Genomic DNA, 114,896 nt, shown 5'->3' with positions numbered 1-114,896 from the left:
TGGGAATCTCGGCGGCTTCACGGACCATGGGGATCAGCTCGTGCTTGATCTCGAGCAGAGGGATCTTGCGGTTGATGCGGATCCGATGGAACAGATCCTTGGCATACTGGGTGGCCTCCCGGACCAGCTCGAACGCGGTGTCGTGCTCAGTCTCTATGGAGCCGAAGCGCAGCTCGTCGAACGGGATCCGGTGGTGCAGAAGGAGCCGGAGATGGGTCTCGGCCAAGATCGTGCCCGCCGGAATCAAGACCAGTCCGTTGCCTGTAATCACATCATCCCTGAGCCTCATACCCAAACATTCATCCATCGTATCCCTCCTGCCAAAAGACATAACTCATCGCTATTATAGCTATTAATGGAAAATTTTACTTAGTACATTGGTCACGAGAAAGTCCGTCATTTTCGAACATTGTGTGACATTTGACGTTATATTGCGACAAATTTCGATCTATATACGAATTCTATGAATTTGCCTAGCGGAAGGTATAAATGCTAGATTCGCCGTCCATACTGGTGGTAGATAGGGAAAGGACGGATGAACATGGTAAAGCGGGTTTCTTACAGCTCTTATATCTATTTATTCTTCGCATTGATCGTACTACTGGTATCATGGGAGCATAACCGCACGATGGCGGCCGTCGTCGAATCGGACATCCCCGAGGAGTCCATCCGTCTGCGGATTCTGGCCAATTCGGATTCGGTGACGGATCAGGCGCTGAAGCGCAGGGTGCGTGACGCCATCGTGGAGCAGATGAATACATGGGTCAGCGGCCCGACGACGCTGGAGGAAGCCCGGCTCCTGGTATCGGAGCGGATTCCGGAGCTGGAAGCCATCGTGACCCGGGAGATCGAGAGCGCAGGCTTCACCTATTCCTCCAAAGTGGAGCTCGGCCTGGTTCCCTTCCCGGCCAAAATGTACGGCGACAAGGTCTACCCCGCCGGGGATTACGAGGCTCTCCGCGTGACGATCGGCGAAGGAGCGGGGCAGAACTGGTGGTGTGTGCTTTTCCCGCCGCTGTGCTTCGTGGAAGCAGCCAAGGGCGAAGCGGTCATGAAGGACAAGCAGGAGACTCAAGACGGCAAGACCGGGAAGACGGAGCCGACCGCGAAGAGCGGGAAGAGCGAGCAGAGCCCGAAGAACGATGCGAAGAGCGACAAGAACGTGAAGAGCGATAAGAATGATAAGAGCGACAAGGAAAAAACGGCGGTGAAGGCGGCATCGGCCTCCACGGTCAAGAAGGAGGTCTCCGCAGCCGCTGGAGACACCCCGGAGCAGCCGAAGAAAGAGGTTAAGTTCTTCTTCTGGGAGCTGATGAAGAGCTGGTTTGCATAAGATGGCCGAACGGCTGGAGCGGGAGTTTCCCGTCCGGCCGTTTTTAGTTAGGGATCTGCGTGAGGAGAACCCGCCTGCCGTGACACCGGGAAACGGACGCGCTATAATGACCTCATTCCTAATTGATGCGAGAAGAAAGTGAGAGACGCGGCATGACGAAGCTATGGTGGGCGGACGAAACGGGTGATCCCGGGCAGGAGGCGGTGCAGGAGGCGGCCGGGCTGCTCCGGAAGGGGGAGCTGGTTGCCTTCCCGACGGAGACGGTGTATGGCCTGGGCGCCGATGCGACCTGTACCGAGGCGGTGGCGGGTATTTACCGGGCCAAGGGCCGGCCTTCGGACAACCCCCTGATCGTCCATATCTCGGACCTGTCCATGCTGGACGGGCTGGCCTTGCAGGTGGACCCGGTGTCCCGGCGGCTGGCGGAGGCCTTCTGGCCCGGGCCGCTGACGCTGGTGCTGCCGGTGTGCCCCGGTGCCGTATCGCCGCTGGTGACGGCGGGGCTCGACACGGTGGCCGTGCGGATGCCGGACCACCCGGTGGCCCTGGCGCTCATCGCCGCGGCAGGGTGTCCGGTGGCGGCGCCCAGCGCCAACCGGTCGGGGCGCCCCAGCCCCACCCTCGCGGAGCATGTCCGCGAGGATCTGGAGGGGCGCATCGCCGGCATCCTGGACGGCGGCGCCACCGGCGTCGGCCTCGAGTCCACGGTAGTCGAGGCCGGCGGTTCGGACGGGCGCGTGCACGTGCTGCGCCCGGGCGGGGTGACGCCGGCGCAGCTTGCCGCGGCCGCCGGCTGTGCCGTTGACGTCGCCGGCGAGGTGCGCGGCGGCGTGGACCCTGTGGCCGCGGATGCCGCAGCGCGGGCCGCGGAGTTGGACTTCCGCCCGAGGTCCCCGGGCATGAAGTACACCCACTACGCCCCGAAGGGGCAGCTTACCATCGTGCAGGGGCGGAGCCCCGAAGCGGTCGCCGCCCGGATCGTCCGGGAGCTGGAGCAGGCTCGGGCGGCGGGGGAGCGAACGGGCGTTCTGGCACCCGAAGAACACGCTCATTACTATAGAGGCTGCGCCGATGAGGTGGCGGTCTGTGGCACGCTGCAGGATCCGGGCTCCACGGCCCAGGAGCTGTTCGCGGCCCTGCGCCGCTTCGACGAGGCAGGGACCACCGTCATGCTGGCGGAAGCCTTCCCCGAGGAGGGCATCGGTCTGGCCGTCATGAACCGCCTGCGCAAGGCTGCCGGCCACCGGGTGCTGGAGGCGGAGTAAGCCGCCGTCCCCGGATAGCGGCCCCTGCCGGGCCGATGCCCCTTGGGCCCGCCGGTTCTGCAGCCGGCCCGTCCCTCCGATGAGACATGTTTGCGAACCTGTCCGCATATGCTGGAATGAGCTATAGGCGGACAGGAGGAGATACCATTGCCGGCTTACACCGTACAAGCGGGGCAATTGATCACGATTTTACTCATGGCATTGGCTTTGGGCATGGACGCATTTTCGTTGGGAATCGGCATGGGCATCCGGGGCATCCGGCTCTTGAACATCGCGCGGGTCAGCATCGTCATCGGACTGTTTCACATTATCATGCCGCTGATGGGCATGTTCATGGGGCAATACGTCAGCTCCCTGCTCGGCAACGTGGCCACGGCGGCCGGCGGTGCCCTGCTGGTGGTGCTGGGGGCCCATATGGTGTATTCGGCCTTACGGGGGGATTCCTCCGTGGTCTTCGACCACCGCAGCTTCTGGGGCCTCATGCTCTTCGCCGTTATGGTGAGCATCGATTCCTTCAGCGTAGGCGTGTCGCTCGGCATGTTCGCCTCGGACATCCTGCTGACCGTGCTGCTCTTCGGCATGTTCGGCGGAGGCATGTCCGTCCTGGGGCTCCTCGTGGGCCGACGGGTCGGACGCTGGGTCGGCGAATACGGCGAAGCGCTGGGGGGCATCATTCTCCTGGTGTTCGGGCTCCGGTTTCTTATGTGAGAGGAGAAAATGCCTCCGTTCCATATTTTCCGGAAGATCTGGTACAATAAATAGATCAACCCCCATTCGGGAAGGAGGTTCTAGTGGTGAAGACGCGCATCCTGTTTGTCTGCACCGGCAATACGTGCCGGAGTCCCATGGCCGAAGGGCTGTGCCGTTCCATGGCGGAGCGGGAGGGGCTCGAGGTGGAGGTCCGTTCCGCAGGGGTGTCGGCGGTGGACGGGGCGGCGGTGTCCAGACATACCGGGGATATCCTGAGGGAAAAAGGAGCCTCCGGCGGGGTCACCTCGTCCAGCTCGCTGAAGCCGGAGACGGTCCGTTGGGCGGACCTGATCCTGACCATGACCATGTCCCATAAGCGAATGCTTCTGGAGCGCCATCCCGAAGCGGTGGATAAGGTCCACACGCTCCTGGAATATGCGGAATCCGACCCGGCGGTACTGGACCGGATCCGGGAGAAGGAGTCCCTTCTGTCGGAGCTGCAGCTGAAGCAGGCGCTGGGCCAGCCCATCGGGCGGGAGGAGCGGGAACGGCTGTACCGTCTGGACGAAGCAGCCCCGGACTTCGACATTCCGGATCCCTTCGGCGGATCCCGACGAGATTATGACGAGACGGCGAAGGCCATCGAGCGGGCTCTAGCCTCCGTGCTGAAGCGGCTGAAGAGAGGCTAGTCCGGCCGGGGCGGATGCTGCTCCGGCGGGAAAATCCGTCCGCTATAGGCGGATTCATGACTTTACAGCAGTGCAGGAATCCGCTATGATAAGAATAACTACAAACTCCGGTGTAACTGGCGACAAGTGGGTGGAACCACAATGGAGCATCGGGGATATCGGCCGGTCGCCTGGGCAAAGAGCAACGCATGCACGTGCATGCTGTGCTCTTTTTTTGATTTCCGAAAGGCAACATCCGGGACGGATGCTGTCGGACGGTGCCGGTTTCCGGCGTGATTTCTTTTTTCGAGGGGTGCGGTATAATAGGATATATTTGGACCAAGGAGGACATGTTCATGAAAATTGCGATCGGTGCGGACCACGCGGGCTTCCGCTTGAAGGACGAGATCAAGGCGTACATCGAGGAATTGGGCCACCAGGTGGAGGATTACGGCTGTACCTGCGGCGACTCCGTCGACTATCCGGACTATGCGTCGGAGGTGTGTCTTAAGGTCGTGGAAGGGCAAGCGGACCGGGGAATCCTCATCTGCGGCACCGGAATCGGCATGTCCATCGCCGCCAACAAGATACCGGGCATCCGCTGCGCGCTGGTGCATGATCTATTCTCCGCCAAGGCGACCCGGGAACACAACGATACCAACGTGCTGGCCATGGGCGAGCGGGTCATCGGGCCGGGCGTGGCTCAGGAGATTGTGAAGGTGTGGCTGGAGACGGAGTTCTCCCAAGGCCCCCGTCACATCAACCGCGTGAACAAGGTCAAGGCCCTCGAGGAAAAATACACGCTTCATCCTTAATCCGTTCCTCCCCTTGGGGCTTACGCCCCGGGGACGGACACGAAGCGGAGGTGCAGGAAGGATGGAACACAATCGTACCGGCGCTGTTCCGGACGCCTTGAGCGGCATCGCCTACACGGTGGAGCGGGTGCTCGGCGAGCTGGCGGAGGCCGGCGGCCTCCGGCCGGGACAGATCGTGGTGATCGGCACCAGCACCAGCGAGGTGATGGGCCAGCGGATCGGCACCTCGGGCACCGAGGAGGTGGCCGGGCAGATCTTCGAGGGCGTCCGCCGAGCCCGGGAGCGCTTCGGCTTCCACCCCGCCTTCCAATGCTGCGAGCACCTGAACCGGGCGCTGGTGGTGGAGCGGGAGCTGATGGAGCGAGATCCGCTTCTGGAGCAAGTCACCGTGGTGCCCGTGGCCAAGGCCGGCGGCAGCATGGCGGCTTACGCCTACCGGAAGCTGAATGATGCGGTGGTGGTGGAATCGATCCGGGCCCATGCCGGGCTCGATATCGGCGAGACGCTGATCGGCATGCATCTGCGGCCCGTGGCGGTGCCCTTCCGCCCCTCCGTCCGGATGCTGGGAGAAGCCCGTCTGCAGGCGGCCTATTCCCGACCCAAGCTGATCGGAGGCGCCCGGGCGGTCTATGAGCCCGTCGACGCACCGGACAGCGGACATTGTACGTAACGGCCCAGGGCCGGAATCCTGAAGAATCGAGCGTCACCCAATACAAGGAGGTATGTCTAAGATGGAAAACCTGCGCAAAGCCGACCCGAAAATTCTGGAAGCCATGAATCTGGAGCTGAACCGCCAGCGCGACAAGGTGGAGCTCATCGCATCGGAGAACTTCGTCAGCACCGCCGTCATGGAGGCCATGGGCTCCGTTCTGACGAACAAGTATGCCGAAGGCTACCCGAACGCCCGCTACTACGGCGGCTGCGAGTACGTGGACATCGTGGAGGACATCGCCCGTGACCGCGCCAAGGAGCTGTTCGGGGCTGAACACGTGAACGTCCAGCCTCACTCCGGCGCCCAAGCCAACCTGGCCGTATACTTGGCGGCGATCAAGCCCGGCGATACCGTATTGGGCATGAACCTGGCCCATGGCGGCCACCTGACTCACGGCAACCCGGCCAACGCCTCCGGCATTCTGTACAACTTCGTCGCCTACGGCGTAGACGAGAAAAACCACCGCATCGACTATGATGAAGTCCGCAAGGCGGCGTTCAAGCACCGTCCCCGCCTGATCGTGGCCGGCGCCAGCGCCTACCCGCGGACCATCGATTTCGAAGCGTTCGCCTCCATCGCCAACGACGTGGGCGCCCTGTTCATGGTGGACATGGCCCACATCGCGGGCTTGGTCGCAGCCGGCCTGCACCCCAACCCGGTGCCGCACGCCCAATTCGTCACCACCACGACCCACAAGACCCTCCGCGGTCCCCGCGGCGGCATGATCCTGACCCGCAAGGCTTGGGCGAAGGAAATCGACAAGGCCGTATTCCCGGGTACCCAAGGCGGCCCGCTGATGCATGTCATCGCCGCCAAGGCCGTATCCTTCGGCGAAGCGCTGCAGCCGGGCTTCAAGACTTATGCGCAGCAAGTAGTGAAGAACGCCCAGGTTCTGGCCGAGTCCCTTCTGGCCGAAGGCTTCGACATCGTATCCGGGGGCACGGACAACCACTTGATGCTGGTGGACCTGCGCAGCAAGAACCTGACCGGCAAGGTTGCCCAGCACCTGCTGGACGAAGTGGGTGTCACCTGCAACAAGAACGCCATTCCGTTCGACCCGACCAGCCCGTTCGTCACCAGCGGCATCCGGCTGGGCACTCCGGCCGTGACCTCCCGTGGTATGGACGAGCAAGCGATGAAGGATATCGCCCGGATCATCTCCATCACCTTGAACAATCCGGAGGACGCAGCGTCCCACGACAAGGCGCGCGAATTGGTGCGTGAGCTGAACGCCCGGTTCCCGCTGTACCCGAATTTGACCTATTAATGGCATAAGTGTTGACCATGGATTGGCCGGGAGCTTCCCGGCCAGTCTATTATTTTGCCTCCAAAAGGGTCCGTTCGTGCGGTTTGCGAGATGAATTCGGGGCTTCGCCCTACAATCCCGCTATGAAAATGCTTACCTTTATTACGCGCCCGTGACACTATTTCGCCCCTTGCAGTATTTGACGGATCGTTGTGGTATAATAGCTAAGATTTATGTCAAAAGCTGTGTACAGGACAACAGGGGCTTCCGGCCCCTTGCGGGAGGAACTTAGGAATGGGTAAAGTTTTTATTTGCGATCATCCGCTGATTCAGCATAAGCTGACCTTCATCCGGGATGAGAACACGAACACAAAGGATTTCCGCGAGCTGGTGGACGAGGTAGCCACGCTGATGGCTTACGAGATTACCCGTGACATCCCGCTGGAGAAGACCATGGTGAAAACGCCGGTCACCACGGCGGAATGCCAGATCATCTCGGGCCGGATGCTCGGCTTGATTCCGATCCTGCGCGCCGGTCTCGGCATGGTGGACGGAATCTTGAAGCTGCTTCCCGCCGCCAAGGTCGGACACATCGGACTGTACCGCGATCCGGAAACGCTGCAGCCGGTGGAATACTACACCAAGCTTCCGACGGACGTCACCGAGCGTGAGCTCATCGTCATCGACCCGATGCTGGCTACCGGGGGCTCCGCCATTGCAGCCATCGATCTCTTGAAGAAGCGCAACTGCACCCAGATCAAGCTCATGTGTCTGATCGCGGCTCCGGAGGGGATCCAAGCCATGCAGAAGGCTCATCCGGACATCGATATATATGTAGCGGCCATCGACAGCCATCTGAATGACCACGGCTACATCGTGCCGGGTCTGGGCGATGCCGGCGACCGTCTTTTTGGAACCAAATAAAACATCATCCGTATAGCCATAGGGATTTGTTGTTGTCGAGGAAGACCCTCCGGCGGGTGCGCCCGTTCCGGGGCTTCCATAACGCTGTCCTGTTGAAGGACCTCGTAATTTCGAGACAGAGGGGGTTGCAGATTGAAACGGATTAAGGTTATGACGATCTTCGGTACCCGGCCGGAGGCCATTAAGATGGTGCCGCTGGTTCTGGAGCTGAAGAAGCACGAAGCCGAGATCGATTCGCTGGTATGCGTGACGGCCCAGCACCGGCAGATGCTGGACATGGTGCTGGATTACTTCCACATCAAGCCGGACTACGATCTGGATGTCATGAAGGAGCGGCAGACGCTGAATGAGATGTCGGTCCGGGTCCTTCAAGGACTGGAGCCGGTATTAAGGGAAGCGAAGCCGGACCTGATCCTGGTTCACGGGGATACGTCGACTACCTTCCTGGCCTCCTATGCAGCGCTTCTGCAGCAGATACAAGTCGGACACGTGGAGGCGGGTTTGCGGACCTGGAACAAGCTGTCGCCGTTCCCGGAGGAGATGAACCGCCAGCTCACCGGCGTCATCTCGGATCTGCACTTCGCTCCGACGGATTGGTCGGCGGGGAACCTGCGCAAGGAGAACAAGCCGGAAGCATCGATCTACGTCACCGGCAACACCATCACGGATGTCATGCAGTATCTGATCCGCGAGGATTACACCCATCCGGTACTGGACTGGGCGAAGGGCAAGCGGCTTATTCTTATGACCGCCCACCGCCGGGAAGCCATCGGAGAGCCGCACCGCCGCATCTTCCGGGCTGTGAAGCGGATTGCCGATGAGTTCGAGGACGTGGCCATCGTTTACCCCGTCCATCTGAACCCGGCCGTGCAGGAGCCGGCGCGCGAGATCCTGGGTGACCATCCGAGAATCCAGTTGACGGCCCCGATGGACGTTATGGATATGTACAATTTCTACCCTCATACGCACCTGATTCTCACTGATTCCGGCGGAATTCAGGAAGAAGCGCCTTCCTTCGGTATTCCGGCGCTGGTCCTGAGAGATACTACGGAGCGTCCGGAGGGCATCGGAGCCGGCGTGCTGGAGCTGGTAGGGACCGACGAGGAAGCCGTATACAGCCGGGCCAAGGCCCTTCTGACGGACGAGGCGCTGTATATGCGCATGAGCAAGGCGTCCAACCCGTACGGAGATGGCAAGGTGTCCGAGAGAATCGTGCAGGCCATCAAGCACCACTTCGGAATCAGCGCCGAAAGGCCCAAACCGTTCCAACCTTAACGATGCTTGTCAATGACAAACATCACACCTTACAGTTGGACTGTGTGGTTGCAAAACGTCGAAACCGTTGATACATAAGGGTTTTTCGATTTTTGTTCACAAAACGTTCGAATTTAATTGAATTGACAAATGTTGTCCGGCGAAGCTAAAATGGTTAAGAATTGTTACAAATAAGGAAACCTTGGGTAAAGCTTCTTGACATTAATGGCATCCGAATTCCAGCCTTATGGAGGGAACCGCCATGAAACCGACCAAGCCCGACATGAATCCTTGGAAATATGCCGGATTAGCTTCGGCGCTCGGAACCGACCTCGTGGTATGTATCCTGTTGGGATACTTCGGAGGGCGTTTTTTGAGCGGATACACGGGTCAAAAGGGTTGGCTGGCGGGCGGTGTCCTGGCAGGCCTGTTCATCGGCCTGGTCAGCATCGTGTTCATCATCAAGCGGTTTGTGGAGGACACGAATGAGTGAGTTCGAGAGCATGATGCAAAGCGCATTCCGGTACGCCCTCTATATGATGTCGGCGTGTCTCTTGGCCTGGGCATTCATCCCCGGAGCCAAGCCCTATGCGGCCGGTTTGGTGCTGGGGGTATTAATCAGCCTGGTTAATGCCCGGATTCTCCATGCCAAAATCCACGCCTTAACCCAAGCGGCGCTGGAGAACAACGGCAAGCGGGTTAATTTCGGATTCATCTCCCGGGTGTGCATGGTCCTGATTGGCACCATGATCGCCCTTAAATTTTCGCAGTTTAACTTGGTTACTACGGTAGCCGGATTTTTCTTCGTGCAAGCGGCAACATGGATTCGAGGCATTACGGTACTTCTCGCTCGAAAAATACCCTATGGAAAGAGGTGAAAAAAGTCTATGCATCACGCTCCGATTCTGGAGATCGGCGGTTTTCATTTCGACCTGTCGATCATCCTCGTGATTGTGCTATCCTGTTTGATCACCTTTATCTTGGCGAGACTGGCGGTCCGCAATCTGTCCGTCGACAACCCGTCCAAAATGCAAAACTTCATGGAATGGGTCATCGAGTTCGTCCAGAATACCATCGCCAGCACCATGCCGTTGAACCGGATCAAGCCCTTCGTTTCACTGGGCGTCACGCTGATTATGTTCATCTTCGTGTCCAACATCCTGGGTCTTCCGCTGGCAGTGGTGTTCGACTATCACCATCCGGTCAGTCTGTTCGGCCACGAGCTTGTCAGCGCCGATATGATCCAGAAGGCGATTGCCGATGGTCATGAAGGTTATGGCATCAACTGGTTCAAGTCCCCGACGGCGGACCTGTCCGTTACGGCGGGCCTTGCGCTCATCGTGATCGTGCTGGTTCACTTCCTGGGCCTGACGAAGAACACGAAGCATTACCTGAAGCACTATTTCGAACCGTTCCCGATCTTCTTCCCGCTGAACCTGATCAAGGAGATCTCCAAGCCGGTAACGCTGGCGCTTCGTCTGTACGCCAACATCTTCGCCGGTGAGATTCTGGTCTCCACCATCATCATGGCAGGATTCTTCGGTATCCCGCTCTTGGTGGTATGGCAGGGCTTCAGCTTGTTCGTCGGCGGTATCCAGGCCTTCCTGTTCACCATCCTGACGATGGTGTACATCTCTCAAGCGGCCATCCATGTAGAGGATCACTAAGGATTAAGCTCGTCCGGTTCATTCTGGCACGGGAACTATATCGATTCACCCACCAAAAACAACTATTTCAGGAGGTTTTCACAAATGGAACTTTTGGCAGCAGCAATTGCAGTAGGTCTGGGCGCGCTGGGCGCCGGTATCGGTAACGGTTTGATCGTATCTAAGACAGTAGAAGGTATCGCTCGTCAGCCTGAGCTGCGCGGCACTCTGCAAACCACCATGTTTATCGGCGTTGGTATCGTCGAGGTTGTTCCGTTGATCGGCGTCGTTCTGGCGTTCCTGATGTACTTCGCCTAATAGTAGCCCGAGATTGGCGGGGATGGCCTTAAGCCTCCGCGCCTTCATTTTGACCTACGGGTGAAGGCCCGAATTACCGTACACGCAGGAAGGAGTGACACCGGAATGAATTTCGTTTGGGAATCAACCGTATTCGCGATTGTTTCATTCTTATTGCTCTACTGGCTCCTTAGCAAATACGCCCTGGGCCCTCTGTTCAGCATCATGGAGAAGCGCCAAGAGCTGATCAAGAGCCAGGTGGACAACGCGCAGGCCAGCCAGAAGCAAGCGGAGAACCTGCTTGCCGAGCAGCAGCAAGCGATACAAGAAGCCCGCAAAGAGGCTTATCAAATTATTGAAGCCGCCCGGAACTCCAGCAACCGTCAGACGGAGCAAGCGCTGGAGCAAGCCAAGGCGGAAGCCGCCCGTATCAAAGACGAGGCACTCCGTGACATCGAGAGCGAGAGGAACAAGGCCGTTGCTGCTCTGAAGAGCCAAGTCGGCGCCATGTCCGTTATGATCGCCTCGAAGATCATCGAGAAGCAAGTCGATGAGAAGACCCAGCAGGATCTGGTTAACCAATACCTCAAAGAGGTAGGGGAAAAATCATGAGCCGCGATCTGACAGCAGCCAAACGTTATGCCAGGGCTTTGTATGAAGCTTCGAAGGAGAAGAATTCGGTGAACACCGTCGTCGAGGATTGGAAGACCGTTCTGTCCCTGATCCAGGAGCAGCCGGATCTCGAAACCTTGCTGAACAGCCCGAACATCGACACTTCAGCCAAGACCGGCCTCTTGAAGCAGATCTTCGCCGGAAGCTTGTCCGACCTCGCACTGAACACGCTGGTGCTGCTGGTGGAACGCAAGCGTTCGGAGCTGATCCCGGCCGTCTATGAGCAGTTCGTGAAGATCGCCAACGAAGCGTCCGGACGTGCGGATGCCACCGTATATTCCGCGATGGCGCTGTCCGAAGAAGAAGCCACGGCTATTGCCGCCCGGTTCACCAACCTGACCGGCAAGGCCATTCACGTGACCAACATCGTCGATTCCAGTCTGCTCGGGGGAATCAAGGTCCGCATCGGCGACAAGCTGTATGACGGCAGCCTCTCCGGCAAGCTGGAGCGTATGGAGAAAGTCTTAGAAGTAACTCAAGCACTGTAGATAGGGGTGAGGGCAGTTGAGCATCAGACCTGATGAAATCAGCACACTGATCAAGAGTCAAATCGAACAATATAAATCGGCTATGGAAGTGGCGGAAGTCGGCACCGTTATCCAGATCGGCGACGGTATCGCCCGTGCACACGGCCTCGAGAACGCCATGGCCGGCGAGCTGTTGGAATTCTCCAACGGCGTCATGGGTTATGCGTTCAACTTGGAGGAAGACAACGTCGGTATCGTTATCATGGGTCCCTACACGGATATCCGCGAGGGTGACACCGTAAAACGTACCGGACGCATCATGGAGGTTCCGGTAGGCGAAGCGCTGCTTGGCCGCGTCGTGAACCCGCTGGGTCAGCCGCTGGACGGCAAAGGCCCGATCCAAGCCGAAACCTTCCGTCCTCTGGAATCTCCGGCACCGGGCGTAATGGCCCGTAAGTCCGTTCATGAGCCGATGCAGACCGGTATCAAGGCCATCGACTCCATGATCCCGATCGGCCGCGGCCAGCGCGAGCTGATCATCGGCGACCGTCAGACTGGTAAGACCGCCATCGCGATCGACACCATCATCAACCAAAAAGGCAATGGCGTAAAATGTATCTACGTCGCCATCGGCCAGAAGCAATCCACCGTTGCCCAGGTTGTGGAGACCCTCCGCCGCCACGGCGCACTGGATTACACCATCGTCGTAACCGCGTCCGCTTCCGAGCCGTCTCCGCTGTTGTTCTTGGCTCCGTACGCCGGCTGCGCTATGGGCGAGTACTTCATGTACAAAGGCGAGCATGTTCTGGTCATCTATGACGACCTGTCCAAGCAAGCTGCCGCATACCGCGAATTGTCCCTGCTGCTCCGCCGTCCTCCGGGCCGCGAAGCATTCCCGGGTGACGTATTCTATCTGCACTCCCGTCTGCTCGAGCGCGCTGCGAAGCTGTCCGACGAGCTGGGCGCCGGTTCCTTGACCGCGCTGCCGTTCATCGAGACCCAAGCGGGTGACGTCTCCGCATACATCCCGACCAACGTAATCTCCATTACGGACGGTCAGATCTTCCTCGAGTCCGATCTGTTCTACTCCGGTCAGCGTCCTGCGGTTAACGTAGGTATCTCCGTATCCCGTGTAGGCGGCTCGGCTCAGATCAAAGCCATGAAGAAGGTTGCCGGTACCCTCCGTCTGGATTTGGCCCAGTACCGCGAGCTTGCGGCGTTCGCCCAGTTCGGCTCCGACCTGGACAAAGCGACTCAAGCCCGCTTGAACCGCGGCGCCCGTCTGATGGAACTGCTCAAGCAGGGCGTCAACGAGCCGATGCCGGTTGAGCGTCAAGTGGTGAGCATCTACACCGCCACCAAGGGCTACCTGGACGAAATCCCGCTGAACGACGTGCTTCGTTTCGAGAAGGAGTTCCTCGAGCATCTCGATGCCAACAAGCCGGAGATCCTTGCGTCCATCCGTGACACGAAGGATCTGACCTCAGACAACGAGAACGCTCTGAAGGACGCCATCGAGAAATTCCGCAAAGGCTTTGCCACTACGGCATAGGGCGGTGATTTGACATGGCAAAAGGCATGCGCGAAATCAAACGCCAAATCAAGAGCGTTCAAAATACCAAGCAGATCACGAAGGCTATGGAAATGGTGGCGGCTTCCCGCCTGAAAAAGGCGCAGCAATCCGCCGAGGCCGCACGTCCTTACGCCGACAAGATCCGCGAAGTGCTGAACAGCATCACCGCCTCTTCCACCGGTCTCAAGCACCCGATGCTGGAGACTCGGACCGTGAAGCGGACCGGTTATCTGGTCATCACGTCCGACCGAGGCCTGGCAGGCGGCTTCAACGCCAACCTGCTCCGGAAGACGGTCACCACGCTTCGCGAGCGGCACAAATCGACGGATGAGTACGCCATCTTCGTCGTGGGCCGCAAGGGCCGCGATTACTTCCGCAGACGGAACATTCCGATCGTGGAGGAAGTCACCGGACTGCCGGATTCCCCGGATTTTGCCGAGATCAAGGCTATTGCTTCGAAGGCGGTGGAGAATTACGCCAACGGTGCATATGACGAGCTGTACCTCGTGTACAACGTATTCAAGAACGCCTTGACCCAGATTCCGACCGTGAAGCGGCTGCTTCCCTTCGAGAAGATGGAGCAGGATGACAAAGGTCCTGCGACGGCATACGAATATGAGCCTTCCCCGGAAGCGGTGCTGGAGGTCCTCCTTCCCCGCTACGCGGAAACGCTGATCTACAGCGCGGTGCTGGAGAGCAAGGCCAGCGAATTTGGTGCACGGATGACCGCCATGGGCAGTGCGACCAAGAACGCTACCAAGATGATCTCGTCTTACACGCTGGTGTATAACCGTGCGCGTCAGGCTGCCATTACCCAGGAAATTTCCGAGATTGTGGCAGGTGCCAACGCTCAAGTATAAAGTAGTCTTTCCGGGAAGGGTTGAGCCGGCTTAGGGCCGGATCCCCTCCGGAAGGGTGCGGATTTTCTTAAGAAGCTGGTTCCTTCAGTCCTGCAGCAGCTATGCGGCAGACTCCGGGAACTCTCAGGAGGGTAAACCATGAATAAAGGACGCGTGCTTCAGATCACCGGTCCCGTTATCGACATCGAGTTCGAGCGCGGGCAGCTGCCGGACGTTCTGAACGCCATTCGCATTACGAAGAAGTCGGAAAAGGCCGGAGAAGTGGACATCGACCTGACCGTTGAAGCGGCTGTTCACTTGGGCGACAACGTCGTTCGCTGTGTGGCCATGTCCTCCACCGACGGCTTGGTACGCGGTACGGAAGCCATTGACTTGGGCGCTCCGATCACCGTACCGGTAGGCCCATCCACCCTGGGCCGCGTATACAACGTATTGGGCAACCCGATCGACGGCCACGGCGATCCGGACCGCACCATTACGAGCCCGATCCACAAGCCTGCTCCTACCTTCGAGAACCTGACCACTCAAGCCGAGATGCTGGAGACCGGCATCAAGGTTATCGACCTCTTGGCCCCTTACATGAAGGGCGGCAAGATCGGTCTGTTCGGCGGCGCAGGCGTTGGTAAGACCGTAACGATGCAGGAGCTGATCCACAACATCGCCCAGGAGCACGGCGGTATCTCCGTATTCGCCGGCGTAGGCGAGCGTACCCGTGAAGGGAACGACTTGTACCATGAGATGAAGGACTCCGGCGTTATCGCCAAGACCGCGATGGTCTTCGGCCAGATGAACGAGCCGCCGGGCGCGCGTCTTCGCGTTGCTCTGACCGGTCTGACCATGGCGGAATACTTCCGCGATGAAGAAGGCCGCGACGTTCTTCTCTTTATCGATAACATCTTCCGCTTTACCCAAGCGGGCTCCGAGGTATCGGCGCTTCTCGGCCGTATGCCTTCCGCGGTAGGCTACCAGCCGACGCTGGCAACCGAGATGGGCCAATTGCAGGAGCGGATCACTTCCACCAAGAAGGGCTCCGTTACCTCCATCCAGGCGATCTACGTACCGGCGGACGACTACACCGACCCGGCACCGGCCACCGCCTTCGCCCACTTGGACGCCACCACCAACCTGGACCGCGGCATCGCGGCTATCGGGATCTTCCCGGCGGTGGATCCGCTGGCTTCCAGCTCCCGGATTCTGAACCCGCAGGTTGTAGGGGAAGAGCATTACCAAGTTGCGCAGAGCGTTAAGCGTCTGCTGCAGCGTTACAAAGAGCTTCAGGACATCATCGCCATCTTGGGTATGGACGAGTTGTCCGAGGAAGATAAGCTGGTCGTTTCCCGTGCGCGCCGGGTACAGCGTTACCTGTCCCAGCCGCTTCACGTGGCCGAACAGTTCACCGGTCAGCCGGGCGTATACGTACCGGTTGCCGAAACCGTCCGCGGCTTCAAGGCTATCCTGGACGGCAAGCACGATGACCTTCCGGAGGCTGCTTTCCACAACGTGGGCACCATCGAGCAAGCCGTCGAAAAAGCGAAGACTATGTAAGGCTGCTCTCCCGTAAGGGAAGCCCGTGCATATGCATACGAAGCGGAGTTTTTCTCCCTCCAACTTGGTTGGAGAGCAATGGAAAACTCTTAGGAGGAATGGTCCGTGAGTACTTTTTTGTTGGAAATCGTGACTCCGGAGCGCAAGGTCTATGAGCAGGAAGTGAACATGATCATCGCTCGCGGTGTGGATGGGGAGCTCGGTATCCTGCCGAACCACATTCCGTTTGTCACTCCTCTGAAAATCGCTCCTCTCGATGCCAAGAAGGGCAACGGCAAGGATACCATTGCCGTCAGCGGCGGGTTCATGGAGGTACGCAAGGACAAAGTCGTGATTCTGGCCGAAAGCGCCGAGCTTCCGGAAGAGATCGACGTGGACCGTGCGAAGGCTGCCCAAGACCGCGCTGAGAAACGCCTTCAAGCGAAACGGGACGACATCGACTACCGCCGGGCCGAGATGGCTCTGCAGCGGGCGATGAACCGGATCCGCGTAGCGCAGGACAAATAGCATGTACGAAGAAGCGACCCGTCATAGGGTTGCTTCTTTTTTTATTTGTCTAATTCGTGACAATGTGTGAGGAGATGCACATTTTTCCTTGCCGTTTGAGTTACAATAAAAAGGATTTGGCTGCCTGAAACGGGGGAACGCGAACAATTTTTCCTTGTCTTTGCGCCGCTTGATTATAGTCATTTTTATTAGACACAAAATTGTACTTTTGTTATAATTGGTTGGGTATTTATAAGGAGAACTTGGTTTTACTATATGAAAAAACTATAGATACGAAAGGGGAATTGCAGCTCATGCATACCAATAACTACGTCATGGTTGCGATATTTATTGGTCTTGGGATCTTCCTGCCCATAGCTGCGTTGACCATCGGCAAGCTGCTTAGGCCGAGCAAACCGCTGCCAGAGAAACTCACCACCTATGAAAGCGGTAACGAGCCGGTAGGCGCCGGGCAAGTCCGGTTTAACATCCGGTACTATCTGTTTGCGTTGATGTTCGTCATTTTCGACGTGGAAACCGTGTTTCTCTACCCGTGGGCGGTCGCTTATCAGAAGCTCGGCTTGTTTGCCCTGGTTGAAATGATCGTGTTCGTCGTGCTCTTGCTGGTCGGTCTCATCTATGCTTGGAAGAAGAAGGTGCTGCAATGGACTTCAATTTAGAGAACATCACCCCGGAAGAGAAGGCGGAGCTGGAACGCAACGTCTTCATGACGACGTTGGAGCAATTGAAAGCCTGGGCCCGGAGCAACTCGCTCTGGCCGTTGACCTTCGGTCTCGCCTGCTGCGCCATTGAGATGATGGGAACCGGCGCATCCCACTACGACCTGGACCGCTTCGGCGTCATCTTCCGGACCTCGCCCCGGCAGTCGGACGTGATGCTGGTGGCCGGTACGGTAACGAAGAAGATGGCCCCGCTGCTCCGCCGGCTGTACGATCAGATGCCGGAACCGAAGTGGGTTATTGCCATGGGCTCCTGCGCAACGGCGGGCGGTCCATATGTGAAATCCTACGCTGTGGTGAAGGGTGTGGACCAGGTGGTTCCCGTGGATGTGTACATTCCGGGCTGTCCTCCGAACCCGGCGGCTCTGATCTACGGCATCAATAAGCTGCAAGAGAAGATCCGCTATGAAGCGAAGACCGGGAAGCGGGTGACCGATCGTGTCTGAAGAGAAGAAGGATCTGAATGAGACTCCGAAGCCGGAGGAAGTAGGCCGGGCCGACGAGGCGCAGGCTCAGGCCGAAGGTCCCCGAGTGGAGGAGCCCGGCTCCGAAACCCGTCCGGTGAAGGAAGACGCCGCCCCCGAGGTGCAGACCATCGGCAAGGAGGCGGACCAGCCTCCGGTTACGATGACGGAGGACGAGGCGAAGGAAGCGAAGGCGAAGGCGGCTGCCGAAGCCCGCGCCGCCCGCGCTGCAGCCCGGGAGGCCGCCAAGAAGGCCGAGGCGGGAGAAGCGGCGGCGGATGCACCGCCGAAGGAACCGTCTCCAAAGCAGCCGGTGCTGGACCGGTTCGTGCAGCTGCTCAAGGAAGAGCTGGGCGAACAAGCGATTCAGGAAGCCTGGATCAACGAGAGGGATGACCACCTTCCCTGTGTGGTGCTGGAAACGTCACTCGTTGCCAAAGCAGCAGAATTCCTGAATGGCCATCACGAGCTGAAGCTGACCTACCTGCGCAATCTGGCAGGCTCCGATCTGGAGACCCATATGGAGGTCATCTACCATATTCTTCGACTGGAAGACATGCAGGAATACTGCATCAAGGTCAAAGCTGACCGTCAAGCGCCGGTTGTTCCATCCGTCACCCCGGTATGGGGGGCCGCCGATTGGAACGAACGGGAGGTCTATGACCTGCTCGGCATCGAATTTACCGGCCATCCCAATCTGGTCCGCATCATGATGTCGGACAACTGGGTGGGCCATCCCCTGCGCAAAGACTACGAACCGCTGGACCCGGAGGTGTGACTTAAGTGGCTATACGTACCGAAGAACTGCTCCTGAATGTTGGCCCTCAGCACCCGTCGACCCACGGCGTATTCCGCGTCATCGTCAAGCTGGACGGCGAAGTGATTACCGAGGCTATCCCGGTTATGGGCTATCTTCACCGGGGCACCGAGAAGCTGGCCGAGAACCTGAATTATACTCAGATTATTCCGTATACCGACCGGATGGACTATGTGTCCGCCATGACGAACAACTATGTGCTGTGCCACACGGTGGAGAAGATGATGCAGCTCGAAATTCCGGAGAAGGCCGAATTCCTCCGGCTCATCGTTATGGAGCTGCAACGCATCGCCAGCCACCTGGTCTGGTGGGGCACGTATCTGCTCGATATCGGGGCCATGAGCCCGTTCCTGTACGCCTTCCGCGACCGGGAAATGATCATCAACTTCTTCAACGAGCTCTCCGGCGCCCGGTTGACGTACAACTACATGCGCGTCGGCGGGGTGAAGTGGGACGCTCCCGAGGGCTGGATTCAGAAGGTGACGGAATTCGTACCATATATGAAGAAGAAGCTGGAGGAGTACCACGAGCTGGTCAGCGGCAACGAAATCTTCCTGGCCCGGATCAAGGGGGTCGGCAAGTACGATGCCCAGACGGCCATCAACTACGGCCTCTCCGGCGCCAACCTGCGCTGTACGGGCATCGATTACGACGTGCGCAAGAGCCAGCCGTACTGCATTTACGACCGGTTCCAATTCGACGTGCCGACTCAGACCGAAGGGGATTGCTATGCGCGCTATCTGATCCGGATGGAGGAGATCAAGCAATCTCTGCGCATCCTGGAACAGGCGCTGGAGCAGTATCCGCACGAGGGCGAGACCATGGGCAAGGTGCCGAGGGTGCTGCGCGTGCCGGAAGGCGAGCTGTATGCCAGTATCGAATCGCCCCGCGGAGAGATCGGCTGTTACATCATATCGAAGGGCAAGGATAAGCCGTACCGGCTGAAATTCAAGAGACCGTCCTTCGTCAATCTGCAGATTCTGCCCAAGCTCCTGGTCGGGGAAACCATGACCAACCTGATCACCATTCTGGGCGGCATCGACATCGTCGTGGGAGAGGTGGACTGCTGATGGCGGACTTGTTGACGCAAGAGCTGGGCTGGGGGAACTTTACGATCTTCGTCCTGCTGGCCGTAATGATGCTGCTCTTGGTGCTGGGCTTCGTAACCTACGCCATTTACTTCGAGCGGAAGGTCATCGGCTGGATGCAGCTGCGGATCGGTCCCAACCGGACCGGCCCCCTGGGGCTTCTGCAGAGTGTGGCGGACGTCCTGAAGCTGTTGATCAAAGAAGATACGATTCCGGCCAAGGCCGACCGGGAGCTGTTCATTCTGGCTCCGGTCATCACCTTCGTGCCTTCCTTCGCGGTTCTGGTGGCGATCCCGTACACGAACTGGGGTTACTTCGCCAACATGAACGTTGGCGTGCTGTACTACGCCGCCTTGTCCAGCATCTCCACCATCGGCGTGGTGCTGGGCGGTTGGGCCTCCAATAACAAATACGCGCTTCTGGGCGGCATGCGCTCCGCTGCGCAGATGATCAGCTACGAGATTCCGCTCGTCATCTCTATGACCGGCATCATCATGGTCACCGGGACCATGAACATCCGCGACATCGTGCTGAATCAGAGCGGCGGTTTCTGGCACTGGAACTTCATCCCGCAGATCATCGGCTTCGGCGTCTTCATCATCGCGGCCGTATCCGAGCTGAACCGGACCCCGTTCGACCTGCCGGAGGCGGAGTCTGAGCTGGTTGCCGGCTACCACGTGGAATACAGCGGCTTCCGCTTCGCGTTCTTCATGCTGGCCGAGTATGTGTACGTCTTCGCCATTGCGGCGCTGACCTCGGCCATGTTCTTGGGTGGCTGGTATTCTCCGCTGCCGTTCCTGGATTTTATCCCGGGCATTGTCTGGTTCCTGCTCAAGTTCTGTTCCGTCGTGTTCTTCCTGTTCTGGCTCCGGGCTACCATGCCCCGCGTCCGGGTGGATCAGCTGATGGGCTTCGGCTGGAAGGTGCTTCTGCCCCTGTCGCTTGTGAATATTTTCGTATCGGCGCTGTATATTGAGATCTTCCTGCGGTAAGGCTGCCGTGCTGCCGCATCCACGATAGAACCGAAGGGGTGAACCACCGTGAAGGGAATTATCAAAGGCATGGGCGTCACCTTCAGGAATCTGACCAAGAAGAAGATTACCTACGCCTATCCCGACGTTCCTCTGGAAATGCCGGACCGCTTCCGCGGCATCCAGCATTTTGATCCGGAGAAGTGTATCGTCTGCAATCAGTGCGCCCGGATCTGTCCGACGGAGTGCATAACGCTTACAGGCAAAGCCAACCCCGATCCCGAGAAAAAGGGAAAGGTTATCGATACCTACGATATCAACTTTGAAATCTGCATTCTGTGCGATCTGTGCACGGAGGTATGTCCGACGGAAGCCATCATCATGACCAACAACTTCGAGCTGGCTGCCTACAGCCGCGACGATCTGTTCAAGAACCTGGAGTGGCTGAACGAGAATGACACGAATATCCGGAAGGACAACATTTCCCAAGCTCCGAAAGCGAATGCTTCCGAAGCCGGCTTAGCCAAGGCGAAGCCCTCAGGAGGTGCCAAGTAACATGTTGGGTAATCTGCAGGACGGACTCAGCCAGCTCTTCTCCACACCCGCGAATCTGATGTTCTTCGTCTTCGCGCTGCTGGCCATCGGCGGTGCGATCTTCGCCATCAGCTTCACCCGGGTGATCCATATGGTAGTCTCGCTAGCCGTCACATTCCTGAGCCTGGCCGGACTCTACGTTCTCTTGAACGCAGAGTTCGTGGCCTTCGTTCAGATACTGATCTATGCAGGCGCCATCTCGATTCTGATGATATTCGGCATCATGATGACCAAGCACGAAAGCGAAGAGACGGAGCTGAAGCGCCCCCTCCACACGTGGCTGACCGGGATCGGCGCGGTGGCTCTGTTTGGCATTCTGTTCTATGCCATTCAGTACTCCACGTTTCCGGACGCCCAAGCGTTCGACCCCGGGGAGAACAACACGGCTTCCATCGGCAAGCTGATTTTCAACGAGCATGTGATTCCCTTCGAGCTGATGTCGGTGCTTCTGACCGTGGCCTTCATCGGCGCCATCGTGCTCGCCAAGAGGGAGGAGGAATAGCATGAGCGATCAGATCAGCTCCTACCTGATGTTAGGAGCCATTCTCTTCTGCATCGGCTTGTACGGCGCCCTGACCAAACGCAGCGCCATCGTCGTGCTCTTGTCCGTCGAGCTGATGCTGAATGCCGTGAACCTGAATCTGGTGGCATTCTCCAAGCTGGGCGTGGGGCCGTCCCTGACGGGGCAAATTTTCTCGCTGTTCAATATTACCGTAGCGGCTGCCGAGGTATCGGTCGGCATCGCGCTCTTGATCGCCCTGTACCGCAACCGGGGCACCACCGACGTCGATGAAATGAACCTGATGAAAAAGTAGAGGGGGAGACAACTTGGAATTCTCACAGCTGGCTTGGCTCGTTCCGGTGTTTCCGCTTCTGGCGTTCATCGTTCTGACGGCGTTCGGAAGACAGGCCAGAACCTTTGGCGTGTACACCGGCATTACTTTAACCGGAATTTCCCTTGTCCTATCCGTCCTGATCTTCTTCGAGAGACTGGGGCATACGCAGGATTATACCTGGAATGACTTCGAATGGCTGAAGTTCGGCGACACCGCTCTGCGCTTCGGCTACGAGGTGACGAATCTGAACGCCTTGATGCTGGTCGTGGTTACGCTGGTCAGCTTCCTGGTCAATATCTACTCCAGCGGCTATATGCAGGACGACGAGCGGATTACCGTGTTCTTCGGCTACATCTCGCTCTTCACCTTCTCCATGCTGGGGCTGGTCATCTCCTCGAACCTGCTGCAGCTGTACGTGTTCTGGGAGCTGGTGGGCGTGTGCTCCTTCCTCCTGGTCGGCTTCTGGTACCATAAGCCGGAGGCGAGGGCCGCCGCCAAGAAGGCCTTCATCGTCACCCGCATCGGGGACGTAGGGCTGTTCATCGGGATTCTGCTGCTCTTCTGGTACATGCCGGAGCACAGACTCGATTTCTCCGCCATTCACAACGCCTTCCAAGGCACACCGGCCATCGAAGCCGGCATCGTAACCTGGATCGGCGTACTGATCTTCATCGGCGCTATGGGCAAATCGGGCCAATTCCCGTTACATACCTGGCTGCCGGACGCCATGGAAGGCCCGACTCCCATCTCCGCTCTGATCCATGCGGCGACGATGGTTGCAGCCGGGGTCTATCTGGTGGCGCGGACCTATGATATTTTCCTGGCTTCGGATACGGCTCTCTTGGTCGTCACCGTCGTCGGCGCCTTCACCGCTCTGTTCGCCGCCACCATCGGCACGGCGCAGAATGACATCAAGCGCATCCTGGCGTATTCCACCGTCAGCCAATTGGGCTACATGATGATGGCGCTGGGCTTGGGGACGTGGGCGGCTTACACCGCCGGCATCTTCCACCTGTTCACCCACGCGTTCTTCAAGGCCCTCTTGTTCCTGGGCGCAGGCAGCGTGATCCACGCGGTGCATACCCAGAACATTCACGAGATGGGCGGCGTGGGCCGTCACATGAAGATTACGGCCTGGACCTTCGCCATCGGCACTCTGGCCTTGTCCGGCGTATTCCCGCTGTCCGGCTTCTGGTCCAAGGACGCCATTCTGGCGGAAGCCTACCATAGCGACCATATGGGCGTCTTCATCGTAGGATTGATCGGCGCGTTCTTCACCGCGTTCTACATGTCCCGCTTGTTCTTCCTCGTCTTTACGGGCAAAAGCCGTTCCCATGACCACTCCGGGCATGGCGAACCTCATGAGTCCCCGCTGTCCATGACCCTGCCGCTGCTGGTCCTGGCTGTGCTGGCCGTGGTAGCCGGCTTCGTCTTCGTGCCGGGCATGAACAACTGGTTCGGCGAATGGCTGGCGCCGGGGCACGAGGCTCACGAAGCCATCGACTGGACCGTCGTACTGCTGTCCAACCTGATGGCCATCGCCGGTATCGCGCTGGGCTGGCTCATCTATGCGAAGCAATCGATCCGCCAAGACCTGGTCACATCCGGTGCGCCTTGGCTCTATAAGCTGCTGAACCGCAAATACTACATCGACGAGCTGTATCAAACCGTGATCGTTGCTCCGCTCAGCGGGCTCGCCATGCTCCTGGCCGTCATCGATGAGTTCATCATCGACGGCTGCGTCCGCTTAGTTGCCGCAGGAACCGGCGGCATCGGCCAATGGGGCCGGCGAGTTCAGAACGGACAGGTGCAGACCTACGGCTTGGTCACGGTGTTGTCCATCGTGATCCTGGTGCTGGCTTTTGCGGGAAGGAGGTACTTCCATGTTGGATGATTTCCCGATCTTAAGCCTGATTGCGTTCTCGCCGCTGCTCGGGGTTCTGGCTCTGCTGTTCATCCCGAAGAGCAACGGGAGGTGGATCCGCACCGTAGCCGTGGCGGCGACGCTGATCCCGCTGGCTTTGTCCGTCTGGCTCTACGTGGACTTCAACACGACCAACGGAGGCTTCCAGTATGCGGAGCAGTACAGCTGGATCCATATCCCGTTGGCGCTGGAGAGCAATCTCTCGCAGCAGCTGGAATCGCTGACGATCAAGTTCGACTACACGATGGCGGTGGACGGACTGTCCCTGCCGATGGTGTTCCTGACGGCTCTGGTGGGTACCATGGCGGCACTGGCCTCCAAGTTCATCAAGAAGCGTCACAAGCTGTACTATATCCTGTTCCTGCTGCTCGAGACCGGCATGTTCGGCGTGTTCATGGCCCAGGATCTGTTCTTGTTCTTCGTGTTCTTCGAGGTGACCTTGGTTCCGATGTTCTTCTTGATCGGCATCTATGGCTACATCCAACGGGAGAAGGCGGCCAACAAGTTCCTGATCTATAACGGCATCGGCTCCGCCATCATGCTGATCGCTTTCCTGGCGCTGGTGGCCACGGCTGGGCTCGTACAGGACGGAGGCGCGCTGTACTTCACGGGGCACTACGGAGACATTACCAAGAACCTGTTCGGCGAGGATGTCCAATCCTACGTGAATACGGTCAATCCGGCCAACCCGTTCTATCTGCAGGGCATTATGGAGTGGAGCATCAAGCTGTGGGGCGATCTCTCCTGGACCATCGACGGCAAGACTACGGTGTTCCTGCTGCTCCTGATCGCCTTCGGCATCAAGCTGCCGATCTTCCCGTTCCACACCTGGATGACGAAGGTGCATACGGAAGCACCGCCTTCCATCGTCATGATCCACTCCGGCATTCTTCTGAAGATGGGCGCCTACGGCTTGATCCGCTTCGGTGTGCTGCTCTTCCCGGAGGAGGCCAAAAACTGGGCCCTGGTCATCGCCATCCTGGGTCTCATCAACATCATCTACGGAGCCGTCATCGCCTTCAAGCAGGACGACTTCAAGCTGGTGCTGGCGTACTCCAGTATCAGCCATATGGGCATCGTGCTTCTGGGGATCGCCGCCTTCAACCAGGCCGGTCTTCAGGGCGCGGTCTTCCAGATGATCTCCCACGGGCTCATCTCGGCCCTTTTGTTCCTCCTGGTCGGCAGTATATATGAAAGAACGGAAACGACGGACCTGCGGGAGCTGTCCGGCTTGGCCCGCTCGATTCCCTTCATCGGAGGCATTCTGATGGTGGCGGGCATGGCGTCCTTGGGCCTTCCGGGCTTGGCCGGCTTCGCCGGCGAGTTCCTGGCCTTCCTGGGCATCTTCGATTCCATGCGGGCGGTGGCCATCGTAGGCACGCTGGGCATCATCCTGGCTGCGGTCTACATGCTCCGCGGGGTCATGGGCATCACCTACGGTCCCATTCCGGAGCAGTTCAAGGGCCTGAAGGACGCACGGCTGATCGAGGCGATCCCGATGATCACTCTGGTGGCGTTCATCCTGCTGTTAGGGGTCTACCCGGGAATTCTGACCCAGACGATGCAACAAACCGTCGCCGATTTCGATACATTCATCCAAACCATCACGACCAAGATCGGAGGGTAGACCATGGATCAACTAAACGGACTGAGGCTGAGCGATTTAGGCTATTTGGCTCCGGAGCTGACCCTGGTCATCTCCGCCGTCATCTTGTCCTTGCTCGATTTATTCATGCCGGCGGCACTCAAGCGGACCATCCTCGGATGGCTGACCGTTCTTGCCGTCGCCATCTCCGCCTACTTCGTCATCCAGCGGCTGGGTACCGACCAGCCCATCAGCCTCCTGAACGAGAGCTACCGGATCGACGACTTCGGCAACCTGATGAAGCTGGTGTTCCTGGGCGGTACCGGGCTCATCGTATTCATGAGCCTGGGCACGCTGAAGGAGGACGACGTCCAGCATCAGGGCGAATTCTACTACCTGTTCCTGCCGGCGGTGCTGGGCGCCATGATCATGGCCTCCTCGGGGGACCTGATCACCCTGTTCGTCGGCTTGGAAACCTTGAGCATCACCTCCTACATTATGGTGGGCATCAAGAAACGGAATGTGCTGGCTAACGAGGCCGGGTTCAAATACTTGGCGCTGGGCGCCGTCTCCTCCGCCATCATCCTGTACGGCATGTCCTTCCTGTACGGCATGACCGGCACCACCCGGCTGCTGGAGATCCGCACCGCATTGGAGGGCAGTCTGGATTCCTTCGGACCGCTGGTGTACATGTCCTTCTTCCTGCTCCTGGCCGGCTTCGGCTTCAAGATTGCGGCTGCGCCGTTCCATTCCTGGGCTCCGGACGTGTATCAGGGCGCGGCAACGCCGGTGACGGCTTTCCTGGCCGTCGTCTCCAAAGGAGCGGCCTTCGCCATCGTATTCCGGGTCTTCACAACGGTCTACTACGGCGTCGGTACGGAAAGCTCCAAGGCCCCCATCGGGCATGACGGCTTCCTGGCTATGGCGGCCGTAGCCGCCGCGGCGATGATCCTGGGCAATACGATGGCCCTGCGCCAGACGGATCTGAAGCGGCTCATGGCCTACTCTGGCATTGCCAACGCCGGATATCTGCTGGTGCCGGTGGCTTCCGGCTTCTCCCTGGTCCATTACACCACGTTCCAGGAGATGCTGTTCTACCTGATCGCGTACCTGTTCATGAATGTCGGCGCGTTCGCCTTGATCATGATTCTGGAGCATTCCACCGGCGAGACGGGCTTGAAGGCCCTGGCCGGATTGTACTATCGGGCGCCCTGGACCGCTGCGGCCATGGTGCTGATCATCCTGTCTCTGGCCGGCATCCCGGTGACCGGCGGTTTCTTCGGCAAGATCTTCATCATGCTCGGCGCGATGGAGAATCATCAGTTCTGGCTGGCGGCCGTCATGATCCTGACGAGCGTCGTCTCGTTCTATTACTACTTCGGGATGATCCGCCAGATGTTCATGCGCTACGATGAAGAGGCGAAGGACGTGAAGCCGACTCTGCCGCTGACCATTACCCTCTGGGTATGTGCCGCGGCCGGGCTCTTGATGGGCTTCTTCCCGCACGTGATCCTGGAGGGCATTCAGAACATCTTCTCCCTGGGTACCGATCTCTTCGGTCAGCCTTAACAACCCGCTAGTACCAGCAAGCTTAAGAGCCGATCCTATGAGGGATCGGCTTTCTTTTTTTGCCCGCTTCAGGAAATTCTGATGTATAATGGGTCTTTGGTACCCTTTTGCCATGGCGGGAAGGGGAACATGGTCCGGTTCTCGAATAGGACATGATCGGCTTTGAGTGAACCGGAAGAACCGGAATTACAGCAGGAGCTTTGGAGGGTACGACAGAATGACGGAACGTTCCACTTCATATAGATGGTTGCCGGTTGTAGGCGGAGTCGTCCTGGCTCTGGTCATCGGAATGTTGATCACGATAGGAACGGAGGGTCCCAAGGCGGGCGCCCAGCCGCAGGAAGACGGGGGAACCTGGATCCTGCAGTGGACCGTGGAGCCGCCTCAGGCCTTCTTCGACGAAAGTGAAGTTACCTCGTATTACCGGGAATCCCGGGTTACGGTAGCCCGTCCGGCACCCGGTCGGCAGCTGGACGAGTGGAAGGACCGCTGGAGCCAATATGCCGGCGTGGAGAGCTTCCAGCCGAACCAGCGGGTGAAGGCGGCCAAGATGCCCAATGACCCGTTGTACAGCAACCAGCGTTATCTGAGCCAAATCCGTGCGGAAGCCGCATGGGAGGTGACGACGGGGCGCAACCTCGTGATCGCCGTGGTGGATACGGGCGTGGACCGCAGCCACCCGGATCTGGCCGGGCGTCTCTTGCCCGGGGTGAACCTGGTGGAGCCCGGCACGCTTCCCGATGACGACAACGGCCACGGAACCAACGTAGCCGGGGTGATCGCCGCATGGGGCGATAACGATAAGGGGACGGCCGGACTGCTCTGGAATGCCAGCATTCTCCCGGTTAAGGCGTTGGAAGCCGACGGGAACGGTGATGAAGATAAGCTGGGAGAGGGCATCCGATACGCCGTGCAGAACGGTGCGAAGATCGTGGTGCTCTCTCTGGGATTGAATAAATATTCCTCCTATATGGAGAAGATCGTGGCCGAGGCGGAAGAGCAAGGCGTTCTGCTGGTGGCGGCATCCGGCAATGAGGGCAATGCGGTGAAATATCCGGCTGCGTACAACACGGTGCTGGCCGTTGGCGGGGTAGGTCCGGACAACAAGCCGGAGCGTATGTCCAACAGCGGTCCGGAGCTGGACTTGATGGCGCCTTGGGTCGTGTTCACCACCATGATGGGGGGCGGCTATGGCTACCAGGACGGCACCTCCATGGCGGCGCCCCAGGTGGCCGGTGTGGCGGCCCTGGCGTGGAGCGTCCGCCCGGAGCTGTCCCCGGCACAGGTGCGGAACCTGCTGCGCCAGACTGCGCAGGATCTGGGATCCTCCGGTTGGGACCGCCAGAGCGGCTACGGAATGGTAAGAGCGGACCGGGCCGTCCGGGAAGCGCCGAAGCAGGACCTCTACGAGCCCAATGACCGCCAGGCGGAGTCCCGGCCCATCTCTTCCAACAAAGGCGTATCCGCCTACCTGAGCGCGGGGGAAGAGGACTGGTACGTCTGGGAGGCGCCTTTCGACGGAACGGCCCATTACCGGATCTCCGGCGCAAGCTACGGGTTGAACGTATCCCACGTCCCCGAATCCGACCGGCAGGAATCCGATCTCAGCGACAGGGTGGGATTGGAGGAGGGCGCGGCCGTAGAAGTGAAGAAGGGGCGCCACTATGTCCGGGTCTCCGATTCGGGCAAGCGCCCGGGAACACCTTATGTGCTGGACGTGAATTTCAATATTTACCGGGACGCCTTCGAGGATAACGACCGCCAATACAAGGCCTACCGGCTCCCTGCCCGCAGTCAGCTGATCACGGGAACCTTCGACCATTACCAGGATCAGGACTGGTTCAGCATGACCGTCGAGCAGACGGGAACGCTGAAGCTGAAGGTCACCCCGGATACGGCCCGGATCGATCCGGTCCTGTCCCTGTTCCGCAGGGGGGAACGGGAGTTCACCATCGATCATAACGGAGACGGCCAGCCGGAGAGCTATGAGATCGAAGTGAGGCCGGGGCAATATTACATCAAGGTGGCCAATGTGGCCAGCTATGCTTACCCCGTATCGGGGGAATATACCTTGGACGTCCATCTGGCCACAGCCTATGAAGATCCGTACGAGCCGAATGACAAGTCGTATCAGTCTACGGTGCTGAATTTCGGAGACAATTACTTCGGAGTCATCGATCCGGCAGCGGATACGGACTGGTACCGGTTCCGGCTGGACGGAGAGAGCCTGATCCATGTGGAGCTCGGTCTGGTGCCGGATCCGCAGGGCATCCAGGTACAGCTCTACGATGCCGGCTTGCGGACCCGGAGCATGCCGATGGTGACCCAGAACAGCAACCTTCGCACCGGAGAGGCCCGCCTGCCTACCGGCGTCTACTATCTGAAGGTGACGTCCAGCAGCGGACAGCGCCAGCAGCTCTATGGCCTGCGCGTCCATACGAGCCGCATCGTCGAAGGCTTCTCCGATCTGTACGGCCATTGGGCGCAGCCGGAGATCGTCAAGATGGTCCGGAACGGGTTCGTGAAGGGGTATGGCGGCTACCAGGTGTACCCGGACCAGGCCATCACCCGGGCGGAAGCGGCGGTGATCCTGGACCGGATCCTGGATCTGCCGACCGCGCCCCCGCCCGGCTTCGAGGACGTCTCCTCCGAGCATTGGGCTTATGCAGCCATCGCACGCCTGAACCATGCGGGCATCGTCAACGGCTACAACGAGTCGGAGTTCGCGCCGGACCGGAACATCAGCCGGATGGAGATGATGACGCTTCTGGCCAACGCTACCGGCAGGAAGGGAATCGCCGGCATATCGCCGCCCTTCAATGACGTGGATTACCGCTACTGGGGAGCGAGCCTGCTCCGCCAGCTGAAGGCCGAAGGCTTGGCCTCCGGCTACGATGACGGTACCTTCCGTCCCGAGCGGCTGGCGAGCCGAGCGGAATTTATGTATGTCACCGTCCGGATGCTCGGGCTCTAAACCGGATTGCCAATAAAGTCTACAGGAGGTAGGCAACGTGGGCGTTTCAGGATCGACCTATCAATATTCGATGGGCTTCACCGGCATGGCTTATATCGTCACCGTACTCGTATGCATTGCGTTCGCATGGCTCGGGCTGCAGCAGCTCCGGCTGGAGGTGTTCCTGAAGAACCCCAAGGGGCCGTATGCCAAATTGCTTTTGATTTTTGCCTCCGTGGCGTTGGGGTACCAGGTGGCCAGCTTCTTGATCGCTTATGTGGAGTGGACCGGTATGCTGAAGGGACTCTTCGGATAGAAGCCCTCCGGCCCAACTCGGATCCTTGGCGCGCAAGCCGAATAACATCAAGAGATCTTGTCAACAATGGAAATAGAATCCTTGCCAACGCCTACCACTTGAAACGCCGCTTCTCTTACGAATGCTATGGAAGGTTTGTTCGGACCAGGAGAAGCACAAGGCTCCATAGGGGAGCTTGGGCGCAAGCGATCTGATAAGACGGCAACACCACACTAAGGAACGCGGAGGGATCCAAGATGAGCAAAATAATCGTCCGCGGCGGTAAACGATTGACCGGCACAGTACGGATCGGCGGCGCCAAAAATGCAGTGCTGCCCATCATAGCGGCGTCCATCCTGGCCTCCGAAGGCGAGAGCACGATTCATGACGTGCCTCCGCTGGACGATGTCACCAACATGCACAAGGTGCTGGAATCCTTGGGAGTCCGCGCTGAGTATTATAACGAGACGATTCGGGTGAATGCCGAGAAGGTGGCGACCTGCGAGGCTTCTTATGAGCTGGTCCGCAAGATGCGCGCCTCCTTCCTGGTCATGGGACCGCTTCTGGCCCGGTTCGGCGAAGCGAGAATCTCGCTTCCCGGCGGCTGTGCCATCGGGACGCGACCCATCGATCAGCATCTGAAGGGCTTCGAGGCCATGGGTGCGCAGATCGGCTTGGGGCAGGGCTTTATTGAAGCCCGAATGAAGGGACGCCTGAAGGGGGCCAAAATCTACCTCGACGTCGCCAGCGTCGGTGCCACGGAGAACATCATGATGGCCGCAACCTTGGCCGCCGGCACCACCGTCATCGAGAACGCCGCCAAGGAGCCGGAGATCGTCGATCTGGCCAACTACCTGAACGCCATGGGGGCCAAGGTGAGAGGCGCCGGCACGGGCATTATCCGGATCGAGGGAGTAGAGAGCCTGAAGGGGGCCGTCCATACGGTCATTCCCGACCGTATCGAGGCGGGCACCTATATGGTGGCGGCCGCCATTACCCGCGGTGCCGTCACGATTGAAGGCGCCATCTTCGACCATATGATGCCGGTCATCTCCAAGATGCAGGAGATGGGCGTGGAGATCCGGGAGCTGGAGAACGGCCTGTCCGTCTATGCGGACGGCAAGCTGAAGGCGGTGGACGTGAAGACGCTGCCGTACCCCGGCTTCCCGACGGATATGCAGTCGCAGATGATGGTGCTCCTGGCTGTGGCGGAAGGAACCGGGGTGGTGACGGAGACCGTCTTCGAGAACCGGTTCATGCACGTGGAGGAGCTGCGCCGCATGCGGGCTCACATCTCGGTGGAGGGACGTGCTGCGGTGGTCACGGGAGTCGGCGGGCTGACCGGCTCCAAGGTGTGCGCTTCCGACCTTCGGGCCGGGGCCGCCCTGATCCTGGCGGGACTGGCTGCGGAGGGCGAGACGGAGGTGACCGGTCTGCACCATGTGGACCGGGGCTATGTGGACATCGTGGGCCGTCTCCGCGGACTTGGTGCGGACATCCGCAGGATCGGCGAGGAGACGGAAATGGAAGAGGAACGGACGGATCTCGGCATCTTCGCCGTGCAGCCGACTTGGGCATAGCTGATCTAGCACGACACGGACTCCCGGCTTGGGGGTCCGTGTTTTTGATTGGAACGGGAGAAACGCAGGGGTTCTATCAACTTCGTCTCCCTCATAGGATAGAAGCAATCCGATCATCCTACTACCAATCTTACCAAACGAGGGAGCGCTATGAATCTAACGAACCGGATGCGTCAACAAGTCACTCGATGGATGGCCGCCAGCTTAGGGGCCGCGTTTCTGTTCACCCTGATCTTCGCCCTGCTGTTCCGGGGCGGCCGTTCCGGTGACGATCTCACCCCTGCCGTCCCGCCTTCTGCTGCCGCCTCCGCCAGTATGGTCCAGCTGATCGAACAGTCTTCGCCGGCGGTTCCCGTATTCTTGTCCAAGCAGCAGCGAATCGAAGAGGTGCCGATCGAGGCTTATGTCCGCGGCGTGGTGGCGGCAGAGATGCCGATCGATTTCGAGCTGGAGGCCTTGAAGGCGCAGGCGATTGCCGCCCGTACCTACATTGTCCGCCGTATGAAGGAGCAGGATTCCAGCCAGGTGCCCGTGAAGGGGGCCATCGTCACCGACACGGTCAGCCATCAGGCTTATATTAGCGGGGATGTGCTATCGACCAAGTGGAGCGGCAAGGACGCCGCGGCGAACATGGAGAAGCTGAACCGCGCGGTAGCGGAGACGAAGGGGGAGATCCTCCTGTACGGAGGCAAGCCCATCGACGCCGTCTTCTTCTCCACCAGCAACGGCTATACGGAGAATGCGGAGGATTATTGGGGCAAGCCCCAGCCGTATCTGAAGAGCGTGCCCTCTCCCTGGGACGAGAAGCTGTCACCCAAGTTCAAGACGGTGGTGAAGGTGCCGTACCGGACGTTTTTGTCCAAGCTGGGCTTGAACGGGAGCGTCGCCGCTTCGACGGCCGTCAGCGGCTCCAAGGTGCTGAAGCAGACGGACGGGCACCGGGTAGGGCAAATCCGGATCGGCGGCAAGCTGTTCACCGGACGTGAGGTCCGGGAGAAGCTGGAGCTGCCGTCCTCCCAGTTCGAGTGGCGGCTGAAGGGCTCCGAGGTGGAGATCACCGCCTACGGCTACGGGCACGGGGTCGGCATGAGCCAATGGGGCGCCAACGGCATGGCCAAGGAAGGGAAGAGCGCGGAGGACATCGTCCGCTACTATTATACCGGCGTGCAGATCGGTAGAGCCGACGGGTCCGGCAGCGGAGCCTGAAGGGCCATCTAGCATATTTTCAAAAATTCCTATCACCTCAAGTATAAACCAAATCTATCTGGCAACACTGGTTGATGAGGTGATATAAATGAGTGAACAAAACAAAAATGTTCAACCAAATGGAACCCGCGAAACCAAAGACGCGGTTCCGGCAGCAGTGGCGCCGTCCTTCTCCTGGAAAAGGATGCTCGGGAAAAAATGGGTATTCCCGGCAGTGTACATGGCGGCAGCCGCAATTATTTTAACCTTAATGTGGGTGTATCAGGATGCGGGAACCAACAAGCTGAGCGACGATGCCGCCCTGAACCAGACGGTGACCGACACGGTCTCCACCAAGCCCGCAGGCGATGCCGTAGCCGTCAACGCCCCTGCCGAAACCATGCAGTGGCCGGTCAAGGAGCGGAACGAGGTAGCAGTCAGCATGAAGTTCTATGACGAGAAGGCCACCGACGATGTGAAGCAAGCGGCTCTCGTGCAGTACAACGATCTGTTCACGCCTCATCTGGGCATCGACCTGGCCCGCCAGGACAACAAGGACTTCGACGTGATGGCGGCTCTGAGCGGCAAAGTCACTCTGGTGGAAAAGAACCCGATGGTAGGCAGCCAAGTGGAGATTACCCACAGCAACGGCCTCATCACCGTATACCAGAGCTTGGCTGACGTGAAGGTAACCAAGGGGCAGGACGTGAAGAAGGGCGACATCATCGCCAAGGCCGGCCGCAACGAGCTGGAGCGGGATCATGGAACCCACCTCCACTTCGAGGTTCGCCAGAGCGCCGATGGCCAATCGGTGAATCCGGACCAATTCCTGACTGCGACGGATGCCACCGCAAGTGCGGCCCAGAAAAAGTAAGGAATGCTTTTCCATCGTGATCAGCCGGAAAGCAGGGGATGCCCCCTGCTTTTTTGCTTTTTTGGAGGGGAAAGGAGGAATTAGGCTTGTCACGCTTGGAAACAAAGCATATATGGACTCCCTGTTCATATAATGTACCAAACTATCTCGAGCAGGGAGGCGAGGGGCGTGCACGATTACATCAAGGAGAGGACAATCAAGATCGGCCGCAGTATTGTGGAAACCCGCAATACCGTCCGCAGCATAGCGAAGGAATTCGGTGTGTCCAAGAGCACGGTGCATAAGGATTTGACCGAACGGCTGCCGGAAATCAATCCCGAACTGGCAGACCAGGTGAAGACCATCCTCGAGTATCATAAATCGATCCGCCATTTGCGGGGAGGAGAAGCTACCAAGGTCAAATACAAGAAGACACGCCACTCCAAGAGCCCGGACCAGCTGGTTTCCGCCAAATCCTAAAGCCATCCCGCGCCCCCATGAAAGATTCGAAGCTATTTTCTTCTGAAAAAGAGGAATCTACGATTTCATGTCGAAAATTATACGAAGCCTGTTTACATTTCAGCACCGGTTCTTTTCATTGGGACGGACGGTTGGTTTAGGAGGAAAAGAAGTAATGTTGAGCAAGGATATTGGAATTGACCTTGGGACGGCGAACGTTCTCATTCATGTCAAGGGGCGCGGTGTGGTTCTTGACGAGCCTTCCGTCGTCGCCATCGAGAGCGACACGAAGCATGTGCTCGCAGTCGGCGAAGACGCGCGGAAGATGGTTGGCCGTACCCCCGGCAACATTGTGGCGATTCGCCCTCTCAAGGACGGCGTCATTGCCGATTTCGAAGTGACGGAGAAGATGTTGAAGTACTTCATTGCCAAGATCGGCGGCAAGAAGTGGTACAGCCATCCCCGGATTCTCATCTGCGCTCCGACGAACATCACGTCCGTCGAGCAGAAGGCGATCCGGGAGGCGGCCGAGCGCAGCGGCGCGAAGGAAGTGTACATGGAGGAAGAGCCGAAGGCGGCAGCGATCGGAGCCGGCATGGACATCTTCCAGCCCAGCGGCAATATGGTGGTGGATATCGGCGGAGGTACGACAGATGTTGCCGTTCTCTCCATGGGAGACATCGTCACCTCCTCCTCCATTAAGATTGCGGGGGACAAGTTCGACAACGCCATCATGAAGTACATCAAGAACAAGTACAAGCTTCTCATCGGCGAGCGCACCTCGGAGGACATCAAGATCCGCATCGCGACCGTATTCGGGGACGACCGTTATGAAGAGATGGACATCCGGGGACGGGACATGGTGTCGGGTCTGCCTCTCACCGTAACGATCAACTCCAATGAAATCCGCGAAGCGCTGTGGGAGCCCGTATCGGCCATCGTCACCTCCGCCAAGTCGGTATTGGAACGGACCCCGCCGGAGCTGTCGGCGGATATTATCGACCGCGGCGTGATTCTGACGGGGGGCGGCGCTCTGCTTCACGGATTGGACATGCTGCTGGCCGAGGAGCTGAAGGTTCCGGTGCTGGTGGCGGAGGATCCGATGCATTGCGTGGTGAAGGGGACCGGCATCATGCTGGACAACCTGGATAAAGTGATAAAAAGAAAGTACTGATCTGCCGATATAAAGAATAGCGTGCGGCCGCCCGGAAGGGACGGTCCGCCAGTTCAAGCGCGGAAGGGGCATCACGGACATGTTAAGGGGCTTATACACGGCCGCAGCCGGCATGATCACGCAGCAGCGTAAGCATGATACGATCACCAACAATATATCGAATCTGAATACGCCGGGCTTCAAGCAGGGAAGCGCCGTGTCCCGTTCGTTTCCCGAGATGCTGATCTCCGCCTTGGGTGCGGGCGCTCCGGGCGTGGTGAAGAACATCGGCAAGCTGAATACCGGCGTATTGGCGGAGGAAGATCTCTCGATCTATCTGCAGGGAGACCTGCAGGAGACCAAGAGCCCGCTGGATGTGGCGATCGTGTCCAATATCGTGACCGATGTGACCGGACAAGCTCTGCCGCCCTTCGATAAGTCGGGTAAGTACGTCACGCCGGAGGGGGAGCGGATCTTCCAGCCCCAAGCGTTCATCACGGTGCAGAACGAGCAGGGAGAAGAGCGCTACTCCCGGAACGGGAAGCTGACGGTGAATGTGGAGGGCCAGCTCATCACCCCCGAGGGCTACAAGGTGTTAGACACGAACGGACAGCCGATCCTGCTCCGGGACGCCAACGGCCAGATGATCGCCAACGTGAAGATCCTGCAGAACGGTACCTTCCTGGATGCCGTGAATGGCCAGCCGCTGCTGGACGCAGGCGGGAATCCGGTGACGCTCTTGATCTCCCGGGTGGAGAATCCGAACCGGATGATCCGGGAAGGCAACGGGGTATACCGGCTCAATGAAGAGGACGCCGCTACGGTCACTCCGGCGGTGATGAACGAGGAAGTCCAAGTGCATCAAGGCTACATCGAGCGGTCCAATGTGGACCCGACCCAATCGATGATCGATATGATGGCGGCGCTGCGGGCGTACGAGACGAACCAAAAGATGGTCCAGTTCTACGACAAGAGCCTGGAGAAGGCCGTCAACGAAGTAGGAAGAGTATAAGAAGGGAGGACCCGGCATGAACCACTCCATGATTAACTCCATGGTGTCCATGAATGGTTTGCAGCAGAAGCTGGACATAATGGCTAATAATATGGCGAACGTTAATACGGTGGGCTACAAGCGCAGGGAAGCCACCTTCGAGGACATCCTGACCAACATGCGCCAGCAGCCCCAGGGCTTTCAGCGCGAAGGGCGGCTGTCTCCCCTGGGTTTCAACCAAGGCTGGGGAGCCAAGCTGTCCCAGATGACCACCAACTTTGCCCAAGGCACCCTGAAGGATACGGGGAACGCGGAGGACCTGGCGTTGGAGGGCAACGGGCTGTTCAAAATCCGGGTGGCCAACGGCGATCCGAACCAGCCTGCGAACAACACGCTCTATACCCGGGACGGCTCCTTCCAGCTGACCCGCGTAGAGAATGATCCGGACAATGTCTATCTGTCCACGAAGGACGGCCATCTGGTGCTTGATGCGGCGGACAACCCCATTTCCGTCCCCAGCGGGTACAAGCTGTCGGTGACTGACGACGGCCGTGTCTATGCCTATAATGGCGCCGTGCCGGAGGCCGGCTCCCTCTACCGTGGGCAGCTGGGGATCGTACGCGTGCTGCGCCCCCAATTCATGCAGCAGGTGGGCGATAACATGTACACCATTCCCGCCGGCGTAGCGGCCACGCCGCAGGAGATCAACAATGTGGTGCAGCCGGTCGGAGCGGGGTCGGCTCTGGAGCAGCCGATCAAGGTGCGGCAGGGCTTCCTGGAGCAGTCCAACGTCGACCTGGCGGATGAGATGACGGAGCTCTTGATGGTCCAGCGGGGCTTCCAGCTGAGCTCGCGGGCGCTTTCCTCGTCGGACACGATGATGAACCTGGCCAACAATCTCCGCACGTAAGGGAGAGAATCCTGATATGGCGATGCAAACGAATGCACCCAAGTCCGACAAGCGGAAGCCCTTGGCCTGGCGGCGCTGGTGGCCCCGATACGTGTGGCCGGTGCTGCGGCACCTGATCATCCCGGCGGTATGCGTCTTGGCCCTTTTTATCGGGATGGCAGCCGGCTACTCGGTTCTCGGTGACCGCCCGATGTCCGACATCTGGGACTTGGAGACTTGGAAGCATATGTTCGATCTGGTGTTTTCGGACACCTGACGGATGGTTCCCCTTCACGATTAATAACGATGAACTCCCTTCGGGGAGTTTTATTTTTGCCCTGACAACGGTATAATGTAGGGATGTGGAACGATATGGGAAGGAGCGAGGCCGAGTGAACCTTCCGAATATGCTGACGATCCTGCGGTTTGTCTTAATTCCGGTTTATGCTTGGGTCTTTAAGAGCGGGAACTTGACGCTGGCCTTTGCCATCCTGGTCCTGGCAGGCGTGACGGACGTGCTGGACGGGTACATTGCCCGGACCCGCGGGCTGGTGACGGAGCTAGGCTCCATGCTGGACCCGCTGGCGGATAAGCTCATGCTGATCACGGTGATCCTGTCGCTCCTGCTGTCGGAGATGATTCCGTGGGCGGCGGCAGCGGCGTTTTTCCTAAGGGATGCGGGTATGATTATGGGGTCGCTTTACTTCCATCTGCGGGGAAAGAAGACCGTACCGGCCAATACGTTGGGGAAGCTGACGACCGTCCTGTTCTATCTGGCCATTCTGCTCATCGTATTCGATCTGCCTTATGCCATTCCTTATCTGTGGTCGGTGATCGGCTTTGCATTCCTGACTTCCCTGTTCTATATCATTTCGTTCCGCAAAATCAATGAGATCGGACCCGACGCCAACAGGAAAAGAGCACATTTCTAAGCGCGCATGCGGCAGGCTTGGAAATATGCTCTCCTATATCAACCTTCAATACTGCAGATACTGAAGGGACATTCTCTAGTGTAAGTACCCGGGCAGCAATTTATACAATTCCCCGTAAGAGAAGGAGCAAAAGATGATGCTGGACATCAAGCAAATTCAAGAGATCATTCCCCACCGCTACCCGTTTCTTCTGATCGATCGCATTCTGGAGGTAGAGCCCGGCAAACGGGCCGTAGGCACCAAGAACGTCACGATGAACGAGCCCCACTTCGCAGGGCACTTCCCGGGCTTCCCGGTCATGCCGGGAGTCCTGATCATTGAAGCGCTGGCGCAGGTCGGGGCCGTCTCCATTCTCATGTGCGAGGAACACCGCGGCAAGCTGGCCATGTTCGCCGGCATCAACGAGCTCCGGTTCCGCGGGCAGGTGTATCCTGGGGACACGCTTCACCTTGAAGTGGAGATCACCCGGATGAAGGGCATCGTCGGCAAAGGCCAAGCGGTCGCCAAGGTGGACGGCAAAGTGGTGGCGGAGGGCGAGATCATGTTCGCCTTGACGGACCCGAAGGGCCAATCCTGAATTCGGACTCACATACCATACTGACATAGAGAACCACCCCCAGACGGACGGATTCCTTCGCAGCATGACCAGGTATGATTGGGGGCAGACAAAGAACCCTTGAGGAGGAGCTTATCTATGACGTTGGAAGCAAAAGTGGAAGCCCAGTACCGCGCCTGGCTGCAGGATGCGGGCATCGACGAAGCCACGAAAGCGGAGCTGCGCGCTCTGGAAGGCAATGAGAAGGAAATCGAAGACCGGTTCTTCCGGGACCTGGAGTTCGGTACGGGCGGACTTCGCGGCGTCATCGGCGCCGGGACCAACCGGATGAACGCTTATACGGTGGGACGTGCCACCCAAGGCTTGGCCCAATTCCTTCTGAAGGAGCTTCCGGAGCCTCGTTCCGTCGCGATCGCTTACGATTCCCGGAACCAATCGCCGGAATTTGCGCTGGAGACCGCGTTGGTTCTGGCGGGGAACGGCATCACGGCTTATGTGTTTGAGTCGCTGCGGACAACCCCGGAGCTTTCCTTTGCCGTACGTCATCTGAAGGCATCGGCCGGCGTCGTGATTACGGCCAGCCATAACCCTCCTGAATATAACGGTTATAAAGTATACGGTCCGGACGGCGGCCAGCTGGTTCCCGATATGGCGGACAAGGTGATCGCCGAGATCCGGGACGTCACCTTCGACCAGATCCGCCGCGTGGAGCGCAGCCAGGCTGAGAGCGCCGGGCTCCTGAAGTGGATCGGCCGAGAGGTGGACGATGCCTTCCTGACTGCGGTAGCGGCCGTCAGCCAGAATCCGGATATCGTCAAGGCCATGAGCGAGAAGCTGCAGATCGTCTATACCCCGCTGCACGGCGCGGGCAATCTGTCGGTGCGCGAAGCCTTGTCCCGGGTAGGATTCACCCAGGTGCATGTCGTGGCGGAGCAGGAGCTTCCGGACGCCAACTTCAGCACGGTGAAGTCCCCGAACCCGGAGGAGCGCGACGCGTTCAAGCTGGCGTTGGAGCTGGCGCGCAAGGTGGATGCGGATCTGATTATCGGCACTGACCCGGACTGCGACCGGATGGGCGCGGTGGTGAAGGATTCCGCCGGTGAATACTTCATCATGACCGGGAACCAATCCGGTGCCATCATGGTGGACTACCTGCTCAACAGCATGAAGGAAAAAGGCGGCCTGCCGAACGACGGCGTTGTCGTGAAGACCATCGTCACCAGCGAGATGGGGGCGGTGATTGCCCGTTCTTACGGAGCCGAGGTAATGAACACGCTGACCGGCTTCAAATACATCGGCGAGAAGATGACCCAGTTCGACGAGCGTGGCGGACACACCTTCCTGTTCGGCTATGAGGAAAGCTACGGCTACCTGGCCGGCAACTACGCCCGCGACAAGGATGCGGTGGTCGCTTCCATGCTGATTGCCGAGGCCTGCGCATACTACAAGAGCAAAGGGCTCAGCCTGTACGACGTGCTGCAGAAGCTGTACCGCCAGCATGGCTATTTCCTCGAAAAGCTGGAGTCCCGCACCATGAAGGGCAAGGACGGAGTCGAACAGATCCAAGGGATTATGGCCGATTGGCGCTCCAATCCGCCGGCGGAGATCAACGGCGCACGCGTAGCCCAGGTGCTGGATTATTCCCAAGGAATTGACGGACTGCCTAGGGAGAATGTGCTGAAGTATGTGCTCGAGGACAACTCCTGGTTCTGCCTCCGCCCTTCCGGGACGGAGCCGAAGATCAAGATTTACTTTGCCGTATGCGGCAAAACCGGCGAAGAATCCGCCGCCCAGCTGTCCGCTCTTGTACAAGCGGTCATGCAGCGGGTAGACGGCTGAGTGTTTATTTATATAGGTTGGGGGATAGGCGGGCTTCGGCTCGCCTATCCGCCTTGTTCATATCGCTTCATGGTGGCTTCGATGATCGTCGTTAGGCGTTTATCCTTGTGGAAACGGGAAGAATGAATAAATGAGGTGGAGTAATGGGTTCGAGGTACCGTCGCGTAAATGACACTTGGCGCAAGCTTCTATGGTGGGTGGTCATCGGCTCTCTGCTGCTGGCGCTTCCGATAGCGGGAGACCGCTACAAAACGGAAAGCACGTCCAAACGGGTGGAGTTCGTTTTCGATTACCGGGATCTCTTGGAGATTGCGGATACGAAGCCGAATCCACGCGGATTTGCGGAGGAGCAGCTGAAAAAGATGAAGCAAGCCGGCATCGGCTCCTTGGCCGTCTACGAAAGTACGCTGAACGAGCTGAAGCTGGCCCGCCGGATTGAGCTGTACAACTCTCATGATGCGACGGCCTTGACCCAGACGCCGGCATCGGCGGAAGGGAATCAGACGTATATTCTGTTTACGGAAGCCGGCTCGCAGGCGGCCATCCAAGAGATGATCGAGCGAACCTTCAACCGGCTGGGTGTGAAGATGCGGGCTTGGAACTATAAGGGACAGCCCGGTCTTATTCTGGACCTTCCGCTGGAAGACGCATCCATGAAGCCGCTGCCGGCGGATCCGGTGGCCTTGAAGACCCTTCGGGACAAGGGCTTCGAGATCGTCATCCGGCTGGGCAACCGCAAGGCGTTCACCGAGCAGGAGATGAACGAAACCCTGAAGCAGCTGTCGGACTACAAGGTGCAGTCGGTAATCATCGACGGTGAGTCCATTCCGGGCTATAGCACCAGCATGGCTGCAATGAAGAAGAATATTCCCGTCATGGCCGACTTGCTGAAGAAGTACGGTATGGCGGTGGCGATTATCGAGCCCGTCAGCCTGAAGACCCCGCAAAAAGGGATGACTCTTCTGGCCAAGGAGCTGGATTATAACGTCGTCCGTCTGCATTCCATCGCGGAGCGGGATTCGGACAAGCTCTCGGAGATGGTTCCGGAGGAGCAGCTGGAAGGCCGAATCCGCGACCTGAGCGACCGGATGGTGCTGGCCGTGAAGGACCGGAACATCCGGATGCTGTTCCTGAACGCCAAGGCAAGCCGGAATCCGGACCGGGGGGTCTACACCGACCCGTTGGAGCCGCTCTACAAGACGCTGACCGGTATCGACGGCCATAACGGCACTATCGAGCAGCTGAAGGATGCCGGGTTCTCGGTGGGCAAGTCCCATGCATTTACCTTCTCCCATTCCAGTGCTGCCAAGCTGGTTCGTCCGTTCGCCTATATCGGCTCCATCGCGTTGATCGCGCTGACGATTTCTTACTTCGTACCCGGCTTGTCCTTAGCGGTATCCCTTCTGGGGTTCGCAGGAGGCGGCGCGTTGTTCGTTGTCGCTCCGTCGCTGGTGGAGAAGCTGCTCTCCCTAGGAGGGACTATCTGCGCATCGGCATTGGGCTTAATCGTAGCGATGCGGTACTTCCGCCGCCGGATGGATGCCGGTGCGGCATCGGGTTCGGCGTGGAAAGCCATTGGGATGCTGCTGGGCATTACGGCCGTTTCCTCGCTGGGCATGATTCTGGTCGTGACGCTTCAGCATGATCCGTTGTATATGTTCCAGATCGAGCAGTTCACCGGCGTCAAGCTTCTGGCTTATATGCCGATTTTACTGGCGGCCGTCTATCTGGTCATCTTCAGCGAAGATCTGTCTTGGCCTGCCATGGCCGCCAAGGTCCGGCAGATCCTGAATGCGAAGATCAGCGTGCTGTGGGTCATCTGCGTAGCGGTGATCGGTGCCGTCGGCATGTATTACCTCTCCCGTACCGGAAATGAAGGAACGGCTTCTCCCCTCGAGATGATGTTCCGCAGCTTCCTGGAGAACACCCTGGGTGTTCGTCCGCGGACGAAGGAATTCCTGATCGCTCACCCGCTTCTTGTGTTCGGGGCCTATCTGGCCTTCCGGAGATACGCTGCCGGATTGTATATCATGCTGCTTGGGGCCATCGGACAGGCCTCGGCCGTGGGCACCTTCACCCACCTGCATACCCCGCTGTGGATCTCCTTCATCCGGGTGGTGCTGGGCGTGGGCTTCGGCGCCATAATCGGCTTGATCCTGATCGGTGTCTGGCAAATTGTCGTGAGAGGATGGAACCAATGGTCAGGACCGTTAAAAAGATTGTAATCTCCGGCTACTACGGATTCCGCAACAGCGGGGATGAGGCTGTGCTGCAATCCATCCTTCTCGCTCTCGAGTCGGAAGGAGCCGCGGCGGGCCTCACGATCGAGCCTATCGTGCTCTCGGTGAATCCGGAGCTGACCTCCCGGATGTACGGCGTTCGCTCGGTTCACCGGATGAAGCCCGGCCAGGTGCTGTCGGCGATCCGGGAGAGCGACGGTCTGATCAGCGGGGGAGGCAGCCTGCTTCAGGATACGACGAGCTGGAAGACGATCCCTTACTATTTGGCCATCATCAAGCTGGCGCAGTGGCATCGCAAGCCAACCTTCATTTATTCGCAGGGAATCGGGCCTGTAGCGAATCCCCGGTATTTCCGTCCGATAGTCTCTGCGTTCAAGAAGTGCGCTTACGTCTCGGTGAGGGATCAGGAATCGGCAGAGCTTCTTCGCAAAATGGGATACACTAAGGACGTCGAGGTGGTCCCGGACCCGGTCATGGGGCTTCCTCTGAGGGAATACGCAGGCCATAAGCCAGGCTCATCGGAACAGCAGCTTCCGGTGATCGGTGTTTCGGTCCGGTATTGGAACCAGGACCGCTCCGAGCTTCGGGGTATCGCCGAGACGCTGAACCGGATCCGGGCGGACCGTAACGTTACGGTACGTTTCCTGCCCTTTCATCTGCCGTCGGACGAGCAGGCTTCCAAGGACATCATCGCACAGATGGGTGCCGAGACTGCTCCGGGGCAAGTTGAATTGGTGCAGGGGGCAGAGCATCCCCAGGATATGCTGGCCCAGGTAGCTGCCTGTGACGTGCTGATCGGCATGCGTCTGCATTCCTTGATCTACGCTGCTTCGCAGCAGGTTCCGATGCTTGGCGTGTCGTACGACCCGAAGATCGATCAATTTTTGCAGCGTCTGGACCTAAAAGCGGCGGCATCCACCGAATCTTATGATGCGGCCTCCGTTGCGGAGGAAACGCTTCGGCTGCTGGACGGCCGTCCCCATTGGCTGGAGATCAAACGGGAGCGGATTGACCGCTTGAAGCAGGAAGCTCACCGTCCGGCGAAGCAAATCGCAGCTTTGCTGCGTTCCTAAATGACGCCAGGTCCCGAAAATAGCGGCCAAACGGTTTCGTCCAAACGAAATTCGTACGGCAGCATTGAAAATCGGATGAAAACCAGCGTTTTCGGCATAAAATCGGTGAAATATTCGGTTGGTGTTTCCTTAGGCTTCGTCGTATAATGGGATGCGTTGGACTTATGGATACTAAGGGGCTGAGAGTTTAACCATGGATTGGTGGATTTATCTCATCGGATTTGCCGCTGCGTGCGCGCTCGCTTTCATGGCAACACCACTTGTGAAGAAGCTTGCGTTCCGGGTTGGCGCCATTTCCGTGCCGAATCACCGGAGCGTACATACCAAGCCGATGCCACAAATGGGCGGTTTGGCGATTTTTATCGCTTTCGCTGTTATTTATCTGGTGATGGCCCTATCCATCGGGCAATATGATCTGAATGTCATGCTGGGGATGCTGATCGGAGGCACCATTATCGTGCTGGTCGGCGCTTACGATGACCGGTATAACATTTCCCCGAAGCTTAAGCTCTTAGGCCAGATCGCGGCCGCCGCGGCGGTAACCTCGAACGGCTTATATATCGATTATATCCAGCTCCCCTTCGGAGACGCCATCAACGTCTATCCTTGGGTAGGCGTGGTCATTACGATTCTGTGGATCGTAGGCGTGTCCAATGCCGTCAACCTGATTGACGGGTTGGATGGACTGGCAGCAGGCGTATCTGCAATCGGAACCTTCACGATCATGGTTCTGTCCATCGTAACGGGCAACTGGCCGGTTGCGCTGCTCAGCGCCGTGCTGCTCGGCAGCATCGTCGGCTTCCTGTTCTTCAACTTCCATCCGGCCAGCATCTTCATGGGCGACACCGGAGCGCTGTTCCTGGGCTTCAGCTTGGCGACCTTGTCGGTTCTGGGCTTCAAGTCGGCGGTGGCTATTTCCTTCCTGGTTCCGATTATGATCCTCGGCGTACCCTTGTCGGACACGTTCTTGGCAATCGTTCGCCGCAAGCTGAACAACAAGCCGATCTCCGTCGCGGACAAAGGCCATCTCCATCACTGCTTGATGGACCTGGGCTTCAGCACCCGCAAGACCGTGCTGATCATCTACGGCGTCGCCGCGCTGTTCGGTTCCTGTGCAATGCTGCTCTCCCAGACCAAGCAATGGGGCACTATCGTACTGGTTGTCATTCTTCTCCTCATCCTGGAGATCGGAGCCGAAGCTATCGGCATCATCTCCAAGAGCAAGAAGCCGGTTCTGCAGTTCCTGCAGCGGCTGCTGAGCGAGAACTCTTCGCCCTCCCGGTCCCGGGCTTCAAAATAACCGTAAGACTCATCATAACCCTGTACCTGCTTTCAGCGGGATACAGGGTTTTTTCGTTTGTTTAAGGAGGTTGCTGGAAAATCCGCTCTCCCTCTAACAATATGGCAGGAATTATCCGATAAGAGAGATACACGCAACTTTACAGGACGAAAGGAGTCTAATTTTGTAGAAAAATAGGCAAGACCGTAACTCCATCATTCTTTGCCATTACATAAGGAGGACGACATGTTGAAGAAGAAAGGAACCCGCATAACAAGCCTGCTGCTCGTACTGGCCTTGTTCTTGTCGCTGCTGCCGCCCCTCTCCTACACGGCTCACGCAGACGGCGCCAGGATCGACATCAACAACCTAAAGGTGAGTTTATCCCGTCCTACAGGCACCGAGGATAATCAGATTCAACGGCTAACCACGAATCCCATTGAGCTGAAGGCATACATAACGAACATCACCGATGCCCTGGTGCAGAACATCTACTATGAGATCGAGAACATCAACACGGGCTCCGTCGTAACGGAGAAGATGAACAAAGCTCTCCAAAGCGGCAATATGATTACGTTCAAGAATGTGTACCTGTCCGAAGGCTTGAACAAGATCACGCTCAAATTGGGCGAGACCAGCGTGATTTCTTCCGTTCCGGGCTGGGCTTACTTCACGCCGGTTACCAATATCACTTCCTTGAAGGTTAACACGGATTACCTTGAGGAAGGCGGCATGTACCCGAAGAATATGACGGCCAACAGCGCCAACACCGCCCTGACCATTTCCGGTACCGCCGCTAATGCGACGGATGTCCAGGCCGAAGTTCTGGGCTATTCCAGTCCCATCTCGAATTACTTCATGAGCGGGACCTTCACTTTCTCCGTTGAGGATGTGGCCAAGAAGAATGACTCCCTGGCGAATATCTTCCTGAATGCAGGGGATAACCGGATCACCTTCGTCGCCAAGAACAACTCCAATTCCTATCAGCTGGTACGGAATTTTATCTATGATAATGGCAAGCCGTTCGCATTCAAAGCGAACATTGCTCCGACCGCTACTCCTGCGGCCAAGGAGCAGCTCATGACGCAGCCGGTCATGACCGTGAACAATGTTACGTTGACCGGTAAGCTGAAGGTTCCGATTACGGTTACTTCCGGTGTCTATGGCATGGAGTACCCTTACGTGAAGATCATTGCAGGGGATCAAACATTCCCAACTGCCAATACGTACAATTTGACTAATAACGTAACGGATACCGGGGTTAGCATTACGAAGAACCTGACGGAATCCGGCAGCGATTTCAACATCTTCGATTATTCCATCGATACGACCTTAAACAATGCAACGAAGAGCAAGTATCTGCAGTTCAGCTTCTTCGATACATCGACTCCGACCATCTCGACATTTTCAATCAGCAGCAGATATAACTTCAGTTATGTAGATCCGTCTCTTCCGTATGTACATTCCGTAAATATCGCGCAGACGGACCAGTATGCGGGAACCAACAAAGATCCCGGCATTCGGATGAGTGAAACTTCGGCGAACGACGTTAACGAAATGCCGAAGAAGCTTCGGATCTTCGCCGGAAGCAATACCGCAACGGCAATGAACGTCTATATTGACGGTGCCAAACAAACGGGAACTTATACCGGCGCAACTGCTAGTACCCCAACATTAAATGCACGAGTAACGGATGCGGCTGAATTGAATTTGTTGAACGACCCGACAGCCTTCCTGTTCCTGTATGAGCTGAACGGGTTGCCTAACGGCACGCATACCTTGCGCTTCGTCCCTCTGACGGGCGGAGTGGAGAATACGTCCGGCGTTCTTTCGGTTGATATTAAGGTCTCCAGTGCGCCTTATATTATTATGGACAACATCTACAACGGAATGATTCTTAAGGATCGTGCACGCACCATTAAGTGCTCTTCCGGCGGAGACAATTGTTTGTCCGGCCGTCTGGTGAACGTGCCCGAGGCCGATCAACTGAGCACGGTGGTTTCCATTAACGATGGTGCTCCCATGCAGTTTAAGGACACGGCCGAGATTAAGGATATTCTGGACTCTAAGGTAGGGCGCTTTAAGTTTATCTATAAGGGTATCGGCACCGGAACAGACAAACGTGATGTAAGCCTGCAGGAGGGACGCAATACCTTCAAGTTCTACATCTATGTGGGCGGGCAGCTCGTCAACACGGTGACGTATGAAGTGTTCGTGTATTCTTCGGATTCCCCGGACTTCGTGGGTACCGTCCTTCCGATCCCGAAGAATGCAACCGAGCGTACAGTATTTATTCCTGCCAAGAATGTGGACACGTACTCCACGAACGAAGCTGAAGTCATTTTTACAGGTAAGTTTACAGGTGCCACTTCTCTGAAAATCACAGCGCGTTCCAAGAACGCGGACGGCACCCCTATTTTCAACAGCAGCTTGATCGAATTCCCATCTGGCAGCGGGACGGTGACCAATACATCAGGAGACGGCTCCAACACCATTGGGGTCCCGCCATACCTCGATGGTTCCTCCTTGACTGTGACTGCCGATACGTCCTCTCAGACATATTCGGGCACATTCAAGTCTCTTGGCATTAAGCTGAATCCGAAGGGCGACACCATCTTCGAATTGGAGATCACGAACAGCTCCAATATCAAGGTGATCAAGACCATTACGATTCAAAGAGAGCCGCTGCCTTACAAAGTAACCAAGCCGACCTTGATTAAGAATGATAAGGGCGAAGATCAGGCGACCATCAACAGCAACTTCCAGACCGTTGTGGTTGAGGCAGAGTTTGCCGATAAGGTCCTGTTCGGCAAGGATGAGGCATTGAAACTGGATACACCTGGAAAATATTTGTTCCAATACGAGGTAACGGATCTGAAGGCCGGGAAGAACAACGTGAAATTCACGGTCGTCAGAGGCTCCCAAAAGACCAACGGTTCCTTTGTACTTTACAATAGTGATACCGCCGTTGAAGGGGCAAGCTATAAGACGAAAATGAATACCTCCATGAAGGTGTTCGACGGGATGGTCAATCTGAAGTTCCCGAAGGACACCAGCCTGATGCGGAATGAAGAATCCAATCAGAATCAGTATTTGACAACGGAGCGGGATTTATTATTCGGCATTGCCAACCAAACGGATGGACGCATCGATAAGACTTACGCGCTGTCCGATCCGGTGGCTACGAACTATCTGCGTGAACCTACCCTCCGGTTTAAGCCGGCAGGCAAGCTGTTCTGGATCGATACAGGTACGATTGCGGCTAACGCGGCGGATCTGGGCATAACCGAGCTGGAGAAAGCCCTTCAAGGCAGCGGACGTTATCCTTACAGCGATTCGGACAAGTTCTACTATCGCAACATCAAGGATCAAGTGGTTCCGACCCAGCGTGGTACTCTGACGCTGAAGTATGATCCGAGCGTTCGCGATAATGCATGGAAGTACCTAACGGTGTACCATTTCGGCTTCTACGAGAACAAGAACGGTGTTACGGTTCCGATGTGGAAGAACATCGGCGGCGTAGTGGACCCGGGCAGCAACAGCATTACGGTACCGTTCGAAACCTCCGGCTACTATCAGGTCATGTATATGGCCAAGAGCTACCAGGACGTAACGAACCATCCGTGGGCGCGCGAGGACTTGGATACCTTGTATTCCAAGGGAATCATGGTGAACAAGACTACGACGTCCTTCATGCCGAACGACTTCATTACCCGCGGCGAGTTTGTGACGCTGCTGGTTAAGATTTTCGATATCCCGCTGAATTATTCCGGCGGTCTGACCTTTGAAGACGTTGGATTGTACAAGATGGAGGAACTGTCGGATTACAAGGCCATTGAGACGGCTGCAAGGGCCGGTATCGTTCGCGGCTTGACCGAAACGCAGTTTATGCCGAACCTGTCGCTTACGCGCCAAGACGCGGCTGTAATGATTGCGCGCGCGGCCGATATGAAGCTCGGTAATGACAAGGACAAATCTCTTGTAACACTCCAGAAGTCGTTTACAGATGCCAACGGCATCGACTTGTATGCCAGAACCTCGGTTGAAGCCGTGACGAAGGCCGGTTTGATCACCGGTAAGGAAAACGTCCTGCTGCAGGGCCAGTCCAAGGCCACCTTCCGGTTCGATCCGCTGGAGTCATTCACACGTGCTGAAGCGGCCGCAGTCGCGATCCGCGTGCTGAAGCAGCAGAAGAAGATTCCGAAGTGATAAAACGGCTGAAACGCCTGTCTCTCTAAGGGAGACGGGCGTTTTTTCATGGAAAAACTTATTCAGTGACGCATCCGTATAATCGAGGTATACTTGGTTTCGTAGCCGAGTGATATACGAAAAGATATACGAAAGAGTACACGGCGGCTGCTGAAGTAGAAACAGAAACAAGAAATAAAAAACTTTTTCTCAAGTGCCGCAACTTTTTCAGAACCTGAGCGTTTAATACTGTGAAAATAAGCCGAGAGCCCCAAAGCTCTGGTTAATTTTCACAAAAGATCTTTACGATGACTAAGTGCCATTGTATAATGTTAAAGTGGCATTTGGAGTCTCTAGTTCTTTCTCATCGTTTACTAGTTTCTGTGGCCACTCGCCGCAGACTTAACTTTTGTTAAACATAGCTCAACTCTGGAAAGGGGGTGAATCGGCGCATGAGGGAAAAGAGCTTTTCTTTTAGCAAACAAAACTCTCAACAAGCGATATATCGAGGAGGAGAAAAAAAGGTTATGAAAAAAGGTTTATCCGCACTTCTCTCTGCAGCTATGGTAACATCCATGTTCGCTTCCGTAGCATTCGCAGCTGAAACACCGGCTGATCCGGGCAAATACCTGCAAGGTTTGAACGTTATCAAGGGCGGCGAAAACGGCGACCTGATGACTGCAGCTAACTGGACTCGTCAAGACGTTGCTGTTCTGCTGTCCCGTCTGCTGGGCGTAGAAGCTACTGCAAAAGCAACGGCTAAGAGCCACACTTACACTGACGTTACTGATTCCTTCTACGACGGCTACCTGTCCTGGGCTAAAGCCAACAAGTACATGGAAGGTAACTCCGCTACTAACTTTGGTTACAACGGAACCATCACCAACCAAGAGTTCGCAGCTGTAGTACTTCGCGCACTGGGCGTTGACACTACTGGCGAGAACTTCGCTAAGACTGGCGAACTGGCAGTTAAAGCTGGCATCATCGCAGCTGGCACTGACCTGAGCGCTCCGGCTAAGCGCGGCGACACCTATGGTATCCTGGTTAAAGCTTTGGACGTAACTGTTGGCACCACTGGCCAGAAGCTGGGCGAAGTTCTGAAGCTTCCGGGTTATGAAGTGACTGCAGTATCCGTAACTGAAGCTAAAGCAGCAGGCGTGTTTAAAGTAGCTGTTAAGTTGAACAAAGAAGTTGATACTACCAAAGCTGTTCTCACCGTGAAGAAAGGTTCCACGACTGTAACTTCCACTGCAGCTTGGGGCGCGGATAAGAAGTCTGCCGAATTGACTCTGTCCTCCCGTTTGACAGAAGGCGACTACAGCGTAACTCTGAGCGGCTTGGACGCGGCTGCAATTTCTAATGCTACTGCAACTTTCAAAGCAGAAGACGAGAAGGTTACCAAGATTGACTTCGTTAATGCTAACGATACTCTTCCGTACACTAACTTCGCATCCATTAAGCTGAAGGCTGTGAATCAATACGGTGAAGCTGTTTCTACAGGAACATCCAACTTCAGCGCATTGGTATCTGGTCAAGCTCCGGCTTCCTTTAAGAAGCTTGATGATGGGACTTTCGAAGTTATTGCTGACTTGGTAGAAGCTAACAACGGCATTTCCCAAGGCAACGGCCAAGTTCCGGTAACTGTTTACATGAACAACAGCAATGTTACGGTTTCCAAGATCTTCAAGGTTGGCACTGTGCCGATCCTGAGCAAGATCGAAGTTGGCGAACTGAAATATGATAACAGCAAGACTAGCCTTGCTGCAGCTGATGATAAAGTATCGATCGGACTTAACTTCTTCGATCAATACGGAAACAGCATGGTACGTGGTCAATTTACAGGTGCAACTCCTGAAGTTAATCCTACCAACGTAAATCCGGTCATCACTCCGTATGAGCAGAAGCTTGAAGTTGTAAAGACTGGTCTTAACGGTACCCTGGCAGCTGCTGATTTGTTCGATGAGAACGGAAATGGCCGCATCCAAGTGAAGTTGACTGGCAAAGTCGACAAGTCGGGCGATTATGTTCTGAATATTTATGGTGGTTCTTCCTCTGCAACTGCAACATTCAAAGTAGGCGCTGCAGCTGGTCTGGGCACCAAAATTGAATTTGATACTTCCAGTGTAATTGTTGCTGCAGGAACCAACGACATCAAAGTACCGCTGGTTATCTATGATGCTAATGGAACAAAGTTGTCCGCACAAGAAATTGCTGACGACGCAGCTAATAACCGTTATACCTTCACAGTGACCAACGGTACAGCAACTGTCGTCCAAACTGGTTCTGACAAAGGTAAACTGAACCTGCACTTTAATGCTCCTGCAAGCAATGTTGTAGGTAACAAGATCTTCATCTCTGGACAAGTGAACCAGTCCCAGACTAACACCTTCGTTCAAGCAAGTGTTGCAGTAACGGATGCTAAAGTTGCTGAGACAATCACTGTTACTACTGAGCCTGCTGCAAAAGCGATTCTTGGTGCTGGTGACAAAATCGTCTACCAATTGAAGGATCAATATGCTAAGGATCTCTCTTCTGGTGCGGTTGGAATTACCAACCAAAGCGGCCAAACTTCCAACTTCCGTGTGAAGGTTGAAGTTACTAAAGAGGGCTTTGGTGCAAATGCGACTCCTAGAAGTGTTCCTGCATGGACAACTGCACCTGTAGTAGATGGCAACAAAACAACTTACTACTTCTCTGGTGCAGAGCTTGCGGACTTCAACGCTGGTTTTGACTACACAACCACCGATGGTCAAGTAGGTAAAGCAACTGTAAGAGCAGTTATTGAGAAGAGCGTTAATGGCGGCACTTATAACGAATATAGCTCCGCTGTTAGCCGTACTATGGAAGCAGTTAAGTCTGACATCAAACTGACTTACTCTCTGGGCACAATTGGAGATACATTCGCAGCTAAGGACAAACTGGGTGCAACAGCGTTTGGATTTGACCTTGCTCCGGGTTCTGCTACTAACTACTTTGACAAGAAGCTCTCTGTCACTGCTAAAGACGAGTCTGGTAACAAAGTGAAGCTTCCGTCGAACTACATTCGTGATATCTCTGCTTCCGATCCGAACGTATTGGCTTACGCTAAGAGCGGTGCTAACGATGCATACATCGTCGGTAATAAAGCAGGTACAGCAACAGTTTCTGCCGTCGTCTACACTAACAAAGGTGAGCTTATCAACCTGACTCAAGATGTAACGGTTAAAGCAGATGCTATTACTGTAGATTCCATTACTGCTGGTAAGTCGAGTAAAGCCCATGTTGCTGGTACTCAGTATGCTTACGATTACTTTACAAAAGATGACGACAACAAGCTGACCGTTAAAGATCAGTATGGCGTCTCTTACAAAAATGAAGAGATTTACGGTGCATTTAATGCACTTGGTATTCTCTACACTGTAAAAGTAACAAGTGGAACTGGTCTGGTAACTATGGATGCGAAGACTGGTCAAATTACTAACGTTGATGCTACTGTCAATGAGTATGTAATTACTGCTTCTGCTCCGAACGGCAAGTCTGTTCAAGTAGTAGTTAGCCGCTAATATCTTCATACAAAGGGGGCCCTTCGGGGTCCCTTTTGTTATACTCAATGTTCATTATAAATTTTGAAAATGAAAAAGGCGGTATGTCATGAGGAAAAAGGTGTTTTTGATTTGTTTGTCCACTGTTATGCTTGGTTCGACTGCATATGCGAATACACAACCGAAGACCTATAAAGGATATCCTGTTGTTGACGTAAATGTGAACGGATCCGTACTTTTGCCGGAGGTTCCGGCAATAAACATAGAGGGTAGTACGATGGTACCCTTACGTGCCGTGAGTGAGAGCTTGGGTGCAGAAGTGATGTGGGATGATGCACATAGCACTGTTTTAATTAATTCAAAAAACGAGCAAAACGAAGAAAGAAAAGTTATAGTAGGCCAATTGAAGAGGTTATTGATCATAAGTAATGAAGCAAAGGATTTAGAACGTAATATTAGTTTAGCCAAAGAGTATAAGGATATACGAAAAAATGAACAAATGTTAAAAACAATTATCAACAAGCAAACGATTGATTTAAAGTCAAATGTAAGTAATTATTTGCTTTCGACTTCATCTGAGTCATTATCAAAGAAAATGCCCAATCCAACTTGGGAATTGATCAACCAACTCAGTGAAGCAATACAATTGTACGAAGTGTCCGTTCAAAGATTATTAAGTTATTATAGTAATTCACAAGATGCCGATCTTGTGCAATATATAGAATTATTATCATTAGCGTATCAAAAATCATCGGATATGAATCTGAAGTTACAACAGTTAATTGTTGAAATAGAGTTCAAGTAATTGCAACTAAATACCTCGTGGTAACGTCAATATCTGCGAATGATAATTTGATGATTATGGGGGTCAAATATGCGCTTATTAAGGAACCTCTTTTTATGGACATTGCCTTTACTTTTTGTATTATTGTATTCACATCCAGTTGTGGCAAGTACGGAGACTTCTTTGAGTATTGAGACTAATGATTCACTGGATTTTGAAGTAACCACAATCAGAGAACTCGAACAAAACGATCGAAAGACGGTTTCATTTATATTAAAAGCTATCAATAAGACGGATGAGACCGTGCCGTTTGTTGATTATTGGATAAAGGTAATTTCAAAAAGTGGAGTTACATACAACGTGAATATAATTCCATATGATTCAAGAAAGAACTCGATATTAGCACATAGTGAAGTTGAGTATGAGTTTTATCTATATGTAGAAAAGCAAGTATCGTTAAGTGACTTAAGCTTTCAAATGATAAAGTGGGATTTTAGTGAAATTAATTACGAAAAAGTACTAAGTAATAAACAGCTTCCGCCGGATATAGATGTGGGATATTCTCAAGATGACATAGCCCGCATAAAAATTGGTGATGCGAACCTTCAAGCGAAGATATTAAAAGTTTCAATAAATAAGAATGAAACCTATTATTTACCTGTCATAGAGTTAGAAATTAAGAACATGGGGACAACACCTTTTAAACTTCCGGATATGTCGTATTATCTCCGGACCGATGATGGGAAAATGTTTCCTCTTGAAGTAAAGAATCTTGATAAAGAACTAACCTTGCTCCCACAAGTAAAAAAAGTAGGAACTTTCACAACAACGATTCCTGTTGAAATTACAAACCAAGGTTGGAAGATTGTTGTTACTAATAATAGGAACATAAAAAATGAAGTTATTCCTATTCCATTAGCTACGATTAATGTCGCGGTATCCCAAATTAACGAAATTTCTGTAGGAAACAATTACAAAATAACATTGAAAAATGGGGAATATGGGGTAAAACTAAACTCCCTACAAAGATATCCTTGGGATGATCAGGATATGATTGCCGCGAACCTGTCGTTATCAAGTATTTCGAATAAATCGATGCCCATACCCAAGCTTGGTGGATATTTTATCTTAGATGATAATATAAAAGTAGAAGCCAAAGAGATAAAACTGGATAAGGTCATTGCAATTGCTGGAGGAAGTGACTATCAACTACAGTTTGTCAGTTTGATTCCTTATACATATACATTTACATCTATCCAGTTTGTGTTACAAGAGCAGACAGACAATAAAACAGAAACTGATTTAGCTGCTTTTATCGATATAATAAAGTTCAGTCATCGAGACGAACTCATGAATATAAGACATATTGCAACAAACGAAAGCTATAAATATAATCAAATTGGACAAAGTATAGAAATTAGGGTTGCCGATGTTCTGACCTTCCGTAATAATCAGGACGATGTAAAGGTTATACTATTACAAATTAAAAACATGGAAAGTCGAAGTATAGTAATACCTAAATTAATAGCACATTTGAAAACAAAGAATAATACTTATCTCCCCACTTCGATATTAGAAGTGGAAGATAAGGTGAAGCCTTATTCAAGCGCTCTATATTACGTATCGGCGAATGTGCCTGGAGAAATTGATGACGAAGAACTTTCCTTACTGATTGGGGAAGCAACTGCTTCTGGCGTCTTAGCTGATCCTTCATCAAAAAACCAAGATGGATATGTTCATCCCATCTTCTTCTCTGTACCAATTGAACAAGAAGTCTCGCCCAACCTTCAGAATATTGAGTTTTTCCCTTACAACTTAAGCATTAGTCGAGTTGGTACTTCGCTAAATTTTCAAACCCTAACTGTTAAGGTCGACTTTAACTACGAACTTAAGAAACAGATGCAGTTATCAGAAAATGCAAAGAAGCCAAAGCTCACTTTTGAGATCGTAGATTCCTCCGAGCGAAAAGTACTAACAAAAACGCTTGCCTTAGATGATCCCAAAGGATTAAGCTTAGGAACTCATCAGTTTCTTGAGACTTTCTCAAATGATAAGTTATATGACGACATTTCTTTAAAGACCTATAAGTTTAATGTATACTATGAATTGGAGACAGGACATCGAAAGCTCCTAGCCTCCAAGGACTTAAAGTGGTTCTTTTATAGTGATTAATTCGAAACTCAAGGGCGGCCATACATGGCGGTCTTTTTCCCAGGAGGTAGAATTTACGGTGAATAGGTCCTTTAAGTTAACCAGTCTCATTCTCACACTGGCATTAGTCATCTGGTTTCAAACAGGGTACCAGAGAGCTGAAGGTGAGAGTTTGGCGCCAGGTAATTCCAATGACCCGATCATTACCAAGAGCTACTTAGATCAAGAACTCGCAAAAGTGAAGGCAACCAACACTTCAACAAATGCTACAACAAATTCCCCCATCACCATCGTCCAACTCCAGACCGGCCAAACCCTCTACGCAGCCGCGGGTGCGGAAGTTATAGTTCGCACCGGCAAGACCGTGGCTGTTAGCTCTGACACGAACGGGATTCCGGATGTAACGGATGGGTCGGACATCGCTCCAGGAGCTGCTGTGCAGACGAACCATATGCTCGTCTTCCCGAGGGAAGGGCGGGGCATTAAGCCGGATCCGAAAAATACGGCTGACATTTTCATCATGGTTCGCGGCGAGTATACACTCTATAATGCAGATGGGTCAAAGGTGACACCTTAATTTTACCCTCATTGGCAGTAATCAATTCGGTTGCGGGTTCCGGGTCCGGTCATACTATGGATACACCGATCACGAAGGAGGTGAATCCAAGTGGGTAAAGGCCAAAGCGGAAGCAATTCGAAGGTGGTTCCTGAAAGTAAAGCCGCACTGGATATGCTCAAGTACGAAATTGCAGCTGAACTGGGACTGCCGGTAGGGAAACAGGCACTGGGCTCCATGTCTGCAGATACGGAGTTCGCTACAGAACTGGGTTCCATATCTGCCGGCTCGATTAAGGAGGACTACTGGGGTCATATCGCCGCTCGCGACGCAGGTGCGGTAGGCGGAACGATCACCAAGCGATTAATCCAACGAGCCGAGGAAACGTTGTTTTCCTTAAGCTAACTCCATTGTTGCCGATTGGGACTTCATCTATACGTGTTGAATTGACAGTACCCTGCAAATCAAGTAGTATTACAACAGAAGGTCTTGGAAACAACCTCCTCCTCTCCAGGAGCGGTTGCACTACGCATCTATTCCTCTATGCGGGGCTGCTCGATTCCAGAGTGCTTCGTTAGAGGTTTTTTTCATGTAGACCTTACGAATCCCTATGGGAGGTCGAGACCATTGACGACTTCGTCGAAACGTTTATTCACGTCCGAATCCGTAACCGAAGGACACCCGGACAAGATCTGTGACCAAATTTCCGACGCGGTATTGGATGCCTTCCTAGCGGTGGATCCTAATGCCCGTGTAGCCTGTGAAGTATCGGTTGCAACCGGTTTGGTATTGGTAATCGGTGAAATCAGCAGCCGCGCGGATTATGTAGATATTTCGGCCATAGCGCGGAATACCATTAAGGAAATTGGATATACCCGCGCGAAGTACGGATTCGACTACCAGACCTGCGCCGTGTTGACCTCTCTCAACGAACAATCCGCCGACATTGCCATGGGCGTGGATAAAGCGCTTGAAGCCCGTGAAGGCAGCATGTCCGATGCGGAAATCGAAGCATTGGGTGCCGGAGACCAAGGCTTGATGTTCGGTTTTGCTACCAACGAGACCCCCGAATTGATGCCGCTTCCGATCGCGCTGTCCCATCGGATCGCACGGCGTTTGGCCGAGGTCCGGAAGAATGGAACCTTGGAGTATCTTCGTCCGGACGGCAAAACCCAAGTTACGGTGGAATATCAAGACAACAAACCGGTGCGTGTAGATACCATCGTGGTATCGACGCAGCACGCGGAAGAAATCACGCTGGAACAGATCCAGCGCGATATTAAAGAGCATGTGATTCAACCGGTTGTTCCCGCCGAATTATTGGATAGCGATACGAAATTCTTTATCAACCCGACCGGCCGGTTCGTCATTGGGGGACCCCAAGGCGATGCAGGTCTGACCGGACGGAAGATTATTGTCGATACGTATGGCGGTTATGCGCGTCATGGCGGTGGAGCCTTCTCCGGTAAGGATCCGACGAAAGTAGACCGTTCCGCGGCATACGCAGCTCGTTACGTTGCGAAGAACATCGTAGCAGCCGGGCTGGCGGATAAGGTGGAAATTCAACTGGCCTATGCCATTGGAGTTGCCCGTCCCGTCTCGGTCAGTGTCGATACCTATGGAACCGGCACGGTCAGCGATGAGAAGCTGGTGGAGCTGATCTACTCCCACTTTGATCTTCGTCCTGCAGGGATTATTAAGGAATTGGGACTTCGCCGTCCGATCTATCGTCAAACGGCTGCTTACGGACACTTCGGACGTACAGACCTTGATGTTCCTTGGGAAAAGACGGACAAGGCCGAGTTGCTTCGCAAGGCCGCATTACAATAAGACGGAAAGCCTCCGCCACCTGCCAATGGGTGGCGTTTTCTTTTTCTTCCTGCTAGCGTAACTTTTTGGGGAGACACAAAGTCTATATGTGTAGACGAATGATATAGATAGAGCTGATTCATCAGGAGAGAGGAGAACAGAAAGTGCAACAGTTGAGGAAAGAAAAGACCCGTTCTTGGGCATACAAGGCGGGGACATGTCTGCTGGCCTTATTCCTACTATCTCCCACAGCCGGGCCATTAGCGGTACCAACCGCCTTCGCCGCGCCGGTACTCGAGCTTGTCCAGGAAGAGCCCTTAACGGCCGGAGCGACATTGAAATCGTATGTCTGGAAATCCGAACGGAAGGGAACGCCCGTGTCCGTCAATGCGAAAGTGGTCCAGGTGGATCTCCAAAACCCTTATGTCAAACTGGATGTTATGACCGGTACAGGCGGGCAGTTTACGAAGAAGCAGACGGTGCTGGGAATGGCAACGGAGACCGGAGCCGTAGCGGGTGTGAATGGCGACTTCTACAACACCCAGGCCGAGGGCGTTCCGATCGGACCTGAAATTATGGACGGGAGACTGATGGCGACTGCGCCGGATCTGCCGGGATTCTATAGCTTTGCCATTACGAAGGACCGGAAGCCCATTATCGATCTTTTTGCTTTTCAGGGGAAAATCGTAGCCAAAGATGGAACCAGCTATCCGCTGGGGGGTATCAACAAAACATATTATTGGTATGAGCCCAGCGGAGTCCATAGTATGATTGACGGTCTGTTCATGTACACGGACGCATGGGCTCAGGAGGACCGGTCCAATGATGGCAAAACGGATCCGACCGAGGTGCTGGTCGTGAACAATGTGGTGACCCAGATCGTGAAGAACGATATCCTCCATATGATCGCGCCGAAGAACGGGTACATCCTGCGCTCGGCCGGCAAAGCGGCAGACTTCGTGCTTGAGCATATGAAGGTCGGAGATATGATCCAGGCCGATTACAGCATGTATCCCCAGGATCGGACCAAGAGCTACGATTACAAAAATTTTCAGATGATGATCGGGGGCCATACGATTCTGGTTGACGAAGGGGCTCCGGCTGAATTCTCCCGGAAGACCTCCGATATCGAAGGCTATTATTATAGAACCGCAGTAGGCTTCTCCAAGGACCAGCGGTATGTCTATCTGATTACGGCTGATAACAGCGGTGAAAGCAGTAGGGGACTCAGTCTGTCCGAGCTGCAGAACCTGATGATACAGGTAGGTGTATGGAGAGGTATGAATCTGGATGGCGGCGGTTCAACCCAGTTGGTTGCCCGTCCGCTCGGAGAGACACAGCCGAGGATCATCAACGATATTGTGTCGCAGCGAAAGGTTGTGAACGGGCTGGGTGTGTTCTCTCTGGCACCGAAGGGGCAGGTCAAGGGTCTGAAGGTTGAAGGTCCGGAGACCGTATTGCTGGGTGAAACGGTATCGTACAGCTTCAAAGCTTACGATGAATTCTATAATCCGGTGACCTCAGCAGAGGTGAAGCCAACCTGGAGCTGGACAGGCAGCCTACAGACGGCAGGGGAGAACGCTTTTACCGCGCTTGCAAAGGGGAAGGCCTCTATCACGGCGAAGGCAGGTTTGGCAACCGTCACGAAGGAGCTTCAAGTGGTCGGTAAGGAGGACCTTACGAACTTGAAGCTGGAAGCGAACCCGCCTATTCTTCGGGAAGGGGAGACCGTAACCTTAAAGGCAACGGCGACCACCAAGAGCGGCCTGCAAAAGGAAGTTCCGCCCCAGCTCATACAGTGGGAGATACGCGGAATCAAGGGAACCATCACCGGCAACCAGCTTCGGGTGGACAGCCTGAATGGCGCGACCCAAGGGCTTGTAATCGGGAGATACGACGGATACAGCAGCAGCAGGGCCTTGAATGTCGGAGAGGCGAAGATGTTCGTGGACTTCGATAAGAGCACCTATCCGATCTCCTTCGCGGCGACAGATGGTGTGACCGGCCTGGCGGAACGGAAAACCTCGGCAGAATCGATCCAAGGCGCCTTCGCCGAGTTAAGCTATGACTTTACCAAGGGAAGCGGCACAAAAGCGGCATACGCCGTGCTGGGCAATAAGGATATCACGGTACCCGGAGAGCCGGAGGCGATGCGTCTTCAAGTGAAGGGAGACAACAGCCTGAATTGGATCCGGGCTGAGATCCTGGATGCGCAGGGACAGGTATACCGGGTCGACTTGACCAAGGCCATCAATTGGACGGGATGGAAGACCGTCACGGTGGACCTCTCCTCCTATAAAATGTCCTACCCCATCCGCCTGACCCGGCTCTATGCGGCAAGTGTGGCGGAATTGCAGGATGAGCGGAGCCTGACCGGTAGGATCGGCTATGATGAGATTCAGTTCCTGTACAAAGGCAAGGATCCGGTACTGCCGCGTAACAAGGTGGTACTGACGATCGATAAGCCGATCATCCAAGTGAACGGCGCGATGCAGCAGATCGATCAAGCTCCGATCAAAGTGAATGACAATACGACGATGGTGCCGATCCGCTTTGTGACCGAGGCGTTGGGCGGTACCGTAGAATGGTCCGATGCCGAGCAGAAGGTGACCCTGATCCGCGGCGGCCACATGATGGAGTTCCGGATCGGGGATAAGGATTATCTGGCGGACGGCAGCCGGAAGACCGCCCTGGCCGCACCGGAATTCCGCAATGAAAGGACTATGGTCCCACTCCGGGTGTTGTCGGAACATCTGGGATGGAAGGTGGAATGGGTAGAAGAAACACGAACGGTGACTTTAGAGTAGGTTAAAATAGTTCTTACTTATCACTTCAAATGATGGGAATTATGGTAGTATAAATAATAAGCGAAAAGTACTACATTTTTGGTCAGAAGGGATTCGGTCCGCTTGCAGGTAGATGCCATTGATCGCGTCATCAAAAACGCCATTTCCGTCATGGAAGACAGCAAGTACCAGATCTTCGAGATCTGCGAAAGCGCGCGTGCGGAGCGGGAGTCCTTGAATAAAGAGCTTCAACAGGTCATGGAGGATGTTACGGCCACCATCGACCAGGTGGATAAGCTGGAGCTCTCCTACAAGCGGGCCCGGATTCGGCTGACGGAGGTCAGCAGGGATTTCCATAAATTTACCGAAGAGGATATTCGGATAGCTTACGAAGCGGCAACAAGCATGCAGCTGCAGCTTACCCTTGCCCGCGAGAAGGAATCCCATCTGAAGCAGCGCAGGGATGAGCTGCAGAAGCGGATTAAGAACGTGGACAAGCAGGTGGAGCGTGCCGAGTCCCTCGTCGGGCAGATGAACGTCGTTCTGGAATATTTGACCGGAGACCTGAACCAGGTTACACGGATACTCGAATCGGCGAAGAACCGGCAGCTGCTCGGCTTGAAGATCATATTGGCCCAGGAGGACGAGCGCAAGAGAATTGCCCGGGAAATCCATGATGGACTGGCCCAGTCCATGGCCAATGTGGTGATTCGGACGGAAATTACCGAGCGGATGCTGAGCCGTCAGGAATTCGAATCCGTGAAGCAGGAGCTCAGGGAACTGAAGAGCCAGGTGCGGGGAGGTCTGGAAGAGGTCCGCAAGATCATTTTCAACCTCCGGCCCATGGCCTTGGATGATCTGGGCTTAATCCCGACTCTTCGCAAATTCGTGCAGGACTACGAGGATAAGACCAAGATCCGGACCAAGTTCGAAATGATCGGGCGCGAGACGCGGCTGCCGTCCGGTATGGAGGTCGCGGTGTACCGACTGGTGCAGGAGGCGTTCTCGAATGTCTACAAGCATGCGAATGCCAGTTATGTGACGCTGGAGGTAACCTTCCAGACCACGATGGTGAAGATCTCCGTTCAGGACAACGGAGAAGGCTTCGACGTGGGCGTCGTGGAGCATAAGATGGGCAAGGGCGTCCATTTCGGCTTAATCGGCATGCGTGAGCGGGTAGAGCTATTGGAGGGCCGTCTGGATATCGACTCGGAGAAGGGAAAAGGAACACGGGTTTCCATGCTGATCCCGATCGGTACAGAGGAGCCGGAGCAAGGTCCCAAATAAAGGTGCTTAGCATAGACACATGCAGAAGGAGGATCGCGTATGGAAGCCATTCAACGCAAGATCAAATTGGTTCTGGCAGACGATCATCAATTAGTCCGTGAGGGCGTCAAACGTATCATTAACATGGAGGATGACCTGGAGGTTGTGGGGGAATGCGGCGACGGCATTCAAGTGCTGGAGCTGTGCAACATGCTGAATCCCGACATCGTCCTGATGGACATTAACATGCCTATCGAGAACGGGGTAGCGGCGACGGAGAAGCTCCGGGATTTCTTCCCCCATATCAAGGTCATCATCCTGTCCATACATGACGATGAGAGCTATGTATTCGAGACGCTCCGCAAAGGAGCTTCGGGTTACTTGCTGAAGGATATGGAAGCGGAGACATTGATTAACGCCATCCGCTCCGTTGTGGCCGGACATGCCTATATCCACCCCAAGGTTACCGGCAAGCTGATCAACCAGCTCCGCCGGATGACTTATCTGGACGAGGCGGGTGTTGCCGCTTCAGATGCCAATACGAAGGAAGCCGGCGTGAAGTACATCCATACTCCGAGCAGCCCGTTGACCCGCCGCGAGGCGGAGGTGCTTCGGCTGATGGCCGAGGGTAAGAGCAATAAGTCCATCGGGGAAATTCTGTACATCAGCGAGAAAACGGTTAAAAACCACGTCAGCAGCATTCTGCAGAAGATGGAAGTGGATGACCGGACACAAGCCGTTATCGTTGCCATAAAGAATGGATGGGTCACATTGTAGGTTGTAGGAACTCTGGGCGGCCCCTCGGCATATACTGATCCTAACAGAGGACTGTTGGGAGGGATCCGCCATGATATGGGGTTTGGTGTGGATCATCGGGATATACGGAGCGGCGGTAGCGGTCCTGCATATTCTGTATGCATCGCATCAGAAGCGTGAGCCGCAAACCACCTACTTTGCCCTAGTCACCCATAATAACGGCACTCAGATCGAGTGGTATCTGAGGTCCTTGATCTTCTTCTCGTGGCTAAGGGGCAGGCATATCTCCGTTACGGTTTTCGATGAGGCCTCCACGGACGATACCGTCGCAGTGGTGCGCCAATTTGCAGCCGGCCGGGGGAATATAAAGGTGGAGGTTGCCGAAGGCAGCCTGGAATCGTTCCTGGAGGCCCATCAAGGGGATGCCGTGATTGTGCATCGGGTCATGACGGTGGGAAAGGATGAAAGGCTGCCCGTCCTGCAGTGGTAAACCGCTTACATCCGGTGCGAAGGATGATGATGGAAATGCTGGCCGAGCTCTACGGAATTCGAAGCCGGGACGCAATTTGGTCTTGGCATGTGACGTTGGACTACGACACGGACCGGGTATGGAGGCCGGGGCTTCATGAAGCCCACAGCGGCATCCTCCGGTTCATGCCCTTGCTTTCCTTGGGACAAGCTCTGGCGCTGCGGGACCGGTTGAATGGCCGGGGTTCCATGGTTGGGGATCCTTCCCGCCTGCGAAGAGAACTGATGCAGATCTGCCGTGACTTAAACATTAGGGCCGGCATGGCGCCGATCCGGTGGGCTTTCCAACCATATACAACAACATATATAGCTTCGACAAGCAGTCGCGCTCCGCTGAATCATAGGGTGCTGGATCGGTTGATCCACATTCTGGCGGGGCGTTTTCTATTGTTCGAGGAGTTGATGGGGCTGATGAAGGAGGTCGGTCTGGAGGAGTGGAGCGGCGATTGGGCGCGGTACGTGCAGGCAGGAGCTTGTATAGGGGCGCTGGAGCTTATGTCCGGTATGGAAACGGGGCGAAGCAAGCATGGATGGAGCCGACATGGGGAGCTGCGCTGCCGCAGGTGCGGAAGTACCGGGCAGCAGCTCCGGTATGTTCCCTGCGCAGAATGTCAAGGCACATGCGCGTATTGCGAGGCTTGCCTGGGCATGGGGAAGATCCGGCAGTGCTCTCTGCTGATCCATGGGCTGGTGGGCCGCACTCCAAGCGTGTCTAGTGATCAAGAGCCTGGAGGTGCGGTACCGGAGCTGGAGAGATGGGGGCTAAGCCCTGCCCAGCGGAACGCTGCTTCAAAGGGGATCGAGTTCCTACGGAGCGGCCTGCCTCTTCCTAGAGAGCGAGTGGAACGCCAGGCAAGGTTTCTGATTTGGGCGGTGACGGGAGCGGGTAAGACGGAGATGATCTTCCCCTTAGTGGAGCACGAGCTTCGCCGCGGTGCCCGGGTTCTGATCACCACACCCCGCAAGGACGTGGTTCTAGAGCTGAAGCCCCGCCTGGTGAAGGCATTTCCGGATTGTACCGTGACGGCCTTATACGGGGGAAGCGACGACCGCTGGGCAGAGGGTGAAATTCTGCTGGCTACGACCCATCAGCTGCTGCGGTTCCACCGGGCCTTCGATCTGGTCATCATCGATGAGATCGATGCATTACCATACAAGATAATTCACACATGATTAGACATATTCGATGCTCTTGATGCTTGCCGGAATGAATTGTCCCTTGCGTCCATGAGCCTTCCCGATTGGCGTATCGAGCTCGATGGTCTGAAATAAGGTCGTGACGAACTCGTTCTTCTCCTTGTCGTCCAACACGTCCCAGATATCCCGCATGTCGAACAAGGTGTCCATCACTTCCTCCCGCAGGTCCCCCGTCTGATTCTGCAGCGCCTTGATCCGCTCGGCCAGACTATCCTCGACCAACTTTTCCTCGTTGCTCCGTTCCCGCAGATCGTCCTCGCTCATAAGATCATTGGCGAAAGCGTACTGCCACTTCTTTTTTCGCTTTTGGACTTCGGATAGCTGCTTGCGCAGCTCGTCCAACTCAGATTCCACCTTGTGGCGCTCCTGCTTGGCCTCCTGCTCCATCTCATCGACCTTGGACAGGTTCAGCTTAATCTGATCGACATAATCCAACACAAGCCTTTCTACGAGCTCCTGACGGAACATGGGCATGTCACACCCATTGCTCATTTGTCGTTTCGAGCAGATGTAGGAGAGGATCTTATTGAAGCTGCCGTCCTTCCGCTTATTCTGGTGATAACGGCCAGTCATGGCAGATCCACATTTGGCGCAGCGAAGTATGCCGGCGAACCAATATTCCCGGGCCTTGGTGTACCCTCCGAAGCTGCGGACCTTCATCCTCCGGGTGTGCTCCTCGTATGCTTCCATGGCGAAGATTGGCTCGTGCGACCCGTCGCTGAATATGCAGTTTACCTTCTCCTCCTTCTTCCGGCTGGCGTACTTCCCATTCATCTTCTTGGTGCCCCATCTGATTTTGCCGGCATAGTAAGGGTTGTCCAGGACGTAATAGACCGTTTGAGCCGTCCAAGAGAAGCCGCGGCGCAGCAAACCCCGATTATTCAGGATGGAGGCGACCGTCTTAAACCCGTTCCCGGACATATAGAGTTGGCGCAGCTCATGCAGCACGGCCGCCTCCTCGGGGATGATCTTGCCATCCTTGTCATACCCAAAGGGGACCGGTCCTCCCGGGCGCTGCCCCTCCTTCACCATCTGCTCCATACCGAACCGAACGTTCTCTGCAATGTTCTCGCGCTCCCATTGGGCGATATCCGCCATCAACCGAATGAAGAGCCGTCCGGTAGCCGTCCGGGTCTCGTAGGACTCGGTGCAGGACTGGAACTTGATGTTGTAGCGGTCAAAGAGCTTTAGGAGGTAATCACAGTCTGCAGCGGACCGTGTCAGCCGGTTCAGCTTGTAGATCAAAATGATGTCGAATTCATCGTTCGGGATATCCTTGATCAGTTGCTGCATCTGGGGGCGGTTCAGATCCTTGGCGCTGTATCCGTCATCGATATACACCTTACTGATCATCCAGTCCTGGGAGTCGCAGAAACTGCGCAGGCGGTTCTTCTGGCCTTCGATGGAGAAACCTTCCTCGGCTTGTTCGTCGGTGGAGACGCGAATATATAGTGCGGCGCGCATAGATGCACCTCCGAATGTTTGTTCGTGTGTTGGGGTAAAAGAAAAGCCCTATATGGGCGGTCATGCTTTTTTGTTGCGCGGGTTCAACTTAAGAATGAGAATTGTCAAAAGCACGGTAATACAAACAATTGAGACGCTTGTTACGACAGTCCAATCTATATTAATGGCATTATCTTTCGGGGCCACTGATGACGTTATTTCTTGTGGCTCGCCATCTACCTTCTTAATGACGTATGATTCATATTCCTCTTTTGATATATGTCCATCTTTATCGATGTCTGCCTTTATTCGATCATAGTCTGACTTTAATTTATTGGCGTAATAATAAGGTTCAGACTGTAGCAATTTCTTGCGCTCAGCATAGAATTTGCTCGTTGTATCAAGTCCGTCTTCGTCAAGCTTCTGTAATTGACGAATAACGCCCCCTTGATTTGTATTAGTACTTGGTGATTCAGAAGTTGATTTTTGATCCAGGTATTCTTTAGCCGAAATAAGTCCGCTGTCGGGCATATAAGCCTCCGAGAAAATCCCCATCGGTTGGGGGAGTTGCTATTCGTATCCGTACACCCTCCGCAGCCTGTCCAAGATCTCCTCGTTCTTCGCAAGGTTCATCCGGAACCGCAGTTCCTCGACTTCCTTTAGCGCCTGCCGTCTCTTCTCAATCAGTTCCGCAGGCTCCAGCCGCGCAAGCTCTTTACGCTGGGCCGGGTTCAAACCCTCGATCCGCTTTTCCGCCGGAGTCAGGTTCACCTGGCATTTCTCCGCGAAACGTTTCGGATCCAGATCCCACCGACTATTCAGCATGTAGTCCGGCATCAGCAGGCGAGAGGCAAACCAGTGGGCCTCCACCTCGAGGATGCCTTTTGTCGTTTCGTCCAACTCGCATTCTTCATGGATGCTGTTTAACAAAAAATGCCCATGGAGTAGGATGTGTCCTATCTCATGGGCGAGGGTCCAGTATTGGCATCGCTCGATCTGAGTAGGAGAAAGAACTGTATCCTCGAGATCAGTAGCAACATATATAGCGAATCGGGTCTGTTCTTTCACCCGAAATTTCATCATGTATCCTTCAGGTCCACACAGCTCAGTGAATATGACCCTCCATTTCATTTTCCGGGCATATTCAAGCAGTGGTATCGGAGGCTTTATTCGGCCTCCCAATGACATCAGAACCTTATTTGCATAATTATGGGCAATGCGAAATCGCGGTTCAGTTAATCGTGGTGGATTCTCGATGCTCAATTAATCATCTTCTTCCTCGAAGGATTTCTTCATGTCTCTTGCGAGCTTCATAAAACGCTCGTAGGCCTTCGGAGATAGATCTTTACGGGCACGCATAATGAATTGGATATCTTGATCGTTATCCACTCCGGAAATTTCCCTGCCTAGTAGATAATCAATTGAAACTTCATAGAGGTCAGCTAATTTTCTAAGAGTATCGGTATCGGGGTCTCTATAATTCCGTTCGTAGTTAGACAGGACTGTATTTGTAATCCCGACTTTTTCCGCAACGAAAATTTGGGACCATCCCTTGCGTTCTCGCTCTGCTTTAAGACGATCACCCAACTTCATAGAAAACTCCCCATTCTCATAATTTCTCACATTCTATATTATCAAGATTTAACGCTACGTTAAACCGATTCCACGACAAGTTAAAAAACCTATTGACTTTCACTTTACGTGAAATATATAATAGGCTCATAAGGTTTCACTTTACGTGGAATTCGAAAGGGCGGTGAGGATGGTGAAGCTATATGAGAGAATAAAGGCCATCAGAAAATCCAAAGGAATATCTCAGACATTTGTGGCTGAAAAGCTTGGAATGACAGTCTCCAGCTATAACATGAAGGAAAATGGGAAGCGTCCAATTAGCACTGATGAACTTGAAGGGATAGCTTCTGCTTTGCGTGAACCCATAACAAATTTTTTTGACCATGAATTCCACGTAAAGTTGAATAACCAAGAAGCGATTTGAAAAAGGAGGTGACGCCCATGTCCGCAGAGATCAAGAAGCCCTTATCCGATCAAGCCATCGACAACCTGCACCGCTTCATCGCTGTACGAAAGTCATCGATTCTGAAGCGGCTGTCCGAACGGGAGAAAGAGAAAGCAAAGGAGGCGTAAGGCGTGGAGCAAGCGCTGAACAAAGAGTTTTTACAGTCCTGCATTAATCAACTAATAGAGCAGGGCGACGTGAATTATCAAGACGGCCTATACAGCCTGACGGAGAGTGGTCGGAAGAAAGTCATCAAAGAGATGCAGCGGTACATGCTCCGCCCGGGAATGATGGTCCTCTTTCAAATGTGGTATGCCGAGGGGTTCGGCTTACAAATGAGGTGATCCGGGATGGGAAGTTTTCAATGGCGAAAGCGCGACAGCCTTAACCACTGTGCAATCCGGGCTTTTACGCTGATGAAGTGCAAGGAGAAGGGGAAAGAAGAGGCGGTCCTTATGGCCGTGAACCACAAGGACCCGACGGGGGAGCCGATGTACTGCAGGAACCCGGAGGAGATCAGTGATGAGCAGCTGGCCGCCATACATAAGAAGTTCGACGGCATGATGAAGGAATCGGAGCGGTTCAATGCGGGGAGGGACCGGCGGTGGCATAAACGGCCGGCGGGGTAAGGCGAGGGGGAAATTAACCTTGTAATTAGCATACAACAGCCGCGAAGCATAAGTCAGCCCTTCTGGTATGAGAAGTCATCATATCACCCGGAGGGGAGGTGAAAACGACTATGGAAACTCAAATCAACGAGGTTTTGCGGGAATGCCGATTGCGTGCTGGCCTGAAACAGAGCGAGCTTGCAGAAAGACTCAGCATTGATCAGGCGGTTATTTCAAATGTGGAACGTGGGAAAACACCCCCAAGCTACACATTGGTGAAGCAGTGGGCCCGGGCAACAAGATCAACAGACATCATCGGCATGGATCTTGGTGGCAATGACGGATGGAAGAAGTTTCGAAAGCTTGAGGAAGCTGTAAAGCATGCAAGGACGCTGCTGGATGTTAGCTTCATGAGAATCAGGAGGCGGTAAACATGTTCCCGGACATCATCCAAGTGGTCGCGGAAGACGTGGCAGAGGGCCTGCTGAATCGGCTGGAGCAAAACTGGCGGGACTTCATAGTCGAGGACGGTTTTAGCCGGTCCGCAGCAGAGGCGGCCTTCGAGTCGGAGCTGGAGCAGATCGGATTCGATCTGGAGATCCTGCCGGACGAAGATTATCGGGAGATCCTGAATCACCCCGTGGTGCAGGGCGCCATCGAGGAGATGCAGATCCAGGCCGAGGAAGCGGCGGCGGATGACATGGATCGGTTCGATGCCTTTCATACCGGTTCGATGGAGAAGCAGCTTAGGTACCATGGAATGTCGATTCGAGATTTTGTATAGGAGGGATTGAGATTGAGTCCAGCAACCATCGAGCAAGAACGCAATGAACAGCTCGACATCATCGTCCGGCGGATGTATCGGGACATGTCGATCAACCTGAACAACTGCCAAGCGGCGTCCGATTGGGTCCAGATGACCCTAGCGGAAGTCGCCAGAGAAAAGAAAAACGCCCTCCCTGCCAGGAGGACGCCGTCGTTAAGATCCCGTCTAAAGAATCTTCTTGTGCTTATTGTAGCACAAGGGGGCAACTGATTTAAAGGAGGCAATATCATGCAAGCTATCCGCTTAATCAATACCAAGGACATGGCACATGAGGACTGGCTGGAATGGCGACGCAAGGGAATCGGCGGCAGCGATGTCGCCCCCCTGCTGAACTTGAGCCGCTATAAATCAGCCCTCTCCGTTTACCTCGATAAGATCGGACAAGCCCCGGAGATCCTGGACAACCCGAAGATGAAGGCCGGACGGATCATGGAGTCGGTTGTGGCGGATTGGTTCGCGGAAGAAACCGGAATGAAGGTCATGCGGCAAAACGCGATCTTCCAGCACAAGCAATACCCCTTCATGCTGGCGAACATAGACCGCTGGCTCCCCGGACAGAACGCGGGCCTGGAGTGCAAGAACACTTCCGAGTATGCCCGGTCCGATTGGGAAGGCACACAGGCCCCCATGGAGTACATCCTGCAGTGTAACCACTACATGGCGGTCACGGGGGCGGAACGCTGGTACATCGCGGTTCTGATCGGAGGCTGGGACTTCCAGTGGCGGGTCATCGAGCGGGACGAGGAGATCATTCAGATGTTGATCGAGAGGGAGCGCGAGTTCTGGCAGAATCACGTGCTGGCGAAGATCCCGCCTGCCTTCGACCATCAGGACACCGATTACTTGCGGAGTCTCTATCCGGCCCACACGCCGTCCAAGGCCGTTGAGCTGACGGAGGCCGATTACAGCATCATGCAGCTGCTCTTCGACGCCAGGAAGGCCAAGAAGCTTGCAGACGAGGCCGAAGAGACGGCCAAGAACCAGCTCAAAGGCAAGATGGAAGATGCCGAGAAGGCCTACTTCCAAGGGGAGTTGCGGTTTACTTGGAAGACCAATTCGAAGGGCGTGCGGTCCTTCAAAGTCGTAGGAGGCGAAGAGTAACCCATGACAAAACAAGTTGACCAATCGGTTTTGAAGAACCAGCTTCAGACCACAAATACTGCCGGACAAGCCCCAGCCGTTTCCCCGGCCACACAGGTGGCGGCATACCTGAAGAAGATGGAGGGAGAGATTGCCCGGGCCCTTCCGAAGCACCTGACACCGGAGCGGCTGACGCGGATCGCGCTGACCACCATCCGGACCAACCCGAAGTTGCTGGAATGCACGTTGCCATCCCTGATGGCCGGTGTCATGCAGGCCGCGCAGCTGGGATTGGAGCCGGGGTTGATCGGGCACTGCTACTTCGTTCCTTTCAAAAACACCAAGCAGAATACCATGGAAGTCCAGTTCATCATCGGATACAAGGGCATGATCGACTTGGCCCGCCGGTCCGGCAATATTGAATCCATCGCGGCCCACGTGGTTTACGATAACGACTTTATCGAGCTGGAATACGGCCTGGAGGACAAACTGCGGCATGTCCCTTGGCACTTGCGGACGGACAAGAAGATGGACAAGCCCGGGGACATCAAGGGCGCTTACATGGTTGCCAAGTTCAAGGACGGCGGGCACCAGATCCATTACATGCCCTACGCTGAGATCATCCAGCACCGGGACCGATCCTCCGGATACCAGAACGCCAAGAAGTGGAATCGGACGGATACGCCTTGGCTGACGGACGAACCGGAAATGTGCAAAAAGACGGTAGTGCGGGCCGGATGGAAGTGGCTGCCGATCTCCATCGAGATTGCCAAGGAAGTCGAGAAGGACGAGGTTGTCCGTCAGGATGTAACGGACCTGAACAACGACGGCGTGATCGACATTGGGATCGGGGATGTCTCCTACGAGGACGAGCCACAGGCGGAGCCTACCAAGCAGGACGAGCTGGAGTTTAACGAATGACAGTCGGCATGATCCAAGAAGACCAAGTCCTCCTCCAGAGCAGCGTGGGAGAGAGGATTTGGGCCCTCTACGAGGACCGGGCGGCATTCCAGCAGGCCGTGAAGGATTACTTCGCGCTTGGGATGCCACGGTGGCGGGTGGTCAGGGCGGTATACCAGAAGCGGCAGATATGGCTGGCAAAGATCGAGAAGAATGTGGGGTGACAAGGATGCGGGAAATTAGGTTTCGGGCATGGGACGCGAAGCATCGTTGCTACGATTACAACCCAATTATCTTGAACGGTAAGGCAGCAGTACTTGATTCATTCGATCAGTTGGAAGAAACGAACCAGGTGCTTCAGCAATACACAGGCTTGAAGGATCGGAACGGCAAGGAGATTTACGAAGGAGATATCGTCAAGCAGACATTCCATGTTGAAACAAGGGATTCAAACGGGGAATGGGTAGCATTTGACGGGCATCACATCGGCGCTGTTTCCATCACTCCGCGGGGAGTAGTTATGAAGAACCCTATGAAGTGGTCAGAGGAAACCGATGAAATTACGGCCTGCACGATGTACAAGGGGATAACCGGAAGGCGAGCTGAGGTCATTGGCAACATCTACGAAAACCATGAATTGATTAGAGCCTAAAGGAGGAAAGGGGGATGGCGAATCCGCAACCGGATCAGTTCACGAAGCTCTCGAACGAGCTCTACGAGGCGATCATGAAGACTGATTTCTCGAAGCGCCAACGGAACATCTTGGACTTAATCATGCGACTCAGCTATGGCTGCAGAAAGAAATTTGCCATCCTTCGTCCTTCTGACTTCGAGGTTGTAGGAGTCCTTCGGGGGCACATCAAGAAGGAGCTGGAGTACCTCCAGATGGCAAATGTCCTACATATCGAAGGCGAGGTTTACACCCTAAATAAGGACTACGACTCCTGGCGAGTGAGCATCACGAAGACCTTCAACGATGAAAAATACCAGAAAATCCTGAGTCGAAACCTCGCTCAAAATGTTACCGAAACAGTAACAAAAGTTACTGAAATGGTAACTGATCCTGAGGACGAGAGTTACCAAAACAGTAACACCCCAGTTACCAAAACAGTAACACCCATAGCCGATGAGCCTTACTCCCACGTGGCCTCCGAGGTTCCTAAAGAAAGTATTAAAGATATTCAAGAAGAAGAAGAGGAAGAAGCATTCCGCACGAGCCTGGACGCCTACCAGTACTCATTCAAGAAGTTCCACATGACCGGACACATCCAAGGTTATATCCGATCACTTTATAACCGGGGTGTATCTGAGAAGTTTGTCATCGAGGTCATTCTGGAAATGGGGGAGCGCGGGATCGGCCCGGACGTGAACTACATGCGGAAACTGGCCGAGGATTGGCTGGAGAAGGGTTGCCTGACTCGAGCCGAAGCCCGGAGACGACGGGAGGCCAAGGGAGTTCCAAGGGCCATCGGATCAACACCACAAAGAAACCGACAGGAGCAGCGCAACGAGGACGCTGCCCGGAAGATCAGGGAGGCAGAGGAACGTGAAAGAGAGCGAGATTCGCAAGCTGTTCATGCTTATCCAGAACGTGTACAGCAGCTTTACCTATGACGATTTTAAGGTCGAGTGCTGGCGCCGGCTGCTCGAACAAACCCCCTTTGAACTGGCGCGCAAAAACCTCGAGCGGTACTGCTTGAATCCGGAGAATGCCTTCCCGCCGCACCCCGGCGCACTGGCGGAGAAACCGATCCAGAGCGTGGATGGTCGCTACATTCCAAACGTCGAGGAGACCCGGGCCTACTTGGACCAGTTGGAGGAGCGATACCGGCTTACATCCGGTCAGCCCGGCTGTCCGGCCCACCTGAAGGAGAAACTGCCATGGAATATCCAGTGAACGACGAACGGATGCCGCCGCACTCCCTCGAGGCAGAGCAGGCCGTCCTGGGTTCCGTCCTCCTAGAGCCGGAAGCCATGGAGACCGCGGCCGAGCTGCTTCGGGAAACGGACTTCTTCCTGGAGAAGAACCGGTTCATCTACGGGGCCATGCTGGATAGCTTCGACGAAGGGGAACCGGTTGATCTGGTTACGGTGACCAGGCGGCTGATTGACTCCAACAAGCTGGACGCGATTGGCGGCCAAGGGTATCTCTTCTCCCTGCAGGATGGCCACCCTACGGCTGCCAACCTGCCGTACTACGCCAACATCGTGAAGCAGAAGCAGATCCACCGGCAGGCCATCAAGGAGATTCAGAGCCAGCTCCGGGACGCCTGGGAAGCCGAAGACCCCGGCAAACTGCTGAACCGGATGCAGGCCGGTGTGGAGAGCCTGAGCGAGCAGCACGTGCCGAAGAAGGACTTCCGGCAGGCCAAGGACATCGCGCTCGAATTCTTTGGGAACCTGGAGAAGGCCACCTACGCAAAGGAGCACGGGAAGATCACGGGCCTGGCTTCCGGATATGGGGACTTGGACCGGATGACGTCGGGGTTCCAGAAGTCGGACCTGATCATCGTCGCGGCCCGGCCGTCGGTAGGCAAGACCGCCTTCTCCCTGAATGTGGCCCTGAACATCGCGATGTTGCTGAAGGAGGCGGTGGCCGTGTTCTCCCTGGAGATGGGGGACACACAGCTGATGCAGCGTATGGTCGGCTGCTGGGCTAACATCGACCAGAACCGAATGCGGACCGGGGATCTTCAAGGTGATGACTGGGAGAAGGTCACGATGGCTATAGGGGCCATATCCGAGAGCCCGATCTACATCGACGATTCCGGGACCATCACGGTATCGGAGATCCGGTCCAAGTGCCGGAGGCTCCAGAAGGAGAAGGGGTTGGGGCTGATCCTGATCGACTACCTGCAGCTGATCCAAGGCCGCGGGAAGAAGAGCCGGCAGGAGGAAGTGGCCGACATATCCCGGTCCCTGAAGCAGCTGGCCCGGGAATTGGATGTCCCGATCATCGCGCTGTCCCAGCTCAGCCGCAGCGTCGAGCAGCGGCAGGATAAGCGCCCGATGATGTCGGACCTGCGGGACTCCGGCTCCATCGAGCAAGATGCCGACATCGTAGCGTTTCTGTACCGGGACGACTACTACGACAAGGAATCCGAGAAGAAGAACATCATCGAGATTATCATCGCCAAGCAGCGGAACGGGGCGGTTGGGACCGTGGAACTGGCGTTCCTGAAGCAGTTCGGGAAGTTTGTGCCTTTGGATCGCAGTCATCAGGAAGCCGCCGCAGCCCGGCCGTCTCCGCCGAAGGACATGGGGAAACGCCAATACGCATAGGGGAGGGGAACCCGATGAAAAAACGAGAGCCAGTAATACGATTCGCCCGCGTGAAGGCGAATGAAGGTTTCAAGAGCGGGGTCATGCAGTATGAACATGCTGTGATCTACGCCAGGCAGCTCGAGGATCTGGGGAACGTGAACGTGGAAGTGGTGCCGGCTTGACCCGATACGTCGGAATTGACCCGTCCACAAAGACGGGGCTTGTCGTTCTGGACGAGGATGGCGAGGTCTGGGAGGAAATCGAAATCGAGAAGCAAGGTGAGGACCCGAGGCGTATGTATAACCTGATCGCAGCCGTTATGGCACTGATAATGCCGGGGGACAAGGTAGCCATCGAGGGCTTCGGCTTCGCTTCCGAATCGGGGTTTCTGCTTGGAGGCATCGGCTGGGGCATCCGGATGGAGCTCTTCCGTAGGGGGATCGATTACATCGAGGTAGCGCCCGCCGCCCTAAAGAAGTTCACGGGGGCCGGCGGGACCGCGGCCAAGGAAGTCCTTGCCGTCGAGGTGTACAAGCGGTGGGGATTCCAGAGCAAGAGCAATAACGTGACGGACGCCTTCGTTCTGGCCCATATCGCAAGAGCCATGAATGAGCGGGTTCAGATAACCAAGTTCCAGGAGGAAGTCCTGACCGTGATCCGGACGCCGCCTGTGAAGAAGGCAAGGAAAAAATCGAAGCGGAAGGCTGGATAAAACATGGGCGAGATTAAGTTGAAAGTAAAAGTGGGACCGGTAACCGTGGACGAGAACAAGATCGTATTCAAGTTCTTGGCTCCGGCGGACATGGACCTGAATAAAGTGGTCGAGATTATGCGCAATAAAGGCAAAGAAATCGAGCTTCGCTACGGTGACAACCAGATTACCATGGAGGAATGCGGCGTTACTGTCCCGGAGCGCGGCCGGATAGTCGGAACCATTGGCCCGGGCGGCGTGGTTGAGACGGCCAAGATGGAGGAAGGCGGCCAGGTGGAGCTGGAGGACGTGACAGAAGCCCAGGAGCCGGCAGAGAAGGCCACCGCATATCCCAGCTGCCCGAAGTGCTCCTTCATCCTAGAGGAAGGAGCTACGGAGTGCCCGAACTGCCAAGAGCCCCGGGAATTCGAGGAGATGAACTTCGATGATACGGACGAGGAGGAAGCTGTCGAGCACGGAGACGGGGTGGAGAGCGACGAAGAGGATGCAGACGAGCATTCGGAGCCGGAGCGCGGGAGCGAGGCTGAGGACCCTGACCAAACGATTTTGGAGGGTATCGATAAAGAGGCGGTCGAGGAGTACATCCTGGAGAACAAGCCAGCCTTCGATGGCATCACCTACGACTTCCCAGCGCTGCTCGAACAGAAACGGCGGGATGGAAAGACGTGGCTGCAGATTTCCTCTGCCATCGGAGTAAAGTCTAGGGTGCTCTCTATCGCATGGCGTGAGTATAAGACCAAGGTCGCGCAGCAGATGATCGGCTAATAGCACGGACGCCCGGCGGGAAACTGCCGGGCTCTGGTATAGGGGTGTGGATATGAGGCAGCTTTTGAATGAGATCATCGTCGATAATTTCGCCGGGGGCGGCGGCGCTTCTACCGGCATAGAGTTGGCCATCGGCCGTAGCGTTGACATTGCCATCAACCATGATCCGGCAGCCATAGCAATGCATACTGCCAATCACCCGGACACGGAGCACCATTGCGACTCTGTCTGGACAGTAAACCCAAAGGTGGCGGTGCGGGGCAGACCTGTAGCCTTATGCTGGCTCTCTCCGGACTGCAAACACTTCAGCAAAGCAAAGGGCGGTAAGCCTAAGGACAAAAACATACGGGGTCTCGCATGGGTTGGGGTCAGATGGATCAAGATGGTCCGACCGCGCGTGGTGATGCTTGAAAACGTGGAGGAATTTAAGACCTGGGGACCGCTTTTGGATGATGGAACACCTGATCCAGATCGAAAGGGAGAGACATTTCAGGAATACATAGGAGCCTATAAACGGCGGGGATACAACGTGGAATATCAGGAACTTCGAGCTTGCGATTATGGGGCACCGACCATCCGAAAGAGGTTTTTCATGATCGCCAGGAGCGACGGTAGGCCAATCGTATGGCCGGAACCGACGCACGGGGATCCGGACAGCTTAGCGGTGAAGGCGGGACGGCAGAAGCCATGGAGAACTGCAGGAGAAATCATAGACTGGTCAATCCCGTGTAAATCGATTTTCAACCGGCAGAAGCCGCTGGCAGAGAAGACTATGCGCCGGATCGCACTCGGCACTTGGAAGTGGGTCATCGATACGGACAAGCCGTATATAGTTCCCGTGGAATTCAAGTGCGAGGATGACCATTCGGATCTGGTATCAGCCTTCTTGATCCAATACCACAGCTATGAAGGGGCGGAAGTCAGAGGGCAACCATTGGACAGGCCGCTCATGACGTTGGACACTTCGAATCGGTACGGGCTGGTTACGGCTCACTTGATCAAAATGATGGGGACAAATATTGGGCAGCCGGCAGATCACCCTTTACAGACAATCACGGCAGGCGGGATGCATTACGGTGTGGTTCAGTGCTTTCTGATCACCTACTACGGTTCGAGCATCGGTCAATCCTTGGATCAGCCTCTCGGTACCATCCCTACTCACGACCGATTCGGACTGGTAATGGTTCATGGGACACCTTACCAGATAGTGGACATTCGGATGCGTATGTTGGAGCCACACGAGTTGTTCGCTGCCCAGGGGTTTCCGAAGGAATACATCATTGATCGAGACGATAAAGGTAGGCCCTATCCGAAGAAAGAGCAGGTGGCACGGTGCGGAAACTCGGTTTCTCCGGTTATTCCGGCGGCGCTGGTAAAGGCGAACCTGCCAGAGCTGTGCGGCAAGCAACGGCCGTACAAGACACAGCACCAGTTGGAGATGGCGCTGATCTGATCAAACTCAATGAATAAACCTGCCCATGGGGGCAAGGAAGTGAACAACATGGAATTTGTACAACCGATCCGGAGCGTGGAAAAGCTAGAGGAAATGAAGGCGGTCCTGCGGCGGCGGTCGGAGCGTGACTGGTTCCTCCTGGTGATGGGGATCAACGTCGGGCTGCGGATCAGCGACCTGCTGGCTCTGACCGTCCGGGACATCCGGGGGAAGACACATATCGTCTGCAAGGAGAAGAAGACAAAGAAGACCCGGCGGTTCCCGGTCAACGCGGAGCTAAGGGAGATCATCAACGAGTATACCCGGGGCATGAAGGATACGGACCCGCTGTTCAAGTCCTACAAGACCAAGCAGAACATTAAGCGGGTGCAGGCATACCGGATCCTGAACATTGCAGCGGCAGAGGTCGGACTGTCGGAGATAGGGACGCATACGCTGCGGAAGACCTTCGGCTATCATTTCTACAAGCGGTATAAGGACGTGGCGCTGCTGCAGCAGATATTCAATCATTCGGCTCCGTCGATCACGATGCGCTATATCGGCATCAATCAGGATATCATCGACGAGGCGGTGGGAGGGTTTCACCTATGAGCAAGAGCCCGCTGATATGGTTCGGCGGAAAGGGTAAGGTTGCGAAGCAGATCATCAGGCATATGCCGGAGCACAAGATTTATATTGAGCCCTTCGGTGGAGCTGCGCACGTAATCTCTCAGAAACCGAGGGTATCGCATGAGGTGTACAACGATATTGACGGTCTCGTGGTTAATTTCTTACTCAAGGTAAGGGAATTGCCGGAATGGATGCAACAGGCTTGCGAATCGCTGCCATATAGCCGTGAACTTTACGAAAGATGGAAGCGTGAGGCGATGCCCATAGATGAGTTCCAACGGGCGGTCAGATTCTTCTACCTGAACCGTGGCGGCATATCAGCTGGGAATGCCAAGATCAACAGCACCGGATGGAGGCACAGTACATCCTCCAACAATAATCCAGCAACCGGTTATATAAGTGCCTGCAGCATCTTCACGGAGTTTGCAGAGCGTATGAAGGGCGTAATGATAGAGAACACGGACTTCAGGGAAATTATCGAGAAATACGACGCTCCGGATGCTCTTTTCTACGTTGACCCGCCTTATATCGGGCGGGAAAAATACTACGCCGGTGGATTTACCGAGAGGGATCACAGAGACTTAGCAGCCATGCTAAACAAAATCGAGGGCAAGGCTATCGTTAGCTATTATCAGGATCCGATGCTGGATGAATTGTACAGCGGGTGGAACAGGGAAACCTTCCAGAATCCCCGACAAGTCGTTAACGGAGGAGTATTCAACCAAGCAGAGGAACTGCTGTTAATGAATTACGATAACAGGCAAATGAGCCTATTTTGATGAACATTCGCTGAATATTAAGTTCAGTGGGGGAGGGACCACATGATTTTAAATGCCATGAGCCGATACGAGGCTTTCGTGAAAGAGATCAAGGCGCTGGAGCCCGGGGAGGAACGGATCATCATGGTCGAGAACCAGCCCGTCGCCATCAGGCTGGTGGAGGACATGGACATTCGGCGGATCCGGGAGAGGCAGGGGCCGGCATGCAGCGAGTAAAGCGGATTACGCGCGAGGAACGGATGGAGATATTCAGGCAGATCGAAAGCATCTTGAACTACTGCCGAAATGAATGCACGAAGCGCGCCGAGCTGGCCCGACAGTATGGTCATGTGCATAGCAAGATCGATGGTTACTGCACGTGGACATGTCCGAAGGGCGGGGAGCTGCAGAGTATCGGGAAGAGGCTCGATACTAAGCGCAAAGTAAAAACCCCGGACTGGTGGGATCCGGGGCAAGACATAATGGCTGACACACCCATTATAAGCGGGGAGGCGGGGTGATTGCGAGAGGCGGATCTGGATAAAGTGTGGGAGTGTCGGATCGTCGGCCACGGGAAATGGCGGGTCTACGAATCCGAGGACGGGCAGGCAGTAGCGATTTTGAAAGTAATCGATGGGGAGGAAATCAACCGTGACCAAAGAGGAATTGCAGGGGATGATTGTAGAGGCAAAGGCCGAACGGGATGAGGCGAAGGCGGCATTTTACTTGGCCCAGCTGAAGAACCTGGAGGATGGCGAAGAGAAAGCGGCCGAGGTGCTGGCCGGCTTCCAGCTGCCGCAGGACTATGATGCCATTACCGGGCTACCGGGAATGAATGCGGAGGTCCAGAGCTTGATCAACCAGGTCTCCGAACAGCTTACAGCAGTCCACGCCGAGCACCTGCAGCAAGTACATACCGACCATAAAGCGGCCATGGAGCAGCTGAATGAGACGGTCAGTGATCTGACCGAAAGGCTGCGGACCTCCGACCAGGCGCTGGCCGAAGCGCTGCAGAAGGCGGAGGAGAACTTCAAGCTGGCCGAGGAGAACCGGCGCTTGTACAGCGAAGAGTCCTATGCCCGAAAGGATGCCGAGCAGAAGCGTGACGCGGCCGTCAGAGCGACGGAAGAGGTGGAGGCGGTAGCCGAGAAGACCCTTGCCGAGAACCGGAGCCTGAAGGCCCAGATTGACGAGTTGGAGGGTATGGTGCGAACCCTGAAGAATGGACATGCTCCCACCGGCGGCCTGCAGCTGAAGTCCACGCTGCGGCCTGAGACGGAGGAAGAACGGAAGGCCCGCTTGGAGAAAGCCCGCCTCGAGCAGATCAACCGGAACCTGGTCGAGAAGTTTGGCCTCCAGCCGCTAAAAATGCCCGGTGAAGCGCCGGCAGTAGCTCAGGAGGAGGAAGTGACGGAGGAACGCCTGGATGACGCGTTTCGAGGCCTGGCAGAGGATCAGGATGTGGCACGAGACGTCACCGGAGGAGAAGGAGTACAAGAGGTTGCTGCGGCTCTGGAGGACGCAGGAGATGCGCCGGCAGGGATTACTCTCGAAGCCATCGTCCGCGAGATCGCCGGAATGAAGGTTCGTATCACCAAGCTGGAGGATCGAGTGGAAGCAGTGTATTAATAACGGACGGCCCTCTGCAAAGCGCAGGGGGCTCTCCTACAGGGGGAATGGATATGGCAAACCCAGTCAAGAAGTACACGCTCAGCGAGGAAGAGCTGAAGAAATACCAGGATCTGAAACCGCCGAAGATCGTGAAGGACATCAAGACCACCGCCTATCAGCGGAACCGGGGCCGATCCGGGAGGTGGCAGTAATGCGAGGGCTGCGGAATGGCGTGCTCATGGTGTTGCCGCTGTGGGGGATTATCATGCTGATCTGGAGGTGTTTGTGATGGCAGTAGGACATTGGAATGATTCGGTGCTGGACCTGATCCCGGGATACAAGGAAGCTCAGAAGCGGCTCGAGAAGGTACGGGAGCAGGCAGAAGACAAGGCATGGAAGGAAACGCTGGGTATGTGCATCCAGAACGTCGAGTACGCCTTGGAATGGATGCAGCATGGTGGGAATCCTAACCGTCGCAGGGGCGTGGAGAAGCGCTACGTGCGCTCCTGGGACCCGGCATGGATCGATGCCTATCACTCGCCCAACGGATGGTCTGTTGAGCGTGAGAGCCGGGATCTGACAGCCGAGGAATGGGAAAAGATCAAATGGGCCATGGAGGACCTGACGGACCGGGAGAAGCAGATGTTCATGATGTACCATGTGGACGGCATGAGCCTATCGGAGATCTCCCAGGAGCTGCATGTGGGAAGGAGCACCGTACAGACCACCTTGGACCGGGCGAAGGAAAAAATTGAATATGCGAAAGCTACCAGCCTGTTCCTTCTGTGAACAGGCTTTTTTTCATATCCGGAATTGAAAATATGATTTTTCGTCATACAAAGTGCTATAGGGTGAGAAGAGTGTTAAGAAATACCTTTACAGCCTAAACCCAAGTGGGGCAAGACTTTAAGGTGGATCACTTAACACGTAACCCTTACAAAACTTAACGAATACCCTAACATTTCTTTACGGTAAAAAGGGGCGTGAACCGATGGGTAGACAGAGCAAAATCGAAAAGCACAGTCTGCAGAAGCTCGTGGCCGATGCGCTCGCCCAAGGGAAGTCAGCCCGGCAAATTGCAGAACTATGCTCCAAGAAGGCAAGGGAATCCATCTCCCATGTGGCGGTCAATGAGTACATCAAGACCATCGACCAAGGCGTCAGGAAGGCGGAGGTGCTGAAGAGCAGCGAACGGGTCTCCCGGATCGTGAACTTTGACATCGACATCCTGGAAGTCCAGGCGAATACAACGATGGCCTTGTTGAACCGGTTCCAGCATGTAGCGGCCAAGCCTATCGATGAGAAGACGGACGATGAGCTGCGCAAGGACGTGCAGACCATTACGGCGCTGAATCGGGAGCTCCGGGAGAACAGCAAGTTCATGGCCGACATGCGGGAGAAGGCGTTCCAGTTCGAGCTCTGGAAGGAGTTCACGGACCTGTTCATTGAGATTTTCCGGAAGGCAGCTCCTGATGCCTGCGATTATGCGCTGGCTCAGGTGTCCGCCAATCCCCGCATGCAGCGGATCATTGAATTACAGCTAAGGGGGGAAGGATGATGTGGCGAATGCTCAGCACCTTGCACAGCTTTATGACCACCTAAAGCAGAAGGTCCGCATCGTCGATAACTCCGAGGCTGCGGAACTGGAGAATTCACTGAGCACCTACACGCGCCGGGTATGGCCCATTATTGATCCGGCTGATTACATGCACAACTGGCACATAGACTGCATCTCCGAGTATCTGGAGGCCGTCACGGCAGGCCAGATCAAGCGCCTACTGATCAACATTCCACCCCGCTATATGAAGTCAATCCTTGGTAGCGTGACGTGGCCGACGTGGATGTGGACTAAGCGGCCAGAGGCCAAATGGATTTTCGCATCCTATGCGCAGTCGCTATCAACCAAGCACTCGGTTGATCGGCGGCTTATTTTGCAATCGGATTGGTACCGAAGGAACTGGGGGGACCGTTTCTATCTGCTGGGTGACCAGAACGTGAAGACGGAGTACCAGAACAACAAGAACGGCGTCATGGTGGCCACGTCGGTCGGCGGTACGATGACGGGCAAGGGCGCGGACTACATCATCGTGGATGACCCGCACAACCCGGAGGAGATCGATTCCGATACGATTCGGGCCTCCACCATCGAATGGTTCCGCCGGACGCTGCCGACGCGCCTGAACAACAAAAAGACAGGCGCAATTGTGGTGATTATGCAGCGGCTCCATGAGAACGACCTGAGCGGCCATATCATCGAGCAGGGTGGATACGAGCACCTGAAGCTGCCGGGCGAGAACCATAAGCAGATCATCATCCACTACCCTATGAGCGGGCGGGATAAGATCAGGGAGGCCGGGGAGCTGCTTTGGCCAGAACGAGAGGGGCCGGAGGAGATCGCGGCCGTTAAGCGGGCGCTTGGTTCTTACAACTACGGTGCCCAGTACGATCAGGACCCGACACCTTCCGAAGGCGGTATGTTCAAGCGGACATGGTGGAAATTCTGGGCACCGGAAGGCATGGAGCTCCCCCCGGTGGAGATCCGGATCGGCAGCCAGGTTATGTACAAGACGGCCGAGCCGCTGCCGAAGCGATTTGACCAGCAGCTACAGAGCTGGGATTGTACGTTCAAGGACAGTGACGGATCCGACTTCGTGGCCGGCCAGGTGTGGGGCCGGAAGGCGGCGGACAAGTACCTGCTGGATCAGGTGAAGGACCGCATGGACATCATCCGGACCATGGATGAGATTGTTCGCCTCCGCACCAAGTATCCGAAGGCGCGGCTGGTACTTGTAGAGGACAAGGCCAACGGGCCGGCCGTGATCCAAATGCTGCGCCGGAAGGTTAGCGGGATGGTGGCGGTCAACCCGGAAGGCGGTAAGGTGGCGCGGGCGTCTGCTGTGGCCCCGGAGATCGAGGCCGGAAACGTCTATTTGCCGCATCCGATGATCGCACCGTGGGTGACGGATTACATGAACGTGTTCTCCGGCTTCCCGAACATCCTGCATGATGACGAGGTTGATTCGACCACACAAGCATTGAACCGGCTGATGTACAACAACGGAGAGCAGCCAGATGATGATGATCAGTACGAGCCGGACTACGGAACTCCAATTGGAAGGACGGGCTACTAGTTTTCTGCTATAATATGGGAAAAGGAGATGATCGCTATTGCGTAGCCCTATTGACCAAGAACATTTGGACAAAATTCTTGCAGACGATTCGGAGAATGTTGTTTATGCAGCAAAGCATGAAGGACCGGATTGGACAGATTTCCATAGTTTTTTTTATACGCAGCACAGTGAGCCAACCCTGAACGAATCTAGGTTGCACGATCTTCTGACACAGGGTTATAAGATCTTTATCGTACCTAGTGAAAAGCGATTGTACGACGCTATCTCCGGGACCATTCATATTTTCGACAGGAATGGTAGAGGAGAGATAACGCAAAAGTGGGTTAGAGAAGACAATAAGTTGTGGGATAGAAAGTGAATTCAAGAGGATCGCCACTCGGCGGTCTTTTTATTTTGGGGACGTGGTGCTGGTGAGCTTCTTTCTTCGAGACGGTGATCGTTGAGGGTATGTTCTTGCTGCTGTTACTGCTGTGGCTCAAAATAGCGAAATGGGCGATAAGGAGTGATGAGGATGGAGGAGAAGGGGATTGAATACTTCATTACGCAAGGCGTCTTCTGTGTACTCTTCGTTCTTCTGGGAATCTGGGCCAAGGGATTCATCAATCGGATCATGGAGGAAAATAAGAGCCGCGAGGCCGCCCTAAGGCTGACCATCGACAAGTTTGGTGACATCATCAAGGTTGACATCCAAGAGTTGAAAGGGGAGGTGAAGCTGCTTGGCCAGGAGAGAAAGTGAGCGCGAACGCCGGAAGGTTCGCAAGTACATGGACCGGATCGAGGCGGCGGAGAAGTGGCGCGACAGCAATTACCGCGACAAGTGGACCCGGTGGTACAAGATGTGGCGCAACATCGCCCCGCAGCTGGTGGATAAGGAAGGGAAGCCGGTCACAGACCGTTCGAACCTGTCTATCCCGTATCCCTTCGTTATGCTGGAGACGATCCTGCCGCGCCTGGTGGAGACGCTGTTCGCTGGAAGGCCGTATGTGGCCGTGAAGGGCGTGCCAACCCATCAGCAGGTGCAGGAGTTGTTCGGACCAATGGGCGCTCCGCTTCCGAATGCTGAACGGCCATGGGTGGCCGCTGCTGAACGGATGCAGACGCTGCTGGACTACCAGATGAACGTCCCGATGGATATGCAGGACCTATTCCATACCGGGATGAAGATCATGGGCCTCTACGGCACAACAGTCTCCTATACAGGCTGGTGCTTCAAGGAACGGACCGTGATTCGAAAGGAGCTCGTGCAGCAGACAGACGACGAGGACCAGCCCTTGTTCGACGATGACAACGTGACCCCGATCATGGATTGGGAAGCTACAGAGGTAAGCGTGAAAGAATATGATGATCCCGAGGTCAAGTTCTTGGACCTGGGGCTTTTTTTCGTGGACCCGAACGCCGAAGACATCGACGATGCCAGATATGCCGGCCATGTGGACTACATGTCCAAAGAGCAGTTGAACGAGCTAGCGGCAAATGATGACGATATGCGCCTGGATTGGAAGCAGATCCCGAAGACTCCCGCGCATAACGAGGCCCGCAATAACCGGATGAGCGCAATTGGAATCCCGAACCTGAATGAGACGCTGGACACAAGCGGGGACATGGACCTGTACGAGGTCCATAAGTACTTCGAGGATGACCGTCATGTGATCATCATCAACCGCCAGTATCTGGCGAAGGACGCACCGAACCCCTTCTACCACAAGAAGAAGCCTTACGACAAGGACGTGTACAGTGAGGACCCGAAGAACTTCTACGGCATTGGGCTCATGGAGATGTTGGAGGATCTGCACGCCGAGCTGAACACGGAGCGTAACCAGCGGATCGATTACCGTTCCTTCTCCATGCGGCGGCCGTTTGCCATCAATCGGAACGCCCAGATTGACCGCAAGCAGCTGAAGTGGGGGCAAGGAAACTTCATCGAGATGGATGATGTTGATCATGATTTGAAGGTCCTGAACTCCCCTGACGCCGCACTGGCCGGCAGCTTCAATCAGGAGACGATCATCAAGGAGGACATGAAGCAGGCCACAGGCGCCCACGACGTCGTCATGGGAACCAGCACCGGCGGAGAGACGGCCACCACAACGATGAGCAAGGACAACAACGCTTCGATGCGGTTCAAGCTCATCATCAGCTCCGTGGAGAAGCGCCTGCTTGTCCGAATCGCCCGGAAGATGATGCAGCTGAACCAGCAGTTCATCGAGGACATCCGCCTGTTGCCGCTCTTCGATAAGGACGAGACGGAGTGGCCGCAGATCGCGCCGGAGGATATCCAAGGTGAGTTCCATCTTATCGCGGCTGGCAGCTCTGTGGAGCCGATGGCTAACAAGGAAGCATTCAAGCAGCGGATGGTGGAGCTCTACGGCGTAGTGGGGGCGGACCCGTTCATGCAGCAGTTTCCGATCAAGCGCCGGAACCTCCTGAAGAAGCTGCTGGAGAGCTTCGACATCCAGGACACCGACGATATCTTGCCGACGGATGACGAACTGAACGGTGTCATGGAGCAGCAGATGATGCAGAACCTGCTGGCCCGAATGCCTCCTGAAGCACAGCAGCTCCTTCAGCTCTACATGCAAGGCGGTCAGCCGCCGATGATGCCGCCCGAGGCTCCTCCTCCTAGCTTACCGGGCGGCGGAGGCGCGAACACGGCCATGCAACAAGAAGCCGGCATGCAAATGGCAGGTGCAGGCGGATGAGCAGCACCAAACAGCAACAGGCCGCCGCGATGGACAACCTGAAGCGGTCCGAGGCCTGGCCGATCCTAGAAAAGTACCTGCGGGACCGGATCGCGGATCGCAAGGGAAAGCTGATGTCGTGCGAGACCATGAAGGAAGTAAGAGAACACCGCGGGGCTGCAAAGGCGCTTGAAGCGGTGCTTATTTTTATCGATAAAACCATAGACGAAGGGATGAATGAAAATGCCTAATTTCTTGAATCAGTATCATAATGGACCCGTTTCCTGCGAAGCTGCTTTCGCCAAAGTCCCATACGAAGACAATTCTATATATTTCGAAGATGCATCTATATTCGTGCAAGCAGTGGACATGAAGAAGATCCAAAAGGCGGTAGCGGACCAGTTATTCAAGGTTGGTGAATACGCCAACTCTGAAATCTACTCGTCGGAAGACTTCCTGAAGGAAGTTGAAAGACTGCGGGAAATTGCCCGAGTTTATTTGACCATTGAGCGATTGGCTAATAAGTAACCACTTAGGTGGTCTGGCCCCCTCGAGGGCCTTTTCATATACCACAAATTGAAGGAGGCAACACCCATGGGAAGCATATTCGGAGACGTTTCGACAACCTTTGGCGAATCCCCGGAAGGACAAGAAGAGCTGGAGGCCGGAGCACCCGAAGGCGAAGAGATCGACGACCAGGACACTGATCTGGATGGCGATGAAGGCGCGGAAGGCGAATACGACGATTCCGCTGATGAAGATGATGATTCCGACGATGATGGCGATGGAGAGCCCCCGGCTGACGGACAAGGCGAAGAAGATCCCGTCGCGGCCCTCGGATTCAAATCAGCCGCAGACCTTGCGAAATCGTACAAGGAGCTGCGCAAGACGTTCACTCAATCCCGACAGCAACAACCCGCCGGACAGCCCGGACAACCATCCGCAGGTCAACAGCAGCAACCGGCTGACGGACAAGGAGCTCAGGACCTGAATCAGGTCTTTTGGAACAACTTCAGGGAGAACCCGATGGGGACCCTGCAATATCTGATCCAGCAATCCGCAACACAGTTGGTACAGCAGTCAGTGTCCCCGCTCATGGAGGACCGCCAGACCGAACAGCTATCCCGCAACATCGAATCGGTGGCGAAGGATTACCGCCAAATCGGAACGCCGGAAGGCATGCAGCAGCTCATGGAGAAGGTGCAGGAGATTGCGGAGCAGGACTTCGGCAATCCGGGTCTCGCCAACAATCCCTCGCCGCGTCTGCTTCGTCTGGCCGCCCAGGAGTTATTCGGAGACAGCAAGGCCAAGGTATTCCAGAAAGCCAAGCAGAAAGGCCGTCAGGAGGCCGAGGAGGCCCGGCGTAGGAAGCAAGGGCTTGGTGCTCCTGCAGGATCGCGGAAGCCCGCAGCGCCGCAAGCAAAGAGCGTAGCCGACGAGATTGGCGACTCCATTGTGAAAGCAGGCCGCGGCGGCGGTATCTTCGGCTCATAATTTATCTGAAAAGGAAGTGTTCATAAATGGGTAACCAAGTGACAGGTACTCGCGATACGGCGAATATCGAGCAGAAAAAAATTATTGTCGATATGTCGGAGAGGATTTCCCTCCTCGAACCGAACGAAACGATGTTCTTCGCATTCCTGAAATTTGCTCAAAAGGACAAGCAGAAGGCCAACAGCTATAAGATCGAATGGTTGGAAGATGATCTTCTGGCCCGCTGGGATGCCATCAATAACGCAGCTGGATACGCCAACAACATCACATCCATCGTGGTAGATAACGGCGACTACTTCAGCCCCTTGGATATCGTGAAGGTGCCGCGCACCGGCGAGGTCATGTTGGTAACTGGCGTAAATACGAATACGCTGACCGTAACGCGTGGGTTTGGCGTAACTGCCGCTGCTGCTCTGGTGGACAACGATCCGCTTGTCATCATCGGTAACGTCAATGAGGAGGGATCCGGAACCCGGATCATTAAGAGCACCAAGGAAGTGCCGAAATATAACTACACACAGATCTGGAAGACGCCGTTCGGCGTGACCAACACCCAGAAGGCTACGAAGATGTACGGCGGTTCTGATCTGTCCTACCAGCAAATGAAGGCCGGCAAGATGCATAAGATCGACATCGAGCGGTCCCTGCTGCTGGGCGAACGTAAGGAAGATACCACCGGCGGGGCACCGAAGCGTTCCACCGGCGGGTTGCTGTCCTTCCTGACGAAGAACAACTACGATGCAGGCGGGGCTACAACCCGTTCGGAGTTTGACAACAACATCTCCGAGGCCGTCTTCAAGTACGGTTCCAAGGACAAGTTGCTGCTCAGTTCTTCTCGTCTGCTTTCTGTCATCAATGAGTGGGCCATGGGTAAGCTGCAAATTAACCAGGACGCCCGTAAATTCGGCCTGAAGATCTTCGAATACGAGACTCCGCACGGGACCTTCCACATCATGAACTGCTCGACGGTTCTGGAAGGTGCGGTATACGGCGGTTACGGCATCGTTGTAGATCCGGCCAACGTCAGGTACCGTCCGCTTCGTGACACTGAGCTGGAGACCAATATTCAAGCCAACGACGCAGACAAGCGTATGGATCAGTACATCACCGAGGCCGCCCTGGAAGTCCGCCAGCCGGACACCCACGCTGTCATCACTGGCGTGACGTCCTAATTACAATAACCAAGGAGGATGAACATAATGGCAAAGTTTAATTCGAAATGCCCGAACCAGATCCTGACCATGAAGCCGGCGCGGCAGCAGGTGTTGGATGGTATCGTGATCCCGGTTCCCGGGGAGCGGATCTGCTTCTATAACGGCGAATACGAGACCAATGACAAGAAGGAAATCGAGTACATCCGAAAACACCGGCTCTTCGGAAATTCCATCGTAGAGCTGAATGGTTCGGATACCAAAGTGACTGATCCGGCACCTGCAGCAGCAGAATAAACAACCAACGTGGCAGGGCTCAACTCGAGTCCTGCCTTTTTCCATATTTTCAGGGAGGGAGCGGAAGAGAGATGGCGATGGATCCGCAGCCTGTTGAATTAGCTGGGAGTAATGTTAAACTGCTTGATGCTGCAACAGAATCCGGCACGGGAATGCCGAAGCTCGTGAGCGGTAATAAGGAATACGTCTTCGAGGTGAGTGGCACCGCTACTTCATTCACGCTTCGGATCGAAGCTGTCGGACCATCAGGGACGGCTTTTACCAAGAAAATATGGGATGAAGTGAACGAGACATTTATCGGAACGGACATTACAGCAAAAGGTCTCTACAGCGTATCAGTTCCAAAAATGATGGGCATCAGAGCTAATCTCATTGCGGTCACGGGCGGGAACATCACCGTTGACGGGGGGCTTGGTCAATAATGCCTGATTTCGGAAAAGCGGCTTATGGCATGATGTACCCGGGATACGAAAAAATGGACTACACAATCGAATCCGGATATTACGTGAGTACAACAGGTGCATTCACAAATAGTCCGGTGGGGTGGCAGTCCATTAAGGTCAAATGCAATCCGGGTGACAAGTTACGTGTAACCGTGAAGGTGGCCGGGGATTCGACAGCAATGGCGGTTTTCTTCAATGCAAACGGTGGGTATTTGAGTTATTTAAACCGTGGGGCAAATGGGTCAACAATCCAATACACAGACTACGAATTCACCGTACCGAATGGCGCGTATTCTGTAGCGATTAGCGGCAATGCCTTTTCACCGATTAGGCTGGAGCGTTTCGAAAGTCTATCCAGCAAAATCGACAACGTTAAGAATCTCACCCGATTCTTTGAAACGGTCAGTGCAACAACGGTAACAGGATTTTACATGAAGGGAACAGGCGCATTGACCACCAATGTACCAGGGTGGCATAGCATAAAGGTACCTTGTAGTCCCGGCGAACGTTACCGTGTTACCGTTAAAGTAGCGGGCGATAGCACGGCTATGGCGCTGTTCTATACAAGCGCTGACGCATATTTGAGCTTTCTAAATAGCGGCTCGAACAGCCAAGAAACGAATTACGTGGATTATGAGTTCACCGTCCCAAGTGGAGCGTATTCGATAGCGATTAGTGGTGTATCCAATACTGCTATAAAGTTGCAAAAGTCTGTTGATCTGCCAAGCAAAGTTAAATCTATGGCCGAAGGGCAAGTAGGCAATTACTGGTCCGGGAAGAAGATTGTCTGGTTTGGCACATCAATACCGGAATCAGGATATCCGCAAATCGTTGGAACAGCACTAGGGGCAAATATGTACAATGTAGCCGTCGGGTCAAGCCCAGCGCGTGCAGGTTGCCATGGCAATATTACTTCTGGCGATCCTCTTGGTTGGACTGGCGCTGTGTGGCAAAACGTGGCTTACTCGTTATCGCAGACGCTTGCGGAGAAGGAAGAACTCATCACCAATTGGGACACGTGGAAAACCAAGCTAACCGGCAGCCCCCCCACTACCTTGTCCGAAACGGAAATGACGAAGATTCGCAATTGTAGCTACGAAAATAAACTCGTTGCGAACCATTTAGGCGAGGGCAAACGGGCCGACTTGTATGTGTTTGATCACGGACATAACGACAATTGGTTTTGGAACGCAACCAAGGACGAATTGAAGGTCAGCCCAACTGATCAGAAAGATCGCACCTACTTCATCGGAGCTATGAACTTTCTGATCGACCTGATTTTAAAGGACAATCCTCGGGCCCGCATCCTGTTCGTAGGACACTATGAGAATCAGTACCCCGGGAAGACGCAGATCAGCGAGGCCCAACAAATCCTTGCGGACCAGTGGAACTTCCCCTTCCTGAAGTTGTGGGAGAAGCTGGGATGGTCACAGAAGACGGTTCAGACTACGGGTTATTGGGACGCTTCGGGAAACTGGATTGAGAGCGGAGGTCCGACACAGACGCTGACCATGACTCAAATCTGGATGAAAGACAATCTCCACCCGTACAGCACAAAGGCTAAGCAGCTCATTGCGGACACCATTGTTGGGTTTATGAGCTCTTTAAGGTAATGGATATCGCATCAAGCCCCGGAGCCGATCCGGGGCTATTTGCATTGAAAGGGGGGATTCGTTGTGGCCGGATTAACCATACGAGAGATTTTTGCGGAAGCTGATGAACGAGTGCCGAATGGTCTCAGCGTGGCCTCGAAGCTGAGGAAGCTCAATTCTAGGGAACGAGAGCTTTATCGCACGGTATTCAAGAACAAGGCTGCAACGACTATGGATATTATGGCCGGGCAGTTTCTTTATCCGCTGACCTTCAGCAAATCAAAGATCATCAGTGTGGTAGTGGCCGGGCGTCGTTACAACTACGAGGACATTAACGACGACACCGTGGCGCCGCCGTATTTGTACACAATGGGGAATGCACTGGGCTTATATCCGACGCCGGAGAACGACGTGGCCGGCGGGATCTTGATGTTCCATTATGAGGAGCCGAAGATCTACACGGAGGCGGACTTGGATTCATCTCCTGGCTTCGACGCAGATTTTCATATGCTTCATGTTTTTGGGTTGGCAAAGGACCTATCTGAAATCGCCAAGAAAACGGACTGGGCGAACGGATACATCGGCCAGTACAACGCACTGCTACTTGATTACCGGAGGGCGAATCCAGAGCCGGAGCTGCCCCCGATGAGGGTGGAATGATGGTATGAATAAGTCAGAGCAAATTGCAGAACAAATTTTGAACGCCCTGATTAATGTCCGGACCTGGGGATTCATTATCTTCAACGTCATCGCGTATAACGCTTATGGTAATGGAATCAAAGATGATACCACCGCGATCCAGTCGGCTATCGATGCTGCAAGCGAAAATGGTGGGGGCATTGTTTGGTTTCCAGGAGGGCGGACGTATAAACTCACTCGGGCCTTAAGTGTGCCTTCAAACGTAACGCTCTATGGCGATTCTTCGGCCATTCTTAAGTGGGCAAACGGCGTAGCTGCACCATCGAAGGGGGCTATCCAGCTCATCGGCACCAATTCCCGAGTCATCGGTCTAACTTTAGATTTGAACGGCAAGACCACACTGAACGGGATTGCGGTGCTGAATAAAGGATTCGTTATCGATAAAGTCACCATCCGCAACGGGTATGATTACGGGATATGGGTGTTTGAAGATATCGTAGCACCCGCCACCGTTCCGGCTGGTAATGACGTGGCCGGAGAGGGCTTTATTACGAACTGCGACGTGTCGGCACGGGACTGTTATGAGATCTACTCCGGCCGGAAAGTAGTAATTTCGAACTGTATCGCCCGCGGAGATGCATCGCGGACTAGTAGCCCTTCTCAAACGGGTTTCCTTGTTTGGGGGCGCGGCCGAAACGTAGCTCTGCAGGGCTGTATTGCACTGGGTTCCTACCTATCCGGTGCCTTTCAATTCGTTGGCAAAGAGCAGTCCGAGGCAACTCCGCGCATGATTAATGGAAACATCACCATGACCAACTGCCAAGCGATCATTAACGGACCTGGGAGCGGAATGCTGGTTGTAGATTGCAGTTATGTGAACGCCAATTCACTGTATATCGAACAAACCGGGACAGGTCATGGTATAAAATTATCGCAGTCGGACCCTATAGCCGGATCAACCAAATCCATTACCATTCAAGGTACCGTCAACACGAACTCCGGCACGCCAGTATATGTCGAGAGCGTCGCGGATGTAGAGTTGAGCCTTACGATGCAAACCGTTTCAGCTGCTCAACTGGCCTATATTGGAGGAGCCGGAAAACGAGTGAAATTTCGGGGGGGCACTTTTAACCTATCCTCAACTCTAGGGGCGGATAATTTCTTTGCCTTTACTAATAACGCATTTGGATCAATCACTTTTGATGGGGTAACCTTCAAAGGATCCGCAACCGGGTACAATCTGCGAAATGCTCCGTTCTTCGGCGAGTACGTAAAGATTGTTAATTGCATCTTTGATGGAGTACGGGTCAACGTCATGAAGCCCGGATCGTATGTGCAGGTCGCAAACTGCCACTTCATGGACCTGGACAATGTGATCCCTGCAGGCGGCAACTTCTGGATCAACTGCTACGAGGCAGACAAATACTCCATCATCGGGAACGTGGCGCAGATTACGCCAACCATTGCCAACTTTGTTCTGTTCGACAGCGGAACTAATAGAGTGGTTGCCAACAACCTCTTTATATAATTGGGGGTGAGTGACATTGAAGGCATATTGGAAGCAAAATCGGCAGCGTCCCCCGGTACTCTTAGGGCAATTTCGAGGTGAAAATCGATTCGATCCCCTATCTATCATGGACTCCTTTGCCAGCTCCACGAAGAACCTGACCTCTTCCCGATTCCCGGCCGTCTGTACGCGGCCGGGTTATTCCGTTCTTGGGACGTATGGGACCCGCGTTCTGGGGATGGGGGTTTGGAAGGATCAGCAGATGCACGTGGTCTTCAACGACGGTACATGGCGACGTCTGAATGGCGACGGGACGTGGACCACGCTGGTCAGCGGGCTATCCACGACGGCGGAATGGTCGTTCACGAACTTCCAGGGCAACCTGGCCGATATCAATCTGATCGGATCCAATGGTGTGGACCGCATCAAACGGTACGACGGGGCATCTGTAGTTGATCTCGCTGATTCCCCAGTCGGCGGTAACTACATCACGTCCTATCAGAACCGGCTCTGGTGCATCGTGGGGACGGAGCTGCGGGCCTCCACGCTGGACAACCCGACCGAATGGAGCGTCTTCGCCACGCCGACAACGAATCAAACCAAGGGATACGGCAAGGATCTGGAATCGCCAACAGGCGAGAAGGCGAACGCCCTGATCGGGGGCCTATCCAAGCTTACGATCGGATTCCCGTCTTCCATCGTGGAGTTGTTCGGGAATCTCCCCTCGGACTTCATGACGAAGCCGGCCTCCTATGACGTGGGCGTGATGAACAACAAAGCGGCACTGACCATCGAAGGCATCATGCATTTCTACAATCGCAAGGGTCTCTACCAGTACGCCGGCGGGACAGATCCGGCTAGCGATTTTTCGGAGGTCATTCAATACCATTCGGACGTCGCCAACACCGCAGCAAGGGCGCTCTCCTGCGTCGGATCGGACGGGAAGATGTTCTATGCTTCCATCCCTTCAGCTGGTGCTGCAGCGCCGGATACGATCCTGGCATATGATCTTCGTCGAGAAGTATCTGCTTGGTACGTGTGGAAGGACATTAAGGCGGCCTGCTTCGTAAGGATGGGGAACAGCTTCTACATCGGCGACGCACAGGGACGGGTGCTAAAGATGGGGGGAATCACGGACAACGGAATCCCGATCTCTTGGCACTGGATCTCGAAGGCGTTCTCCGCTTCGTCGCTGTCTCAGGTGCTGCTCTGGCTGTCGCTGTGGGTGACGGTGGACCTTCCGGTCGGCAGCACGATGAACGTCTTCCTGAGCAAGTCTGTGAGCGGAGACGCGGATTGGGAACCGGCCGGCAGCGTAACGGGGACCGGGTTGATGAACCAACCCATTTATATTCCGCCGGACAAGGCAGCCAATGCGAAGTACATCCGGCTAAAGCTGGAAGGAACCGGTCCAATGGCGATTCACGAGATTGCCCGGGAAGAAGAGGAAATGCCAATCTATTGACGGAGGTGGATGGATCGTGGGATTGTGGCAGTCACCGAAAATACCGCCCTTACGCGGGAATGAAACCCTGGAGGAGCTGCGCGAGGCGTATAACCGTATGGCAAATACCAATGCCATGGTATACAAGGATCTAGACTATCTGCTCAATGGGTTTCTTGATACGTTGAACATCCGGGAGCTGACGGCTGACAAGATCATCACGGGGACGCTGCTAGCTAACCTGGTAACGATCAAGTCGGCTCTGGCAGCAGGCGCAGAGCTTACCTTGGATGGGCATGGTATAAAGCTCACCTACCCCTCTGGAATGACGATTACGCTACGGGAGACGGGATTCATCGCTGCGTATCCTTCTGGCGTCACGGTGAAGATCAACGAGGGCGGTTTCGCCATCATGAAGGGCGGTCAAGTGGTCTTCACGGTGGACAATGAAGGGAACGGGGACTATAAGGGCGATGTATCGGTAGGAGCGAGTATTAATGTCGACAATGATGTTTATATTGGGGATACCTTATACATCAACCCGATTAGTTTTGGTGCCGGAATAAGATGGGTAGCAGCTGGTGGAAATATTGATATTTACATTGATCCTGCTGGCAAGGCATTGAACCTAACTGCTCCTAATGGCGTTAAACTTAACGGGGTTAACGTCGTATCTTCTATAAGTTCCTTGGAGGCAAGGGTTGCGGCACTCGAGGCTAGGCCTATCTACGTACCACCACCGGCTACTTAACAAAATCATCCATTCCATAGTAAAATGGTGGAAACCACTTACAAGGGCGGATGATCAAATGAAGAAGTATGTGATCGGTTTCCTGGCGGGATGTGCCTTTATGACCATGGCTACAGCGTTCGCTGATGATGTGCAGTCTATTATCGGAAAAACGGTAGAAATGACATACCCGGTAAGCGTGAATGGGGAATCACTAAACGTACCGGCAGCTGTAATTGGAGATAGCGCGTATCTCCCAGTCAGGGCGGTAAGCGAAGCCATCGGCCTTAACGTTGGATTCGATGAAAAGACGGGGATTGCATTAACCGAAAAGGAGGCAAAACCAGTGGATGTTACACCCACTCCAAGTGCTACCGCAACACCTAAAATAACACCTGTTCCAACTCAAACCCCTACACCAACGGCGAGCGGGTCTCAAACTACTTATAAAGGGCACCGGGCTTATGTGATAGACGGAGAGACGTATTATAGTTACCAAGATTACTGGGCGGCTAATGGCAGAACAAATGGATATAAATTAATCGATGGTGTTATAACCATAAAGAAAAAAGACGGAACGGAATATAAGATAAGTGAAAATGATCGAAGTGCTGTTCAAATTATTGACGGCCAGACCTACTTTAACATCAAATACTACCCGGAATAATTCAACGAGTCCTCCACCTGGGGGGCTCTTTTTCATTCCCAGAAAGGAGCGGATCAAATGGCAACATCACCGAAAATCGGCGTCCGCAGCTTCCTGAATCAGGCCGGCTACAAGGACGATGAGATCCAATGGGACCCAAGTACGCAGAACGTAACCGCACGGGGGCAATATTTCGGGCAATACACCCCCGAATCTGATCAGCATACCTATGACACCAGGGAAAACCTTGTCGCCAACCTGAAGAGCATGAATCAGTCCAACCGACAGCAGCAGCTCCAGCCGCTCGTGGATCAGCTGGTGAAAGGGGCCACTTCTGCTCAGCCGGCTCCATTCACTTACAATCCACAGACGGATCCTCTGTACCAGTCCGCCATGCAGCAGGCCATGCAGACGGGGCAGCAGGCCGCAGCGAACCAGACGGCGGCGCTCCGTGCTGGCGGACAAGGGAAGTCTTCATGGTCCGATGGAGTGGCCCAACAGACCGCACAGAGCGCTGTGCAGGATGTGAATGCCCGGTTGTTACCGCAGTTGACCCAGCAGGCATACGGCCAGTATATGGATCAGTACCAGATGGGCCAGGACCGGCTTCGGAATCTGAACTCTCTGGTCAGCTTCATGACCGGGTTGGATCAGCAGGACTTCCAGAACGAGCGATCCCTGAACCAGGAACGAATGCAGAACAAGAATGCAAACTGGAACGCCTGGCTGGATTCTGTTGGCCTGACCGGGAACCTTGGGACAGGCCCGAAAGACGAATGGCACCTGCTTGGGGGCACGGACGGGCCTATGTCGCTTACCGGACAGCAATTCCAGTACAACAAGGATCAGGGGGCCTTGGCTCAGGCATGGAAGGCTGTTCAGGAACTTGGGTATGTACCAGAAGGCCTGGCTCAATTGATTGGGTTGCCTGCAGGGACACAGACTTATGCCGCTAAGCAGGATGCCATTCAGAATGGGATGGAGCAACAAAGGATTAACCAGTCCGGAAAAACGATCAGTGCAACTCAGACTCGATATGACCGCGAGGATGCAACAAGGGGATTTGAGAGTCAGGTTATGGGAGAGCTTGCCCAACTTGATAACGAGGCAGACGTCAAGGGATGGCTGCGGGCGAATCAGCAGGCAATTACAAGCGAGCTTGGGGCGGACGGATTCAAGTCCATTTCGGATATGGCCCTCTCCGGGTTCCAGACTCAGGCAAAAGCAGACACAGCTCTATCGAAGGACCGCTATAGCGTTCGGGCAAAAGCAATTGAGCTTGCCAAGACAGATCCGTATTGGGCTGACGAAGGAAAGCGAGCTGAACTTATTGCCGGGTACGAAGGCATGTTGATGGCGCAGTAAAGGAGGGTAAATATGCCACTCATCAGCGCGAAGGAATATATGAACAACAAAGGCGGCGGATCCGGAAACGGAACGCCGTCTTCTTCTACATCTGGCCTTGTTTCAGCATCCGAATACAAAAAGCGGAAACAAGGTGTCAAGCAGAATGTGGATGTTCTAGACCAGGAACAATCCGATATGAAGCAGATGGCCCAAGCACAGCGCGCCATGGACGCACGGAGGGCCAAGGATGAAGTGCCATCCATGCCAGGGATTAGAGATACCGCACTGTATCAGCGGGCTCAAAGGAACGCAGAGGATAATCCGCCTGTAGCTGGGCCCCCTTCCCATGTGAAAATCACGGATTTAAGTTTAGCTGAGCTTGCGAAAAGAGGGTTCAGTCCTCTCACAGGTCTATTGGATGGCATGAAGTCTTTTGGGGATGCCGCTACAGACGCTATGAGTTTCGGGATAACCAATAAGCTCTTACGTAGTAGTGATGAAGTAGCTGAACAAAAAGACTCGATGGCAGGTAAGGCTGGTCATCTATTTGGTGAATTTGCCCCCATCGGCGGAGCATACAAGATTGCAAACTGGGCAACAAAGCCACTATTGAAAAACGCACCGAAAATCGTTAAGACATTGGTGCGCGGATCCACCGCCGGCGAGTTGTACGGAACTGCAAAAGAGCTTGCTGACGTTGCTATTGATACTCGAGATAACGGCAGCGAATCTTTAGAGGAACGCGCGAAAAACATCGGTATGGATGCTGCAATGTTTGCAGGCGGAGACGCGGCGCTGGGACTGCTTGGAGCTGCTGCAAAAAAGGTCGCCAAACCGATCATGGAGCGGGTTGCACTTCGCAATGAAATCCAGCAGTTCATCGACAATTTACCTCAAGCAAAAGGCCAACCAAGAGATATTCCTGACATGGATTACTCCGGAATGTCGCTGACAAACTCGGGGACTCCGGGCAGACCGATGCCTCGGCCGGCTGGAACTTTCCAAGAAAAACAAGTAGCGGAAGCAGCAGCGGGTGCTGCTCGAAAAAGGGAGTCGTATCAATCTGAATTTGAGAACGCCGTAGAAGAGCAATACGGTTACTTGAAGCAGTCCATGAAAGAGCGCGGAGGTGTGGATCAGGGCGGGGTCATTCGTGATGCGTCCGGGGAAGTGGTGGATCGCTTTGGACGCACCTCCAACAACCCTCGTTGGTACCGTGACTTCTACTCGGAAAACGGGCGGAAGCCGACGGATACAGAACTTCGGGAGCTGGCCCGTAAGCATGTTCTCGAGGGCTTCAATGACGATGCCGGACGAATCCCGCCGTGGAAGCCGAAGGAGCTGCAGGAGATCGATTCGGAGCTCAGTTCCATCGATGAAGCCTTGCCAACTGTGAATGATGTTACCCGTTCAGAATTGGAGACGGCTGCAGGAACCTTAAGGGGGGAGAAGGAGCGGCTTCGCAGTCTTGTTCCTGAAGGTGTGCAGGCGATACAGATTAAAGGCACGCAGAACTACGCCGGAAACCAAATCCCTTTCCGGCAGGCAGCGGCCACGCAGACCGATAGGACCATTTCCCGGAACCAGGTTATCAAGAACATGCGGAAGAACCTCGGAGTGGTTATTGATACGGGCCGTTTGACCACTAGAAGCAAAGGGGTGTTGGGTCAGTACAAAGTAACTCCGGAGGTTGTCCGCTCCCGTATGGCCGAAGACATCCAGGTTATTTCCCACGAGATTGGTCATCATCTCGACAAAAAGTTCGATCTTCAAGACGTGCGCTTTGGTACGGAGTTAGTTCGGATGCTGAATGTTAACCGGACTATTAATATTCAAGGTTACAAACCTAGCCAACTACATGCGGAAGGTGTGGCGGAGTATATCCGGCTGTTCCTTACGGATCCGGCAGAGGCGCGCCGTCTGGCTCCACAGTTTAGCCAGTACTTGGAGAATACGCTGGACCAGAAGACGATGAATGGTTTGCTTTCCACACAGCGAGACATCGATACATGGATCACCCAAGGAGACTATGAGCAGGCCAAGGGTTTGATCGACTTCACAAGCGGGTCCAAGAAAGAACCGTTCAGTAAGAGTAAGGTGTACACGCGTTTCGTAGATGATCTGCACCCGCTGAAGCTAGCGGAGATGGCGCTGCGCGGTGCAATGCAGGTTGGTAGCAAGTCCATTTATAAGATGGCCAGGCTGAGCCGCGGTATCGGTGAGCGCGCCAAACTGGCGGTCACGCGTGGGATATACGATGCGCAAGGCAACAAGATCGGCAAGGGTCTCCGGGAGATCGTGGAGCCCCTGGAGAAGATGGGGATCAAGGAAGAGGATTTCGCCACCTATCTGGCAGTAAAACATGCTGTTGATCTGAAGCGGCTTGGCAAGAATGTCCCATTCACAGATGGCCATATCAGGGCTGTTCTTGCACGACTGGACACGCCGGAAGTGCAGGCGGTTCAACGGGAGATCGTTCAGTTCAACAACCACCTGTTAGACATTCTGGTCGATGCCCAGATCCTCGATCCAATGTCTGTGACGGTCATGCGCCGGAAGTACCCAAACTATGTGCCGTTCATGCGGTACTTCGACGATGACGCGGAGCTGGGATTCAAGAATGGCGGCTTCGGGGCCGCCAAGGCGTTCGCCAACATCACGAACCCAGTGAAGCGCATGACGGAGGAGGGTTCGTTCCGGACCATCATCAATCCCATGGAGAGCATCGTGAAGAACACGTTCCTCGTCATGAATGCTGCGGCCAAGAATAAGGTCGGTTTGCAGCTGGCGGAGCTGTCCAAGATCAATGGTGCCGGTGCGTGGGTAGAGCATGTCGGGAAGGGTGGCTCTTCCGGTAAGGAGCATGTCGTCAGCGTCTTTCAGAACGGCGTGAAGCAGGCGTACAAGATCCGTGAGCCGGAGTTGTATAATGCGATGCTCTCCTTGGACCACGAATCAGCGAATGCCATGATTAAGTTTCTCGGTGGTGCTGCCGGCATGCTTCGGGCGGGCGCGACTCTGACGCCGGAGTTCACGATCCGCAACGCGTTCCGCGATGTGGTAGGCGCCACGATCAACAGCACGAAATACGGGTTCAATCCGTTGGACTTCTTCAAGGGCTTATACCACGTCATCGGAAAGACGGAGACCTTTGACCAATTCATCTCCACAGGCGGTGCCATGAGCACCATGCAGGCGCTGGACCGGGAGGCCAATCGAGAGGCCTTGGAGTTCGTGTTCAAGATGAGCATGAAGGATAAGGCGATGAACATTGTCACGAGCCCGAAGGAGCTGGCTAAGCTGCTGGTCGGATACACTCCGGCCAAGACGGTCGTCCGTGGACTCCGTAAGGCGGCAGAAGTATCGGAGCTATCGACGAAGGTTGGCTCCTTCAACAAGGCCTTGAAGAAGACAGGAGATCTGGAGGAGGCAGCCTATACGGCGCGGGATCTTATGGATTTCAACCGGGCAGGAAGCTCCGTACGTCAAGCGAATCGGGCCATAGCGTTCCTGAATGCATCCATCCAGGGTACGGATAAGATGGTACGGGCCTTTAATGAGAACAGGGCGGGATTCCTGGTCCGTGCCTTCACCACGCTGGTATTGCCCTCCATCGGTCTGTATGCCTGGGCGCATAACCTGCCGCAGGAGAAGAAGAAGATCTACGACAACATTCCGCAATGGCAGAAGGATGCCTTCTTCATCATCCCGGGGCCGGGTGACGAGTTCTTCCGGATACCGAAGCCTTTCGAGGCTGGGATGCTTTTTGCTACGGGAACCGAGCGAGCTATGCGGTGGATGATGGACAATGACAAGGAAGCCTTCGACCGTTATGGGTGGGCGACGGCGGAGGCGCTGATTCCGCCGGTGCTCTTCACCGCCATGACGCCGCTATTGGAGGGAATAACGAACCATTCTTTCTTCCGTGACGCTCCCATCGTTCCACAGGGAGAGCAGGGGCTGGAGAAGAAGGACCAGCACGGTATTTATACCAGCGAGATCGCCAAGCTGATCGGGGAGGGCCTGTCCCATACACCGTTCCGAGATTCGAAGTTCGCAAGCCCCCGGATCATCGACAACACGATACGCGGCTACACGGCCGGTCTAGGTCAATATGCTGTATCCGGCGCGGACCCGCTGATCGATATGGCGAAGGGCTCAAACGATCCGGAGAAGCCGGCCACGAAATGGAGCGAGGACCCGTTCTTCCGTTCCTTCTTCGTGAACACGGCCGGCGGAGGCCAGGTACGTGAGGAGTTCTACAACAAGTGGGAGGAAGTGAGCAGTGCAAAGGCGTCGGCAGATCGCGATAGCAAGCCGTTCAACGATCCAAATTACATTCGCTTGAAGAACGCCAAGGCTGCTATTGATAAGCTGAATAAGCAGTATAAATTCATAAGGGACAGCAAAGATATGAAATCTGACGAGAAGCGTAGGAAGATGGACGAGTTGGATGGTATTATGAATAAAATAGCCGGACAAGCACTCGGAAAGTAGGTGCAGCCGTTGAGCCAACGAACGGGCATGATGCTGATCGTCATCGTCATTGTATTTCTTAACCTGCTGCTATTAGGCGGCGGGCACAGCGGACGAGGTGGAGACTATTACGAAGAACAGACATATGAGCAGTACGGAGAATGAGCTTCCCTTAGCGGGAGGCTCTTTTTCTATTCCACGAAAGTGTGGTGCCTATGATCCAGATGGTGTTCTTGTACTGCAAGGCGGACCTGCTCCCCATCGAGGAGAGCCCGATCTTCCGAGAGGTCATTCTGGAGGCCGGGCCGGAGGTGGCCCAGGAGTTGGTCTACGAGGTGGTTGATCCTCCGGATGAGTCTCTGGGATACGCTGATTGATTCGGTCGGCCATTTTCTGAAAAACGGGTTTTCGTGGGCGTCCCTAGGGGGCGTCCTTTTGTTATTCCTGCGGAACCGCCGGCTGAAGCAGATCATCAACCGGCACCTGCCGCAGCGGCTTCGGGATCATTCCGAGGACAAGCTCGACATGGTTCTGCTGGACCTGAAGGCGATCAAGAAGCATATGGGGGTGGAGGAGGGGTGGACTGCCAGTACATCCAGTCTTACAAGCGGGCGTTCGGCGTCCGCCGGCGGCGATGGCTCTACGTGTTCCTGGGCGGCAAGATTGCCTGCCCGCTCTGCAAGACCATTCATGAACTACATTTTGAGGAGGATGAAGAGTATGCAAAAATTCCTGAAGAAGCTGGCAAGTCGGAAGTTCTGGGCGCTGGTGGCGTCCCTGGTGACGGCTAATATGATTCTGTTCGGCTACGCTGAGGCGGATATCGTGAAGGTTACAGCAGTCATTACACAATTCGGCGCAGTGGTAGCCTACATTCTGGCCGAGGCATCCGTGGATAAAGAAGCCCAGAAGCAGAACGTCTACATCATGCCGGGATCCGCTCCGGAGCCAACGGAACCAGCCGCAACCCTGGCCGCAGCCGAAGACGAGAAGAGCTTTAGATAAGGAGGGAAGAACATGCCGGAGATCATCTGGAAGGGCAACGAGCACACGAACAAGGAAAGCCGATACGGCGTGGTCCCGATCTGCATCGTGGACCACATCTCTACGAGCACCATGTACAGCATGGACTCCTGGTTCACGGATCCAAAGAACGACGGCTCCTCCGCACACTTCGGGGTAGGGAAGGACGGCATGATCCATCAATACGTGAAGATCGAGGATAACGCCTGGGCGCAGGGGCTTCCGGTGGCCAAGATCCCACTGTCACCGGCACCCATCGTCCGGGACATGAACTGCAACCCGAACCTGTACTGCGTCTCCATCGAGCACGAGGGTACCGACGGGGAGCTGACGGAGGAGCAATTCAAGGCCACGGTCTGGCTGCACCGCTACATCATGCAGTACATCAATGACAAGTGGAACCCGGGCATGGACCTTGGCTCCTACAACGTGCTAGGCCATTACCAGGTGGATCCGTGGCGCCGTCCGAATTGCCCGGGGCCGAAGTTCCCTTGGGACCGCCTGCGGGCGGAGCTGGCCGTCGCGGAGAAGCAGACACTGGAAGAACTGGAGCTCCGGCTGTGGCCGGCGGAGACAGGATGGGCCGATAGGCTGGAGCGAATCCAGGCAGTAAACAACGAGCTGAACTGGTACATGGAGGAAGTCGCCCAGGGTGAAGGTGTCGGGTACGCCAACGGCTGCATGGATCGATATATGGCGCTCTACGAGTTCATGAACAATCAAGGATTTCTGCCTAAGAAATAATCGAAGCCGGGGGCATAGCGCCTCCGGCTTTTCTTGTCTGTTCGCCTTTTGTTCGCATATAATAAGAGCGAGGTGAACGGTATGGAACGGCTGACCGACATCGAGCGGAAAATGCTCAATATCCTGCGGAACTACAACACGATGAATTACAAGATGCCTACTATGTTTCTGCTTCGGGCCAAGACCGGCCGGAACGATGCTGGCGTGGAGAAGCTGCTCATCGCGCTGGCGAAGAAAGGATACATCGACTGGGCCCCGGGTACGCCGCTCTCCAAGATCGGCATCATACGGGGATTTGAGCCAAAATGGGATAACTGGTGGTCCAAGTACAAATAAACATTCACGTGTCCGACACAGACGCAATTCCCAACAGATAGTAATATGATCTTGTGCCGGAAGCACCGGACACCCAAAGAGCCTTCGAGGAAGCACCTCAGAAGGCTCTTTTCGTTTTATCCACGGATTTCCTCCACGCTGTGGACAACCCGCAGCACACGCCCCTGTACATCGAATCCTTCCCCAACCAGCCCGACGTCCTGTGGACAAACCACGACGAAATGTGGCTTGATGAATTCCCCGCCCTGTTTCCGCCACCGCTGCCAGCCGGCCGCACGGTAATGCCCCTCGTTAAAATACAGGTTCGCCACCCGCCACTTCTGCGCCCACTGCTTCCGGCTCAGGCGGCTCAGCTGCACCTCCATCAGGTAGATCGTCCTGTCGTAGACAAAGAGCGCGTCCGGGGCGTACAGCATTGCCTTGCCGAGGCGTTCGAATGGCTCCCGCGGCTCCACCTGAAAGGACCGCAGTTTGTCCGTTTCACGTAGGATCACGTAAGCTTCGGCAATAGCCAGGTAGTGCTGCAGCTTACTCGAATTGAGCGAGATCGACTTCCGCTGTATCCCCATCTCCGCCTTCCCCCGGAGAGTCGGCCGCCATACCCGAGACATGTCCCCAAGGCGCTGGCTTTCGATAAGTTTTTCGTGCTGGAGCTCCTGCAATGCTTCCGAGCAGCGTTTGGCCGGGCTGCCGTGGTCCCGGAACAAAGGGAGCAGATGCCGGTTCGCCAGCACCGGCAGCGTGCGGAACATCGTGTATATCGCCTGCCGTGTGTCCGATTTCATGCGGTATCAGCTCCTCCAGCAGCTTCTCCCATGCGCTGTCGTTGTCATCCTGGTCCGAATCCGGTAGCAGGTACGGCACCTGTATCGTCTGGACCCGGTCCGTCTTGTAGATGGCCCGACCCTTCACCGTGAGCTCTTCAGCCCCGCCTTGGTCCAGTACCACGAAGCTGTTCACCTGCTGTGGGACGTGGAAGCAGAGCCGGCCACCGCAATTGATCTTCACCTGGCTGTTGATCACGTCGGAGTGGGGGTACTGGGTGCAGTAGATCAGATTGAAGCCGATCTCCCGGCCGACGCAGGCCAGGGCGGCCATGTAGTTGTCGATCTGCAGGGCCACCTTCCGGAGGTCCTTATCCCGGATCAGGGCCGGGGCTAACTGTGCCGCCTCGTCGATGATGATGATCCGCTTACGGTACCAGCGGAAGGCCCGCCGGCTGCCGAACTGCCGGACCTCCTCCGCCCGTTCCCGCATAGTGTCGTAAGCATCCTTCAAAACAGAGTAGGCCGAATACAGGTCATAGGCGATACGGGTGATGTGCGGCACGCTGCCGAACGGCAAAAACGAGACGCCGCCCTTCATGTCGATGATGTGGATCTCCAGTTCCTCCGGTCGATGGTTGCGGCATAGCTGGTAGACCATGGCCCGGATGGCCTCCGTCTTGCCCCAGCCGGTCTCCGCAGCGATCAGCAAGTGCGGGTTCTTCCAGGTGTGGTAGACGGGCTCCCGAAGGCGGTTGAAGCCGAGCAACAGCTTTCCCGGCGGGCAGAGGTCCGATGTGAAAGGGATCAGCTCCGGTAGCTCCTCGGTGATCACCCGGACCTCTACGACACCGCCCTTGTCAGTGAGCTCCACCGGGCCGCCGCAGATGGCGGACAGCTGCCGGACCACCCGGCGGACGTTCAGGATTGAGTATCCGGCCGGGATGCGCCAGGCCGACTCATAGACGGTTGGGTGGGAGCGTTCCGCCAGATAGATGAAACGCAGCCCCTTCTCTCGGTCCCCGGCCTTTAGCAAGGCCCCCAACACTTCCCCGATGCGTTCCCGATACCCGTTCATGATATGCCCCAGAGCAGAAGCAGCGCCGCCGCCAGAAGGAAGCACAGCGCCGCCTCGAGAGGGTACTTCCTCCAGAGTGTTCGACGGTCCGCCGGCATGTGGCCTTCGTACCAGTCCTTATTCCAATCGTACTTCACGCTTACCACCTCTTTTTTCTGTCGTTGCCTTGTGGCGCCGGCTTGCCTCGTCCCGCCCTACTCCCGCGGGGAGAACGAGCCCGGATTCTAATCCTCCGCCGGAATCCGGCCCGGGATCCGCCCGCCGACCATCCGCCGGAACTGCCGGGAGCCCTTCGGTACCACCCGGAACCGTCCGGGTCGATCATTCAGGATCTTATACCCGATCCAGCTACCCAGCATCCAGTACCGGTACGCGGGACAGGCGATGTACACGACCACGGCAGAGACGGCCAGCACAGTCTTCGCGTTCATAGGATCAGCTCCTTCAGTAGGTGAATAAGGTCATCGGCGGTTGTCTGGGTCATGATGTCCGCCGGATCCAACCGGATACCCTTCTCGGCCAACTTCTGCAGAAGGCGCTTGATTAGCCAGAGCTTCACAGAAGGTCACCTGCCTGCTCCAGGAAGATCCGCTTGATCTCGCCGGCATGTTCCAGCCAGTGGAGCTCCTGGGCCTTCTCGATGCACTGCCGGATCAGGCCGGACTGGTCTAGGTGCGGGAATTTGAAGCTCCCAGCCTCCAGGTGCTGCTTCAGCAGGTCCAGACTCTCCTTGTCATCGGCGATCCGGATCAGGTCCAGCAGTTGCGCCTCGGATAGCCCGCGCAGGCGCTTATGGGCGATCAGCATCTTGATGATCCAACTCATCCCGGCCACCACTCTTCCAAGGTGGCGACGGCGATCTCCGCAGCGATGCCGGCCACGGCCACCGTCCAGGCTAACAGGTTCTTCAGCATGACGAATGCCTCCTCGTCAGAAGAATACATGGAACACGGCGGCAATTTCCCGGGTGCCCTCGTAGAAGTACTTCAGGGTCATAATGCCAGATGCGATATAGAGGGTGATGGACCAATACGTCGCCAGCGTCTTCTTGCCCATCTCTGTGATGATGGACTCTCCCAGGTGCCCGATGACGGCCATGCCGGCTACGGCCAGCAGCTCGCGGGGTACGGTGATCATAGACATGCGCCTCCTTAATTCCGGATGGACTTCTGAATGAAGATGGTGGGGCGGGGAACGGGGCGGCTGTGGACCTCGGTGACCTTGTGCGACGTGATGCCTAACACGATCCTCGCACCGGTGCGGACGATCTCCGCCTTGCTGCCGTCGGACAGCTTCTCCAGAGCCTCGATCAGGTCCGCGTCTAACACCTCCCGGAGCGGAGCCCCAAGATACTTGCGCTTCTTCGCCACGGCGTTGCACCTCCTGTTTGTTGGGTTGGTAGATGCTTATGCAGCACGGCGCGTCCAACTTTACGACTATTCGCATTGTGGCTCGTATCTTTTTTCATAGAGTTGTCCACACTGTGGATAGAGAGGTGAGAGGGATGCTAGGTAAGAAGCGGAGTCCTTACGGGGAATTCATCGATAAGCATTTGGGTTATGGGGGGCAGGAACTGGTCCGTGACAAAACAAAACTGAGCCGCGATGTCATCCGGAAGGCATGCAGCGATCCGGAGGCGATTTTACGGCCCAGCACAAAGGTATCTCTTATATCTGCGGCCCGGGAGCTGACCGGCAAGCAGGTGGGGAAGGCGGACTTCGGGTGGTAGTATATATAGAAAGAAAAAAGCTCCAGGGCTGTCGCCTTGGGGCTTTTCGTGTGTAGTATATCCTATAAGGATTCCCGTACCACAACAACCCCATGCTGGAGTATGCGGCCCAACGGGTGTGCCGGATGGAGGGACGGGTGGTGCTGCTATCCGCAACTCCGCCTGCCGCCCTGCAAAAGGAATTGCGGCAGGGACATCTACCGTATGTGAGAGTACCGGTCCGCTACCATGGCCATCCGTTACCGGTCCCGATGAGAATCCCCTCACCTCCCATCGAGCAATGGGTGAGGAGAGGCCGCGTTCCGCATAAGCTCCGCAAGAGCCTCCAGCTATCGCTGGACCGGGGAGCGCAGCTATTCGTATTCGTCCCTAAGATTGCCTTGGTGGAGCCGCTGGTTCGGCTGCTCAGCCGCCTTTATCCGGATAAGCTGGTGAAGGGAACCTCCTCCAAGGATGAGGAACGCGGGGATAAGGTGTCGTCCTTCCGAGAGAAGACCGTGGATCTATTAGTAACGACCACTATTCTGGAGCGCGGGGTGACGGTACCCAAGACGGATGTGTTCATCCTGGGAGCCGACTCCCGACTGTTCGACGAAGCCTCACTGGTCCAGATGTCCGGCCGGGCGGGACGCAGCAAGGATGATCCTAACGGCCATGTATACTTCGTATCACAGGAATGGACAAGGGCCCAGGCCTCCGCCGTCCGCCAGATCCGGACCATGAACCGGATCGCCTCCGATCAGGGCTATCTGCAACGAAGGGAGAGGAAAACATGGAATCACCCATTCTTTTTCTGGAGAATCTAGGTCTGCTGATGGGGAAGGGAGTCCGGGCATTCCTAAGCCCTTCTCATCCGCTGTGTGTGTCCTGTAAAGCGCAGCCTCGATTCGATGGCGTCAATCCGCTGGGATTGTGCAGGGAGTGCTTCAATACGATTCCTTGGATTCGGTCGATCCGTTGTCCGGTGTGCGGGCGGTATGAAGATTGCCCCGATTGTGTGCGCAGGCAGCGGCCCCCGCTTCTAATGAACCGGAGTGCGGTGGAGTACGATGATCGGATGAAGAATCTGCTGGCGCTGTACAAATATCGGGGGGACGAGCGTCTTAGCAGGCTGTTGGGGAGGATGCTCGTCCATGCGTACCGGGCATTTCCTGCGGGAGTCCGCTTCGATCTCTTGACCTATGTGCCGCTCAGCAAGGACCGCTTGAAGGAGCGGGGCTTCAACCAGGCGGAAGAAACGGCTCGTGTCTTGGCCGGGCTGGTAAGGCTCCCCGTCGTGCCGCTGCTGATGCGGACGAGAATCACGGAGAAAATGAGTTTTCAGAGCCGGCAGGAGCGGTTAGCCAGTCTCCAGGGGGCATTTGCCATGTCGGCGGAGCGGGGGGCCAAGCTCCGGAAGCATTTTGGGGGCAGGCCCCTGTCCATTGCCATCGTAGATGACGTATACACGACAGGAAGCACCTTGAACCACTGCGCATCTGCTGTCCATGAAGTGATGCCGGAGGCCAAGGTCTACGGATTGTGCTGGGCACGGTGACGAATGTCGAAAATTGGCATAACTATGGCTAAAGTGTGAGGAAGAGGCCTATACAAGGGATGCGGACATAAGGTAAACTAGGCCTATAGAATGCTTTTGCAGAAAGGTGGGTCCCGTAATGACTCTGAATGTGGGCAACTGCAGCCGTTGCGGCAAATTATATGCGAAGAATAACATCCATGATGTTTGCCCCGCATGTGTGAAGGAAATCGACAAGATGTACGAGAATGTGGCCAAGTATCTGCGCGAAAACCGGGGAAGCACCATCCAGCAGGTGAGCGAGGACACGGAGGTGCCGGTCAAGCAGATCGTGCGCTTTATCCGGGAGGGCCGGATTTCCATCATGAATATGCCGAACCTGAACTACCCGTGCGAGTCCTGCGGGGAACCGATCCGCGAAGGCCACATCTGCGAGAACTGCCGCAAGAAGCTCTCCAAGGATTATCAGAATCTGACGGAGGATGAGAAGCGGAGACAGCAGCAGAAGCAGCAGGAAAATCACGTCAGCTACAACATCAAGGACCGTCTCCAAAAAGATCGGTTCTAATCGGGCTAAACAATTGAAGGGATTCTGCCGATAATAGGTGTATACTATTATCGGCTTTTTATTTGAACGGAAGCTATGAGGTGATCGGATTATGAAAATTAACGATTCGTCGCGTGTCGGAAGGGTTAATCCTTATAGAAAATCGGCGGAAGCCCAAGCCGCATCCTCCGATGTGAAGAAGTCCAGGAAGGATGAGGTCCAGATCTCCACGGAAGCGAAGGAGATGCTGAGCAGCCTTCAAGGCAACAAGAAGCTGGACGAGCTGAAGCAATCCGTGTCGACGGGCACTTATCATGTGGACGCCCAGAAGATTGCGGAGAAGCTCTGGCCGTACATGAAGTAATCCTCGGAAAGGATGGGAAGCATGGCCATTCAAGAGCTATTGGAGATTATGGAGCAACTGGATGATGCGCATAAGCAGCTCTTGGAGCTGGCGGAGCGGAAGCGCCGTGTTCTCATTCAGAACGAAGTGGATGAACTGAACCGGATCGTGAACCAGGAGGGCAAGCTGTCCCGGCAGATCGCCGAGTGGGAGAGCAAGCGCCTGGAGGCTATCGGGAACTACCTGATTAAGAGAGGCTTCCGGCCGGATCCCCGGGTGACGGTAACGGATCTGATCAAGATGATGTTCAAGGCGGAGGAGAAGCAAGCGCTCCAGCAAGCCCAGAAGAGCCTCCTGGATACCTTGCTCCGGCTGAAGGACATGCATGCCTTGAACCAACAATTGATTGAGCAGTCGCTCGCCTATATCAATCATTCATACGACGTCTTGCTGGGTCCGCCCGAGGATGAGGTAGTTTACCACAACCCGTCCCAACAACAGGGAGCACAGAAGCGGCCCGGTATGTTTGATACGAGAGCATAGGTAAGACCAGGTACAGAGGGGAGTTAACGGGATGAGATCGACTTTCGGCGGGTTGGAGATATCGAAACGCAGCTTATTCGCTCAGCAGGCCGCACTGTCTACAACCGGCCATAATATAGCTAACGCCAATACGAGGGGCTACACCCGGCAGGTGGTGAACCTGGTCGCGTCGCGGCCCATCGAGGTTCCCGGGCTGATGAGAAGCAATGTTCCGGGCCAGATGGGACAGGGCGTTGAATTTGACTATATCAAGCGGATCCGGGAAGGGTTCCTGGATCATCAATATTACAATGAGAACAAGAACCTGGGCGCATGGACCCAGCGCAAGGATACGCTGGAGAAGCTGGAGGCAATCTTCAACGAGCCCAGCGATACCGGGGTTCGGCAAGTCATCGAAGGGTTCTGGAATGCTTGGCAGGTGCTGAGCAAGGAGCCGGAAAACCTGACCGCGCGCGCCGCTCTCAAGGAGAACGCGCTGGCCATGACGGATGCCTTCAACCACACGAGCAAGCAGCTGAATGACCTCGGCACGGATCTGACCGAGAATATGAACGTGAAGGTGACCGAGATCAATTCCTATACGGAGCAGATCGCGCGGCTCAACAATGAGATCTTCCGGGTGGAGGGCTTGGGCAACGATGCCAACGACCTGAGAGACCAGCGGGACCTGATCATCGACGATCTGTCCAAGATCATCAATATCACCGTTCATGAGAGCTCTAGCGGCTACGAGGTCAGTATGGGCAACATGGGCCTGGTCAATGGCATCCGGGTAACCGGGACCGTTACCGCCGACAGCCTGAAGGACCTGCGCACCTCCGGCGACTTGAACAGCGGCGAGCTGTACGGAATGCTGGTGTCCCGCGACGATTACCTGGAGAGCTATAAATTCCAGCTGAACGCCATGGTCAAGTCCCTTGTTGATGGCGAAGTAACGGTTACTCTGCCGAAGGGAACCGTAATCCCCAAGGGCACCGTCTTGGACAACCAGACCTATAACGGCTCCATTGAAGATCGCACCGTCACCGATGAGAAGGGCCTGACCGTCAAGGTTAAGGGCATCAACGGGCTGCATCAGCTGGGCTATACCTTGGACAACCCGGCACAATCGGGAATCCCGTTCTTCACGCTTGCCGAGGGCGCCACGGAGTTCAATGCAGCTTCGATTCGCGTGAATCCGGACATCGTGAACAAAGTAGCCAACATTGCCGCCTCATCCCGGGTTGAACTCGGTACGGATGGCAAGGAGCATGTCATCAAAGGCAATAACGCGATTGCACTGGCTTTGGCCGGTTATCGAGACAAGAAATTTGACTTCGACCCGGCTTCCAACGGTACGCCGCTTCTGACCTATGGTACCTTCGACGAGTTCTTCCGGGCTGTTGTGGGGCAGCTGGGCGTGCAGGCCCAAGAGGCCACCCGCCAATCCACCAACCAGCAGGTCTTGGTCGATCAAGTGGAAGCCCGCCGGCAATCCGTGAGCGGAGTGTCCTTGGACGAAGAGATGGCGAATATGATCAAATACCAGCACGCCTACAATGCCGCGGCGCGGGCGATGACCACGTTCGACGAGATGCTGGACAAGATCATCAACAGCATGGGTGTAGTAGGCAGATAAATTCGAAGACGCACGGAGGTGATTTGGCGCTATGATGGGACGTATTACCCAGAATATGTTGAATACGCAGATGCTGCGTAACTTGGGTTCCAACCTGACTCGGATGAGCACCATGCAGGAGCAGCTTTCCACGAACCGCAGGATTAACCGTCCGTCGGACGATCCCGTAGGATTGAGCTTCGCCATGAGATACCGGAGCGAGCTGTCGGCCAATGAGCAGCATCAGGAGAACGTAGATTCCGCCACCTCGTGGCTGGAGTTTACGGATACGATGCTGGACCAAGCCGGCAAGGTCTTCAACCGGATCCGCGAGCTATCTGTACAAGGGGCCAACGGGTCGAACTCGAAAGACGCCATGAATGCGATCAAGAGCGAGATCGATCAGCTGTACAGCCAGCTGGTTACAATCGGCAATACGGATTTTAACGGGAAACGGATCTTCAACGGGCAGAAGACCGATGTGAAGCCATATGAAGAAGCGACGGCAGAAGAAGCGGAAACGGATGATGCTCCGATCAAGTTCGATATCGGGTTCGGGACAACGCTGGCCGTGAATATTACGGGAAGTAAGGTGTTCGGCGAGAAGGATGCGACAGATAATGCTTTTGCCCTTCTGAAGGAGCTGTCTACTAACCTCGACGCGAACGATCATACGGCCATCTCCAACATGCTGGGCCGGCTGGACAGCCGGATTGGCACGTTCCTTGAGGTCCGCGCCGATATTGGGGCCAAGCTGAACCGGATCGAGCTGGCTCAAGACCGGCTGAAGGACAGTGAGATGAATCTGACCACCCTTCAGACGAAGGTGGAGGACGCGGACGTGGCGGAAGTGATCACGAACCTGAAGACGAGCGAAAATGTCTATCAATCTTCGTTGTCGGTTGGAGCCAATCTGATCAAACCGAGCCTGATTGATTTCTTAAGGTAATCCGCCTATGGGAATCCAGGTGCCAATGATCCAACTTCGAACCACTCCGGCCCAGATCGGGATTGACATCCAGCGGGGGCAGTTTGAGATCCGGCAGCCGCCGGGTGAGCTGTCCATCCAGACCACGCCTATGGAAGCGGATATCCAATATGAAGACGGGACACTAGAGATCGATCAGAGCCGGGCCTGGGATGCATTGGCCATAGGCAGTGTGTCTCGCTTGAACGACCGAATCTACTCGCAAGCGAAGGACATTGCGCTTCGAGGCATTGCCCGTATCGTCGAGAACGGGAACCGGTTGGCTAACATCACCAATAAGGGGAATCCGATCGCGGAGATCGCAAGGGAGCAGGCATTTGCCCCATTGGAAATGGTCTATCCCGCCGAGGCATCCATGGATAACGTGGACATCCATTACACGGCGAATGAGCCGTATATCCGGATCCATGCCGGAACCGTGTCCACCCAGTATCAGGCACACGCTCCGGAGATTCATTATACTCCTGCCAAGGTGAGCTACTATTTGCAGCAGAAGAACAGCCTTGAAGTCATCCCGCCTCAAATTGATTACAAAATCTAAACGGGTATAATAGCTGTAGATGAAGAATCTATGGCTATTTGTCGTGAATCGAACCAGGAGTGTGATGAGCAGTGAAGCTCCAAACGGCCCAATTGGGCGAAATCGAGTATCAGGAAGACCAGGTGATTGTTTTCGATCAAGGTATCCCGGGGTTTGAGGATCAGAAGGAGTATATTCTGCTTGGTCCGGAAGAGCTGGCGCCCTTCTCCATCCTACAGTCGGTTCAAGATGGAAACCTGTCCTTCATCGTTACCGATCCGTTCCTGTTCTACAAGAACTATGAGATTGAGCTCTCCGAGCCGGTGCAAGAGCAATTGGAGTTCTCCGAGGAAAAAGACGTGGCGATCTGGTCGATCATCACCTTGACCGGCTCGTTGGAGGATGCGACGATCAATCTGCAGGCTCCATTAGTCATTCATTCTGCCAAGCGAGTCGGGAAACAAATCATTTTGCACGATAGTCCCTACAAAACCCGGCACCGTCTCTTTTCGAACGAACGATAATGTCTAAGGTGGTGAACCTTCATGCTGGTCCTTTCTCGTAAGAAGGGCGAGTCCATAATGATAGGACAAAATATAGAACTGGTGATTCTGGGTATAGACGGTGACCAGGTCAAAATAGGGATTCATGCACCTAAAGAAGTACAGGTGTTCCGAGCTGAAATCT

At 55.1% G+C, this 114,896-nt stretch carries 129 protein-coding genes and 1 riboswitch (2 of these 130 cut by a window edge); of the genes, 116 read left to right on the top strand and 13 right to left on the bottom strand.

The genetic code is table 11. From position 1 onward, the window contains the following. On the bottom strand, nt 1–307 hold the 5' end (the start) of the coding sequence (locus ACSEXW_RS17755) for an HD-GYP domain-containing protein (RefSeq protein ID WP_438447507.1). It extends 698 nt beyond the left edge of the window; the window shows 307 of its 1,005 coding nt (coding positions 1–307); the start codon lies at nt 305–307; its stop codon lies beyond the left edge, outside the window. Nucleotides 308–541: 234 nt separating this feature from the next. On the opposite strand from ACSEXW_RS17755, the gene spoIIR reads away from it, so the two are divergent. The 58 genes from spoIIR (at nt 542) to ACSEXW_RS17465 (ending at nt 64,836) form a co-directional block, all read left to right on the top strand. Then, entirely contained in the window at nt 542–1,333 is a 792-nt protein-coding gene (gene spoIIR / locus ACSEXW_RS17750) for a stage II sporulation protein R (protein WP_438447506.1), read from the top strand. A 152-nt stretch (nt 1,334–1,485) separates the two neighbouring features. Further along, on the top strand, nt 1,486–2,598 hold the full coding sequence (locus ACSEXW_RS17745; protein ID WP_438447505.1) for an L-threonylcarbamoyladenylate synthase: 1,113 nt from the start codon (nt 1,486–1,488) through the stop codon (nt 2,596–2,598). A 195-nt stretch (nt 2,599–2,793) separates the two neighbouring features. Further along, entirely contained in the window at nt 2,794–3,306 is a 513-nt protein-coding gene (locus ACSEXW_RS17740; protein ID WP_438447533.1) for a manganese efflux pump MntP, read from the top strand. Nucleotides 3,307–3,392: 86 nt separating this feature from the next. Then, nucleotides 3,393–3,977: a low molecular weight protein arginine phosphatase gene (locus ACSEXW_RS17735; protein WP_438447504.1), complete on the top strand. Its 585-nt coding sequence runs from the start codon at nt 3,393–3,395 to the stop codon at nt 3,975–3,977. A gap of 102 nt (nt 3,978–4,079) precedes the next feature. Beyond that, nucleotides 4,080–4,160: riboswitch (ZMP/ZTP riboswitch) on the top strand. 152 nt (nt 4,161–4,312) lie between these two features. Continuing rightward, a complete protein-coding gene (gene rpiB / locus ACSEXW_RS17730) occupies nt 4,313–4,771 on the top strand; it encodes a ribose 5-phosphate isomerase B (protein ID WP_438447503.1) in 459 nt (152 codons plus the stop codon). A gap of 61 nt (nt 4,772–4,832) precedes the next feature. Next, nucleotides 4,833–5,441 carry a TIGR01440 family protein gene (locus ACSEXW_RS17725; RefSeq protein WP_438447502.1) on the top strand — a complete coding sequence of 203 codons (609 nt, stop codon included), beginning with the start codon at nt 4,833–4,835 and terminating at the stop codon, nt 5,439–5,441. A gap of 61 nt (nt 5,442–5,502) precedes the next feature. Further along, nucleotides 5,503–6,750, top strand: coding sequence for a serine hydroxymethyltransferase (gene glyA / locus ACSEXW_RS17720; RefSeq protein ID WP_438447532.1), 1,248 nt, complete (start codon nt 5,503–5,505; stop codon nt 6,748–6,750). Nucleotides 6,751–7,023: 273 nt separating this feature from the next. Beyond that, complete coding sequence (gene upp, locus ACSEXW_RS17715; protein WP_438447501.1) at nt 7,024–7,653, top strand: uracil phosphoribosyltransferase; 630 nt, start codon at nt 7,024–7,026, stop codon at nt 7,651–7,653. A gap of 132 nt (nt 7,654–7,785) precedes the next feature. Then, complete coding sequence (gene wecB / locus ACSEXW_RS17710; RefSeq protein ID WP_438447500.1) at nt 7,786–8,928, top strand: non-hydrolyzing UDP-N-acetylglucosamine 2-epimerase; 1,143 nt, start codon at nt 7,786–7,788, stop codon at nt 8,926–8,928. Nucleotides 8,929–9,169: 241 nt separating this feature from the next. Then, complete coding sequence (locus tag ACSEXW_RS17705) at nt 9,170–9,400, top strand: AtpZ/AtpI family protein (protein ID WP_438447499.1); 231 nt, start codon at nt 9,170–9,172, stop codon at nt 9,398–9,400. Further along, nucleotides 9,393–9,785 (top strand): ATP synthase subunit I, encoded by a 393-nt coding sequence (locus tag ACSEXW_RS17700; RefSeq protein WP_438447498.1) that lies wholly within the window; start codon nt 9,393–9,395, stop codon nt 9,783–9,785. The genes ACSEXW_RS17705 and ACSEXW_RS17700 overlap by 8 nt, the downstream gene beginning before the upstream one ends. Nucleotides 9,786–9,794: 9 nt before the next feature. Then, complete coding sequence (gene atpB, locus ACSEXW_RS17695; RefSeq protein WP_438447497.1) at nt 9,795–10,574, top strand: F0F1 ATP synthase subunit A; 780 nt, start codon at nt 9,795–9,797, stop codon at nt 10,572–10,574. An 84-nt stretch (nt 10,575–10,658) separates the two neighbouring features. Further along, nucleotides 10,659–10,871: a F0F1 ATP synthase subunit C gene (gene atpE, locus ACSEXW_RS17690; protein WP_438447496.1), complete on the top strand. Its 213-nt coding sequence runs from the start codon at nt 10,659–10,661 to the stop codon at nt 10,869–10,871. Between the two features lie 105 nt (nt 10,872–10,976). Beyond that, nucleotides 10,977–11,462, top strand: coding sequence for a F0F1 ATP synthase subunit B (atpF, locus tag ACSEXW_RS17685; protein ID WP_438447495.1), 486 nt, complete (start codon nt 10,977–10,979; stop codon nt 11,460–11,462). After that, entirely contained in the window at nt 11,459–12,010 is a 552-nt protein-coding gene (locus ACSEXW_RS17680) for a F0F1 ATP synthase subunit delta (RefSeq protein ID WP_438447494.1), read from the top strand. Before atpF ends, ACSEXW_RS17680 begins: the two co-directional genes overlap by 4 nt. Before the next feature lie 16 nt (nt 12,011–12,026). After that, entirely contained in the window at nt 12,027–13,541 is a 1,515-nt protein-coding gene (gene atpA, locus ACSEXW_RS17675; protein WP_438447493.1) for a F0F1 ATP synthase subunit alpha, read from the top strand. Between the two features lie 14 nt (nt 13,542–13,555). Beyond that, a complete protein-coding gene (atpG, locus tag ACSEXW_RS17670) occupies nt 13,556–14,422 on the top strand; it encodes an ATP synthase F1 subunit gamma (RefSeq protein WP_438447492.1) in 867 nt (288 codons plus the stop codon). Nucleotides 14,423–14,560: 138 nt separating this feature from the next. Then, nucleotides 14,561–15,967 (top strand): F0F1 ATP synthase subunit beta, encoded by a 1,407-nt coding sequence (atpD, locus tag ACSEXW_RS17665; protein WP_438447491.1) that lies wholly within the window; start codon nt 14,561–14,563, stop codon nt 15,965–15,967. Nucleotides 15,968–16,072: 105 nt separating this feature from the next. Beyond that, the gene (locus ACSEXW_RS17660; protein WP_438447490.1) at nt 16,073–16,474 is read left to right on the top strand and encodes a F0F1 ATP synthase subunit epsilon; all 402 of its coding nucleotides are present in this window, start codon (nt 16,073–16,075) and stop codon (nt 16,472–16,474) included. Between the two features lie 293 nt (nt 16,475–16,767). Beyond that, nucleotides 16,768–17,133: an NADH-quinone oxidoreductase subunit A gene (locus ACSEXW_RS17655; protein ID WP_438447489.1), complete on the top strand. Its 366-nt coding sequence runs from the start codon at nt 16,768–16,770 to the stop codon at nt 17,131–17,133. Next, entirely contained in the window at nt 17,118–17,639 is a 522-nt protein-coding gene (locus ACSEXW_RS17650) for a NuoB/complex I 20 kDa subunit family protein (RefSeq protein ID WP_438447488.1), read from the top strand. The genes ACSEXW_RS17655 and ACSEXW_RS17650 overlap by 16 nt, the downstream gene beginning before the upstream one ends. Further along, nucleotides 17,632–18,435, top strand: coding sequence for an NADH-quinone oxidoreductase subunit C (locus ACSEXW_RS17645; RefSeq protein WP_438447487.1), 804 nt, complete (start codon nt 17,632–17,634; stop codon nt 18,433–18,435). The genes ACSEXW_RS17650 and ACSEXW_RS17645 overlap by 8 nt, the downstream gene beginning before the upstream one ends. 5 nt (nt 18,436–18,440) lie before the next feature. Continuing rightward, nucleotides 18,441–19,544, top strand: coding sequence for an NADH-quinone oxidoreductase subunit D (locus tag ACSEXW_RS17640; protein WP_438447486.1), 1,104 nt, complete (start codon nt 18,441–18,443; stop codon nt 19,542–19,544). Beyond that, complete coding sequence (nuoH, locus tag ACSEXW_RS17635) at nt 19,544–20,554, top strand: NADH-quinone oxidoreductase subunit NuoH (RefSeq protein WP_438447485.1); 1,011 nt, start codon at nt 19,544–19,546, stop codon at nt 20,552–20,554. The genes ACSEXW_RS17640 and nuoH overlap by 1 nt, the downstream gene beginning before the upstream one ends. A 48-nt stretch (nt 20,555–20,602) precedes the next feature. Further along, nucleotides 20,603–21,088 carry an NADH-quinone oxidoreductase subunit NuoI gene (gene nuoI / locus ACSEXW_RS17630; protein WP_438447484.1) on the top strand — a complete coding sequence of 162 codons (486 nt, stop codon included), beginning with the start codon at nt 20,603–20,605 and terminating at the stop codon, nt 21,086–21,088. A gap of 1 nt (nt 21,089) precedes the next feature. Beyond that, nucleotides 21,090–21,629 carry an NADH-quinone oxidoreductase subunit J gene (locus tag ACSEXW_RS17625; RefSeq protein ID WP_438447483.1) on the top strand — a complete coding sequence of 180 codons (540 nt, stop codon included), beginning with the start codon at nt 21,090–21,092 and terminating at the stop codon, nt 21,627–21,629. A 1-nt stretch (nt 21,630) separates the two neighbouring features. Next, nucleotides 21,631–21,942, top strand: coding sequence for an NADH-quinone oxidoreductase subunit NuoK (gene nuoK / locus ACSEXW_RS17620; protein ID WP_438447482.1), 312 nt, complete (start codon nt 21,631–21,633; stop codon nt 21,940–21,942). Nucleotides 21,943–21,955: 13 nt separating this feature from the next. Further along, a complete protein-coding gene (nuoL, locus tag ACSEXW_RS17615; RefSeq protein ID WP_438447481.1) occupies nt 21,956–23,857 on the top strand; it encodes an NADH-quinone oxidoreductase subunit L in 1,902 nt (633 codons plus the stop codon). Next, on the top strand, nt 23,847–25,514 hold the full coding sequence (locus tag ACSEXW_RS17610) for a complex I subunit 4 family protein (protein ID WP_438447480.1): 1,668 nt from the start codon (nt 23,847–23,849) through the stop codon (nt 25,512–25,514). Before nuoL ends, ACSEXW_RS17610 begins: the two co-directional genes overlap by 11 nt. Before the next feature lie 3 nt (nt 25,515–25,517). Beyond that, nucleotides 25,518–27,041, top strand: a complete 1,524-nt coding sequence (locus tag ACSEXW_RS17605; RefSeq protein WP_438447479.1) for an NADH-quinone oxidoreductase subunit N — start codon at nt 25,518–25,520, stop codon at nt 27,039–27,041. A gap of 217 nt (nt 27,042–27,258) precedes the next feature. After that, the gene (locus tag ACSEXW_RS17600) at nt 27,259–30,015 is read left to right on the top strand and encodes a S8 family serine peptidase (protein ID WP_438447478.1); all 2,757 of its coding nucleotides are present in this window, start codon (nt 27,259–27,261) and stop codon (nt 30,013–30,015) included. A 37-nt stretch (nt 30,016–30,052) separates the two neighbouring features. Then, nucleotides 30,053–30,310, top strand: a complete 258-nt coding sequence (locus ACSEXW_RS17595) for a DUF1146 domain-containing protein (RefSeq protein ID WP_438447477.1) — start codon at nt 30,053–30,055, stop codon at nt 30,308–30,310. A 236-nt stretch (nt 30,311–30,546) separates the two neighbouring features. Further along, nucleotides 30,547–31,869: a UDP-N-acetylglucosamine 1-carboxyvinyltransferase gene (gene murA, locus ACSEXW_RS17590; protein ID WP_438447476.1), complete on the top strand. Its 1,323-nt coding sequence runs from the start codon at nt 30,547–30,549 to the stop codon at nt 31,867–31,869. Nucleotides 31,870–32,019: 150 nt separating this feature from the next. Next, the gene (spoIID, locus tag ACSEXW_RS17585) at nt 32,020–33,075 is read left to right on the top strand and encodes a stage II sporulation protein D (RefSeq protein WP_438447475.1); all 1,056 of its coding nucleotides are present in this window, start codon (nt 32,020–32,022) and stop codon (nt 33,073–33,075) included. 88 nt (nt 33,076–33,163) lie between these two features. After that, nucleotides 33,164–33,928 (top strand): peptidoglycan DD-metalloendopeptidase family protein, encoded by a 765-nt coding sequence (locus tag ACSEXW_RS17580; protein WP_438447474.1) that lies wholly within the window; start codon nt 33,164–33,166, stop codon nt 33,926–33,928. A 168-nt stretch (nt 33,929–34,096) separates the two neighbouring features. Beyond that, nucleotides 34,097–34,387 carry a sporulation transcriptional regulator SpoIIID gene (gene spoIIID / locus ACSEXW_RS17575; protein WP_438447473.1) on the top strand — a complete coding sequence of 97 codons (291 nt, stop codon included), beginning with the start codon at nt 34,097–34,099 and terminating at the stop codon, nt 34,385–34,387. Nucleotides 34,388–34,541: 154 nt separating this feature from the next. Next, complete coding sequence (locus tag ACSEXW_RS17570; protein WP_438447472.1) at nt 34,542–35,540, top strand: rod shape-determining protein; 999 nt, start codon at nt 34,542–34,544, stop codon at nt 35,538–35,540. Between the two features lie 79 nt (nt 35,541–35,619). Next, nucleotides 35,620–36,531 (top strand): flagellar hook-basal body protein, encoded by a 912-nt coding sequence (locus tag ACSEXW_RS17565; RefSeq protein WP_438447471.1) that lies wholly within the window; start codon nt 35,620–35,622, stop codon nt 36,529–36,531. Nucleotides 36,532–36,547: 16 nt separating this feature from the next. Beyond that, entirely contained in the window at nt 36,548–37,420 is an 873-nt protein-coding gene (locus ACSEXW_RS17560; protein ID WP_438447470.1) for a flagellar hook-basal body protein, read from the top strand. A 16-nt stretch (nt 37,421–37,436) separates the two neighbouring features. Then, nucleotides 37,437–37,676 (top strand): DNA-directed RNA polymerase subunit beta, encoded by a 240-nt coding sequence (locus ACSEXW_RS17555; protein ID WP_438447469.1) that lies wholly within the window; start codon nt 37,437–37,439, stop codon nt 37,674–37,676. Between the two features lie 115 nt (nt 37,677–37,791). Continuing rightward, nucleotides 37,792–38,331 carry a CDP-alcohol phosphatidyltransferase family protein gene (locus tag ACSEXW_RS17550; RefSeq protein WP_438447468.1) on the top strand — a complete coding sequence of 180 codons (540 nt, stop codon included), beginning with the start codon at nt 37,792–37,794 and terminating at the stop codon, nt 38,329–38,331. Between the two features lie 136 nt (nt 38,332–38,467). After that, entirely contained in the window at nt 38,468–38,908 is a 441-nt protein-coding gene (fabZ, locus tag ACSEXW_RS17545; RefSeq protein WP_438447531.1) for a 3-hydroxyacyl-ACP dehydratase FabZ, read from the top strand. A gap of 117 nt (nt 38,909–39,025) precedes the next feature. After that, entirely contained in the window at nt 39,026–40,726 is a 1,701-nt protein-coding gene (locus ACSEXW_RS17540; RefSeq protein WP_438447467.1) for a phospho-sugar mutase, read from the top strand. Nucleotides 40,727–40,869: 143 nt separating this feature from the next. Next, nucleotides 40,870–42,951 carry a DUF5693 family protein gene (locus ACSEXW_RS17535; RefSeq protein WP_438447466.1) on the top strand — a complete coding sequence of 694 codons (2,082 nt, stop codon included), beginning with the start codon at nt 40,870–40,872 and terminating at the stop codon, nt 42,949–42,951. Next, the gene (gene csaB / locus ACSEXW_RS17530) at nt 42,924–44,039 is read left to right on the top strand and encodes a polysaccharide pyruvyl transferase CsaB (RefSeq protein WP_438447465.1); all 1,116 of its coding nucleotides are present in this window, start codon (nt 42,924–42,926) and stop codon (nt 44,037–44,039) included. Before ACSEXW_RS17535 ends, csaB begins: the two co-directional genes overlap by 28 nt. A 193-nt stretch (nt 44,040–44,232) precedes the next feature. Beyond that, nucleotides 44,233–45,339 (top strand): MraY family glycosyltransferase, encoded by a 1,107-nt coding sequence (locus ACSEXW_RS17525; RefSeq protein WP_438447464.1) that lies wholly within the window; start codon nt 44,233–44,235, stop codon nt 45,337–45,339. Nucleotides 45,340–45,564: 225 nt separating this feature from the next. Continuing rightward, nucleotides 45,565–49,527: an S-layer homology domain-containing protein gene (locus ACSEXW_RS17520; RefSeq protein ID WP_438447463.1), complete on the top strand. Its 3,963-nt coding sequence runs from the start codon at nt 45,565–45,567 to the stop codon at nt 49,525–49,527. A 431-nt stretch (nt 49,528–49,958) separates the two neighbouring features. Continuing rightward, the gene (locus ACSEXW_RS17515; protein ID WP_438447462.1) at nt 49,959–53,048 is read left to right on the top strand and encodes a hypothetical protein; all 3,090 of its coding nucleotides are present in this window, start codon (nt 49,959–49,961) and stop codon (nt 53,046–53,048) included. Nucleotides 53,049–53,136: 88 nt separating this feature from the next. Beyond that, nucleotides 53,137–53,832 (top strand): stalk domain-containing protein, encoded by a 696-nt coding sequence (locus tag ACSEXW_RS17510; RefSeq protein ID WP_438447461.1) that lies wholly within the window; start codon nt 53,137–53,139, stop codon nt 53,830–53,832. A 69-nt stretch (nt 53,833–53,901) separates the two neighbouring features. After that, nucleotides 53,902–55,983, top strand: coding sequence for a hypothetical protein (locus ACSEXW_RS17505; protein ID WP_438447460.1), 2,082 nt, complete (start codon nt 53,902–53,904; stop codon nt 55,981–55,983). Between the two features lie 58 nt (nt 55,984–56,041). Beyond that, complete coding sequence (locus ACSEXW_RS17500; RefSeq protein WP_438447459.1) at nt 56,042–56,539, top strand: hypothetical protein; 498 nt, start codon at nt 56,042–56,044, stop codon at nt 56,537–56,539. A 90-nt stretch (nt 56,540–56,629) separates the two neighbouring features. Further along, nucleotides 56,630–56,923, top strand: coding sequence for an alpha/beta-type small acid-soluble spore protein (locus ACSEXW_RS17495; protein ID WP_438447458.1), 294 nt, complete (start codon nt 56,630–56,632; stop codon nt 56,921–56,923). A gap of 222 nt (nt 56,924–57,145) precedes the next feature. After that, complete coding sequence (gene metK / locus ACSEXW_RS17490) at nt 57,146–58,348, top strand: methionine adenosyltransferase (protein WP_438447457.1); 1,203 nt, start codon at nt 57,146–57,148, stop codon at nt 58,346–58,348. Between the two features lie 143 nt (nt 58,349–58,491). Continuing rightward, on the top strand, nt 58,492–61,134 hold the full coding sequence (locus ACSEXW_RS17485) for a phosphodiester glycosidase family protein (protein ID WP_438447456.1): 2,643 nt from the start codon (nt 58,492–58,494) through the stop codon (nt 61,132–61,134). 102 nt (nt 61,135–61,236) lie between these two features. Continuing rightward, entirely contained in the window at nt 61,237–62,400 is a 1,164-nt protein-coding gene (locus ACSEXW_RS17480; protein WP_438447455.1) for a sensor histidine kinase, read from the top strand. A gap of 39 nt (nt 62,401–62,439) precedes the next feature. Continuing rightward, the gene (locus ACSEXW_RS17475; RefSeq protein WP_438447454.1) at nt 62,440–63,156 is read left to right on the top strand and encodes a response regulator; all 717 of its coding nucleotides are present in this window, start codon (nt 62,440–62,442) and stop codon (nt 63,154–63,156) included. Nucleotides 63,157–63,226: 70 nt separating this feature from the next. Further along, nucleotides 63,227–63,625, top strand: a complete 399-nt coding sequence (locus tag ACSEXW_RS17470) for a glycosyltransferase family 2 protein (protein ID WP_438447453.1) — start codon at nt 63,227–63,229, stop codon at nt 63,623–63,625. A gap of 23 nt (nt 63,626–63,648) precedes the next feature. Next, on the top strand, nt 63,649–64,836 hold the full coding sequence (locus ACSEXW_RS17465; protein ID WP_438447452.1) for a DEAD/DEAH box helicase family protein: 1,188 nt from the start codon (nt 63,649–63,651) through the stop codon (nt 64,834–64,836). Here the strand turns inward: ACSEXW_RS17465 and ACSEXW_RS17460 are convergent, their stop codons facing one another. The 4 genes from ACSEXW_RS17460 to ACSEXW_RS17445 all read right to left on the bottom strand — a co-directional run bounded on the left by ACSEXW_RS17460 (nt 64,837) and on the right by ACSEXW_RS17445 (nt 67,896). Next, nucleotides 64,837–66,324 (bottom strand): recombinase family protein, encoded by a 1,488-nt coding sequence (locus tag ACSEXW_RS17460; RefSeq protein ID WP_438447451.1) that lies wholly within the window; start codon nt 66,322–66,324, stop codon nt 64,837–64,839. A gap of 60 nt (nt 66,325–66,384) precedes the next feature. Further along, nucleotides 66,385–66,834 carry a hypothetical protein gene (locus ACSEXW_RS17455; RefSeq protein ID WP_438447450.1) on the bottom strand — a complete coding sequence of 150 codons (450 nt, stop codon included), beginning with the start codon at nt 66,832–66,834 and terminating at the stop codon, nt 66,385–66,387. A 39-nt stretch (nt 66,835–66,873) separates the two neighbouring features. Beyond that, nucleotides 66,874–67,383 (bottom strand): ImmA/IrrE family metallo-endopeptidase, encoded by a 510-nt coding sequence (locus ACSEXW_RS17450; RefSeq protein ID WP_438447530.1) that lies wholly within the window; start codon nt 67,381–67,383, stop codon nt 66,874–66,876. A gap of 183 nt (nt 67,384–67,566) precedes the next feature. After that, complete coding sequence (locus ACSEXW_RS17445) at nt 67,567–67,896, bottom strand: helix-turn-helix domain-containing protein (protein ID WP_438447449.1); 330 nt, start codon at nt 67,894–67,896, stop codon at nt 67,567–67,569. A 145-nt stretch (nt 67,897–68,041) separates the two neighbouring features. On the opposite strand from ACSEXW_RS17445, the gene ACSEXW_RS17440 reads away from it, so the two are divergent. From ACSEXW_RS17440 to ACSEXW_RS17210, 47 genes are all read left to right on the top strand, one after another. Then, on the top strand, nt 68,042–68,299 hold the full coding sequence (locus ACSEXW_RS17440; protein WP_438447448.1) for a helix-turn-helix domain-containing protein: 258 nt from the start codon (nt 68,042–68,044) through the stop codon (nt 68,297–68,299). Nucleotides 68,300–68,316: 17 nt separating this feature from the next. After that, nucleotides 68,317–68,448, top strand: coding sequence for a hypothetical protein (locus tag ACSEXW_RS17435; protein ID WP_438447447.1), 132 nt, complete (start codon nt 68,317–68,319; stop codon nt 68,446–68,448). A gap of 3 nt (nt 68,449–68,451) precedes the next feature. Next, nucleotides 68,452–68,664, top strand: a complete 213-nt coding sequence (locus tag ACSEXW_RS17430) for a helix-turn-helix domain-containing protein (RefSeq protein ID WP_438447446.1) — start codon at nt 68,452–68,454, stop codon at nt 68,662–68,664. A gap of 111 nt (nt 68,665–68,775) precedes the next feature. Beyond that, on the top strand, nt 68,776–68,949 hold the full coding sequence (locus tag ACSEXW_RS17425; RefSeq protein WP_438447445.1) for a hypothetical protein: 174 nt from the start codon (nt 68,776–68,778) through the stop codon (nt 68,947–68,949). A gap of 110 nt (nt 68,950–69,059) precedes the next feature. After that, the gene (locus tag ACSEXW_RS17420) at nt 69,060–69,359 is read left to right on the top strand and encodes a helix-turn-helix transcriptional regulator (protein ID WP_438447444.1); all 300 of its coding nucleotides are present in this window, start codon (nt 69,060–69,062) and stop codon (nt 69,357–69,359) included. 2 nt (nt 69,360–69,361) lie between these two features. Next, nucleotides 69,362–69,712, top strand: a complete 351-nt coding sequence (locus ACSEXW_RS17415) for a hypothetical protein (protein ID WP_438447443.1) — start codon at nt 69,362–69,364, stop codon at nt 69,710–69,712. Between the two features lie 12 nt (nt 69,713–69,724). Then, nucleotides 69,725–69,964 carry a hypothetical protein gene (locus ACSEXW_RS17410; RefSeq protein WP_438447442.1) on the top strand — a complete coding sequence of 80 codons (240 nt, stop codon included), beginning with the start codon at nt 69,725–69,727 and terminating at the stop codon, nt 69,962–69,964. Nucleotides 69,965–69,982: 18 nt separating this feature from the next. Next, nucleotides 69,983–70,855, top strand: coding sequence for a YqaJ viral recombinase family nuclease (locus ACSEXW_RS17405; RefSeq protein ID WP_438447441.1), 873 nt, complete (start codon nt 69,983–69,985; stop codon nt 70,853–70,855). Nucleotides 70,856–70,858: 3 nt separating this feature from the next. Further along, nucleotides 70,859–71,755, top strand: a complete 897-nt coding sequence (locus tag ACSEXW_RS17400) for a recombinase RecT (protein WP_438447440.1) — start codon at nt 70,859–70,861, stop codon at nt 71,753–71,755. Next, nucleotides 71,752–71,958, top strand: a complete 207-nt coding sequence (locus ACSEXW_RS17395) for a hypothetical protein (RefSeq protein ID WP_438447439.1) — start codon at nt 71,752–71,754, stop codon at nt 71,956–71,958. Before ACSEXW_RS17400 ends, ACSEXW_RS17395 begins: the two co-directional genes overlap by 4 nt. Continuing rightward, nucleotides 71,925–72,386 (top strand): YopX family protein, encoded by a 462-nt coding sequence (locus ACSEXW_RS17390; protein WP_438447438.1) that lies wholly within the window; start codon nt 71,925–71,927, stop codon nt 72,384–72,386. Before ACSEXW_RS17395 ends, ACSEXW_RS17390 begins: the two co-directional genes overlap by 34 nt. A gap of 14 nt (nt 72,387–72,400) precedes the next feature. Next, the gene (locus tag ACSEXW_RS17385; RefSeq protein ID WP_438447437.1) at nt 72,401–73,348 is read left to right on the top strand and encodes a replication protein; all 948 of its coding nucleotides are present in this window, start codon (nt 72,401–72,403) and stop codon (nt 73,346–73,348) included. Then, nucleotides 73,281–73,631, top strand: a complete 351-nt coding sequence (locus ACSEXW_RS17380) for a replicative helicase loader/inhibitor (RefSeq protein ID WP_438447436.1) — start codon at nt 73,281–73,283, stop codon at nt 73,629–73,631. The genes ACSEXW_RS17385 and ACSEXW_RS17380 overlap by 68 nt, the downstream gene beginning before the upstream one ends. Then, entirely contained in the window at nt 73,616–75,016 is a 1,401-nt protein-coding gene (gene dnaB, locus ACSEXW_RS17375) for a replicative DNA helicase (RefSeq protein ID WP_438447435.1), read from the top strand. The genes ACSEXW_RS17380 and dnaB overlap by 16 nt, the downstream gene beginning before the upstream one ends. A gap of 14 nt (nt 75,017–75,030) precedes the next feature. Beyond that, nucleotides 75,031–75,180: a hypothetical protein gene (locus ACSEXW_RS17370; RefSeq protein ID WP_438447434.1), complete on the top strand. Its 150-nt coding sequence runs from the start codon at nt 75,031–75,033 to the stop codon at nt 75,178–75,180. After that, complete coding sequence (locus ACSEXW_RS17365) at nt 75,177–75,710, top strand: RuvC family protein (RefSeq protein ID WP_438447433.1); 534 nt, start codon at nt 75,177–75,179, stop codon at nt 75,708–75,710. Before ACSEXW_RS17370 ends, ACSEXW_RS17365 begins: the two co-directional genes overlap by 4 nt. A 3-nt stretch (nt 75,711–75,713) precedes the next feature. Then, nucleotides 75,714–76,475 (top strand): hypothetical protein, encoded by a 762-nt coding sequence (locus ACSEXW_RS17360; RefSeq protein WP_438447432.1) that lies wholly within the window; start codon nt 75,714–75,716, stop codon nt 76,473–76,475. A gap of 52 nt (nt 76,476–76,527) precedes the next feature. Further along, nucleotides 76,528–77,928 (top strand): DNA cytosine methyltransferase, encoded by a 1,401-nt coding sequence (locus ACSEXW_RS17355; RefSeq protein ID WP_438447431.1) that lies wholly within the window; start codon nt 76,528–76,530, stop codon nt 77,926–77,928. A gap of 48 nt (nt 77,929–77,976) precedes the next feature. Next, complete coding sequence (locus ACSEXW_RS17350) at nt 77,977–78,519, top strand: tyrosine-type recombinase/integrase (protein ID WP_438447430.1); 543 nt, start codon at nt 77,977–77,979, stop codon at nt 78,517–78,519. Beyond that, nucleotides 78,516–79,316: a DNA adenine methylase gene (locus tag ACSEXW_RS17345; RefSeq protein WP_438447429.1), complete on the top strand. Its 801-nt coding sequence runs from the start codon at nt 78,516–78,518 to the stop codon at nt 79,314–79,316. Before ACSEXW_RS17350 ends, ACSEXW_RS17345 begins: the two co-directional genes overlap by 4 nt. A 42-nt stretch (nt 79,317–79,358) precedes the next feature. Next, entirely contained in the window at nt 79,359–79,532 is a 174-nt protein-coding gene (locus tag ACSEXW_RS17340) for a hypothetical protein (RefSeq protein ID WP_438447428.1), read from the top strand. Between the two features lie 414 nt (nt 79,533–79,946). Continuing rightward, nucleotides 79,947–80,924 carry a coiled-coil domain-containing protein gene (locus tag ACSEXW_RS17335; RefSeq protein ID WP_438447427.1) on the top strand — a complete coding sequence of 326 codons (978 nt, stop codon included), beginning with the start codon at nt 79,947–79,949 and terminating at the stop codon, nt 80,922–80,924. A gap of 53 nt (nt 80,925–80,977) precedes the next feature. Beyond that, complete coding sequence (locus ACSEXW_RS17330) at nt 80,978–81,118, top strand: hypothetical protein (protein WP_438447426.1); 141 nt, start codon at nt 80,978–80,980, stop codon at nt 81,116–81,118. A gap of 76 nt (nt 81,119–81,194) precedes the next feature. Further along, entirely contained in the window at nt 81,195–81,695 is a 501-nt protein-coding gene (locus ACSEXW_RS17325) for a sigma-70 family RNA polymerase sigma factor (RefSeq protein WP_438447425.1), read from the top strand. Nucleotides 81,696–81,897: 202 nt separating this feature from the next. Continuing rightward, nucleotides 81,898–82,464 (top strand): hypothetical protein, encoded by a 567-nt coding sequence (locus ACSEXW_RS17320; RefSeq protein WP_438447424.1) that lies wholly within the window; start codon nt 81,898–81,900, stop codon nt 82,462–82,464. A gap of 1 nt (nt 82,465) precedes the next feature. Then, nucleotides 82,466–84,037 carry a phage terminase large subunit gene (gene terL, locus ACSEXW_RS17315; protein WP_438447423.1) on the top strand — a complete coding sequence of 524 codons (1,572 nt, stop codon included), beginning with the start codon at nt 82,466–82,468 and terminating at the stop codon, nt 84,035–84,037. A gap of 511 nt (nt 84,038–84,548) precedes the next feature. Further along, nucleotides 84,549–84,773 carry a BhlA/UviB family holin-like peptide gene (locus ACSEXW_RS17310; RefSeq protein WP_438447422.1) on the top strand — a complete coding sequence of 75 codons (225 nt, stop codon included), beginning with the start codon at nt 84,549–84,551 and terminating at the stop codon, nt 84,771–84,773. Then, entirely contained in the window at nt 84,754–86,736 is a 1,983-nt protein-coding gene (locus tag ACSEXW_RS17305; RefSeq protein WP_438447421.1) for a portal protein, read from the top strand. Before ACSEXW_RS17310 ends, ACSEXW_RS17305 begins: the two co-directional genes overlap by 20 nt. Continuing rightward, nucleotides 86,733–86,966, top strand: coding sequence for a hypothetical protein (locus ACSEXW_RS17300; protein ID WP_438447420.1), 234 nt, complete (start codon nt 86,733–86,735; stop codon nt 86,964–86,966). The genes ACSEXW_RS17305 and ACSEXW_RS17300 overlap by 4 nt, the downstream gene beginning before the upstream one ends. Then, nucleotides 86,959–87,243, top strand: a complete 285-nt coding sequence (locus ACSEXW_RS17295; RefSeq protein ID WP_438447419.1) for a hypothetical protein — start codon at nt 86,959–86,961, stop codon at nt 87,241–87,243. The genes ACSEXW_RS17300 and ACSEXW_RS17295 overlap by 8 nt, the downstream gene beginning before the upstream one ends. Nucleotides 87,244–87,309: 66 nt before the next feature. Next, a complete protein-coding gene (locus ACSEXW_RS17290) occupies nt 87,310–88,209 on the top strand; it encodes a hypothetical protein (protein ID WP_438447418.1) in 900 nt (299 codons plus the stop codon). Between the two features lie 26 nt (nt 88,210–88,235). Beyond that, on the top strand, nt 88,236–89,381 hold the full coding sequence (locus ACSEXW_RS17285; protein ID WP_438447417.1) for an SU10 major capsid protein: 1,146 nt from the start codon (nt 88,236–88,238) through the stop codon (nt 89,379–89,381). Between the two features lie 27 nt (nt 89,382–89,408). Continuing rightward, nucleotides 89,409–89,657, top strand: coding sequence for a hypothetical protein (locus tag ACSEXW_RS17280; RefSeq protein ID WP_438447416.1), 249 nt, complete (start codon nt 89,409–89,411; stop codon nt 89,655–89,657). Nucleotides 89,658–89,728: 71 nt separating this feature from the next. After that, nucleotides 89,729–90,079: a hypothetical protein gene (locus ACSEXW_RS17275; protein ID WP_438447415.1), complete on the top strand. Its 351-nt coding sequence runs from the start codon at nt 89,729–89,731 to the stop codon at nt 90,077–90,079. Next, entirely contained in the window at nt 90,079–91,713 is a 1,635-nt protein-coding gene (locus ACSEXW_RS17270) for a hypothetical protein (RefSeq protein WP_438447414.1), read from the top strand. Before ACSEXW_RS17275 ends, ACSEXW_RS17270 begins: the two co-directional genes overlap by 1 nt. Nucleotides 91,714–91,776: 63 nt before the next feature. Next, the gene (locus tag ACSEXW_RS17265) at nt 91,777–92,352 is read left to right on the top strand and encodes a phage adaptor protein (RefSeq protein WP_438447413.1); all 576 of its coding nucleotides are present in this window, start codon (nt 91,777–91,779) and stop codon (nt 92,350–92,352) included. 4 nt (nt 92,353–92,356) lie between these two features. Then, a complete protein-coding gene (locus ACSEXW_RS17260) occupies nt 92,357–93,859 on the top strand; it encodes a glycosyl hydrolase family 28-related protein (protein ID WP_438447412.1) in 1,503 nt (500 codons plus the stop codon). Nucleotides 93,860–94,100: 241 nt separating this feature from the next. Then, on the top strand, nt 94,101–95,303 hold the full coding sequence (locus tag ACSEXW_RS17255; protein WP_438447411.1) for a hypothetical protein: 1,203 nt from the start codon (nt 94,101–94,103) through the stop codon (nt 95,301–95,303). Nucleotides 95,304–95,319: 16 nt separating this feature from the next. Beyond that, nucleotides 95,320–96,033, top strand: coding sequence for a hypothetical protein (locus ACSEXW_RS17250; protein WP_438447410.1), 714 nt, complete (start codon nt 95,320–95,322; stop codon nt 96,031–96,033). Nucleotides 96,034–96,091: 58 nt separating this feature from the next. Then, nucleotides 96,092–96,679 (top strand): stalk domain-containing protein, encoded by a 588-nt coding sequence (locus ACSEXW_RS17245; protein ID WP_438447409.1) that lies wholly within the window; start codon nt 96,092–96,094, stop codon nt 96,677–96,679. A 57-nt stretch (nt 96,680–96,736) separates the two neighbouring features. Then, nucleotides 96,737–98,023 carry a hypothetical protein gene (locus ACSEXW_RS17240; RefSeq protein WP_438447408.1) on the top strand — a complete coding sequence of 429 codons (1,287 nt, stop codon included), beginning with the start codon at nt 96,737–96,739 and terminating at the stop codon, nt 98,021–98,023. A 12-nt stretch (nt 98,024–98,035) separates the two neighbouring features. After that, on the top strand, nt 98,036–102,502 hold the full coding sequence (locus ACSEXW_RS17235) for an LPD38 domain-containing protein (protein ID WP_438447407.1): 4,467 nt from the start codon (nt 98,036–98,038) through the stop codon (nt 102,500–102,502). Between the two features lie 9 nt (nt 102,503–102,511). After that, a complete protein-coding gene (locus ACSEXW_RS17230; RefSeq protein WP_438447406.1) occupies nt 102,512–102,646 on the top strand; it encodes a hypothetical protein in 135 nt (44 codons plus the stop codon). 50 nt (nt 102,647–102,696) lie between these two features. Continuing rightward, entirely contained in the window at nt 102,697–102,858 is a 162-nt protein-coding gene (locus tag ACSEXW_RS17225) for a hypothetical protein (protein ID WP_438447405.1), read from the top strand. Between the two features lie 58 nt (nt 102,859–102,916). Next, a complete protein-coding gene (locus ACSEXW_RS17220) occupies nt 102,917–103,486 on the top strand; it encodes a hypothetical protein (RefSeq protein ID WP_438447404.1) in 570 nt (189 codons plus the stop codon). A gap of 12 nt (nt 103,487–103,498) precedes the next feature. Beyond that, nucleotides 103,499–104,248, top strand: coding sequence for an N-acetylmuramoyl-L-alanine amidase (locus ACSEXW_RS17215; RefSeq protein ID WP_438447403.1), 750 nt, complete (start codon nt 103,499–103,501; stop codon nt 104,246–104,248). An 81-nt stretch (nt 104,249–104,329) separates the two neighbouring features. Further along, nucleotides 104,330–104,584, top strand: a complete 255-nt coding sequence (locus tag ACSEXW_RS17210) for a LexA family protein (RefSeq protein WP_438447402.1) — start codon at nt 104,330–104,332, stop codon at nt 104,582–104,584. Nucleotides 104,585–104,700: 116 nt separating this feature from the next. Here ACSEXW_RS17210 and ACSEXW_RS17205 read toward each other — a convergent pair whose 3' ends face one another. The 8 genes from ACSEXW_RS17205 to ACSEXW_RS17170 form a co-directional block, all read right to left on the bottom strand. Continuing rightward, nucleotides 104,701–105,078, bottom strand: coding sequence for a hypothetical protein (locus tag ACSEXW_RS17205; RefSeq protein ID WP_438447401.1), 378 nt, complete (start codon nt 105,076–105,078; stop codon nt 104,701–104,703). A gap of 34 nt (nt 105,079–105,112) precedes the next feature. Next, entirely contained in the window at nt 105,113–106,426 is a 1,314-nt protein-coding gene (locus ACSEXW_RS17200) for an FtsK/SpoIIIE domain-containing protein (RefSeq protein ID WP_438447400.1), read from the bottom strand. Continuing rightward, nucleotides 106,423–106,563 (bottom strand): hypothetical protein, encoded by a 141-nt coding sequence (locus ACSEXW_RS17195; protein WP_438447399.1) that lies wholly within the window; start codon nt 106,561–106,563, stop codon nt 106,423–106,425. The genes ACSEXW_RS17200 and ACSEXW_RS17195 overlap by 4 nt, the downstream gene beginning before the upstream one ends. 87 nt (nt 106,564–106,650) lie before the next feature. Continuing rightward, a complete protein-coding gene (locus tag ACSEXW_RS17190; protein WP_438447398.1) occupies nt 106,651–106,857 on the bottom strand; it encodes a hypothetical protein in 207 nt (68 codons plus the stop codon). Continuing rightward, nucleotides 106,854–106,985, bottom strand: a complete 132-nt coding sequence (locus tag ACSEXW_RS17185; protein ID WP_438447397.1) for a hypothetical protein — start codon at nt 106,983–106,985, stop codon at nt 106,854–106,856. Before ACSEXW_RS17185 ends, ACSEXW_RS17190 begins: the two co-directional genes overlap by 4 nt. Beyond that, nucleotides 106,982–107,251 (bottom strand): hypothetical protein, encoded by a 270-nt coding sequence (locus ACSEXW_RS17180; protein ID WP_438447396.1) that lies wholly within the window; start codon nt 107,249–107,251, stop codon nt 106,982–106,984. Before ACSEXW_RS17180 ends, ACSEXW_RS17185 begins: the two co-directional genes overlap by 4 nt. Nucleotides 107,252–107,356: 105 nt before the next feature. After that, nucleotides 107,357–107,563: a hypothetical protein gene (locus ACSEXW_RS17175; protein ID WP_438447395.1), complete on the bottom strand. Its 207-nt coding sequence runs from the start codon at nt 107,561–107,563 to the stop codon at nt 107,357–107,359. Nucleotides 107,564–107,577: 14 nt separating this feature from the next. Then, nucleotides 107,578–107,796 (bottom strand): hypothetical protein, encoded by a 219-nt coding sequence (locus ACSEXW_RS17170; protein WP_438447394.1) that lies wholly within the window; start codon nt 107,794–107,796, stop codon nt 107,578–107,580. Nucleotides 107,797–107,930: 134 nt separating this feature from the next. On the opposite strand from ACSEXW_RS17170, the gene ACSEXW_RS17165 reads away from it, so the two are divergent. From ACSEXW_RS17165 to csrA, 11 genes are all read left to right on the top strand, one after another. Then, on the top strand, nt 107,931–108,155 hold the full coding sequence (locus ACSEXW_RS17165) for a hypothetical protein (protein WP_438447393.1): 225 nt from the start codon (nt 107,931–107,933) through the stop codon (nt 108,153–108,155). 140 nt (nt 108,156–108,295) lie between these two features. Continuing rightward, complete coding sequence (locus ACSEXW_RS17160) at nt 108,296–108,961, top strand: helicase-related protein (protein WP_438447392.1); 666 nt, start codon at nt 108,296–108,298, stop codon at nt 108,959–108,961. Beyond that, entirely contained in the window at nt 108,928–109,692 is a 765-nt protein-coding gene (locus ACSEXW_RS17155) for a ComFC family protein (protein ID WP_438447391.1), read from the top strand. Before ACSEXW_RS17160 ends, ACSEXW_RS17155 begins: the two co-directional genes overlap by 34 nt. Before the next feature lie 118 nt (nt 109,693–109,810). Beyond that, nucleotides 109,811–110,239, top strand: coding sequence for a TIGR03826 family flagellar region protein (locus ACSEXW_RS17150; RefSeq protein ID WP_438447390.1), 429 nt, complete (start codon nt 109,811–109,813; stop codon nt 110,237–110,239). Between the two features lie 91 nt (nt 110,240–110,330). Beyond that, nucleotides 110,331–110,582: a flagellar biosynthesis anti-sigma factor FlgM gene (flgM, locus tag ACSEXW_RS17145; RefSeq protein WP_438447389.1), complete on the top strand. Its 252-nt coding sequence runs from the start codon at nt 110,331–110,333 to the stop codon at nt 110,580–110,582. A 21-nt stretch (nt 110,583–110,603) separates the two neighbouring features. Continuing rightward, a complete protein-coding gene (locus tag ACSEXW_RS17140; protein WP_438447388.1) occupies nt 110,604–111,104 on the top strand; it encodes a flagellar protein FlgN in 501 nt (166 codons plus the stop codon). A 31-nt stretch (nt 111,105–111,135) separates the two neighbouring features. Further along, nucleotides 111,136–112,722 (top strand): flagellar hook-associated protein FlgK, encoded by a 1,587-nt coding sequence (gene flgK / locus ACSEXW_RS17135; protein ID WP_438447387.1) that lies wholly within the window; start codon nt 111,136–111,138, stop codon nt 112,720–112,722. 31 nt (nt 112,723–112,753) lie between these two features. After that, nucleotides 112,754–113,650: a flagellar hook-associated protein FlgL gene (gene flgL / locus ACSEXW_RS17130; protein WP_438447386.1), complete on the top strand. Its 897-nt coding sequence runs from the start codon at nt 112,754–112,756 to the stop codon at nt 113,648–113,650. Between the two features lie 25 nt (nt 113,651–113,675). Beyond that, complete coding sequence (locus ACSEXW_RS17125; RefSeq protein ID WP_438447385.1) at nt 113,676–114,230, top strand: DUF6470 family protein; 555 nt, start codon at nt 113,676–113,678, stop codon at nt 114,228–114,230. A 71-nt stretch (nt 114,231–114,301) separates the two neighbouring features. After that, nucleotides 114,302–114,733 (top strand): flagellar assembly protein FliW, encoded by a 432-nt coding sequence (gene fliW, locus ACSEXW_RS17120; protein ID WP_438447384.1) that lies wholly within the window; start codon nt 114,302–114,304, stop codon nt 114,731–114,733. Nucleotides 114,734–114,754: 21 nt separating this feature from the next. Beyond that, nucleotides 114,755–114,896 carry the 5' portion of a carbon storage regulator CsrA gene (csrA, locus tag ACSEXW_RS17115; protein ID WP_438447383.1) on the top strand. 101 nt of this gene lie beyond the right edge of the window, so the window shows 142 of its 243 coding nt (coding positions 1–142); it begins with the start codon at nt 114,755–114,757; its stop codon lies beyond the right edge, outside the window.

Source organism: Oryzibacillus soli (assembly GCF_051594765.1).
Lineage (GTDB): Bacteria > Bacillota > Bacilli > Paenibacillales > NBRC-103111 > Paenibacillus_AR.
This window is presented reverse-complemented; position numbering and strand designations above follow the sequence as displayed.

Excerpts from the sequence above, each read along its gene's own strand:
- ACSEXW_RS17345 (WP_438447429.1), top strand. The coding sequence starts at position 78,516 with ATGAGCAAGAGCCCGCTGATATGGTTCGGCGGAAAGGGTAAGGTTGCG.
- ACSEXW_RS17310 (WP_438447422.1), top strand. The coding sequence starts at position 84,549 with ATGGAGGAGAAGGGGATTGAATACTTCATTACGCAAGGCGTCTTCTGT.
- ACSEXW_RS17270 (WP_438447414.1), top strand. The coding sequence starts at position 90,079 with ATGCCTGATTTCGGAAAAGCGGCTTATGGCATGATGTACCCGGGATAC.
- ACSEXW_RS17505 (WP_438447460.1), top strand. The coding sequence starts at position 53,902 with ATGCGCTTATTAAGGAACCTCTTTTTATGGACATTGCCTTTACTTTTT.
- ACSEXW_RS17560 (WP_438447470.1), top strand. The coding sequence starts at position 36,548 with ATGAACCACTCCATGATTAACTCCATGGTGTCCATGAATGGTTTGCAG.
- glyA (WP_438447532.1), top strand. The coding sequence starts at position 5,503 with ATGGAAAACCTGCGCAAAGCCGACCCGAAAATTCTGGAAGCCATGAAT.
- ACSEXW_RS17240 (WP_438447408.1), top strand. The coding sequence starts at position 96,737 with ATGGCAACATCACCGAAAATCGGCGTCCGCAGCTTCCTGAATCAGGCC.
- ACSEXW_RS17150 (WP_438447390.1), top strand. The coding sequence starts at position 109,811 with ATGACTCTGAATGTGGGCAACTGCAGCCGTTGCGGCAAATTATATGCG.
- ACSEXW_RS17525 (WP_438447464.1), top strand. The coding sequence starts at position 44,233 with ATGGATTGGTGGATTTATCTCATCGGATTTGCCGCTGCGTGCGCGCTC.
- ACSEXW_RS17540 (WP_438447467.1), top strand. The coding sequence starts at position 39,026 with ATGACGTTGGAAGCAAAAGTGGAAGCCCAGTACCGCGCCTGGCTGCAG.
- ACSEXW_RS17180 (WP_438447396.1), bottom strand. The coding sequence starts at position 107,251 with ATGAGTTGGATCATCAAGATGCTGATCGCCCATAAGCGCCTGCGCGGG.
- ACSEXW_RS17725 (WP_438447502.1), top strand. The coding sequence starts at position 4,833 with ATGGAACACAATCGTACCGGCGCTGTTCCGGACGCCTTGAGCGGCATC.
- ACSEXW_RS17425 (WP_438447445.1), top strand. The coding sequence starts at position 68,776 with ATGGCCGTGAACCACAAGGACCCGACGGGGGAGCCGATGTACTGCAGG.
- atpE (WP_438447496.1), top strand. The coding sequence starts at position 10,659 with ATGGAACTTTTGGCAGCAGCAATTGCAGTAGGTCTGGGCGCGCTGGGC.
- ACSEXW_RS17580 (WP_438447474.1), top strand. The coding sequence starts at position 33,164 with ATGAGTGAACAAAACAAAAATGTTCAACCAAATGGAACCCGCGAAACC.
- ACSEXW_RS17165 (WP_438447393.1), top strand. The coding sequence starts at position 107,931 with ATGCTAGGTAAGAAGCGGAGTCCTTACGGGGAATTCATCGATAAGCAT.
- ACSEXW_RS17280 (WP_438447416.1), top strand. The coding sequence starts at position 89,409 with ATGGCAAAGTTTAATTCGAAATGCCCGAACCAGATCCTGACCATGAAG.
- ACSEXW_RS17325 (WP_438447425.1), top strand. The coding sequence starts at position 81,195 with ATGGCAGTAGGACATTGGAATGATTCGGTGCTGGACCTGATCCCGGGA.
- ACSEXW_RS17400 (WP_438447440.1), top strand. The coding sequence starts at position 70,859 with ATGACAAAACAAGTTGACCAATCGGTTTTGAAGAACCAGCTTCAGACC.
- ACSEXW_RS17235 (WP_438447407.1), top strand. The coding sequence starts at position 98,036 with ATGCCACTCATCAGCGCGAAGGAATATATGAACAACAAAGGCGGCGGA.
- ACSEXW_RS17475 (WP_438447454.1), top strand. The coding sequence starts at position 62,440 with ATGGAAGCCATTCAACGCAAGATCAAATTGGTTCTGGCAGACGATCAT.
- csaB (WP_438447465.1), top strand. The coding sequence starts at position 42,924 with ATGGTCAGGACCGTTAAAAAGATTGTAATCTCCGGCTACTACGGATTC.
- ACSEXW_RS17295 (WP_438447419.1), top strand. The coding sequence starts at position 86,959 with ATGCCTAATTTCTTGAATCAGTATCATAATGGACCCGTTTCCTGCGAA.
- flgL (WP_438447386.1), top strand. The coding sequence starts at position 112,754 with ATGATGGGACGTATTACCCAGAATATGTTGAATACGCAGATGCTGCGT.
- ACSEXW_RS17255 (WP_438447411.1), top strand. The coding sequence starts at position 94,101 with ATGCACGTGGTCTTCAACGACGGTACATGGCGACGTCTGAATGGCGAC.
- dnaB (WP_438447435.1), top strand. The coding sequence starts at position 73,616 with ATGGAATATCCAGTGAACGACGAACGGATGCCGCCGCACTCCCTCGAG.
- atpD (WP_438447491.1), top strand. The coding sequence starts at position 14,561 with ATGAATAAAGGACGCGTGCTTCAGATCACCGGTCCCGTTATCGACATC.
- ACSEXW_RS17210 (WP_438447402.1), top strand. The coding sequence starts at position 104,330 with ATGGAACGGCTGACCGACATCGAGCGGAAAATGCTCAATATCCTGCGG.
- ACSEXW_RS17395 (WP_438447439.1), top strand. The coding sequence starts at position 71,752 with ATGACAGTCGGCATGATCCAAGAAGACCAAGTCCTCCTCCAGAGCAGC.
- ACSEXW_RS17610 (WP_438447480.1), top strand. The coding sequence starts at position 23,847 with ATGTTGGATGATTTCCCGATCTTAAGCCTGATTGCGTTCTCGCCGCTG.
- ACSEXW_RS17680 (WP_438447494.1), top strand. The coding sequence starts at position 11,459 with ATGAGCCGCGATCTGACAGCAGCCAAACGTTATGCCAGGGCTTTGTAT.
- nuoK (WP_438447482.1), top strand. The coding sequence starts at position 21,631 with ATGAGCGATCAGATCAGCTCCTACCTGATGTTAGGAGCCATTCTCTTC.
- atpF (WP_438447495.1), top strand. The coding sequence starts at position 10,977 with ATGAATTTCGTTTGGGAATCAACCGTATTCGCGATTGTTTCATTCTTA.
- ACSEXW_RS17290 (WP_438447418.1), top strand. The coding sequence starts at position 87,310 with ATGGGAAGCATATTCGGAGACGTTTCGACAACCTTTGGCGAATCCCCG.
- atpG (WP_438447492.1), top strand. The coding sequence starts at position 13,556 with ATGGCAAAAGGCATGCGCGAAATCAAACGCCAAATCAAGAGCGTTCAA.
- ACSEXW_RS17390 (WP_438447438.1), top strand. The coding sequence starts at position 71,925 with ATGGCTGGCAAAGATCGAGAAGAATGTGGGGTGACAAGGATGCGGGAA.
- spoIID (WP_438447475.1), top strand. The coding sequence starts at position 32,020 with ATGAATCTAACGAACCGGATGCGTCAACAAGTCACTCGATGGATGGCC.
- ACSEXW_RS17190 (WP_438447398.1), bottom strand. The coding sequence starts at position 106,857 with ATGAACGCGAAGACTGTGCTGGCCGTCTCTGCCGTGGTCGTGTACATC.
- ACSEXW_RS17320 (WP_438447424.1), top strand. The coding sequence starts at position 81,898 with ATGGGTAGACAGAGCAAAATCGAAAAGCACAGTCTGCAGAAGCTCGTG.
- ACSEXW_RS17350 (WP_438447430.1), top strand. The coding sequence starts at position 77,977 with ATGGAATTTGTACAACCGATCCGGAGCGTGGAAAAGCTAGAGGAAATG.
- ACSEXW_RS17515 (WP_438447462.1), top strand. The coding sequence starts at position 49,959 with ATGAGGGAAAAGAGCTTTTCTTTTAGCAAACAAAACTCTCAACAAGCG.
- murA (WP_438447476.1), top strand. The coding sequence starts at position 30,547 with ATGAGCAAAATAATCGTCCGCGGCGGTAAACGATTGACCGGCACAGTA.
- ACSEXW_RS17740 (WP_438447533.1), top strand. The coding sequence starts at position 2,794 with ATGGCATTGGCTTTGGGCATGGACGCATTTTCGTTGGGAATCGGCATG.
- ACSEXW_RS17155 (WP_438447391.1), top strand. The coding sequence starts at position 108,928 with ATGGAATCACCCATTCTTTTTCTGGAGAATCTAGGTCTGCTGATGGGG.
- ACSEXW_RS17370 (WP_438447434.1), top strand. The coding sequence starts at position 75,031 with ATGAAAAAACGAGAGCCAGTAATACGATTCGCCCGCGTGAAGGCGAAT.
- ACSEXW_RS17465 (WP_438447452.1), top strand. The coding sequence starts at position 63,649 with ATGATGATGGAAATGCTGGCCGAGCTCTACGGAATTCGAAGCCGGGAC.
- flgM (WP_438447389.1), top strand. The coding sequence starts at position 110,331 with ATGAAAATTAACGATTCGTCGCGTGTCGGAAGGGTTAATCCTTATAGA.
- ACSEXW_RS17600 (WP_438447478.1), top strand. The coding sequence starts at position 27,259 with ATGACGGAACGTTCCACTTCATATAGATGGTTGCCGGTTGTAGGCGGA.
- ACSEXW_RS17605 (WP_438447479.1), top strand. The coding sequence starts at position 25,518 with ATGGATCAACTAAACGGACTGAGGCTGAGCGATTTAGGCTATTTGGCT.
- ACSEXW_RS17140 (WP_438447388.1), top strand. The coding sequence starts at position 110,604 with ATGGCCATTCAAGAGCTATTGGAGATTATGGAGCAACTGGATGATGCG.
- ACSEXW_RS17245 (WP_438447409.1), top strand. The coding sequence starts at position 96,092 with ATGAAGAAGTATGTGATCGGTTTCCTGGCGGGATGTGCCTTTATGACC.
- ACSEXW_RS17565 (WP_438447471.1), top strand. The coding sequence starts at position 35,620 with ATGTTAAGGGGCTTATACACGGCCGCAGCCGGCATGATCACGCAGCAG.
- ACSEXW_RS17555 (WP_438447469.1), top strand. The coding sequence starts at position 37,437 with ATGGCGATGCAAACGAATGCACCCAAGTCCGACAAGCGGAAGCCCTTG.
- ACSEXW_RS17700 (WP_438447498.1), top strand. The coding sequence starts at position 9,393 with ATGAGTGAGTTCGAGAGCATGATGCAAAGCGCATTCCGGTACGCCCTC.
- ACSEXW_RS17450 (WP_438447530.1), bottom strand. The coding sequence starts at position 67,383 with ATGAAATTTCGGGTGAAAGAACAGACCCGATTCGCTATATATGTTGCT.
- nuoH (WP_438447485.1), top strand. The coding sequence starts at position 19,544 with ATGGCGGACTTGTTGACGCAAGAGCTGGGCTGGGGGAACTTTACGATC.
- ACSEXW_RS17655 (WP_438447489.1), top strand. The coding sequence starts at position 16,768 with ATGCATACCAATAACTACGTCATGGTTGCGATATTTATTGGTCTTGGG.
- atpB (WP_438447497.1), top strand. The coding sequence starts at position 9,795 with ATGCATCACGCTCCGATTCTGGAGATCGGCGGTTTTCATTTCGACCTG.
- ACSEXW_RS17420 (WP_438447444.1), top strand. The coding sequence starts at position 69,060 with ATGGAAACTCAAATCAACGAGGTTTTGCGGGAATGCCGATTGCGTGCT.
- ACSEXW_RS17705 (WP_438447499.1), top strand. The coding sequence starts at position 9,170 with ATGAAACCGACCAAGCCCGACATGAATCCTTGGAAATATGCCGGATTA.
- ACSEXW_RS17520 (WP_438447463.1), top strand. The coding sequence starts at position 45,565 with ATGTTGAAGAAGAAAGGAACCCGCATAACAAGCCTGCTGCTCGTACTG.
- ACSEXW_RS17435 (WP_438447447.1), top strand. The coding sequence starts at position 68,317 with ATGTCCGCAGAGATCAAGAAGCCCTTATCCGATCAAGCCATCGACAAC.
- spoIIR (WP_438447506.1), top strand. The coding sequence starts at position 542 with ATGGTAAAGCGGGTTTCTTACAGCTCTTATATCTATTTATTCTTCGCA.
- upp (WP_438447501.1), top strand. The coding sequence starts at position 7,024 with ATGGGTAAAGTTTTTATTTGCGATCATCCGCTGATTCAGCATAAGCTG.
- ACSEXW_RS17215 (WP_438447403.1), top strand. The coding sequence starts at position 103,499 with ATGCCGGAGATCATCTGGAAGGGCAACGAGCACACGAACAAGGAAAGC.
- ACSEXW_RS17175 (WP_438447395.1), bottom strand. The coding sequence starts at position 107,563 with ATGATCACCGTACCCCGCGAGCTGCTGGCCGTAGCCGGCATGGCCGTC.
- fabZ (WP_438447531.1), top strand. The coding sequence starts at position 38,468 with ATGCTGGACATCAAGCAAATTCAAGAGATCATTCCCCACCGCTACCCG.
- ACSEXW_RS17355 (WP_438447431.1), top strand. The coding sequence starts at position 76,528 with ATGAGGCAGCTTTTGAATGAGATCATCGTCGATAATTTCGCCGGGGGC.
- ACSEXW_RS17445 (WP_438447449.1), bottom strand. The coding sequence starts at position 67,896 with ATGAAGTTGGGTGATCGTCTTAAAGCAGAGCGAGAACGCAAGGGATGG.
- ACSEXW_RS17625 (WP_438447483.1), top strand. The coding sequence starts at position 21,090 with ATGTTGGGTAATCTGCAGGACGGACTCAGCCAGCTCTTCTCCACACCC.
- ACSEXW_RS17470 (WP_438447453.1), top strand. The coding sequence starts at position 63,227 with ATGATATGGGGTTTGGTGTGGATCATCGGGATATACGGAGCGGCGGTA.
- ACSEXW_RS17225 (WP_438447405.1), top strand. The coding sequence starts at position 102,697 with ATGATCCAGATGGTGTTCTTGTACTGCAAGGCGGACCTGCTCCCCATC.
- ACSEXW_RS17200 (WP_438447400.1), bottom strand. The coding sequence starts at position 106,426 with ATGAACGGGTATCGGGAACGCATCGGGGAAGTGTTGGGGGCCTTGCTA.
- rpiB (WP_438447503.1), top strand. The coding sequence starts at position 4,313 with ATGAAAATTGCGATCGGTGCGGACCACGCGGGCTTCCGCTTGAAGGAC.
- ACSEXW_RS17125 (WP_438447385.1), top strand. The coding sequence starts at position 113,676 with ATGATCCAACTTCGAACCACTCCGGCCCAGATCGGGATTGACATCCAG.
- ACSEXW_RS17360 (WP_438447432.1), top strand. The coding sequence starts at position 75,714 with ATGGGCGAGATTAAGTTGAAAGTAAAAGTGGGACCGGTAACCGTGGAC.
- ACSEXW_RS17260 (WP_438447412.1), top strand. The coding sequence starts at position 92,357 with ATGAATAAGTCAGAGCAAATTGCAGAACAAATTTTGAACGCCCTGATT.
- ACSEXW_RS17300 (WP_438447420.1), top strand. The coding sequence starts at position 86,733 with ATGAGCAGCACCAAACAGCAACAGGCCGCCGCGATGGACAACCTGAAG.
- ACSEXW_RS17650 (WP_438447488.1), top strand. The coding sequence starts at position 17,118 with ATGGACTTCAATTTAGAGAACATCACCCCGGAAGAGAAGGCGGAGCTG.
- ACSEXW_RS17510 (WP_438447461.1), top strand. The coding sequence starts at position 53,137 with ATGAGGAAAAAGGTGTTTTTGATTTGTTTGTCCACTGTTATGCTTGGT.
- ACSEXW_RS17415 (WP_438447443.1), top strand. The coding sequence starts at position 69,362 with ATGTTCCCGGACATCATCCAAGTGGTCGCGGAAGACGTGGCAGAGGGC.
- ACSEXW_RS17340 (WP_438447428.1), top strand. The coding sequence starts at position 79,359 with ATGATTTTAAATGCCATGAGCCGATACGAGGCTTTCGTGAAAGAGATC.
- ACSEXW_RS17330 (WP_438447426.1), top strand. The coding sequence starts at position 80,978 with ATGGCAAACCCAGTCAAGAAGTACACGCTCAGCGAGGAAGAGCTGAAG.
- ACSEXW_RS17745 (WP_438447505.1), top strand. The coding sequence starts at position 1,486 with ATGACGAAGCTATGGTGGGCGGACGAAACGGGTGATCCCGGGCAGGAG.
- ACSEXW_RS17285 (WP_438447417.1), top strand. The coding sequence starts at position 88,236 with ATGGGTAACCAAGTGACAGGTACTCGCGATACGGCGAATATCGAGCAG.
- ACSEXW_RS17570 (WP_438447472.1), top strand. The coding sequence starts at position 34,542 with ATGTTGAGCAAGGATATTGGAATTGACCTTGGGACGGCGAACGTTCTC.
- ACSEXW_RS17405 (WP_438447441.1), top strand. The coding sequence starts at position 69,983 with ATGCAAGCTATCCGCTTAATCAATACCAAGGACATGGCACATGAGGAC.
- ACSEXW_RS17455 (WP_438447450.1), bottom strand. The coding sequence starts at position 66,834 with ATGCCCGACAGCGGACTTATTTCGGCTAAAGAATACCTGGATCAAAAA.
- ACSEXW_RS17460 (WP_438447451.1), bottom strand. The coding sequence starts at position 66,324 with ATGCGCGCCGCACTATATATTCGCGTCTCCACCGACGAACAAGCCGAG.
- ACSEXW_RS17535 (WP_438447466.1), top strand. The coding sequence starts at position 40,870 with ATGGGTTCGAGGTACCGTCGCGTAAATGACACTTGGCGCAAGCTTCTA.
- flgK (WP_438447387.1), top strand. The coding sequence starts at position 111,136 with ATGAGATCGACTTTCGGCGGGTTGGAGATATCGAAACGCAGCTTATTC.
- ACSEXW_RS17275 (WP_438447415.1), top strand. The coding sequence starts at position 89,729 with ATGGCGATGGATCCGCAGCCTGTTGAATTAGCTGGGAGTAATGTTAAA.
- ACSEXW_RS17385 (WP_438447437.1), top strand. The coding sequence starts at position 72,401 with ATGGCGAATCCGCAACCGGATCAGTTCACGAAGCTCTCGAACGAGCTC.